Below are 105,804 nucleotides of genomic sequence, written 5' to 3' on the forward strand. Positions count from 1 at the left end.
ACTTTACGGGGTCACTTCACACTGGCAGGCTTTAAAATTTTCAAATCACTATCAATTACTTAGTTAGGTCATCGAAGAAGTTTTTAACGCCGCTGAAGAAACCTTCAGACTTTGGCTTATGCTTGCTTGCCGCTTCACCACCACAGGTTTCTTCGAATTCACGCAGTAATTCTTTCTGGCGAGCGCTTAGCTTAACTGGAGTCTCAACCACTAGCTTAACGATTAGATCACCCACACCGCCACCACGAACGCCTTTCACGCCCTTGCCACGCATACGGAACATACGGCCCGTTTGTGTCTCTTCTGGTACCTTAAGGTTTACACGACCATCCAGTGTTGGAACTTCAACTTCACCGCCTAGAGCAGCCATAGAGAAGCTTACTGGTACTTCGCAGTAAAGGTTGTTGCCGTCACGTTCGAAGATGTTGTGCTCTTTTACGTGTACTTGTACGTACAGATCGCCAGCTGGAGCGCCTTGCTCTCCCGCTTCGCCTTCGCCTGATAGACGAATACGATCGCCAGTATCAACACCAGCAGGGATCTTAACGTTAAGTGTTTTCGTCTTCTGTTTGCGACCTTGACCATGACATGAGTTACATGGGTCTTTGATGATCTTGCCTTTACCGTTACAAGTAGGACAAGTCTGTTGAACCGCAAAGAAACCTTGGCGCATTTGTACTTGGCCGTGGCCATGACAAGTGCCACACGTTTGTGCAGAAGAACCCGCTTTCGCGCCGCTGCCGTCACAAGTATCACACTCTACAAGTGTTGGTACTTCGATTTCTTTAGAAACACCACGAACCGCTTCTTCTAGAGAAAGTTCCATGTTGTAACGTAGATCTGAACCACGTTGTGCACGCTGTTGACCGCCACCACGACGACCGCCGCCGAAGATGTCGCCAAATACGTCACCGAAGATATCGCCGAAGTCACCTTGGCCACCGCCGCCGAAACCACCGCCGCCGCCCATGCCACCTTGTTCAAAGGCTGCATGACCGTATTGGTCGTAAGCTGCTTTCTTTTGAGAATCGGTTAGGATCTCGTACGCTACTTTTACTTCTTTAAACTTATCTGCTGCGGTCTCATCACCCTGGTTACGGTCCGGGTGGAATTTCATCGCTAAGCGTTTGTACGCTTTTTTAATATCGCGCTCTGATGCATCGCGGCTTACGCCTAATACTTCGTAAAAATCACGTTTTGACATGTTCTAGGTCACCAAAATAATTGCTACTACCGAATGATCACTTCAGTAGTCTGTGTATCAATCTAGATAAAAGTTCTGCCGGCTGAAATGCCGAATAAAGCTATTATCTAGATCGACAAGTCTAAATACAAATTTACGGGCGTGAGAGTTACCTCTGACGCCCGCAATAATAAGTCTTTGAGACAAATTTCTAAGCAGATAGCTTGAGTCCTAAGTGGAAGCGCGGAGCCTACGTTAGTAGGTGGACACTTCCGATAACGAAATCAGGCTACTCTGCGACGAAATTATTTTTTGTCTTCTTTAACTTCTTCAAACTCAGCGTCTACAACATCGTCGTCTTGCTTAGGTTGTTCACCAGCGTCAGCACCAGCTTGTTCAGCTTGAGCTTTCTGTTGAGCAATTTCCATTAGCTTTTGAGCTGCTTGCATAAGTTCTTGAACTTTAGCGTCGATAGCTTCTTTATCGTTACCAGACTTAACTTCTTCTAGTGCAGTGATAGCCGCTTCGATTTTAGCTTTCTCGTCTGCAGGTAGAGCTTCACCAGCTTCTTCTACTTGCTTCTTAGTGCCGTGAATCATTTGGTCAGCTTGGTTACGTGCAGTTACTAGCTCTTCGAACTTTTTGTCCGCTTCTTTGTTAGCTTCTGCTTCTTGTACCATTGCTTCGATCTCTTCCTCAGACAGGCCGCCTGATGCTTGGATAGTGATCTTCTGCTCTTTACCTGTTGCTTTATCTTTAGCAGATACGTTCAGGATACCATCAGCATCTAGGTCGAATGTTACTTCGATTTGTGGCATGCCACGTGGTGCTGGTTGGATACCTTCTAGGTTAAACTGACCAAGAGACTTGTTGTAAGTCGCTTGCTTACGCTCACCTTGAAGAACGTGGATAGTTACTGCGTTTTGGTTGTCTTCAGCTGTAGAGAACACTTGATCCGCTTTAGTAGGGATAGTTGTGTTTTTCTCGATAAGCTTAGTCATCACGCCGCCCATCGTTTCGATACCGAAAGATAGAGGAGTAACGTCTAGTAGTAGAACGTCTTTAACGTCACCAGCTAGTACACCACCTTGAACAGCAGCACCCATTGCAACAGCTTCGTCAGGGTTCACGTCTTTACGTGGCTCTTTACCGAAGAATTCAGTTACTTTAGCTTGAACCATAGGCATACGAGTTTGACCACCAACTAGGATAACGTCAGTGATTTCGCCTACAGATAGGTCAGCATCTGCTAGAGCTACTTTTAGTGGCTCAAGAGAACGTTGAACTAGGTCTTCAACTAGAGACTCAAGCTTCGCACGAGTCACTTTGATGTTCATGTGCTTAGGACCAGTCGCATCAGCAGTAACGTAAGGTAGGTTTACGTCAGTTTGAGTAGTAGAAGAAAGCTCGATTTTCGCTTTTTCTGCTGCTTCTTTAACACGCTGCATTGCTAGTGGATCAGCTTTAAGGTCGATACCTTGCTCTTTCTTGAACTCATCTACTAGGTAGTTGATCATGCGGTTATCGAAATCTTCACCACCAAGGTGAGTGTCACCGTTAGTTGAAAGAACTTCGAAAGTTTTCTCGCCTTCTACTTCATCGATTTCGATGATAGAGATATCGAATGTACCACCACCAAGGTCGTATACAGCGATAGTGCGATCACCACCTTGCTTGTCTAGGCCGTAAGCTAGAGCAGCAGCTGTTGGTTCGTTGATGATACGTTTAACATCTAGACCAGCGATACGGCCAGCATCTTTCGTTGCTTGACGTTGAGCATCGTTGAAGTAAGCAGGAACAGTAACAACTGCGCCAGTTACTTCTTCGCCTAGGAAGTCTTCAGCTGTTTTCTTCATTTTCTTAAGAACTTCAGCAGATACTTGAGGAGCAGCCATTTTTTGGCCTTGCGCTTCAACCCATGCATCACCGTTGTCAGCCTTAACAATGTTGAAAGGCATGATTTCGATATCGCGTTGAACTTCTTCATCTTCAAAACGACGACCGATTAGACGCTTAATTGCGTATAGCGTGTTTTGAGGGTTAGTAACTGCTTGACGTTTCGCAGGTTGACCAACTAGCGTCTCGCCGTCAGTGTATGCGATTACCGATGCTGTTGTGCGTTCGCCTTCAGCATTTTCTAGTACGCGTGGTTTGTCGCCGTCTAAAACAGCAACACAAGAGTTAGTAGTACCTAAATCAATACCAATGATTCGACCCATCAGGCTATCTCCGAAATATAATCTATATTAGTTTTTTGCTATACCCACATATGTGGGGGGCGGTAATCAGGGATTCAACCCTAATACACAAAATTTAAGTGCAAATGTAATTTGCTTTCGTATGCACCATAGATAAGGGCTGCAAACTGGTTTTCAAGGGAATAAGTAAAAAAAATCTATTTTTTCCCGTATCTTTTTACATAAAGGTAAAAAGTGACCGATCCCTTGCCAATTAAGGCTCCAATGTTGAGAAACTCTCGCATTTGTCGCCACATTGAAACCTCAACCCTATTCCAGATGCCATAAAAAAAGACCTTCATATGGAAGGTCTTTTTTCAACTAACAGCGAGTCGAACCGTTATTGATTCTGCACTATTTTTGATTCGGCAATATTATTGATTAAGAACTAACTGGTAGAAGCTTGCTTGGGTGTAGTCACCCGCTTCCATACCACGCCACTCACAGGCAGAACTCGACTTCTTAGTATTACACTGGTTATACGCACCCGCTTTGAAGTACATCCAGTCTTGACCGTAACCAAGATCGATATCGTGTCCCTGATATTTGCCCTTTGCCAAATCAACATCATACGTCTTCACAATAGGATCGGCTGAGTTTGGATTCTTAGTAAAGGTTAAGTGCATGATGTTATCTTTGATATTCACATCGTATGAGAACACTTCACCTAGCTTGATGCCATCAGCAGGGTCCGAGCTGCCTTTTTTCAGATTGTATTGACCAAATACATCATGGCGAATGTCTTTACGAAGTTTCTTTCCGTTTTCATCCTTCGCGTTTTTCATCTCTGTCGGCGGGTTTAACTCATAGTTCCACGTTAACGAACCATGCTCATGTTCTGGCAACTTGCGGTAAACAATTTTCAGTGGCTCATTATCCGACCCATGGATTTGACCAATAACCACAGAGAATGCACCGGTTTTCTTATAATTACCGCTGGTGCTCACCTGATCAACAGAAAGTGTTGCCGTCATCTGGCCACCGATAGAGCCAAACTCTTCCGCGTTCTTATGGCTTGAAATCGCGAAGTTGTTGCTCGGCGCAGAGTAGCTATCCGCTAGCATCGCTCTTAGCTCACTACGCGTGTTTTTACTGTTTGGCGTCGTTGGAGCTGTATTCGGAGCCACAAACACCATCGCACCAGATTCAGCATCCGTGTAGAACCATTTAGGGTGAACGTAAGGCGTGTCTACATTCGACAGTTCCTTTTTACCAATCTCCAGCGTTTTACCTTTTCTAGACCCTTCAGTCGTCAGCTCCGGTAAGTTAATTTTCCATTTAGATAAATCGAAGTTTTGTGCTGGTGCTTTTGCAGGGTCAAGATTGAACTGTTGACCAATATCGTGATTAGAAGCAAGAGCGGGAGCGGCTAAAAGGCTGGCAGTCAGTAGGCTAAGGTAAGACAGCTTCATTATTGGGTTTCCTTTATGTCGTCATAATGTAGGTTGTCAGAACAATAAAATAATATTGTATTATTATATGTAATCTATATTAAAGATTGAAAACTGATGGCCAATTCGGCACGAGTAAAAAGAAAAAATGAGACTTAACACCAATCAAAGATATTTTTAGCCAAGTTATCAGATAGCCCAAAGCACTTATCATCAGAAACAAAAAAGCCCCGCTCTGGTTGAGCGGGGCTTCGCAGTTATTGAGTCTTAATTAAGAATTAAACTTCTGCTTTTTGCAGCTCAGCTTCTTCGTTAGCTTCAACGCCAATTTCGTTTTCAGATTTAGCAACGATAGTGTTCACCGCTGTGTCACCCACTACGTTTGAAGAAGTACAGAACATGTCACAGATACGGTCAACAGCAGCAACAATCGCTAGACCTTCTGGTGGTAAACCTAGTTGGTGCAATAGAACACCTACCATCACAACACCGCCACCAGGAACACCACCAGCACCGATAGACAGTAGCAGGATAGTTAGACCAAGAGTGAAGATATCAGCAGTGTTGATTGGCTGACCAAACGCGTTTGCTACGAACATAGTTGCTAGTGCGATGTAGATAGATACACCAGACATGTTCATTGTTGCACCTAGTGGTACACCGAAACCTGCTACTGACTTAGATACGTTTAGTTTGTCAGTAAGAGTACGCATTGTTACTGGGATTGTTGCATTCGAACTTGCTGTAGATAGTGAGAATAGAACTTGCTCACGAGTTGCACGTAGGAACTGCTTTGGAGAAATACCAGTGAATGAACCAACCATCATTGGATAGAAGAAGAAAATCCAGAACACAAGCATTGCAACCACAAGCGCCACATAGCCAGCAACTGACATTAGCGTGTCTGCATCCAGTGTTGCGCCCAGTTGAATCATCAGAGCAAATACACCGTAAGGCGCCAAGCTCATTACTAGGCCGATAAGCTTCATCATGATTTCGTTAGCCATCTTGAATGTCTTGATAGCTGGGCCACCACGAGAATCAAGCGCTTGAATAGCAAGACCTGTCAAAATTGCCATGAAGATGATTTGTAGCATGTCGCCGCTTGCGAACGCTTCTACAGGGTTGCTAGGAACGATGTTAACAACAAGAGAGAAGATGTCTGGTGTTTCAGTTGTTGTAAGCGCAATTGTCTCAGAAACCGTACCCGCAAGGTTCGCACCTGCACCTGGTTGGAAAATAAGACCAATCGTTAGCGCTGCTGAAATCGCGATGATGGTGTTAATAATGTAAAGACCAAAGGTTTTACCACCAAGACGACCAAATGAACGAATATCTTTTAGCTCAACAATACCGCAAACAATAGATACGTAAACAAGAGGAACTACAAGCAATTTGATAAGTGATACGAACATACCACCAGCACCTTCGGCAGCGCCAAGTAGATACGTATCAAAAATAGCAATACCGCTGAATAGGTACTGAATAGCAGTACCAATAAGTAGACCGGCGAACAAGCCTACAAAAATTTTACTTGAGAGCGATTTATCCATCGTTCTTCTCCAGTTTGTTGTGTTTGAAATTTGTACTTTTATAGTTATATATGCGACCAAAATCGCCATATGGCAGTGGATTTTACATACAAAGATAACAATTAAAAGTATTTATTTACAAAAACATCACAAATGTGACATCAAAACATTTACTCAATCACAACAAGTTTCATAACACAAAACTCTAACTCGCTGATCTGAATGAAATAAAAAGAACGACATTCTTAATGCGGTTTTGATGCTTATTTACGTGGACTCTCAAGTTATAGGCACAAAAAAAAGAGAGGCCTATACCTCTCTTTTTATTTTACGCAAACCAGTGATTTATTTTGTCGCTGCGACTAACTCAGTCAATGCACCAGTCAATCACTTGGCAACGTAATTCGTCATTACTTAGCAACCATAACCATCGCTGGGCGAACCACACGACCGTTTAGTTCGTAGCCTTTTTGCATCACAAACATAACCGTGTTCGATTCGTGATCTGGGCTTTCTTGAATAGACATCGCTTGGTGGAATTCAGGGTTGAACGCTTCACCTTCAGGGTTGATCTCTTTAAGACCAAACTTAGCAACTGTGTCTACGAACGTTTTGTGCGTTAGCTCAACACCTTCATACAGTGGCTTAACCACTTCGTTTTCAGCGTCTGCCGCTTGCATTGCACGCTCTAGGTTGTCGATTACAGGAAGCAGACCTTCAGCAAACTTGTTCAAAGCGAATTTACGCGCTTTATCAATTTCTTGTTCGCTACGGCGACGCATGTTTTCAACTTCAGCTTTCGCGCGAAGAACAGAATCTTGCTGCTCTTTCACTTTAGATTCGCTAGAAAGCAGTGCAGCTTCCAGTTGAGCGATTTTTGCTTCCTGCTCATCAGCAGCGTCTTCATTCAGTTCAGCTTCTTCAACTTTCTCAGCTTCAGCGATGATCTGATCTAGCTCTGCTTCGGTTACTTTGTTTTCTTCGTTGCTCATGATATCTCCAGAATTCGTTTTCAATGCAAGTGACAGGCGTGTTTGCGCCCCAAATTGATATAAAACACTCGCATAGACGTTCAACTTGCCTTTATTATGGGGATGAAGAATTTTGATTCAAGCCTAATTCGTTTGGAAACGTTATGAAAAAGCCATTTGAAGTCATCGCCATTATCGGTAAACCTCGAGATCAGCAAGCAATTCAGACTCATAGAGAGCTCTATCAGTGGTTAAGTGCTGAGGGTTATCAAGTGTTTGTTGATGACAGACTCGCCACTATTTTGGACGACATCCCAAAAGAACATTTTTCTAGCCTGATTGAATTAGGTAAACGCGCCGATCTCGCTATTGTGGTCGGTGGTGACGGAAATATGCTCGGTGCCGCTAGAATCTTGTCACGTTTCGACATTTCAGTGATTGGTGTTAACCGAGGCAATCTTGGTTTCCTAACCGATCTCAACCCTGAAAACTTCCAGAGTGCGCTTACTGATGTACTCAAAGGCGAGTTCATGGAAGAAGAGCGCTTCTTACTTGAAACGGAAATTCATCGTCACGGCCAGATAAAAAGCCACAATGCAGCCCTTAATGAGGCTGTACTGCACCCCGGCCAAGTTGCTCACATGATCGAGTTCGAAGTATATATCGATGACAGCTTCGCCTTCTCACAGCGCTCTGATGGCTTAATCGTCTCAACACCGACAGGTTCTACCGCCTACTCGCTTTCTGGCGGCGGCCCTATCCTGTCATCAAGCCTAAATGCTATCTCACTAGTGCCAATGTTCCCGCACACCCTTTCAAGCCGCCCACTTGTGGTGGATGGCAAGCGTCGTATCAAGCTGATCGTATCGCCTGATAACCGTGGAACTCAGGAAGTGAGCTGTGATGGTCAAATCTCGCTACCGGTTTCTCCTGGCGATGAGATCCACATTTACCAAAGCCCGAATGTACTTAAGTTGATCCATCCTAAAGACTACAACTACTACCATGTTCTACGTAACAAACTAGGTTGGTCGAGTAAGCTGTTCTAAAAGAATAAACGCTCCAGTGGTAACCGAAAATTTGAAAGGCTGACGACATTCGTCAGCCTTTTTATTGCCAGTAAAAGCCCGTCGGCTCTAGCTTCTCTGCAGTTCCTTATACCTCCACTCCCAAGAGGGAGGAACGACTGAGTTGGGAATCTATAGCGGTTTCAGTGATCTACGAACAACCTCAATTCTGATAACGGTCGCAAAAAATTTTCACCTGTCGACTTTACTGTATAAAGAAACAGTATATACTGAGCTTATATACAGTATTGTTCAGTTATACAGGTAAATAAAAATGCTGGCTCATTTAAGTGTTAATAATTTCGCTATTGTTAAGTCTTTACAGCTAGAACTATCTAAAGGCATGACAACAATCACCGGGGAAACTGGTGCGGGTAAATCTATCGCTATCGATGCTTTAGGCTTATGTCTTGGGGGAAGATCCGATGCAGGAATGGTTCGACAAGGTGAAGAAAAAACCGAAGTCAGTGCCGCTTTTTTACTTGAGAACAATCTGCATGCAACCCGCTGGTTAGAAGACAACGAATTGCTTGATGGCAGTGAGTGCATCCTGCGCAGAACCATCTCAAAAGAAGGTCGTTCTCGTGCATTCATCAACGGTAGCCCTGTCCCTCTTTCGCAATTGAAATCACTTGGACAACTGTTGATCAACATCCATGGTCAACACGCGCATCACCAGTTGATGAAAAGCGATTATCAAATGGCCATGCTTGATCAATACGCAGGCCACTTGAACCTATTGAAATCGACACGTAATGCTTACCAAGCATGGCGACAAGCGGATAACCACTTAAAAGAGTTACGTGAGAATAGCCAGCAAAACCAAGCTCAAAAACAACTTCTTGAATACCAAATCAAAGAGTTAAATGAGCTGTCTATTGGGGAGGAAGAATATGAAGACCTCGAACAAGAGCATAAGCGCCTCTCCAATAGCGGAGAACTGGCCACAACCTGTCAGCAAGCTATCGAGCTTATTTATGAAGGCGAAGAAGTTAATGCGCTTGGTATTCTGCAATCGGCCAATAACTCCTTAATTCAGTTAGCTGAGCTAGATGAAAGATTGGCCGAGTTACCGAACTTGCTTTCTGAAGCCATTATTCAGATCGAAGAGACCAACAACGAGTTAAGAACATACCTAGACAGCATTGATGTTGATCCCGGTCGTATGGCTTACGTTGAGGAGCGTTTCTCTAAAGTGATGTCGATGTCTCGTAAACACCACGTGTTACCTGAAGAGCTGTATAAGCACCATCAAGACTTACTACAACAAGTTGAAGCGCTTGATTGCTCTGATGAAAAATTGGAAGAACTGGCCAACGAGGTAGAAAACCAATACCAATCGTTCGTTGCTAAATCAGAGAAGCTTCATAAATCTCGAACTCGTTACGCAAAAGAGCTCAACAAGCTGATCACGCAAAGCATGCACGAACTGAGCATGGAAAAAGCGCAGTTTGCCATTGAAGTGAACAACACCAGCACACACCCTTCTCCATTGGGTATGGATAACGTGACCTTCATTGTTTCGACCAACCCAGGACAACCAATGCAGCCGATTGCGAAAGTGGCCTCTGGTGGTGAGTTATCACGAATCTCACTGGCGATTCAGGTGATCACAGCGCAAAAAGTGGATACACCAAGCCTGATTTTCGATGAAGTCGATGTGGGTATCAGTGGACCAACCGCTGCGGTTGTCGGAAAAATGCTACGTAAGCTGGGCGAATCGACACAAGTTATGTGCGTGACTCACTTACCTCAAGTTGCCGGTTGCGGTCACCAACAACTTTTTGTAGCGAAGAACACGAAATCAGGTAAAACCGAGACTCAAATGCACACGCTTGATGAGCAACAACGCGTTTCAGAGCTTGCTCGACTGCTTGGTGGCAGCCAGATTACCGAATCGACGCTTGCCAATGCAAAAGAGTTATTAATCGCAGCATAGGTTACATATTCAGCAACTTTCTGATAATTTACCGAAAATTCTTGGCAATTTTGCAACTTAATTCAAAATTGCCAGTCATAACAAGCTCAAAGCGCAAGGAGCTTTTTACTTCTTGCTGGAGCTTGTTTATTATCAGGCAGTATTTTAGCGAAGAAAGATCTCAAACTATGCGAATTAAAAAGTGGTTAGTTGCAGTTCCACTTGCACTAACAATGTTGACCGGTTGCTCTCTACTAGAGAAGTTGGTTTATCGAATTGACATCAATCAGGGTAACTATGTTGAACAAGAAGCTGTCGATCAGCTGAAATTTGGCATGACAAAAACACAAGTTCGTTACGTTATGGGCTCACCTATGCTTATCGAAAATGGCTACCCAGATACGTGGTACTACATTTACCACCACACAAAAGGCCATGAAGACTCGATTCAAAAAAATCTTGTTGTTAACTTTGATGCAACGGGCACCTTAGTGACGATCAATGGTGATTTTGAAGCCAGTGATGAATTCTTCGAAAGCCTTCGCTAGCTTTCAACTAACAAAGCTTTCCAGTCAAAAGCAAGAATCGCAAAAGCCTGCTCATATTAGCAGGCTTTTTAATATCTGCTAACAAATGAGACTGTAGACTGTATTGTCTAACAAACAGATGAAAAAAAAGCTCGCTAATGCGAGCTTCTTTATCATTCAAATTTGTTTGGTATTACGATTTAGCCGCTGCTGCTTTCGCTTGCTCAGCACGCTTACGGCGAATCTCTTTTGGATCGGCTAACAGTGCACGGTAGATTTCGATACGGTCTTTATCACGAACCGTCGCATCTAGCTTAACGTTACGGCTGAACACGCCAACCTTATTTTTCGCTAAGTCGATTTCTGGATACAGTTCCAAAACACCAGACTGCGCAATAATCTCTTCCACAGTCGCGTTTTTGTTCACCACCAAGGTAAACACACGCTGTTCGTGCGGAAGCGCAAACACAACCTCTACGTGGATCATATCTGATTCAATAGTCATGGCTTAGTAAACCTGTTTCGCTCGTTGAGTAAATGCACTGACCATATTGCTTGTCAGTTCATTGAAAATCTTGCCAAATGCCATTTCAATCATTCGACTAGAAAATTCAAACTCTAGTTTAAGTTCAACCTTACATGCTTGGTCGTCTAGAGGAGTGAAATACCAGCCCCCCTCCAGCTTCTTAAACGGGCCATCTACCAGCTCCATCAAGATCTCAGCACCATCCGCTAAGCGGTTCGATGTGGTAAATGTTTTGCTGATACCAGCTTTAGAGACATCAACCGAAGCCACCATAGTTGAATCTGAAGATTCGATCACACGTGAACCAGAACACCCTGGCAAAAACTCGTGATAACGAGCAACATCATTGACCAAGTTGAACATCTGGTCGGCACTAAACGACACTAATGCTGAACGAGTAACCTTTGGCATATAGACTCCTGTTAAAGACAGCGTTACATTAACACAAACTGCAATTTTAATTGTATTGGGCCAGAGCGCAAATAAAAAGGATTCCCCAACTAGGGTGCAATCCGTATAATGAGGCCATTATGGCAAAGAATAAATCAAAATCAAAAGCCGGTAGTAATACCATTGCGCTTAATAAGAAAGCTCGCCACGAATATTTCATCGATGATGAGATAGAAGCGGGGCTTGAGCTACAAGGCTGGGAAGTAAAATCCCTACGTGAAGGCAAAACCAATATCGCAGAAAGCTACGTCTACATCCGAGATGGCGAAGCATTCATCAGTGGTATGACGATCACTCCGCTAACTCAAGCGAGTACTCATATCGTGGCGAACCCAACACGCATCCGTAAACTACTAATGTCGAGAAAAGAACTCGATAACCTTATCGGTCGTATTAACCGTGAAGGCATGACGCTTGTCGCAACCGCACTTTACTGGTCTCGCTCTTGGGCGAAGATTAAAGTTGGCGTAGCGAAAGGTAAAAAGCTGCACGATAAACGTACTGATATGAAAGAAAAAGATTGGGCGAGAGATAAAGCACGAATTATGAAGAGTAATTTGCGTTAATTTTAAGCACTTAAACGCACAGTGCTAGACAGGGTAAGCTTTTCTGGTACTATGCAAATAACACTTGGGGCTGATTTAGGATTCGACAGGAATTTTGAAGTCTGAGGTGCATGCCGTGGGGCGGTTGGCCACGTTAAAAGCCGCAAAAAAATAGTCGCAAACGACGAAAACTACGCACTAGCAGCTTAATAACCTGCTCAGAGCTCTCTTACCCTAGCTTCCGCTCGTAAGACGGGGACCAATAAGAGATCAAACCCAAACTAGCTAGCGTGGCTTCTCCCACCTGAGAGGAAAAGCGCGAATTATAATTCAGGTTAGCCTTTAACTAGCGTGTCGGTTCGCAGGTTGCTGGTGAAATTAAAGATCGACTAAGCATGTAGTACCAATGATGAATGATTTTTGGACGCGGGTTCAACTCCCGCCAGCTCCACCAAACGTTTGGAAACAGCGTTATTTCAATAGGTTAGCGCCTTTTGGGATAGCGCTGTTTTTGTATGGGTGCCACAGTAAAGTGCCACACTTCATAAAGCCTATTCTCTTCCTTCCCCCTATTCAACACCTTGCATTATCATAATAACCTAACTATCTGAGTGTAAGGCGATTATCAATGGAAAGAGGTATTGTTCTATCTCCTCAATTTGAGTATCCAGAAACAGGTGGGGCTTTATTTCGTTCTGCTACTGATGATTTTGAGTTACGTAAGTACCTACTTTATTGGGATAAGATTGAAGTTCCTAAATGCTCCTCGATAGAGTTTGATTGCTGGCAGTTCCAAGAACTAGAAAAAGCTGGTGCGTTACAACGAACTCGACATGGAGAAAAACCTCGCTCGCTTGGAATGCGCATGGAACAAAGCAGTGTGATTAATGTATCTAACTTTATGACTGCTGAGATTGTTGATTGCACTGATGTAACCCTAAGCAAAAAGGCTGGAGATGAAATCCTTGCTTCACATGAAGCAATTTTTAAACAGCTCAATGAAGCACATCCAGGCTTATGGTCTAAGGCTCAAATCTCGGATAGCATTCTCACCACAACTCCTGTAGATAAAGAGAGTATTGAACTGGAGCTTCACGGTTTACTACCCGTCCCTACTGTTAGCACACACTTCGATTCTATACTTGAATTTAAGTACAAGCATCATGATGAACTGCTCGCGTTCCGTAGTTACCTAGATGAACTCTACCAGTCAGTGCTAACTGCTGGTGACATACCTAGAGCAAAAAATACCGCAATGATTAAGCTGGAAGCTTCCATTAGAGATGTCAATCGCACCTTAGAACAGTCAAAAATAGACATTAGTGTCGATAGCCTTCGCTCTGTGATTTCAGATACAACTGGTATCCTAGGCTTAACTCTTGCTGCACTAGGTACAGCATCGCAATTTGGTTTTGACCCGTTAAAAGCTGGCTTAGCTGGTGCAGCAATAGGAATTGCACCAAAACTAATACGCCAATCATCCGACTCCACTCCAGCGGAACTCATGTACCTCAAGAGCGTGAGAAGAGAGTTTAAACCAGCTTAATACTCTCTAGCGTCAAGGAGCCGATACAGTGTCGCACGACCTATTCCTAACTCCTTGGCTGCTTTAGCTTTTGGTACACCGTTATCTAATAGCTTCTGGACATCATCCCTAGTGACTTGCGCTTTCGGTCTACCGATGTGTTTACCTGCTGCCTTGGCTGCTGCTATGCCTTCCGCTTGACGCTCTTTGATTAGCTCACGTTCCATTTGAGCAACGGCAGCCAGTATTCCCAGTACGCCTTTCTGTGCTGCACTCATAGCACCATCGAATCTCATACCCTCTTTATGGAATTGAACCGAGACACCTTTCTTATTCATCTGCTCCACCAGCCCAACAGCATCACCTGCACCGCTACGACAGATACGGTCTAGACTGTGAACATGTAGTACATCTCCATCCCTGACATAATCCAAGCATGCCTGTAACTGCGGTCTGTCTACTGTCTTAGCTGATACCTTTTCCTCGAACACCTTATCCAGTTTCACATCTGCTAACTGTCTGCTGGTGGACTGCTCTGCTGTACTAACTCGAATGTAACCTACGTTCGCCATGCTTACTCCTAGTGTCTCAAAACCTCTTAACACTTACAGGATTACATGTATCAAAACTCTAAGTCAATGCTTTTGAGACAACCTTAGATACAGTCTCATAAGGTATAGTTTTTTATATATCCAGAGTCGCTCTATGAAACTTACCGCACTGCTTAAAAAGCACCTGAGCTAGGACTTTTTACCTCTAAATAAAACCAGGCAATAACAAGTTAAAAATAAAAACCATCATGCCACGCAAAAACAAGAACATAACACCACCAAACAAGCCAAAAACCAACTTAAAATTGACATTATATGCTTAATTAGTGATATTTTATGCCAATCTTAATTATAGCTAAAAACTGACAATGAGCACGACAACCACAACATCGGATACCATCCAAAATAAGACATGGAAAATGCCAGATACTCTGGTGCTAATTTTCTTTATCGCGTTGCTTGCGACTGCAATGACATATGTCATACCTGCAGGCATGTTTGAAACACAAGACATCAGCTATGTTTCTGATGGTGCAGAGAAAACTCGTACCGTTCTAGATCCAGCTTCATTTGCCTATCACACCGACCCCCAAGGCAACCCGATTTACAATACTGTCGGACTATTCGCCAGCGGTGGTGATATCGGCTTAATGAACTTCGTATTTGAAGGTTTAGTGTCTGGATCTAAGTGGGGTTCAGCAATCGGCGTTATCATGTTTATGCTTGTGATTGGCGGTGCTTTCGGCATTGTGATGCGCACAGGTACTATTGATAACGGTATCTTGCGTCTCATAGACAAAACCAAGGGCAGTCAATCGCTTTTCATTCCAGTATTATTTGCACTGTTCTCGCTCGGTGGGGCTGTATTTGGTATGGGTGAAGAAGCCGTCGCCTTTGCCATTATTATCGCGCCGCTAATGGTACGTATTGGCTATGATGGTATTACTACGGTAATGGTGACGTACGTAGCGACTCAGATTGGTTTTGCTGCTTCTTGGATGAACCCATTTTCTGTTGCTGTTGCCCAAGGCATTGCTGGTGTACCTGTCTTATCTGGGGCATCGGTGCGTATCGCTCTATGGGTTTTCTTCACCGCGCTCGGCATCGCTTTTACGATGTGGTATGCGAATTCGGTAAAGAAAGACCCTTCGAAATCTTACAGTAAAGCTGGTGATGTTTACTTCAAGAAGCAACAAGGAGACTTGACTCAATCACGTTGGAATATCGGCGATACGTTGGTGATTCTCACCGTGATAGCGAGCATGACCTGGGTTATTTGGGGTGTAGTGGTTCACGCATGGTACATTCCTGAAATTGCCTCTCAGTTTTTCACTATGGGATTTGTTGCTGGCTTAATCGGTGTTATTTTCCGATTAAATGATATGACCATCAACGACATGGCCGATTCATTTAAGGAAGGCGCAAGTGTGATGCTAGCGCCCGCTATTCTTGTGGGTAGTGCTAAAGGTATCTTGCTGATTTTAGGCGGCGGCAGCGATGCAACCGAGCCAAGCGTACTGAATTCAATCTTAAGCAGTGCGGGCGGTGTGATTAGTGCATTGCCAGAAGCGATGGCTGCTTGGCTGATGTTCGCCTTCCAAGCTATTTTCAACTTCTTTGTAACGTCAGGATCAGGGCAGGCAGCTCTAACGATGCCATTAATGGCGCCACTCGCCGATTTAGCAGGTGTGACTCGTCAAGTCGCGGTTTTAGCATTCCAGCTAGGTGATGGCTTTACCAATATCATCGTCCCAACATCAGCTTCTTTGATGGCAACACTAGGTGTATGCCGCATTGACTGGGGTGATTGGGCAAAATTCTGCTGGCGCTTTATCGTGCTGCTATTCTGCTTGTCGAGCGTTATTATTGTTGCGGCTCACCTGCTGGGTTTTGCATAACAGCGCCTTTCAATATTTACGTGTATCTCAATGGGCAGTTTACTGCCCATTTTTAATCACAGCTTTCAATAACAATCATCCAACACAGACTCAGAATAGATTGTGGACCAGAGACAAAGGAAACTAGTGTGAGAAAAACTACTTATACCAATGATGTTCTAAATGGACACCCTGTAATATCTCAACTCAATGTTGATGACTTACCGATGGGATGCCATCGTTTCTGGTTTGAGGCACAAACTAACGGTGTTGGTCAAAATCATCATTTACCTGTGGTCGTCTATCGCGGTGAGCAAAGTCAAAATGCTCGCAAAATAATGGTAACGGCAGGCGTTCATGGTGATGAATTAAATGGAGTTATTACCGCACAGAAGGTCATTCAAAAGCTCGTAAACGAGGAGATACACGGCACAGTCATCATTATTCCGATGATTAATGTGTCAGGTATGTTGATGCACAGCCGAGATTTTATTTCATCGGATCCGGATGCATCCCCAGCAAACCTTAACCGTATATTCCCTGGAAACCCGAACGGTGATGCCTCACAACGTTTTACACATTCAATTTGGCAGAACCTACTCAGCCATAATGCGGATCTTGCTATCGATCTGCATACCCAAACTCGCGGAGCAGAGTATCCTTTGTATGTCTTTGCCGATTATCGAATCCCCGCAGCAATCAAAATGGCTCGATTGATCAATCCTGACTGTATTTTTGATGATCCAGGTGATGATGGCGTTTTAGAAACGCAGCTCAATAAAAGTGGTACGCCCGCTATCACCGTCGAGGTTGGTTCTGGAAAGGTTTTACAACCCGACCTCATTGAGCGTTCAGTGAATGGCGTGATGAATATCCTGCACTCGGAAAATATCATCTCTACAAAGATAGATCAGCCTCACTATGCCTGCTTTGAAGGCAAAGAAACGGTGACCATTAGAGCCAATGTCGGTGGTTTCGCTCTCCCTCAAGTTAAGGTCAGTGAATCAGTACAATCAAAACAATTGATTTCAATTCAATATGATAGTTTTGGTTCTGAGAAACAACGTTATTACGCCCCTGCTGATGGCTATGTACTCAGCGTCAATCAAGATCCGATGCGTGAACCGGGCGCTTTGTTAGTCAGACTATTGAAGTAACACGTCACTTCATCAAATGGCTCTTTACTGATGGCATTTGAGTCGTTAACCCATATTGTGAAAAGGGGATAACTCGGCAGAGCTATCCCCTTATTATTACTTATAAATATTAATCACTTACTGTGATCGGTATGACTATGATTAGTATTACTGCTGAGAAAGCCCAGTACCACTGCGCCAACCATGACTGCACAAACAATGGCAAATAGACGTGTCATTTGTGCCGAGAGGGACGCAGATCCTGGGTGGCTGATGATCTGATAAGCCAAGGTCGTAAAATTAGTAAACAAGAGCTGATAAATCGTCAGATTCGCCTGCCGCCTGATAGCAAAACACGCAAGTTGCAAACCACACACCAAACTCACGCCATAAATAACCAAGATTGGAGCGCCTGACACCATCATGATCATCACAGGTAACGTAAACAGAATGCCAACGCCAGTGGTGACAAGCTTGTTTCGGCTGAATGTACGGTGGTCGTGATTCGATGGGCTTTTCAACATACTGCCAAGCGTAATCGCAATCAACATCGTTTGTGACACCGAATTTCCTACCAAAATCGCCAGCACAACCACAACCGCGGTCGCTTTAAATGCAACCATGATATAGTCACCAGTAGTGGGCGCATCGGAAACGGCCGCAGTCGGAAGGACATTCACTTCATCCCCCGGGAACAACCAGAACCCCAAGTAAGTGACGATCAAAGCTATCACCAGCTTTTCAAAGAACAATAGGGGCAATCCCGCCATTGGGAGATGCATCTGCTTGTTGACCACCACCATCACGATGACCACGATAATGGTCAGTGTCGCGATGATATCTTTTGTATTCTGATGGCTACGCTGATAACTCCAGAACAGCAATAGCCAGCAATAGAGGACAAAACCGGTTGGCGAGTCGACCAATACACTACCAAAAAACACCACACCAAAGCTGATTAAGATTAATGCAACAATCACCTTTAATATTAAATTAATCGGTGGTTTGGATGGCATCAATGTCATGAACATCACAACAAATATGGGCGACAAAACAGCGAGCATCTGCCCACTTTGTTGATGGTAGAACAATAGCGAAAGCGGCAGTAACACCAATCGAATAATGGAGTTAGCTGAGCTATGAAACATAAGTCCACACGCTTAGAATTCTCATCCAAAGCTGAGCAAGCCACTCACCTGGGGTACTTTGCTCTGTCATGACAGCCACTGTGGCTTGTGAACCAAAACGAATGTTGCTTGGAACCTCACCATGATCAAACACAATATTGACTGGGTAGCGCTGCGCGGCAATAGAATTGGTGTCTGAATTTAAAAAGCCAGTCTCTTGGTCAGTGCTATTGCTGCCACCCGTTCCCCAACCAATGCTATCAACCGTGCCGTATAGCACTCGCCCCGGTAACGCATCCAATACGATCTCAACTCTTTGCCCGGCTTGTATATGCTCTAGCGAGTTTTCTCTGTATAACGCAGATATCCACACCTCTCGCGGATCAACAAAGGTCAAAACAGGTGAGCCTGCGGTTGCTCGCTGGCCTACCGTCAGTTGTAGGTTACTCACCACGCCATGAGAAGGAGCCATCACTTGGGTTTTCTGTAAGTTGAGCTGAGCCTGCTCAAGGGCTGCAATCGCCGCCAACACTTGTGGATTATCACTCCCTTCTGGCCCTAACGCTTGTTTTGCCTGAACCAAAGAGGCTTCTGCGGCTTTCAATGACGCTTCAGCACGATCACGATTCTCTATGGCGTTGTCTAATTCAGAGCGGCTAACCAGCCCTTTACTGGCGAGTTCACTCACTCGACTCGCTTGCTCTCGAGAATTATCCCGAGCCGCAACCGCCTCGGTCACTTTCGCTTGTGCAACGTTAACCGCCGCTGTGCTTGCGCCAATATTTTGGCCTACTTGAGCAAGATTCGCTTCAGCGGAACGCAAACTAATCTGATAGTTTCGAGCATCAATTTCAAACAACAATTGGTTCGTTTCAACGACCTGATTATTTTCAGTTTGCACAGACGTGATATTGCCAGAAACTTCAGGAGCAATACGCACAATATAAGAGTGAACACGGGCGATCCCCGTCATTGGTGTGACGCGGTCGGCCCACAAACTGTAAAGCCACACTACTAAAATAACCGAAATAATAATTAAACTAAGCTTACGCGAAGATTTTTCTGCTTTTGACATGCTCTCTCTCTCGATCCGACAGCACGATTTACTCGCCTGCCGAATACGATGTTTTAAAAATTAAAGTGAATTCCACTTCATTGTAGTCTAGTCGATCTGTCTCTTGAGTAAAAACAAACGATTACTTGAAATATTGTCACGGCAACAATTAACAATCAACAAAAAGCCACACATCCCATTAATGAAATGTGTGGCTGTTTAGATCTGTTCTGCTACGAACTTAGATAAGTTTAGGGGTTACTCCATATCACCTAACAAGTAATCTTCATCGCTGCTCACTACTGCGCCGTGCTTCAAGAAGTTCTTACCTAGGATCATGCTGTATTCGAAGCGAGAACGGTCTTGAAGGTTTACCCTCACCTCTTTCTCTAGGTCTCCGAGCTTAACCTTCATTTCTACCACAGGGCGAATGTTCACCTTCTCGCCTTTCTTGGCTTTAATGCGCATTACATCAATCACTGGCTTGGTAAAGTCTTGCTTATCGCCTTGGTTGTTTTGATAGGTAAAACTCACCATGTCTTGGCCATCTTTCTTAAATCGTTTGATGTTGACTGCGTTCATTGAGCTTACATCCGCACCAGTGTCGAGCTTGGCCGGGAACTTCATGCCGTTCACTTCTACTACTTCAATATGCCCAACTTTAAACAGTGGTTCGGCTTTCAGAAGGTAATCAGAACGCGTATTAACGTAAACGCCCTCTTTTGCCATCTTCTTGCCTAAAATAAAGTACGCTTCTTTCTCATTTGTATTGAGCACGTCGATGGCGAACTCTTGCGTACGCACTTTTCCAGACACCGCAAACTCACCACTTACAACAGGGCGAGTATCATCCCCGACTTTAAGCTTCTTAATAATTGGCTTGGTCACCTTCTGCTTCTCACCATTTACATCCGTAAGATAAAATTCAACGGAAGCATCTTTGCCCTTGCCAACAATCTCAAAGCTGTCCACCTTCAACAAAGGCGTGTTTACAGTAAACGAAGCCACAGCCTTAAGTGGGAAGTCATCCAGTGTGATGTCCTCTTCCGGTGAGATGATCATAGGCTCACCAGACTCCGCCACATCACTAAAGCTCTCTGAGCCTTCTGATAAAATATTCTCAGCACTGGTGTCTATCATGAAGAGTTCGCTAGCGGTGCTGGTTCCAAATCTCAACTGCGATTCACTACTCGAGCGCTCACGTAGGTACACCAGAACGTCTTTAGTTGTGTTTTCATCGAGTTGAACAGGTACATAGACTAAAGGTCTCTTCTTACCGCTCACGCTTAACATACGAACCAACGGCAACGTCATCTCTTTTTGCTTACCGTCGTTGTCGAACATATCAAACGTCACTTCTTTGTTCTTTTTGTCTATGTCGATGTCTTTTGCATGCAAAATGCTGTAGCGGTTCTTTAAAGAGAAGGTCGCATTCATCGCCATTCCCGAGATAGATACCACCTCTTTACGGCCCACCACCGTTGCGTTCTCTTGCTCTTGTAAGTAGTCATAGCCCGCAAACACCAGTGCGTTATCTGCAAGGAAGGTTTTGCCGATCAATACTGGTGCAGAGAAGTGGCTTCTGTCAGTCAGGTTAACGTCTGTTTTTAATTCTTGATCCGCAATGGTCAGCGACATCTTAACCGTAGGACGAAGTAAAGGCGTGCTGCTGGTACGGCTTCGTATCATGCTGACACGCTCTAAAGGCGCTTTAATTAATACCATGTCACCCGTACGTGGGTTTTGAACCTTGAAAGAGACCACAGCCTCATATTTCGCAAAGGTGCTGCCATCCCAATCATCGTAATCAACATCGGAATTGTTCAACAGGTCTTCGGTTATTGCCGCCATCAACTCTTTGTCTTTGAGGTTTTTGTAGTCGGCATTCGTGCTCTTCACATGAATGTCTTCAGCATGCATAGAAGTGGTTTCTGCACCGGTATCAATTTTACCAATGAAAGGAACGTCTTGAAGCCCTTGAACGCTAGATAGGTACACGTTCTCAGTACGGCCTAATACCGCCTTACCATCGAGTTCGTAAGTCGGGTTTTGAGTGGTAGGTGAAGTGTCAGTAGCCAAAGTGTATTGTGAAAAAAGTAGAGTGCTTAAAAGAGTTAGAGCCAAAGGTATCTTTTTCATTAGTTGGTCCGTTGTGATCAGTTCACTAATAATACTGGCGTTTGCGCGAAGAGTTCCCCCACCAGTAATGGTTCTCACAAAACGTTAACGCTATGAGTTTTTCAATGACAAACCGATGACTTTGCGCTGCATTCGCTTATCGATTATTGACTAATGGATACCCAATAATCTTTTCAATACTCGGTGTTCTATTGGAGAAATGAATACAAAAAAGGCCGACGACAAGCGCTGACCTTAGCGATTCAAAACACACCTGAAGCGAGTTTAACTTGCTAAAACACAAACGGTTCTAGATAAACATAGCACTAAAAAGTCCCGACTGTTTTCTTTGCACAGATAGCTCGAGCTTTTTCTGCGTCCTCACCTTTATTTTTGAGATAGCACTGTCGATAAGATTTGACGTAGCGCTCAAATAACACCTCGGCTTCAGGTTGTGGTTTAGAGAGCAGTTGGTTAACGAACTTTCTTGATCCAACCTCAAAATGCTGAGTATCGATTGGGCTATTCCAATCCCCTCCCCAGATCATAAATCCGTGATGGGCAAACAGCTCCACCACATCTTCAGCCATGCCGCGGCGTTCTATTTCATCACGCGCACGAAAGCGAGTACGGTTCACATAACTTGTCGCAGATTGTGAAGGCTTTACCGTGATTCTTCCGTTGCTATCAAACTCTAAGAAAGGGTTTTGAACTGGGTTGATGTCGATTGCCACACCATAGGCATGTTTCGACCAACCTCCTCCGCCTGTAATAGGACGAGCGTTAAACGCGCTACTGTTGTTCGCGTCCATTGAGGCGTTATCGTCACCTCTGAATTCACGCATTAGGCGAGCGGAATGAAGAGGGAAATTGCGCTGTTTAAGCTCTGAAAAGATTTGTTCAACAGCAGGCGCAATAACATCAAGCACGATCATATTGCCCTGTTGCGTTTCCCCTTTGAAACTAATGAAATCGAAATCCACTTTGGATAGTCGCTCACAACCAACGGGCGCACCACTACTCAAGACATTGTTCTTTTTCATCATGTCGCATTGCCATTGAGATATAGGAGCGACTTGGGCATAACTCACTGCACTGAGCACAGTGGCCAGACAGCCGACAATAAAACGTTTCATATCAAAAACTCAAAATAGTAAGAGTGAAAAGTAGCAGAAGTTGGAAAATAGCATATTAAGCCAAGTTGAGCGCACGCTTTGTTAGCGTGTTTTGTTCCAGTAAACAATCTCTCTAACTCGTCCGTTCTGATCCTTGTCAGCTTCTCCACCAACATCAGAAAGTTCAGGTAAGGTCGATAATTGCGGAGCGTAATAGGCAACTAACATAAGTACGAACGCATCGTAAATATCGTCTATCGCGGCGTCTTTACGTTTGGTATTTGAAATGGCCAACGACAAGCGGTCACACCATTGAGGGGATAGCTGCTGAATAATAGAAAGCCGTTCCTCTTTGCCTTCTTGCGTTCGTTTTGAAAACGTCAGCGGTTCGTCTTTCAATGCTGCAAACACCACTTCAGGATGTGATTCCCTGATAGAAAGATTGGGATGAGTTTCAATGAGCTCATCAAGCTCGCGAATCTTGGGCACAATTCCCCAAGTCTGTTTAGAAAACTTCTTATCAAGCTGCTCCACATTGGCACTGCACGCCGCAATGTAATCGGTTTGGTAAACCGCCTCACGACACGGAACCGGAAACACCGAAGAACCACGTTTGCTGGTTAGAAAACGCCTTGCTGCTTTGTCACACAAGCGATCTGGAGTTTGTGCATCACTAAAACCAATAGGCATATCGATAAGCGCCGTTGAACCGATAAGATCACTCGCTAGCTCATCGAGGGTGTTTACCACTTTAAACGCAGGTATCTCATTGTCAGAGACAATCCAAGCGATCCACCCCGCCTTGCAGCCATCAATTCCGATGTGTTTCATTGTTTGTAGAGATGCCTTCAGTCCACCTTCGAATATTTCCACTCAACTCATTCCCGCAATTGCAAAAGCCTTTAGCTTAGAAAACAAAAACTGGAACCTCGTTACGCTGTTTAAGAAAGAGTTCCGCTTATCATTCTTCACTACCCTGAATTTTATATTGTGTAATGGCCGAACAAATACAAACGTCACAATAGATGGCAACGACTAAAGCACAGTTACCGATTACCCATTACCCATTACCCAACATCAATAACGCGTTTTAATCTCGCAAAAGTTTTCATGCTCTCATTTGCTTCAATAACTTCGTAATCTGGGTTATTTGCCTTCAGATAATAATTTCCTTGAGAATCTTTTTGAATCACCCGCAGTAGATATTGATTGTCACCGCTCTGATCTTGGATCTCTATAGCCATTGTATTGCCTGTTATAGAGCCGGCAGAAACCGGACTAACCAACTCTAAAAGTAATAACTGTCCATCCAAAATAGGCGATTTTCCACCATTCATTGAGTTACCAGATGCACGGGCTAAAAAGTGTTTTTGAGGGTCTACGTTATGTAGATCAACTTCCATCAACTCCAAATCATCATGGGTTCCCGTTTTAAAGTGGCCACAGGCAATCTTTAGATTAGGATAATAAGGCAGTTGAATAAGTTGCGCGGAAGATTGATCGCTTTCTAATACTGTCTCTGTATTTTTCCTTCTGTCTGCATATTTTGCTAACTGCAAATCCACTAACTCTTTAACTAAATCTCCTAATGCACTGATGTGATTCGGCTCAATTGGAAAGTTATTTTTAAAACGCCCATCTTCAACGACAAACCATGGAGTGGCATTTTTTCGGTTTCCCCCAATAAATGCATTGATAGGATTACTTTTCCAATACTGCAACCAAGTTGTCGACTCAACATCAAGCATCTGTTGTTTACTCGGTAAATCAGCGTCTCTAATCGAAGGGTAACGCGCCAAGACTTGACCACTTTTCGTTGCAAGATCTTGTAATGTTGGTGGAATTTGAAAACCGTCTAGTTCCAAAAATGCCTCTAACAGAATCGCTTTAAAGCTTTTCGTCATACTCATTTTTTGTATCGCATTCAGCAGGAACGTTTTATGTTCATGAGTCACAGCTTGAATGGCAGGTTCACTAATCTGCTCAGAGACTAATTCAAACCAACTTCCATGTTGCTTATTCACTTTGTTAAAATCGTAACCTGCACGATAAAACTCAACTGCTCTAGGTCTATGCCCTAAATGATTCATTAAATAAACAAACTCTTGGGACGAGGAGTGTCGCAACTGCTTCGATAGCTCTTGCCAGAATTCAGTCACTTCAGGGTCTATAGTGATATAACACCCCTCACCGAGTTCAGGAGATCGCGTTGATGTTGAGAGCTTGCTTAGCGATGAGGTCAAGTCCTGCAAGCCTAATACTTCTTGCTTATTCAAGAATGAACGATGGTTACCAATGAAATCAATGACCACTAAATGAGTCTTGTTAACGTGCCTCCTCAATCCTCTCCCAAGCTGCTGAATAAAGATAATGTTTGACTCGGTTGGCCGTATCATTAACACGGTATCAATTGACGGTAGATCCGTACCCTCATTAAAAAGATCAACCGTAAACAGAACTTGTACTTCACCTTGGTCAAGTAACCGCAACGCTTCATTGCGGCGTACAGAGGATTGACTGTGGACAGAGAGTGCTCTAAACCCTTCTTTCTCAAACGTTAAATTAAATTGCTCAGCCATATAATTAGCGTGAGTGATGGATACACAAAAAGCGAGAGTTCTAGATTGACGTCGCAGCTTCCAGTGTTCAAAAACGTGCTTCGCACGACGAGTCGTGGCAAATTGTGCATCGAGTGCAGAAGGCTCAAACTTACCGTTTCGCCAAGGAATCTCTTGATAATCAACAGAATCATCCCAAATTCCGTAATAGTGAAATGGCACCAAAATTTGGCTATCTATGCCATGAACGAGGTTTCTTTCGAAAACGAGATTATCATGGCAAAGAGATAATATATTGGCTTGGTCAGGCCGCTCTGGCGTTGCAGTCAACCCGAGCAAAAACTTAGGTTCGAAGTGATTCAGTATATTTAAGTAAGTGTTAGCGCTGGCATGATGAAATTCATCTACAACAATATAATCAAAGTAATTTGATGCAAACTTCTCTAAGTGATGCTCTCGGCCAAGGCTTTGTACTGACGCGAAAAGCATCTCTTTGTCCTGATCTTTGACTTTACCATGATAGTAGCCCGCAGACTTTTCTGGCCAAAGCTTAGAATAGGTATGAAAAGCTTGTCTCAGAATCTCTTCCCGATGTGCAACAAACAGAACTCTTTTGGCGTTCATCTGTTGAGCATCAAATGCTGATAACCACGTCTTGCCCATTCCGGTTCCCATAACCACAAGGCCGCGAACGTTCCCTTTGTTGCGACTAGCACTAAGTGCTAGTAATGCCTCAACCTGTGCCGAGTTAGGCGAATATGTTTCTTCATCAGTTAAAGAGCGATCTCCCACGGCTTTTAATTCTGGAGGTTGGCGGCGTTTAATATAGTCACTAATCCACTCATCTGAGATTCGAATAGCAGAAGGGTGGTGAAACAGCTTGTCAAATTGCTCTCTAATTTTGAAAAATTGTTGAGCGGGTTCTGAATCTAAAGGAGGTTGATAATCTAACCTTAAGCACCATTCATAGGCATTGGTTAATGCAGTTCTACTGATATTATTTGAGCCAACAAATGCAGTGCCATTATAGAAGCTCTGCTCCTCATCACTTCTCACAAAAATATAAGATTTGAGGTGAAAACTACGATTATTGGACTCAAAAATCTTAACCTCAACACCGTCATTATTTAGTGATGCGAGCGACCGTAAAGCGATTGGATGAGTAATATGAAGGTAATCGGAGGTTAGAATTCGTAGCTTAAGCGTGGTTCCTGCGCTGCGATGCCTTTCAATAGCTTCATAAATACTTGGAAGCAGTAAATCTAACCCTGATGGTTGTATAAAGGAAACCGCGATTTCAATCTCAGTGGCATAGTTGATGGCATGAACCAACTGGGGAAGCAACGGATCGTCATCCCCTACAGTTAAAAGATCCTGTTTTATGGTTAATGATTGCTTTGGCATAAAAATATTACCCTTTCTTAATCAGCAACGCATTTAGCCAACGTTCTTCGACCCTATCTGGCCGCTGATCACCGGTCTGCCAAACTTCCTTAACCTCCAACTGAGTTCCTTCTAAAACGGTCAGCAAGCTGCTTTCCGTCAAATTGGTAAACCGGCGCCCCCCTTTTACGACTTCCTTGTCTCCATACTTAAAAGAACAATAAAACACGGCTTTGGGTTTAAGGTAGGAGGATAAGTGCTCCAGAGTTTCAGGTAGCTCAGATAACGAAACATGCAGCAGAGAAGCACACGCCCAGATACCATCATATTGCGTAGTACTTTCAAAGCGAGTAAACGCACATTGCTGAATCGGAAGCGATGTATGTTGCCTCGCGAGCTCCACAAGTTGCTCGCTGAGATCAAAGGCTGTGACTGCAAACCCTGCTTTGTGAAAATACAAGGTGTCACGACCAGATCCGCAGCCCGCATCAAGAATGCTTGCGCCGTCATTGAGTAACGGTATAAACCTTTGATAAACAGGGGCCATGTCAACCTCAACCGTTCCTGAAAAAAATAGTTCAGCATTCTGATCGTAATAAGTCACGAGTCCACTCTCAGTGTGTCATTTAATTCACCCATTCTAACATATTGAAAAAGAGGAAGTGTTGTTGTGTATCAGCTCGATATTCATCCTTAACAACCTAAGCCCAAATAGCATATTGACCGTCTCTCTCATCACCCTATCAATAACCACTACAAACTAAACTCCGCAGAAAAATGAAACAAACAAGGTGCAAGGTGACAAGTGAACAGGGATAATTATTTTGATGCTAACCCAACCTCACCCCCTGCAGAATTAGACTAATGAACACATACTCCCACATAGATACCCCATTCAACCTGCGCCACAGTTGTTGGTTTTGTGGTGAACCTTCCAATGATGTTGTTGAATTCCCTAAGACAGCGCAGGCTATTGCCAAGATAGGCCATTCACCGATAGCACTGCCGGCTTGTAATGAGTGTGCGAGAATTAACTATTCAAAGAATCTGACCTCAATTTGGTCTGTGCGCGATCAGATAAAACACACTCTGATAGACAAGTACGCTAAGCACCTTGGCATCGGTGAGAACTGGACGGAGCAAGAGCTTATTGATTCTGATTTCTCGGGTTCGACGCTCGGTGGGTTTGGGCGCAGCGCTTGGAAGATGTATCAAATCGCCAAGCAACGCGTCGATTATAAAGGCTGGCCTTTGTCGGTTGATGACATCCCACTTGAGGTATACGACGAAACCAGTGGCTTTGAGTTTGACGGTACTCGTTATGCCTCAATCAATTCATGTATCGACTATTTCACCAAGGCAGCAGGCGTAGACAAAGAGCTGTTGTCGCAGCTTGTCGACATCGTTTCATCAGAAAGGTTTAGCTACGCACTGCGAATCACCAAGCTGAACAAGAATGTCTCTAATACCAAGCGCTCGGAGATCGTCGAAGAGGTACTACAACAAGAGTCTGAACAAGAAGAGATACTGCTTGAGCAAGCTAATTCAATGTTTAACCCAAACGTCGAAGAGGTGAATATTTCAGGCTCAATAGCGCCTGTATTTGCCATTCAGTGGGCGCTGGCTAACAAGGTTAAAGATTTAGCCCACCTTTGTGCTCTCGAAGATGAGTATTTTGACTATTTCGAGCACCTCGGCGGCCCTGCAGCTTTCATGTCCTATAACGGCCTACAACTCTATTTAGAGTCGCGTCAAGATCCTGAATGGGTAGAAGAGTTGGATCCAAATAAACAGTATTGGTGAACATGCCTCGCTACTGGTGAACACGTGTAAGCTCGATAATCGTGTCAAACACCCATTGTTAGTCCTTGTTTTATATAAAGATCTAAAAACAGAACCCTATAACAGTTAATTGTTGCAATTCGGTTAAATAGAGTGAAAACTTCAAGCATCTAAAACTATTTAATCACTGCCATCTGCGGTGAGTAAGGAGTGAATTGTGCTTGCTGTTCTTCGTATTATTTTGGCTACGGTGTTTATTATTTTCACCACTCTATGTGCTTTTGTTTACTGCTTGTTTAGCCCCAAGAACCCCAAGCATGTGTACGTTTTCTGTCGTTGGTTCAACCAACTCCAAAAGATCATCGGTGTAAAACTGGTGCAACGCGGCCTAGACAATGCCCCGACACCAGAAAACAGCGTCTACATCTCTAACCACCAAAGCATATTGGATTTTGTGACCGATCCAGGAATGCTAAGACCACGCACTGTTTCATTGGGCAAACGCGATTTGTTGTACGTGCCTTTCTTTGGCCTGCTGTATTGGATCACCGGTAACATCATGATTAACCGCGAAGACAAATCCAAAGCACGCGATACCATCAAGCAAGTGGCGGAAGCGATTCATCAGAGAGATCTGTCTGTTTGGGTTTACCCGGAAGGAACCCGTAGTAAAGGGCGTGGACTACTGCCATTCAAAACAGGCGCTTTCCGAATGGCAATTGAAGCTGGTGTGCCTATCACCCCGATGTGTACTAGCACCACGCACAATAAGATCGACTTTAATCGTGCCAATAATGGCATTGTGATCACCGAGATGTTGGAACCTATCGATGTATCCGGATACAAGCTTAGCGATGCGAGAGAGTTGGCCAATCGCTGTCACGCACTCATGGCAGAGAAAATAGCAGAGCTTGATGCCGAAGTGGCTCGTTTAGAGGCGCAGCAAAAAACAGAGTTGGATTCAGACCGTTCTTCTACGAACTAACTCGCAACGAAACCACTGAGTCATCGCTCAGTTACTTAAAAAGACACTCAACGATCGCAACTCTCATTGTTCTTGTTTTACTTGCTGGCGCTTATCCGCAAAATAAAAACCGGCGTTAACGGCTTTATAGAGCAATGGGAGCAAACGATGGAAGTGATTCACCATGGTGGCAAACATACTGTCACAGGATCTTGTCACGAGCTAAGAGATTCAGGCCAAGCGGTGCTCATCGATTGTGGCCTTTTTCAAGGTTTAGATCTTCAAGGTAAAAAGCTTCAAGGTGCGGACACTCGCCCTCTTGATATTGAATTTGAAACTTCCCGCCTCAACGCTCTGCTGCTGACCCATACCCACATTGATCATATTGGCCGATTACCTTGGTTACTCGCCAGTGGATTTAACCAGCCAATTTATTGCACGCAAGCCACCGCCGAACTCGCTCCTTTAATGATTGAGGATGGGTTAAAACTACAAGGACTCAGCAATAAACAATCAAAGCTGATACTCAAAAAGATTCATTCGTTGATAGATCCCAAGCCTTACGGCGAATGGTTTCCAATCACGTCTAAACAGCAAAACAACGGAAAGGATCATCATAGGCCAAATACTCTGCATGCTCGATTTCAACCTGCTGAGCACATCTTAGGTTCCGCCTATATCGAGATTAAGTTACCTAACCAAGAAGTAGTTGTGTTTTCTGGCGACTTGGGCCCGAGTAACACACCACTGCTGCCGGATCCCAAGTCACCACAGCAAGCCGATTATCTGTTTATCGAATCTACTTATGGCACCAGTACACATGATGATATTGCTACGCGATCTGAGCGTCTCAAGGCCATTATTGATCGTTCACTGCTCGATGGTGGCGTTATTCTAATCCCGGCTTTTAGTATCGGCAGAACTCAGGAATTGCTGTTTGATATCGAACACCTGATCTTTGAGCATCAACTCAGTAGCGATATTCCTATTATTCTCGATTCTCCGATGGCTCAAAAAGTGACGCGTTCATACCGACGTTTTAAAGAGTTGTGGGGGCAAGAAGCAAAGCTGCGTCTTGAACTGAAACGTCACCCACTCGCTTTTGAGCAGTGCATTACCATTGATGGACATAGAATGCACAAGAAAATCGTGAATCGCCTCAAGTCGACAGGTGAACCCGCGATTGTGGTCGCAGCTTCTGGAATGTGTCAGGGCGGCAGGATAATGAACTACTTATCAGCCTTGCTTCCCGATAAACGAACCGATGTGATTTTAGCTGGCTATCAAGCGCACGGGACGCTCGGACGAGAGCTGCAACAAGGCGAAATGCAGGTTTTTATTGATAACAAAGACGTTGAGGTTAACGCTCAAATTCATGGCATGTCTGGCTATTCTGCCCATGCTGATAAAGAAGATCTCTACCGATTTATAGAGGGCATCGCGACTCCACCGAAAGAGGTGCATTTGATTCACGGCGAGCCAAATACTCAGTCTGAGTTCGCTCAAGCTTTGGTTGGAAAAGGATTTACAGTCGTTTAAAACAGGCGATTAATTCACGATTTCTGATTGCGGTAATCCTTACGGAAAGTTCTAAAAATCACTACTGATATTTTAAATAATACCTCCCCTTAAACCTGCCTAATTTCACTATATCGGTGATATATTCTTGCATCTTTACCGTCGTAATGTGTTAACAGTCATTAGTACTGAACAACGTTTCCTCTCATTTTTCTTCTATTTTCCCTTCTGACACATATTGTGAGTTTCGAAAATTTGTATTAATCACTATTTATTCACTTTACAAACCGACACTAAAAACAACTAATTGCATATCAATTTTAATGGAACGATTATCAAATTAGCACTAAGCGTTAACAAACACTCCCTGTAACATGCTTTATGTCACAGTAATCCTAATAGGCAGTTAAATAATTTAACACTCGGATTACAAGTGAAGTATTGTGTTGTTCGAAAAACAATCATAAGCAAAACTAACAGGGAAAATACTCATGCAGTCATTCGTTGATTTTTTGAATGGAATAATCTGGAGTCCAGTACTTATCTACCTATGTTTAGGTGCAGGTTTGTTCTACTCCATCATGACTCGATTTGTTCAAATCCGTCACTTCTTTGAAATGTGGCGCTTGCTACTATCGGGTAAAAGCTCATCAAAAGGCATCTCGTCTTTCCAAGCTCTAGCCGTTTCGCTATCTGGCCGTGTAGGTACAGGTAACATTGCTGGTGTTGCTGCCGCTATCGGTTTCGGTGGCCCAGGTGCAGTATTCTGGATGTGGGTTGTAGCCTTCTTTGGCGCCGCGACTGCTTATGCAGAATCTACGCTAGCGCAAATCTACAAAGAAGAAGACGAAGGCCAGTTCCGTGGTGGTCCGGCTTACTACATTGAAAAAGCAATGGGTCAGAAGTGGTACGCATGGATCTTCGCAATCGCGACTATTTTTGCATGTGGTATTTTGCTTCCAGGTGTTCAGTCAAACAGTATTGGTAATGCTGTAGAAGCTGCATTTGGTTCAGGTGACATGATTGAAACAGCTGTCGGTACATTCAGTTTCGCTAAAATTTTCACCGGTACTGTTGTTGCTATCATCCTTGCTTTCATCATCTTTGGTGGTGTTAAACGTATTGCGAACTTCACACAGATCGTTGTTCCTTTCATGGCATTGGCTTACATCATCATCGCGTTCATTATCATTCTGCTAAACATCAGCCAAGTGCCAACTGTTTTCGCAATGATTGTTGGTGATGCATTCACACCTATGGCAGGCTTCGGTGCTGCAATTGGTTGGGGTGTTAAGCGTGGTGTTTACTCAAACGAAGCAGGTCAAGGTACTGGTCCTCACGCGGCAGCTGCTGCAAGTGTTGATCACCCAGCTCAGCAAGGTTTAGTACAAGCGTTCTCTATCTACATCGATACACTTCTAGTATGTTCAGCTACAGCGTTCATGATCATCATCACTGGTGCTTACAACGTTCACGGCGGTGCTGAGGGTGTATTCCTTGTTCAGAACCTAGCAGCAAACGTTGGTGCGAATGGTCCTGTATTTACACAGCTTGCTATTGAAAGTGCACTACCAGGCATTGGTAAGCCATTCATCGCATTTGCTCTGTTCTTCTTCGCATTTACAACGATTCTTGCTTACTACTACATCGCAGAAACGAATATTGCTTACCTACGTCGTACCATCAAGATCCCTGGCATGATGTTCGTACTTAAGCTTGTTCTTATCACTGCAGTTTTCTATGGCACAGTTAAAACAGCGAACCTTGCATGGGCAATGGGTGATGTTGGTGTTGGCTTGATGGCATGGTTAAACATCGTGGGTATTCTGATCATCTTCTTCATGTCTAAGCCTGCGCTTAAAGCTCTAGCTGACTACGAAGAACAGCAGAAACAAGGTGTGACTGAGTACACATTCAACCCTGTAAAACTAGGCATTAAAGGTGCTACTTACTGGGAAGAGAAGTACAAGCGTAAAACAGGCAAGTCTCCTGAAGCAGAAGCTGCAGACACTAAACCTGTAGAGCAGCCTTCAGCTTAAGCTTTCCTTAGCAAATAGATCGCTTTAACAAATAGCGCTATTAATAACGCATAAAAAAGGGGTTAGCCATTTCGGCTAACCCCTTTTGTTTTATTCATAACCAATAAATGGCTTATAACAAACTAACTGTTCCCGAGTTAGAGTATTAAGCAGCGATTTCTTGTGTTGCCATTTGAGGTGCTTTCTTCTCACCGATAGGCAGTACAGTGCGGCCGTATTCGTTGTTGATTACTTGTGCCATTGCAAAGTAAATAGCTGAAGCGCCACAGAAGATACCTTCAAAACCAGCGATAGTGCCGATTAGTTGACTGCCAGTGAAATCACGAGCTGCAAGTAGGAAGAACAAGATAGTTAGTGAACCGAATACTACTTGCTTCGCCACTGGGTAGCATAGAGAGCCGATGAACATGAAGCCTGTGAAGATGCCCCATAGTAGTAGGTACCAACCCATGAATGCTGCAGGGCTTGCAGGTAGGCCCATGTAAGGCATCACGATTAAACCAACCAAAGACAACCAGAATAGGCCGTAAGAAGTAAACGCAGTTGTACCGAACGTGTCACCACGTTTGAAACACATTGTGCCCACGATAACTTGGCTCAAACCACCGTAAAAAATACCCATAGCAAGAATCATTGAATCGATTGGAAAGAAACCTGCGTTGTGGATATTAAGAAGAATAGTGGTCATACCGAAACCCATTAAGCCTAGTGGCGCTGGGTTAGCTAGTTTGGTCGACATTGCGAATTTACCTTATTAAAGTGGTTGATTAAAAAAAAGCGATAAAAATTATCAGAAAATTTTAATCTATAAACCGTACAACTAGGTAATCCAGTTATCGAAAACTAAGATTGTGTAAATGATCTTATGGAAAATTAGTTTCATAACAACGCTAATTAATTCATAGAGCCTATAAATGAACAAATTCCCTGTCACGTATCGACTCATTTGATCGTCATTCCAGAATCGAGGGACGAGATATCTGGAATCCCCTTTTAGACATAAGCACCGACGATAAACGCCAGAGACTCCCTACCACGTTCGTTCCTCACTGTAGGGAATGACGGAGGTTTGCTTAGATGCGGGTAACGAGATACGGGATGCGAAGAGCGCGTTCAGATTGAGCAAGCGAGAAACTAAATTGCAAACACGAGTAATAATAGGGCGAGCTTTTCGTTACTTGTTTACTCCATTAAATCTCGTATCTACTTGGACAGATTAAATTACGCTTGTTGTGGTTTAGATTCAGACACTTGAGATTGAACGTCTGAAGAAGCGTTTTTACTCGCATCGCGCTTGGCTAACAACGTCACGACAATCAACTGAGCAACAAGAGCACCTAATACAACCAATGCACTTCCCGTAAAGCCTGCGACTACAAAACTAATCAGAGCAATAGAGCCGTTCATCAATGCGTAAGGTAGCTGCGTCTTAAAGTGTTCAAACTGATCACACCCAGCCCCGGTTGAAGAAAGAATCGTGGTTTCAGAGATCGGTGAGCAGTGATCACCAAACAAGCCACCCGATAACACGGCACCAATCGCGACGAGAAGCGGAGCATCTATCGCAATCGCGGTTGGAATAACTAAAGGCATCATTATCGCGAAGGTTCCCCACGATGAGCCCGTTGCGAATGAGATAATGGCAGACAGCAAGAACGCGACCGCAGGTACTAACCAGTAAGGGAAACCGCTCTGTGCTTGCTCAGCAATATAAGCCGCTGCACCCAACTCTTTACCAACGGTGCTTAATGCCCAAGCCAGTACCAAGATGATCGCGACTGGCATCATGTTTCCCATACCTTTTAAGTACACAGAAACACCATCTGAAAGGTTTCTTACACCGTAGTAAGCCATTAGCGAGATTAAGGTAATCGCCGCAAAGAAGTAAGCCGATGATAAAGCAGCTCTGAACGATGAACCTGCGACCTTTTGGAATGGGAAACCTTGTGGTACCAGCATGGCACACAACACCACTAGCATCACTAACAATGGTGCCCAGACAAAAGATGCCTTTGCATTTTTATGCGAGAAGGGATTTAGTGATTCGTTATTCACGCCAGAGTTAATTCCCGCCTGGCAATCACGCTCAGCTTTTGCCATTGGCCCAAAATCTAAACCTTTAACGGACACGAGCGGAACGATGAAAATCGCGAGGAATGCGTAGAACTGAAAAGGAATCGCACCGATGAACGCATCCCAATCAGACATATTGACATTCAACGCCGTAAACTCTTTTTGAATCAGGCTCATGATATACACGCCCCACCCGATAAAAGGGATAAGGATCGCGACGGGTGATGATGTAGAGTCGATGATGAATGCCAACTTCTGTCTAGAAAGTTTCAGTTTATCGAAAAGAGGGCGAAAGACAGGACCAACAATCAACGGAGTACCTAAGTCAGAGAAAAATATCACGATTCCTCCAAACCACGCAGACAATTGAGCTTGGCACTTGTTGCTTACCCACTGAGTCACACGCTTAGCAAACGCAACACCACCACCCGACTTTTCCATCAAAGCGACAAAACCACCGATGAACACCAACAGCATGATCACACCAGCGTTATAGCTGTCGGTAAGTTGAGGGACTAGGTAACCTTTCACCATGGTACCAAACGTATCAAGCGGGTTAAGTTCGCTAAACATGCCAGTCAGCATTGCAACACCACTCAGCACACCAGCAAAAAGGCCTATCACCACATTCCTTGTCGCCAATGACAACACCAAAGTAATCACAATGGGGATGAGTGACGTGATATCTGTCTGTTCCATAGGTACATCTTACCCCTAAAATAATAGAATAAATATAAATTAAATTTGAATATAAATTCACAAGCATCATTTGTACAGAACTTTATCCTCTAACTGGATAATTAGTCTTTAAATGCGCTTCAACATAGCCAAATAGACCAATCACCCTGCTTAAATAGCCAAGTTCGAAACGGAAAAAAGCCGAAAGTAGACACTTTCGGCTTTTGATTATTTATATCGCTATGGTCGTACTACTGAGCTCGTAACTTAGGCCACCTCTTCAGTATTCAGACTATCAATTACAACTGATTTCATCCCAGAACCAATTCGACTGAACAGGGCTTTCCCATACGCCCGGGCCGTTTTTAGCCACGAAGCACTTGCCGTTATGCGTCACTTTGTCACCGTTACTCACTTGGCTAACACCCGCTTGCCATGTGACAAATAGCGATGGGTCAACAACGACAGGCGGCTCGGTAACAGGTGGTTCAACTGGTGTTGGGTCAACAGGTGTAGGATCGACTGGTGCAGGATCAACTGGCGATGGATCTGTCACGGGTGGTGTTGGCTCTCCAACAATCAATTTCCAAGGGCCGCCATTGGTAGGGTCATCCCCTTGTGTCCACCATTTCGCTTCATAGGTTGCACCGTTGTGAGTCACTTGGTCACCCGCGTTGTAAACCTTGGTCGCACTCCAACCATTACCACCCGGATCAGTACCAGGATCTACCGGATCCAGCTTATCGACAACTTTCACTTCAGGCCAACTCGCATGAGAACCATAGAAGTTGGTCACACACTTCTCGTAATCACCAGCCACCAGTGCGGAATAAGCCGTTTGGAAACCAACAAGCTCACACTCAAACGAGTAACCTTCTGGGCGGTCTGCGTAGTATTTCCAGTTACCATCCCAGTTGGTGTACAACACATCCGTTGCTCCGTTGAGGTTTAAGCTTCCGTAAGGCGTTTGCTGCCAACAAGTATTGGCTTCATCCGCTTCTACCGGAATTTCATAGTGCGCTGCTAACCCTTCCCAATAACGAATACGGTTAACGGGTTGGCCTTTGTCTTTGTTCTGCTCGCCACATTCAATACCACCATTGATCACGTTGATTGTGGTACCAAAGCCATAACCAATACCCGCATCCAATTCGCGTTGAGATGGCGTCCAAGTGCGGTCGATGACATGCAGCATAGCTGGTTTAGGTGCTTGAGGGGTAAGGAAAAACCAAATAGCAGAAGCTAAGTTCAACCAAGAGTCCGCCACTAAGCCCGGATTGTTGAGAAGCACCGTCGCGTCACCATCAAACATCACTTCAGAGAACGCGCCATAATTAAAATGGTAAGAAAGCTGTTTAGCACCACGTCCGAAGTAGCCCTGTCCCGCAGCACATGGCCAACGGGCATTCTGCCAATCGTTCTGACCACAACCGGTGGTGTAACCTTCTTGGCCTTCAGACCAACCCATTTCGCGAACATGCACCAGCGCTTGCTGCCACTCTTCTAGAGCTAATGGATTATCAGAGGTGTTGTCTATCGCGATATGCCCACCCGTCTCTTGTGAAAAGTGAGCAAAGGCCGTGATGATGGATTTTTTACAGATAGCATCAGAATCACGGCCATCGGTGTACTCTCCACAGAACGCTGGGAATTTACCGATCGCACGTAAGAAGCGAGTGTAGGTGTATTCTGGCGCTGCCATCTGAGTGAGGAAGTCCCATTCAGATTGAGGGAACACGCGCTCTACACGCTTTATGTTTTCAGGATTCGAGGGGGAACCGGGTTCAATCGCTTCAACGATTGTATTCGGGCGAGTTTGAAGGGCCTGTGACCAGATCGCATACATAGGATCGGATGTTTTCGCTTGTTCAGCAGCTTGTAGAGCCGACTTTTCAACAAGGTAACCATTCGGGTTTTGCGGATCAGGTTGAATGTTCAAAGACGCATGACTTTGCGCTGCTAATGTGCAGCCCAGTACTGTCGCCAAATATTTGATTTTTAACATGATGGATTCTCTTATCTGTCCTTAATAAGTCCATCAAAGAGTATGCTTCACATGTGGAATGGCCTAGCTGTAGCTGTGTGAATTTATAAAAAGTGCGAGTGATCTTTTTGATACATGGCTCAGCACAACAAAGCGTCTCATGGTTTCTTGAGCTGATATCTAGTTTCCAACTCATTTGGTTTCTAGTTATTGTTCATTTGATTTCGAGGTATTGCTCATAAGCCTTTAATGTAATGAATCAATATAATCAATCGAAAAGAAAAAAGCCCCGAACTGAGTTCGAGGCTTAAGATCTTAATCAAAGCTGGTTAAATCTCTAAGAGATTATTCCCACTCGATAGTTGCTGGTGGCTTACCAGAAATATCGTAAACAACACGTGAAATGCCGTTAACTTCGTTGATAATACGGTTAGAAACCTTACCTAGGAAGTCGTATGGTAGGTGTGCCCAGTGAGCAGTCATGAAGTCGATAGTTTCTACGGCACGTAGAGATACAACCCAATCGTACTTACGGCCATCGCCCATTACGCCAACTGAACGTACTGGTAGGAATACCGTGAATGCTTGAGATACTTTGTGGTAAAGGTCAGCAGCGTGAAGCTCTTCAATGAAAATAGCATCTGCGCGACGCAGTAGATCACAGTACTCTTTCTTGATTTCGCCAAGAACACGAACACCTAGACCAGGACCCGGGAATGGGTGGCGGTAAAGCATGTTGTATGGAAGACCAAGCTCAAGGCCGATCTTACGTACTTCATCTTTAAACAGCTCACGTAGAGGTTCAACAAGACCCATTTCCATATCATCAGGAAGGCCACCAACGTTGTGGTGAGATTTGATTACGTGTGCTTTACCTGTCTTAGATGCTGCAGACTCGATTACGTCTGGGTAGATAGTACCCTGAGCAAGCCATTTAGCATTAGATAGTTTCTTAGACTCTTCATCGAAGATATCTACGAATACGTGACCGATGATTTTACGCTTAGCTTCTGGTTCAGCTTCGCCTTCCAGAGCTTTAAGGAAACGATCTTCTGCATCGACTTTGATGATGTTTAGGCCGAACTGGTCACCAAACATATCCATAACTTGCTCAGCTTCGTTTAGACGAAGAAGGCCGTTATCAACAAATACACATGTTAGTTTGTCGCCGATAGCGCGGTGAGCAAGCATCGCAACTACAGATGAATCAACACCACCAGAAAGACCAAGGATAACTTCGTCGTCACCTACTTGTTCTTTAATACGTGCAACTGCATCTTCAATGATTGAAGCTGAAGTCCACAGACCTTCACAACCACATACGTTAAGAACGAAGTTCTCAAGCATTTTCAGGCCGTTTTTAGTGTGTGTTACTTCTGGGTGGAATTGAACACCGAAGTACTTCTTCTCTTCGTTTGCCATTGCAGCGTATGGGCAAGTGTCTGTTTCAGCGATCTTTGTGAAATCAGCTGGAATCTCAACTACTTTGTCGCCGTGGCTCATCCAAACATCTTGAGTAGACTCAAGGTCAGCGAAAAGTGCAGATTCGCCAGTCACTTGTACCGCTGCGTAGCCGAACTCGCGCTCAGTAGACGTTGCTACTTTACCGCCAAGTTGCTCAGCCATAGTTTGCATGCCGTAGCAGATACCGAATACAGGAACACCTGAATCAAATACGTACTGAGGTGCACGTGGAGAGTTCTCCTCCGTTACACTTTCAGGACCACCAGATAGGATGATGCCGTCTGGATTGAATTCACGAATATCCGCTTCTTCTACGTCCCAGCTCCAAAGTTCACAGTAAACACCGATCTCACGAATACGACGAGCTACTAGCTGTGTGTATTGAGAACCGAAGTCCAGAATTAGAATACGTTGGTCATGAATATTTTTAGTCATTGTAAGCAGTCTTATTGGCTATGTGATAAAACGGAGGCGAGTTTACTCACCTCTGATTAACTCTTCAAGAAATAAAGCAAACGTTTTCGTTAGATATCTTTAACCACGTGTTTTGAGACAATCGGACTTTTAACAAAACAGGCGGTAGATATAATACCAATCACAGTAAGTAAGCGTTCAGGAATAGCGTAGGAAAAAAGCCTGAGAACAAGGCTGCTCTATTCGACAAAGAGTTCTGATAAGTAGTTATTCTACAATCAAAAATTCTAACGAAGTTATCGAGGTTTTTAACAAGCTAGGATGACCAGTTATTTACTACGATTGGTATATTAATGTGCCGACTAAATCAGCACATTATTCAAACGTTTGGACGTATTATTAACCTAAACGGTAGTTAGGTGCTTCTTTCGTGATTTGAACATCGTGTACGTGAGATTCTTTCATGCCCGCACCAGAGATACGAACAAACTCAGCTTTAGTACGCATGTCTTCAACAGTTGCAGAACCCGTTAGGCCCATGCTTGAGCGTAGACCGCCCATCTGTTGGTGAACGATCTCTTTTAGACGACCTTTGTATGCGATACGACCTTCAATACCTTCTGGAACAAGCTTGTCTGCAGCGTTGTCAGATTGGAAGTAACGGTCAGAAGAACCTTGAGACATAGCGCCAAGAGAACCCATACCACGGTAAGACTTGTAAGAACGACCGTTGTAAAGAATAACTTCACCCGGTGCTTCTTCAGTACCCGCGAACATTGAACCAACCATCACACAAGATGCGCCAGCAACGATAGCTTTACAGATATCGCCAGAGAAGCGGATACCGCCATCTGCGATTACTGGAATACCGTATTCGTTAGCTACTTCAGCTGCGTCTGCGATTGCTGTTACTTGAGGAACACCAACACCAGTAACGATACGAGTCGTACAGATTGAACCCGGGCCGATACCTACTTTAACCGCACTAACACCCGCTTCGATAAGAGCACGAGCGCCAGCGCCAGTTGCTACGTTACCACCGATGATTTGTAGATCAGGGTATGCAGCGCGAGTTTCGCGGATACGGTTAAGTACGCCTTCAGAGTGACCGTGTGAAGAGTCGATAAGTAGAACGTCTACGCCAGCTTCAACTAGAGCAGCAACGCGCTCTTCGTTACCAGCGCCAGCACCAACAGCTGCACCTACACGTAGGCTGCCGCGCTCATCTTTACAAGCGTTTGGTTTACGTTCTGCTTTGTGGAAATCTTTTGCAGTGATCATTCCCGTTAGTTGGAAGTCATCATTTACAACAAGAACTTTTTCAACACGCGCTTCGTGCATTTTCTCTTGAACTTCTTCACGAGTTGCACCTTCTTTAACAGAAGCAAGGCGAGCTTTAGGTGTCATTACTACATCAACTTTCTTAGAAAGGTCAGTAACAAAGCGAACGTCACGGCCAGTAATGATACCAACCAATTCGTTTGTTTCAGTAACAACAGGGAAACCGGCGAAGCCGTGTTTTTGAGTAAGGGCTACAACATCAGCGATTGTCGCGTCAGGGCTTACAGTTACTGGGTGAGAAACCACACCAGCTTCGTAAATTTTAACCTGGCGAACCATTTCTGCTTGCTGTTCAATAGACATGTTCTTATGAATAAAGCCAATACCACCTTCTTGCGCAAGGGCAATTGCTAGGCGTGCTTCCGTAACAGTATCCATCGATGCAGAGATCATTGGGATGTTTAAAGAAATGTTTTTCGTTAACTGAGTGCGAAGATCAGCTGTGTTCGGAAGAACGGTTGAGTGTGCTGGGACGAGTAAAACGTCATCAAAAGTTAAAGCTTCTTTTGCGATTCGTAGCATTTGCAATATCTCACAACAAAGGTGTTAAAAGGAGTAAACCCAACTTTATCGTTTCGCATAATAAAGTGATTTGGATTTGATATTGCAGACGGATTATACGCACGGCGAAATCGCTTGGCTACACATTTTTGTATTTTTAATTTGCATTTACCCCCTTGCTATGTATTATATTGCCGCTATCTTCCATACTCACGCCCTGTGAGATTCCAAGAAAGACCTTCCTTCAAGGAAAGATAGTGCTTCTATGACTAATCCAAACATCTTTACTGTTTCTCGCCTCAACTCAGAGGTTCGTCTCCTATTAGAAAACGAAATGGGAATAGTCTGGCTCGTTGGTGAAATCTCAAACTTCTCTGCACCTGTCTCTGGTCACTGGTACCTCACGCTAAAAGACTCTCGCGCTCAAGTTAAATGCGCCATGTTTCGTGGCAATAACCGCCGTGTGACCTTTAAGCCTCAGAACGGCAATCAAGTTTTAGTCAAAGCTCGCCTATCTCTTTACGAGCCACGCGGTGACTACCAACTGATCATCGAAAGCATGCAGCCAGAGGGTGACGGTAAACTTCAGCAAGAATTTGAAAAGCTGAAGATGAACCTTGCCGCAGAAGGACTGTTTGCTCAATCAAGTAAGCAAGCTCTTCCTGAACACCCAAAACGTGTTGGCGTTATCACATCTAAAACCGGTGCAGCGCTGTTTGATATTCTTGATGTACTAAAAAGGCGCGATCCTTCGCTACCGGTTGTGGTTTACCCGACCATGGTTCAAGGCGAAGAGGCGGCGATTCAGATTGCCCAAGCGATTGGACGCGCTAACGAACGCAATGAATGTGATGTGTTAATCGTCGGCCGTGGTGGCGGCTCACTGGAAGACCTATGGTGCTTCAATAACGAGATCGTAGCTCGCACAATCGCAGCAAGCCAAATCCCGATTATCAGCGCCGTTGGCCACGAAGTGGATGTCACTATCGCTGATTTCGTTGCCGATATGCGTGCCCCAACGCCATCAGCTGCCGCAGAATTGGTTAGCCGTGATAACAGTCATAAAGAACAAGCTTTCGCGTCTAAACGTGCTCGCTTAGTCAGTGCGATTCGTCATGTGTTAATCAAACAGGCGCAATCCACTCAAACGTTGAAATACCGCTTAGAGAAGCAACACCCTAGCTACCAACTTCAAAAGCAGAGTCAGCAGCTTGATGACCTAGATATGCGTTTGCGTCGTGGTATGACTCAATACCTAAAACAGCATGCACAGCGTGTTGAACGTAAACAGCACCAGCTTCAATTGAACTCGCCAGTGAAACGCCTTGGCGAACAGAAACTGCATCTGCAACGTTCAGAGCAAAAGCTATTGGATGCAATGGACAAGACATTACTAACCACTCGCCACCAGCTCGCTATGGCTGCAGAGAAGTTAGAGACCGTTAGTCCACTGGCAACCCTAAAGCGTGGCTACAGCATTACTCATTCAGAATCGAGCAAGACGGTATCATCGATTAACGATGTCGAAGTCGGTGAAGTGATCACCACTCAAGTTGAAGACGGTGTGATTGAGTCGCAAGTGACCACAAGAGTGACTAAGAGCGAGCTTTAAGTTCGACCTAACGTTTCAAACCAGAAAGCCCTATCGATAATCGACAGGGCTTTTTAGTATCTAACGCTTTCAAAAAACTAACCTATTCCAACCCTACTCAGTAGTAGAAGGCTCCTTCATGGTTAGCATCCCTTCAGTCACAATAAAGTTGATGATGAAGTCTAGCCCTTGGCTCTCTTTGAGGTTGGTGAACACGTATGGCTTGGTTGGACGCATGCGTTGTGTGTCTTGCTCCATCACCTCAAGTGACGCACCCACATATGGTGCTAAATCGATCTTATTGATAACCAGCAGATCAGAACGCGTAATACCCGGACCACCTTTACGTGGGATCTTCTCCCCTTCCGCTACATCAATCACGTAGATGGTAAGATCGGCTAATTCAGGGCTGAACGTCGCACTCAAGTTATCACCGCCACTTTCGACGAATACCACATCGAGGTTCTTATGCAGCTTGGCAAGCTCTTCTACCGCAGCTAAGTTCATCGACGCATCTTCACGGATCGCCGTGTGCGGACAGCCACCCGTTTCAACACCAATGATACGATCCGGTTCTAGTGCTTCTGCTCGCGTGAGTATCTTGGCATCTTCTTGCGTGTAGATGTCGTTGGTTACCACGGCAATGTTGAGCTTGTCGCGAATAGCTTTACATAGCACCTCTAACAGCGCTGTTTTACCAGATCCTACCGGGCCGCCAATACCAATTCGGAGTGGTTGCTTATAACTTTCCATAATCTACTTCCTTATATTCTTTTCTTGCTACCTCGTTAGCGCTGACCGCTACGAACGAAATAGTCGTGTGTATTGTGTTTCGTGCAGTGAACTTGCTAATGCCATTGATGGCGAAAAGCTGCCTACCATCCAATCTTCTATCGCGTGGGCCTTTTCGATTACCTCAGGAAAGGTGTTGGTGATATTAATCAATGCCAACTGCCCGTCGGTTTGCCCTAAAGGCACCAGTTTCACGCCTGCGGTAACGATATTTTCAAGCCAGCTCCATAAGTAACCTTGCTTGAGGCTTTCTAAATCAATGCCCCAATGCTGGGCCGCCATACACATACCCAACAATTGGTTTGGGTGACTATCAACCGAGTCCACCAGTGAAATATCGATATCTAAGCGCTTCAACAAAGTATTCAATGCTTGCCCACGCTGTTTTTCTTCCGCTCGCAATTCACTGGTTTCACGGCTTGAGTACAAGTAGTTACACCAGTGCTCAATCTCATCGAGTTCACCCTTTTCTAGAGCGTGGTAAAGACGCTCTAAGATCGGCAATTCCAAGGTCGCGACACTGGAACTGACGATGGTATTGAGCCACTGTTCCATACTGTTGCGATCGGTCACCCACCCCGCTTCAACCGCTAACTCTAAACCTTGCGAGTAAGTGAACCCACCAATCGGCAATGACGGACTGATCAATTGAAACAGACGATAGATGGCGACATTTTCTGTTGTGGTCATAATCGTGCCCTCAATTTTCTAGAATCGAAAAAGTTCGAGAGCTTATGCGCCTAGCAGTAATAGTGCGCTTGCTGAAGCCACGCCAACAGACATCCATTTTGAGTAAACCGCGCGGCCAACAAAAGCACCTATAACCATCAGAGCCAAAGCTGTGATGCTCATACCCGCTGCAAACTGAGTTAGGTTACCTGCAGCTTCAACGCCATGCGCATAACCATGGAAAAACAACATGCCAATCGAAGCTGCTAATACACTGTTCACTCGCTTAGTCGATGGTGAGAACACGTGCCATAAACATAAGCTGACAACGAATAGAGAAGCGATGATTGCAGGTTCAACAATCACAGAGAAACCTAAGGCTTGGCCTGCGATGAGTCCTACCACCAAAGACGCCAACCCACCGCCAATCAGAGCGGCTTTTGTCTTGGTGGAAAATGAAAGTGCGCCAATTAGCAGACCAAAAGCGATCAGCATGATTAGGTGATCCATGCCTGTCACTGGGTGAGTTAAGCCAGACATAAATGAGTGAGACTCATGAACCGAATGCGAACCGTGCCCCGGGTGAGCCAATGCCAATGTCGATGTTGTTAGAGAAGCTATGGTGAAAGTGCATAAGCCTGTAGCTGTTTTAAAGTTCATCGCGAGTTCCTTGCTTTATACCAATCGTAGTAAATAATTGCTCACCCTAGCTTGCTAAAATGCTCGATAACTGCGTTATAATTTTTGATTGTAGAATAACTACTTATCGAAAAATTATGCCTTGTTCTCAAGCCTTTTTTCTGCGCTATTGTTGATCACTTACTTACTGTGATTGGTATTATTGTTATTAATATCGTTGTTATATAAATCGTCTAGTGAGCCATCAATGACTCGATTAATGATGGTGATGATGACCACCTGAGCGACCGCCATAAGCGCCGCCTTCTGGTTCAAACGGTTGTTTCTCGGTGGTCACCTTCGCGCCTAAGCCTTCAACCATTTCATCTAAAACATGGTCGTGTTGGTAACGAACCCAACCCGCTTCCACTTGCAGCGGAACATGACGGTTGCCAAGGTGATACGCCACTCGCGTTAAAAGGAGCAAGTCTTCACAGTAAACAGTCGAAACGGTTTCAGGTGCCGCTTTCACTTCTACGACTAAACCACATTCACTTGAGAGCTGTTCGCCACCACGCAAGATATGACCTCGTGGTAGAAACAGCCCTGCATTGCGCCCGTCATCTAGCATCACCTTAAGGCGGCTTTTGATGCGACTATCGATCGGCAGGCTCAAATAGCCGTCCGGTGCATTTTGTATTTGAGTATTCAGTTGAGTCAGTTCAATCATGCTATTACCTCAATCTCCTTGTGAGATTTATAACGTTCAAAATAGGGTCACTAAAATAAGATTCTTTAGTCAAAGGCTTAGAATAGAAAGTACCGCTGAGCCATTGGCAGCTCTTCAGCAGGCTCACACGTGAGTAGTTCACCATCGGCGCGCACTTGGTACGTCTGAGAGTCGACTTCAATCTTCGGCATCCAATCATTGAGCTTCATGTCGGCTTTGCTGATGTTTCGGCAGTTGCTCACAACACCAATCAAGCTCTGCAGACCCAATTGCTTGTCGATGTTCTGCGCCTTGGCTTCTTTAGAGACAAACAGCATTGATGTGTTCTGACACGCCTTGCCGTAGCTACCAAACATCGAGCGATAGTGAACTGGCTGAGGTGTTGGGATTGAAGCGTTTGGGTCACCCATCGGCGCCATGGCGATCATGCCGCCTTTCAAAATCACGCTTGGTTTCACGCCAAAGAAGGCTGGCTTCCATAGAACTAGGTCAGCTAATTTCCCGGCTTCGATCGAACCGATTTCATGAGACATACCATGAGTGATCGCTGGGTTGATGGTGTACTTAGCGACATAACGTCTTAAACGGAAGTTATCGCTGTAGTCTGAATCTTCTTTTAGGCTACCACGCTGTACTTTCATCTTGTGCGCGGTTTGCCAAGTACGTGTTACTACCTCGCCTACTCGTCCCATAGCTTGAGAATCCGAGGCGATCATCGAGAACGCACCTAAATCATGAAGAATGTCTTCTGCGGCAATGGTTTCACGGCGGATACGAGATTCAGCAAACGCGACATCTTCTGCAATTGATGGTGAAAGGTGATGACACACCATCAACATGTCTAAATGCTCATCGACCGTATTGACCGTGTAAGGTCGTGTTGGGTTAGTCGAAGAAGGCAGAACGTTGGGTTCACCTGCCGCACGGATAATGTCGGGAGCATGACCACCGCCCGCACCTTCAGTATGGTAGGTATGAATCACGCGGTCGCCAATTGCGCCAAGTGTCGATTCAACAAAACCAGACTCATTCAAGGTATCGGTATGAATCGCAACTTGTACGTCCATCTCGTCAGCAACACTTAAACAAGTATCGATGGAAGCGGGTGTGGTTCCCCAATCTTCGTGCAACTTCAAACCCACTGCGCCTGCAGCTACTTGTTCGCGTAGAGCTTCTGGCTGACTGGCATTGCCTTTGCCTAACAAGCCAAAGTTCATCGGGAATTGATCGAGTGACTCTAGCATGCGGTGCATGTTCCAAGGCCCCGGCGTACATGTGGTCGCGTTAGTCCCTGTGTTTGGCCCCGTGCCACCGCCGATCATGGTTGTCACACCTGACGCCAATGCTTCTTCAATCTGTTGTGGGCAGATAAAGTGAATGTGTGAATCAATGCCACCCGCAGTGAGGATTGAACCTTCGCCCGCTAAAATCTCCGTGCCAGGGCCAATCACAATATCAACGCCCGGCTGAACATCAGGGTTGCCCGCTTTGCCCAATGCCTGAACTCGACCATCTTTGATGGCGACATCGGCTTTTACGATGCCCCAGTAATCCAACACAATCGCGTTGGTGATCACCAAATCTGGAGTTTCGGCACTTGGACGTTGGCTTTGCCCTTGTCCATCACGAATCACTTTACCGCCGCCGAATTTCACTTCGTCGCCGTATACGGTGTAATCCTTTTCAACTTCTAGCCATAAATCGGTGTCAGCAAGACGCACTCGGTCACCGACTGTTGGCCCAAACATTTCGGCATAAGCCTGTCTGGATATCGTCGCCATGTTCAATCCTTTGTTATTTTCATTATTTCGTGGGAGCGCTTAGAGCTTACCCATCACCTTTCCTTGGAAGCCATAGATCTCTAACTTACCGGCGTAACGCACTAACTCGACGCTGCGCGACTGACCCGGCTCAAAGCGGGTTGCAGTACCAGCAGGAATATTGAGTCGAAACCCTTTAGTGGCTTCTCGGTCAAAGTTCAGTGATGGGTTTGCTTCATAGAAGTGGTAATGAGAGCCAATTTGAACAGGACGATCGCCAATGTTTTGTACCTTAACGGACGTTGTGTCTCGGCCTTCATTGAGAGTGATGTCACCGGGAGCGGTTTCGACTTTTCCGGGAACGAATCCTGAGTATTGTTTTGTGGAACCAGCCATATTACTTCTCCCTACACGATAGGTTCATGAACGGTCACCAGCTTGGTGCCATCAGGAAAAGTGGCTTCGACTTGTACATCAGGGATCATGGAAGGGATCCCCTCCATAACGTCATCGACAGTAAGAAGTGTGCGTCCAAAATCCATTAATTCTGAAACGGTTTTACCCTCGCGGGCACCTTCAAGAATGGCACTGCTGATCAGTGCGATAGATTCTGGATAGTTGAGTTTTAAGCCTTTTTGTTTGCGCTGCTGTGCCAGCATTCCTGCGCAGAAGATAAGTAGCTTATCTTTTTCTCTTGGTGTTAATTCCATTTAGCCGCCCGCTGTTAGTGTTGTTTTCTTATTGCTCAAAACGCATGAGCAGTAAGTGGGATTCAATCACAGCAAACTTGAAAAAATGTACCTAGGGTCGGAAGTCACCCTAGGTACAAAAAGGGCTAATCGCTAAGTCGCCCAAATCCTTGGTAAATCAGGAGTCGTACCACATAAATGAGAGCGAGTTGCTTGCCATATCTGACCAAAGGCCTGGAGGATATCTTCACTCCAATTACCCAAGGCTCGCACCACAATCAATCCTTCTATCTGAGTCGCGCCCAATATTAATGTGGGTTCACTCGACATTTTTGATGTAACTGATTGCTGTGAAGCTTGCTGTGTAATAGATAAGAGCAAGCTCTGTACCAACTCTAAATCTTGCTTCTCATTTGAAGTGATATAAAAGGTTCCCATCATTGAATAATCAAGTAACCCCATATTTATCATTAACTTATCGCCACCATGAAAATTAAAGCCTTCAGTCAGAAGCCTTTGATTATCAAGATAGATTTCTGTTTTCCCAACGAGATGACCATGCTCGAATCCCTCATTCTGTGCAGGGCGTCCAAAACAGTGCATCTCCCAACCCCAAAACTGTGCACCCTTTTCTAGGCGAATTTCAGTATCTAAACGAACGTGTGCATTCGGGAAAAAGATGTTCTCTTGCGGCATCCATTCCAAGCGTGCATCTTTCTTCACTCGTAGGGTCTGCTTCTGCTTGGCGTACTTGTTGTTTGAGCGATAAAACTTGGTCGCACCGGGTGTGGTAATCAACGCGTGAGCACCGTGCTCAAGATTCACGTTAATATTGAGAGTGTCACCACCTACCACTCCGCCGGGGGGATGGAGTAAGTAGGTGTGACACGTTTCCCCATCAGGATACAGGGGGCGTTGCACCGCAAGCGGACCAGACTGCTGACGATTCTTTAATACGGTTTTATCACCTCGATCGACAAAGGTGAGGTTTAAACTCGCTTGCCAACCATCACGAATATCTTGTTCGATGGTCTCATTCAAAGATAAAGCTTCTACTAAAGAAGCCTTGCTTACTTCATTCGGAGAAAAGAGAGAATTCATACGGTTAGGTACTCCTTTATCAAGGACTCATCGAGCCCTGTCATTTCACCTTCTGCCACTTGGCGTCCACGGTCGATAATGCAAAAACGGTCACCGACCTTTCTTGCAAACGGCAGCTTCTGTTCAACCAACAGAACCGTGAGCCCCATTTTCTCGTTGAGCATGCGAATGATGTCGCCAATCTCTTGCACAATATTGGGTTGAATACCCTCCGTCGGCTCATCCAAGATCAATAGCTTTGGATTAACCACCAGCGCACGCCCAATCGCTAGCTGTTGCTGCTGGCCACCCGATAAATCACCACCGCGACGATGTAGCATCTCTTTTAACACTGGGAAAATATCGAAGATGAATTCAGGGATCTTGCGGTCACCCTTTTTACGAATCGGTAAACCGACCTCTAGATTTTCTTGAACAGTGAGCATTGGGAAGATCTGGCGACCTTGCGGTACATAGCCGATCCCTTGGCGTGGACGGTCCTCGGCATCGGTTTTCAAAAGTGACTCACCCGATAAGGAGATGTCACCGCTTTCAACCTTCACCAACCCCATAATGCATTGCAGTAAGGTGGTTTTACCGACACCATTTCGCCCCATTAGCACCGTGCATTTACCTTCTGGGATCTGCATATCCAAATCCCACAGCGTGTGGCTCTCACCGTAATATTGATTAACTGATTTAACCTCTAACATCCTATTCTCCGAGATAAACTTGTTTAACTTCAGGGTGAGCCTGCACTTGATCCATAGTGCCTTCAGCCAACACATGACCTTGATGAAGCACGGTGACATGGCTGGCGATAGAACGAACGAAATCCATATCGTGTTCAACGACCACAACCGAGTGCTTACCTGCCAGTGAGTTAAGTAACTCAGAGGTGCGATCCATTTCTTGGTGAGTCATACCTGCCACGGGTTCATCCACCAGCAATAGCCTAGGGTTTTGCATCAATAACATGCCTATCTCTAACCACTGTTTCTGACCGTGAGACAGGTTACCTGCCACATTCGCCGCTTCGTCTTTAAGGTGAATAAGCTCTAGTACCGAGGTGAGTTTGTCTTTCTGCTCGCCAGACATCACGGCAGTGAAAGTTGCCCACACCGAGCGATCACCTGCCATGGCTAATTCAAGGTTCTGCCACACAGTTAAACATTCAATCACGGTCGGCTTTTGGAACTTACGCCCAACGCCTGCGTTAGCAATTTCAGCTTCGTTCATCTTGAGTAGATTGATGTTCGAACCTAACCACACTTCGCCAGTATCTGGCTTAGTTTTCCCGGTAATGATGTCCATCATGGTTGTTTTACCTGCGCCATTAGGGCCGATGATGCAGCGTAGCTCTCCCTCTTTGATGTAAAGGTTGAGGTCGTTTATCGCTTGGAAACCATCGAAGCTTTTGTTGACGCCTTCGACATACAACAGCACGTTATGTCGAGTATCTATGGCAGGATGAATATCGGGTTTGAGGTAATCAAAGACTTCGTCTCGACGAGTGAACGCCTGAACCGATTCCTTTACGCTATTAAATGTGGTCATGCGATCACCTCCTTGGCCTTGTGCTGATCATCCTTATCTTTATCTTGGTTTTTCCCATTTGATGCCTTGCGCAGCTGCTGCCACTTTTCACTGACAAAGCCAATCACACCTTGTGGGAAGTACATGGTTGAGAGTACGAATAGTCCACCCAGAGCAAACAGCCACACCTCCGGGAACTCAACCGTAAACCAACTCTTGGCGTAGTTGATGATCAATGCACCGACAATGGCACCAAACAGAGTGGCACGACCGCCTAAGGCTACCCAAACCACAATCTCAATCGAGTTAAGAGGAGCAAATTCTCCCGGGTTAATGATGCCAACTTGAGGGACATATAAAGCCCCAGCAATACCAGCAATAACCGCTGAAAGAACGAAGACCCACAGCTTGATGCCATCGACGTCGTAGCCCATAAAGCGAGTACGTGACTCTGTATCACGAATCGCCAGTGCCACACTACCTAATCGACTGGTCACCACCATGCGACAAGCTATGTAGCTGAGAATAAGCGCAATACCAGTCGCGACAAACAGACCTATCTTGACCGCATCACTCTGTAAGCTCAGGCCGATGATGTCTTTGAAATCCGTCAGCCCGTTGTTACCACCAAAGCCCATCTCGTTGCGGAAAAATGCCAGCATCAATGCGTAAGTTAACGCCTGAGTCATGATAGAAAGGTAAACCCCTGACACGCGAGAGCGAAAAGCCAGATAACCAAACAAGTAAGCCAACGCGCCCGGCACCAACACCACCATCAAGCAGGCGAACCAGAACTGATCAAAGCCCTGCCAAAACCACGGCAGCGCAGACCAATCAAGGAACACCATGAAATCTGGTAAGACTGGATCACCATAAACCCCACGGTCACCAATCTGACGCATCAAGTACATGCCCATCGCATAACCACCAAGCGCAAAGAAAGCACCGTGACCAAGACTCAAGATTCCGAGATAGCCCCACACTAGATCGAGCGCCAACGCCAACATTGCGTAGCTCAGGTATTTGCCCATTAGTGAGATAGTGAAAGTCTCGACATGAAGCGGGTGCCCACTTGGTAACATGGTGTTAGCCAGTGGGATAAGAATGACGGCCGCAAGAATGGCAAGGATGGTCAGTTGGCCACCTTTGTCACCACGCATTGCCGAAAGTACAAATGATTTTGACTGCATGATGTTGTCCTTAACCTTCAGCCGCACGACCACGTTGCGGGAAGAGTCCGCGTGGGCGTTTTTGAATAAACAGAATGATGAAAACCAGTACCAGAATCTTGGCGAGAACCGCACCAGCCCATGGTTCTAAAATCTTGTTGAAAAGACCAAGGCTTAAGCCAGCGACTAGCGTGCCCCATAGGTTGCCAACACCGCCGAATACCACCACCATGAATGAGTCGATGATGTACGCCTGTCCCATATTAGGGCCAACGTTGGTCAGTTGAGACAGTGCCACGCCTGCAACACCCGCAACGCCAGAGCCTAAACCGAAGGTCATCGCATCAACTCGCTCTGAACGAATACCCATCGCACGAGCCATGCCACGGTTTTGAGAAACCGCACGAACCTGCAAACCTAGTGGTGTCTTTTTCAGAACCATTAATAAGCCCATAAACACCAAACCACAGAAGAGAATGATGTAAAGGCGGTTGTAGGTCAGGGACAACATTGGGTTTAATTGAAGTGCTCCAGACATCCATTCAGGCGTGCTCACTGAGCGGTTCAAAGGAGAGAAAATAGAACGAACAGCCTGCTGCAAGATTAAGCTAATACCAAAGGTCGCGAGTAAGGTTTCCAATGGGCGACCATAAAGATGACGAATCACACTGCGCTCAATCGCAATGCCCACTAAGCCAGAAACAATGAATGCCGCTGGAATGGAAAGTATCAGCGCTAGGCCAATATGATTCGGCATCAACAACTGCAATACATAGGTGGTGTAAGCGCCAATCATGATCAGCTCACCATGAGCCATGTTGATAACGCCCATCACACCAAAGGTAATCGCTAAGCCAATGCCTGCCAGTACCAATACCGAGCCTAAGCTCAAACCGAAGAATACGGTCTCTACACCCGAATAGAGTGCTTGGCTTTGTTGATAGCTATCCATCGCACGTTCTGCTGCAGCGGTAATGCTTGGATCTTGCTCAGTGTTTAACAGTTGATTCAGTGTTTTCAGAACCACCGAGTGTTTGAAGTCACCAACTCGTTCAATTGAAGCCACACGATCTTCAATGGTGGCACTGTTATTAAGAGAAGTGGCAATCGCTAACGACAAATCCATTAGCTCAGCTACTTTGCCATCTGATTCATTGGCTCTGAGTTCAGTTAGTCGTTCGATAATGTCAGCGTCTTTGGTTCCTAACAAATCCAAAACCGCCTTATAACGCACATCAGGGTTGCCGCTGTTCAGTCCAATCGAGGCTATTTCCCCGCGTAATATCCCGCGAAGTTTGTTATTCACACGAACCTTTTTAAACTGTCTCGCATTCTCGATATTAAGCGTTGAATCATCCCATACTGACTGAGCTGACGTCGCTGTTTTGATACTTTGAATGAGGTAGAGCTGTTTGTACTGCTCGCTCTGTTTCTCATTGAAGTAGTAAAGGTTTCCGTTTAACCAGCCATCTAAAATAGCTTTCGACACGTCTCCCGTTTGCGTCTCAATCACCCAATCGATAGCTAATTCTTTATCCGATGTTTTCTTACCAACTAGCGCCTTGGTAAAGCTAGCTTCATCCGTTATTCCAGCAAAAGCCAACTGAGCACTGACTGCCATGAGCAACAGCGCTTTAAATACGTTTAATACGTTTTTCATCCCTGCTTCCTTAACCAACCAAGTTAGATATTGTTATTTTTACTTGGAGGATGTGTGGATAGTGGTTATTACCTGAAACGATGAGCCTTCCGTTCGCTTCGCCCGTTAAACAGACGCGTTCTTCCCAAACCGGAAGGCTCAATATTCCTGAATTGACGCTCTAGTTACCGCCAGAACACTTCTTCGTTTCGACGTTAAACGCACCACATGAGAATGGCTTCGACCAGCTAGAGAACAGTTTTGCCGATTCAGGTAAGTAGCTCGACCAAGCATCACCCGCAACGAGTCCAGTGGTTTCCCAAACAATGTCGAATTGACCATCATCTTGGATCTCACCGATCAGTACTGGTTTGGTGATGTGGTGATTTGGTAGCATGGTAGAGTAGCCGCCAGAAAGGTTAGGAACAGACACACCAATCAAGGCATCTTGCACAGATTCAGGATCGGTTGTGCCTGCATTAGTGACCGCTTGAGCCCACATGTTGAAGCCAACATAGTGCGCTTCCATTGGGTCATTGGTGACACGCTTTTCACTCTTGATGAACGACTGCCACGTTTCAACGAACTCTTCATTGGCTTCGGTATCAACACTCATGAAGTAGTTCCAAGCCGCTAGATGACCCACCAGTGGTTCTGTGTCCATGCCTGACAGTTCTTCTTCACCAACAGAGAATGCAATAACTGGGATATCTTCAGATGAAATGCCTTGAGCGCCTAGCTCTTTATAGAAAGGTACGTTCGCATCGCCATTCACAGTAGAAACAACAGCGGTTTTCTTGCCCGCTTCACCGAACTTCTTGATGTCTGAAACGATAGATTGCCAATCAGAGTGACCAAATGGCGTGTAGTTGATCATGATGTCTTCTTCTGCGACACCTTTATCTTTTAGGTAGGCTTCAAGGATCTTATTGGTTGTACGTGGATAAACGTAATCGGTACCTGCAAGTACCCAGCGCTCGACTTCAAGCTCTTCCATCAAGTAATCCACTGCTGGGATCGCTTGTTGGTTTGGCGCGGCACCGGTGTAGAAAACGTTTTTAGAAGACTCTTCACCTTCATACTGTACTGGGTAGAAAAGGATGCTGTTGAGTTCTTCAAAGACAGGTAGCATGGATTTACGTGATACCGACGTCCAACCACCGAACACCACATCCACTTTCTCTTTTTCGATAAGCTCACGCGCTTTCTCAGCAAATAGCGGCCAGTTTGACGCAGGGTCAACCACGACAGGCTCTAGCTTCTTACCAAGCAAACCGCCCTTTTTGTTCTGCTCTTCGATGAGCATTAGCACGGTATCTTTTAGCGTTGTCTCACTGATCGCCATGGTGCCAGAGAGTGAGTGTAGAACACCGACCTTGATGGTCTCATCAGCAGCAAACACTGTTGCAGAAGAAAATGAAAGTGTTGTACACAGTGCAGCTAGCGATAAATTGAACACCTTGTTCATGATATTACTCCATAATTGTATTTTTGTTATTCAATTACAGAGTTACAATAAGAGTGCCAAACTTATAAACCAATGAAATTATTTATAAGTAATTGTATTAATAGAATTTAAAAGAAACTCACACCAATAGAGTGCATAGCAATCATGTAACTATGTTTCATACTGGTGCAGTGACGGTGGGAATGAACCAAGATGACACATTCCTGTTCTTCAGATACAAAAAAGACCCAACACTTTAGTATTGAGTCTCTGGTATAACATCACCGATGGTCGTTCAAACCATGTAGTTTAAGGCTATTCCGCTGTTTTAAATTCGAATTTTACTCTCGACTTAGATTTCAACTCGTTGCAATCACCGTTGCAAAAATAGCTCGCCGTACCACAGGCTTGAAGCTTCTCAAGTTGGCTGCTGCACTCAGGGCAAAACCCAACTTTAGTAAAGTGAGCCTGACAACTTTCACAATGATACTTGCCATCCCAAGCTAGCTCAGACTGGCACTTAGGGCAGATATTTTCACTCATTAGCATTTCCTAATTCACTACTATTTTTACAATCTACTACCGCTGAGACTTCGCTTGCTTGATTTGGTACATGTTCTTATCAGCTTGTGCGATCAACTGGTCTAATCCTTGAGGATCTTTCTCACAAGACAACCCAACACTCACTGAGAACTGCACATCATTGATATAAAGCGCTTGTTGCAGTGCTTTCTCTAAGCTGTGGTAGAAGCTAACAACGCTTTCTTGATCATCAAAGCAAGAGAACACCACAAACTCATCGCCACCATAACGGCCTATCTTGGCACATGCTGTGGTTGCCTCATCAAGAACTTCGGCAACCGCCAACAGCACATCGTCACCGAAACTGTGGCCATAGGTATCATTTATCGATTTGAACTTATCGACATCAACAAACAAACACGCCATCACCTTTTCAGAAAAGCATCGCTTGGCCAACACTTTCTCCGCTTCATTAAACAATGCGAGACGATTCAAGCAATGGGTTAAAGAATCTCGATTAGCGAAAAAGTTTAGCTGGTTCTCCAGCTCAAACTTCTCTAGTGCTACCGAATACAGGGAAGCCAGTAGCTCTAAGATCTCGAGCTCAAATTCATGTGGTTCAGAGATGTACTGGCTATAAATAGCGAAGGTAACCAACACATTACCGCGCGACGAGATAATGGGGACCGACCAACAGGCATGTAAATTCGCTTGATTGGTTAAGACCAGAAAAGGTGCCCAGTTTGGGTGTGCATTTATGTTGGAGACCATCACTGCTTTCTTAAGCGCAGCTGCCTCGCCACAAGAGCCTATCCCCGCACCAATTCCTATCCCTTCAATCTGTTGATTGTAAAAATCAGGCAGGTTTGGGGCATACTCAAGGTGTAACGTTTAGACTCTGAGTTGAGCAGTAAAATTGAAGCCATGCGCTGCTCGGTAAGCTGAATAATCTTGTGATTTAAATCTTTGCGATCCATCCCAAGCGCAAGCTTCCGCAGCAAACTATTGACGGCTCGATGACCTTCTAATAAAAATTGTTGTTCCATTCACTAAGGCTTTCAATTGTGTAATCGGGTACAGCTTGTTCTTATGCAAGCTTGTTATTGGTTAATAATAGCACACTAAATTAGTACGACACACAATCGAAGATCATAGGTTGATCTTTCGCTTTATCTATTTTGATCAGCGATCTACCCCAAAAAGAATATTTATATCACCACACACCGAAAGCATAAGTTACATGTGCTGCATTTCAATTTCAAATAGTCATTTATATCAAAAGTGACATGTAAAAATAAAATAAACAGCATAAGCCATTTCGATCTGTAGTCTAAATCATCGAATTACATGCGTCAGCATTTCAATGTTTTGGCCATCTAGCTGGGTCAGCTTAACGGACAGCGCACCAAGTTCTGAGGTATTTCCAATGTGTGTGCCACCACAAGGAATAGTGACCTGAGTATCTGCGTCAAGCTGCCACTCCCAGTAACGAGAGTCTGTTAACGCCTCGCCTTCTAGTCTCATCGCAACTGGCGTCGGCTCTGCAAGCCAGCCCGCAAGCATTTGGTTGATATCAGCTTCGATGTCATCAAGATTTGCTAGCATGTCTGCAACGTTCAAACCGCGCTTCTTCAGGGTTTTGCCTAAGCGATACTTATCGGTACACAGCTCTGGAGTCACAAAGCTCGTCACTTGTGCATAACTATTGAAGTCGTAACTGCCAAGCGGATCTTTTCTGTCCGCATCTTTACGCCAGTAGCTCTCAGCCAATACTTTATTCAAGGCTAGGAAAGCGATGTGGCCAGCACTGTGACCACGGCTCAAACTGGCTTGGTACTCTTTATCAACCGACAACACGACTTCGTCGTTAACCTTAATCATAGAAGCAGATGTAGGTAGCTGGTGGACAACAACAAACGCCCACCCTTCCGTATCACGCTTAACAGGGATATCTGCTGCGATATGAAGCTTGCCAGTAGATTGTTCTATAGCACCAACAAGGCAGTCTTCAACGGGAAATTGCACGTCACCAACATTCACAAAGCCTTGGTCTGCAGGGTGATCGGGCCAAATATGACTCACTGGGTGGAAAGGTGTTACGTCGGCAATCAGGTAAGTTTTGCTGTCGTCGCTTTCAACGTACTGCGCTTTAGCATTGAGCTGCCAAGCCTGATGACAAAATTGAGTGATGGTTGGTGTGATTGCTGACACAGGTGTAATCAAATCGCTAGTAGTCATATCGTTCTTCTTCTGGAATCTAGTCTGATTCGTTGAGCCATGATGATAAAAACGTATTGTTATGGCTTAACGTGAATTTTGCTTAAAAAAATACCCGAGACAGGCTCGGGTATCAAATCTATTGGAAAGGTTTACTTACGACCTTTAACCATGCTCATCATACGCTTACGTTTACGTTCTTGAGAAATTGTCAGCTTGTTTGTCTTAGCTTCAAATGGGTTCTCGCTGTTCTGGAATTGAATGCGAATAGGTGTACCCATGATTTCTAGTGAACGACGGTAGTAGTTCATCAAGAATCGTTTGTATGAATCTGGCAAGTTACGAACTTGGTTGCCGTGGATAACGATAATCGGTGGGTTGTAGCCACCAGCGTGCGCGTATTTCAGTTTCACACGACGGCCACGAACCATAGGCGGTTGGTGATCATCAGTCGCCATCTTCATGATACGAGTTAGCACAGAAGTACCAACACGAGTAGTCGCTGACTTGTAAGCTTCTTGTACAGACTCAAACAAGTGACCAACACCTGTACCGTGAAGTGCAGAGATAAAGTGAATACGTGCGAAATCAACGAAGCCTAAGCGACGGTCTAGCTCTTTCTTAACGCGTTCTTTAACGTCGTTATCTAGGCCATCCCACTTGTTTACGGCAATAACAATTGAACGACCAGCGTTCAACGCAAAGCCTAGCAAGCTTAGATCTTGATCAGAGATGTTTTCGCGAGCATCGATAAGCAGCAATACAACGTTAGCATCTTCAATCGCTTTCAGTGTTTTAACCACTGAGAACTTCTCTACCGTTTCGTTGATGTTTTTACGACGACGAACACCCGCAGTATCGATTAGAACGTATTCACGCTCGTCACGCTGCATTGGGATGTAGATAGAGTCACGAGTCGTACCTGGCATATCGTAAACAACCACACGCTCTTCACCAAGAATACGGTTCGTTAGCGTTGATTTACCTACGTTAGGACGGCCAATGATCGCTAGTTTGATCGGTTGATCTTGAAGACGCTTGAATTCTGCTTCAGCTTCTTCTTCTGTAAATTCAACCTGCTCTTCTTCTTCGTCTTCAAACTCAGTTAAGTCGCTTACTTCGCCATTCTCAGCTTTTAGCGCTTCTGCGAATGGGTTAAGAGCAAGGTCAATAAGTGCAGTAACACCACGACCATGCGCCGCAGCGATTTGGTACATGTCTTCTACACCTAGTTGCCAGAAGTCAGCACTTGCAGCATCAGGGTCGATACCATCAACCTTGTTTACTACTAGCATTGAAGGCTTTTCTAGTTGACGTAGGTGCTTAGCAATCGCCACGTCTGAAGGTGTTAGACCCGCACGGCCATCTACCATAAATAGAACGACATCAGCTTCATCAATCGCCGCTAGCGACTGTTCAGCCATTTTAGTTTCAACACCTTCTTCAGTACCGTCGATACCGCCAGTGTCAATAACAATAAAGTCATGCTCGCTAAAATGAGCATGACCGTATTTACGGTCACGCGTTAAGCCAGGGAAATCCGCAACCAATGCATCACGAGTTCGAGTCAATCGGTTAAATAACGTAGATTTACCTACGTTCGGACGCCCTACTAGAGCAACAACAGGTACCATAACAACCTCTACAATTTCTTCTCTAAATGTAGTTATAGGTAAGCACTTGTTCGCAAGTTTAAACTCTTACCTATAACCACACGGTTTATTAATTTTTAACAACAAAACGGCTCCTGGCTGTTACCAACCAGGAGCCGACTGTGAATTATATCACGCTTTTATTGGCTAATCGTTAGTTTCTTTACATCGCCATTGCGAGTCGTCACTAAGTAGCCTTCAGGCAGTTCAATTGGTGCAACCGCAAAGCCGCTATCATCGACAAGCTGTTGAGCAACAAACTCACCCGATGAACGATCCAACCAGTGCAGATAACCTTCAGTATCACCCACGACTACATAACCATTAATAATAGCAGGTGCTGTCAGTAAGCGGTTTTCTAACAATGGAGTGCTCCACAGTTCAGTACCACTACGCGCATCAACCGCAACCACATGGTCTTTGTCGGTAACAACGAACAAACGGCTACCATCACTTGCTAAATCAATCGCTGATGAGTAGTTACGTTTCCAAATTGGCTTACCAGAACGAAGGTCGATAGCAATCAGCTGACCATTGATACCTACGGTATACAGGGTGCCACCAAGAACAATTGGAGATGCATCAACATCAACCAAACGATCAATTTCCGTTGCACCTTTTGGTGTGCCTACTGGCTGTTGCCAAATAAGCTGACCACGATCAACGATAGCCGCAGCTAGACGACCATTTGCTGTACCCCAGAATACACCACCAGAAACTGCAACAGGCGAGCTATCGCCACGCAGTGTTAGGCTTGGTACTTCCGTACTGATGGTCCATTTTTGTTCACCGCTTGCTTGATCTAACGCGATCAACATACCGCGACTGGTATGAACAATGACCATGTTGCTATCAGTTGCTGGGGATGCAAGCACCTCGCCATTGACTGATACACGCCACAGCTCTTCACCGGTCGATTCTTCCAGTGCGATCACTTCGCCATTTTCAGAACCAACAAAAACTTTACCGTAAGCCGCCGTTAAGCCACCCGATAAACGAGCCAATACGTCTTTCTCAAGATCGACTTTCCACAGCGCTTTACCTGTATCAGGATCAAGCGCTTTAACCATACCTTCACGGCTTGCAACAAACACTTTGTCGTAAGCCAATTCTGGCGTTAGTTTTGAAAAGTAGTGACCAACACCATCACCAACCGACGTAGACCATTCCTGACTAGGAGTGAACTCGCTGTTTACCGTTGGGACTGGAGCCATGATTACGGTGTCTTCTTCACCCGCACAGCCAGCTAGTAGGCCAAGAGCAATCGCACACAACGCCGCTTTTGGAAACATCTTCTTCATTCAAAGCGCCTTATTTAGCTAGGTCGTCAAGTTTGATTTGAAGCGTTTGGCTAGCGTCAACAGCTTGCTGTGCTTCTGTGTAAGCACTGTATGCTGCGTCTGTGTCGCCTTTACGAAGTGAGATATCACCACGCAGTTCAGCAACACGGCCTTTCCAAGATTCATCTGTCATAGCAGCAAGATCAGTCAGTGCTGCGTCAAATTCACCTTGCTCAGCTTTAATACGTGCAACACGGTAAGTAAGTAGTGGCGCAAGTGCCGCGTCCTTAGTTGCCGATTTTGCCCACTCGAGCTGTTCAAGTGCCGCCGCTAGATCGCCTGCTTGTACTTGTACTTTTGCTAGTTGCATAGCAGCAAGTACTGAGTACTCAGCATCTTTGTTTGCGTCGATGAAAGCTTGAATATCAGATTGAGCATCAACACCCTTAACATCAAGAGCTGAAATTACAGAGGTGTAGCTTTCTGAAGCTGCTTCACGCGCTTCAACTACTGAATCTTGGTAATAGCGCCAGCCAAATAGACCACCTAAACCAATAACCGCACCAAAGATTACGGCTTTACCGTTCTCTTTCCACCAATCTTTAATGGCTTCAACTTGTTGCTCTTCGCTATCGTAAAGTTCCACTTCCTGTCCTCTTTAATTCTTTAAACGCCAGCATAGTGCTGACGTTAGTATTCATTATGAGCGTTTGCTCAATGGCTAATTAGATTAGCGCAGCAACTTTCTCTGCAACTTCCGTTTGAGACACGGTTTCTTGCTCGCCGCCAACCAGATCTTTTAGCACAACTGTATTGTCAGCAACTTCGTTCTCACCAAGTACCAGCGCCACAACAGCACCTACTTTGTCAGCACGTTTGAATTGCTTCTTGAAGTTACCACCACCGAAGTGGTTCATTACACGCACGCCTTCAACGGTGTCGCGTAATTGATTCGCTAACTGCATGCCCGCGATCATAGTACCTTCGCCAGCAGCAACTACGTATACATCAACGCTACGACGAACTTCTGTTAGCTCTAGCGTTTCCATCATAAGAACCAAACGCTCTAGACCCATTGCGAAGCCAACTGCATTGGTTGCTTTGCCGCCTAGTTGCTCAACAAGACCATCGTAACGACCGCCGCCACATACTGTACCTTGAGCACCAAGGCTGTCTGTGATCCACTCAAATACAGTGCGGTTGTAGTAATCTAGGCCACGTACTAGACGCTCATTAACTTGGTATTCGATACCAACAGCGTCAAGAAGTTCACACAAACCAGCAAAATGTTGCTTCGATTCTTCACCTAGATATTCAGATAGTCGAGGTGCGTCACCTAAGATAGCTTGAACATCAGGGTTCTTAGTATCAAGTACACGTAGAGGGTTAGTGTGCATGCGACGTTTGCAGTCTTCGTCAAGCACATCAATGTGTTGCTCAAGGAAAGCCACTAACGCAGTGCGGTAGCTAACGCGATCTTCTTGAGAACCGATTGAGTTCAGCTCTAGGCGAACGTGCTTGTCGATGCCTAGCTCACGCCATAGACGTGCTGTCATCATGATAAGTTCTGCGTCAACGTCTGGACCGTCTAGGCCAAACACTTCAACACCACATTGGTGGAATTGACGGTAACGACCTTTTTGAGGACGCTCGTGACGGAACATAGGGCCCATGTACCATAGGCGCTGTTCATCACGGTTGATAAGGCTGTTTTGAATACATGAACGAACACAACCTGCTGTGCCTTCTGGACGCAGCGTTAGGCTATCGCCATTGCGGTCGTCAAAGGTGTACATCTCTTTAGAAACAACGTCTGTCTCTTCACCAACTGCACGGCTAAATAGGTTTGTTTCTTCAACGATAGGCATACGTACTTCGTTGTAACCGTATGCACTCACCACGTTTTTAACTGCGCTTTCTACTTTCTGCCACAGTGGTGATTGAGTTGGAAGGCAGTCGTTCATGCCTCGAATTGCTTGAATATTTTTAGCCACAGTATTTATTCCGTAATTTCTCACGACCAGGTGTTAGTGCGAATAGACAATCACACCCCATCGCGTTGTATTAATCTTCTAAGTTTTCTACATCAATGCGATTTGCTTTATCAAGCACTGACGCTTTTGCACGAATCTTAGCTTCAAGTTTGTCGACAAGGTCATCGTTGTCGAAGCGCTCTTTCTGACGCTTACCATCTTCGTAGAAGGCACTCTTACGTGCACTACCAGCTAAACCTAAGTGAGACACTTCAGCTTCACCAGGGCCGTTAACCACACAACCGATGATAGATACGTCCATTGGAGTGATCACGTCTTCTAGGCGCTCTTCAAGGGCATTAACGGTGTTAATAACATCGAACTCTTGACGAGAACAGCTCGGACACGCAATGAAGTTGATGCCACGCGAACGAATGCGCAAAGATTTAAGAATATCAAAGCCAACTTTGATCTCTTCAACCGGATCAGCCGCTAGCGATATACGCAGCGTATCGCCGATACCTTCAGAAAGAAGCATACCTAAACCTACCGCTGACTTCACAGAGCCTGCACGCGCACCACCCGCTTCGGTAATACCAAGGTGGAGAGGTTGATCAATCTGCTTAGCCAGCAAACGGTAAGAACCGACAGCAAGGAATACATCAGAAGCCTTCACGCTGACTTTGAATTGATCAAAGTTCAGACGGTCTAGGATATCTACATGACGCATTGCTGATTCAACAAGCGCTTCTGCTGTAGGTTCTGTGTATTTCTCTTGGATCTCTTTCTCAAGAGAACCGCCGTTAACACCAATACGAATCGGAATATTCATATCACGTGCACAATCAACAACTGAGCGGATACGGCTTTCGTTACCGATGTTACCTGGGTTGATACGCAGACAGTCAACGCCGTATTCCGCCACTTTAAGTGCGATACGGTAGTCGAAGTGAATATCAGCAACCAAAGGAACAGAGACCTGCTGCTTGATTAGCTTAAAGGCTTCAGCTGCATCCATAGTCGGTACAGATACGCGAACGATATCAGCGCCAACTTTTTCCAGAGCTCTAATTTGAGCAACGGTCGCGGCTACATCTGTTGTTCTTGTGTTGGTCATGGATTGCACAGCAATTGGTGCACCATCACCGATCGGCACATCACCCACATAAATACGGGTTGATTTGCGACGAATAATAGGAGATTCGTGTTGCATATTAACTCTAAGGTAAGGTTATTCTAGCTACTTTGCCTGAAGTATACCCAGAAAGGTCGACAGGTTCACTTGCAAATGTCATTGATACGCCTTCTGGCGCACCTAGAATCACTTTATATGGCGCAGTTCCTGATAGATTTAACGACTGACCTGCTTTTTTGATGCCAGTCGACAAGGTTTTACCCGTTGCATCTTTTACTTGGATCCAGCAATCAGCGGTGAACTGCATCACTAGTTCGTAAGCCACAGCTTCAGGAGCCGTGCTAGCTTCAACCGTTTCTGCATTCGCAGCAGCTTCAGCAGTTGGTTCAGTCTCTGTTGTTTGTTGTGCAGAAGTTTCGTCAGCTGGAGTAACAGCATCTGAACTTTCTTCCGCATCGCTTATCGCAGCAAGGCCTTCAGCACCTTCAACAACAGAAGCACCCGCTTCGTTTTGTTCAGCTTCAATCACTTCCAAAGAGGTGAATTCAGGGGCAAGTGATTCTTCTACCGCTAGCTCTTCTGAGCTTTCAGTATTCGCTAAAGATTGAGATAGGGTGTCTTGCTGTTGGTTCTGCCACCACCAAAGTGAGGAGATACCCGCAATGACCGCAAAAATGCTCCAAGTCAGGATCATAATACGGCTGTTGTGCTTCTCGGTTTTGGTCTTACGAGAAAAACTCAGCATTTCTTGCTCTTGATGCTGAGCATCACCGGCATGATGCAGCGCACTCAATACGACTTTTTCGTCAAGATTGACGTATTTCGCGTATGAACGAATATAGCCACGCATAAACGTCGCCACTTGATCTGACTCGAATTGGTTTTCTTCAATTTGTTGGATCAGAGTAACGCGAAGTTTCAAGCGATCAGAAATCTGCTTTTGCGTTAAACCAAGAGATTCTCGTTTGTTCTTAAGCAGCGTTCCCGCTTCCAAAGCTGGAGCTACGTTTTCTTGCGCTTGTGTATCTTGTTCTGTGTTCATAGAGAGTGAACTTCTAAAGTATTATCGCAGGTTGAGGAGAGCGTTTTCTTATTGTCGTTTAAGCTCAATCTAACAACCCACGTTATGTGGAATTTTTCCTGCTATCTAAATCATCAACCCTTAAAGGCGAACATCATTCATTTATTATGGATGACCTTCTCAGGAAGCTAGTTTATCAAGTAGCCAACCTAAATAGACATATTGATGATCAGTAGCAAGCGAGCACTTAAATTAATTTAAGATTAGTTAATCATAAGCTAATGCCATTACAAGGCAAAAACACTTTAAACAAAATTTACCGTCAGCTCATGGTTTTGTCCAAAATTTGACGAAAAATGTAAGAAAGCGTGGGCAAGAAGTCCAAAAAATCAAAAACTGCACCCCAGAAAAGCAACAAGCCAGAAGTAAGACTTCTGGCTTGTTTAGGTTCTAATCGCGTTTTATAGCGCTTTTACTTCAATCACACCACCGGCAATCAAGTTCGCTTCAGAGGCTGCTTTGATCATTTTGGTACGTTTGGTTCTATCAATCACATCACCGACTAACTGACCACACGCGGCATCAATATCATCACCACGAGTCTTACGAACGGTTACTGTGTAGTTGTATTCCATCAGCGTTTTTTGGAAGCGATCAATACGAGAGTTGCTTGGCTTCTTATAAGGCGAACCCGGGTAAGGGTTGAATGGAATCAAGTTGATCTTACAAGGCGTCTCTTTCATTAGCTCTGCAAGTTCACGTGCGTGGTCCATATCATCATTCACATGATCCAATAGCACGTACTCAACCGTTACTTTACCGCGGTTAGCGTTTGAAGATGCAATGTAACGACGAACAGATGCTAGGAAGTCTTGGATATCCCAACGGTCGTTGATCGGCATGATTTGGCTACGTAGTGCATCGTTTGGCGCATGTAGAGAAATAGCCAATGCGACATCGATGTTGTCTGTCATTTGGTCAAGGCCAGAAACAACACCAGAAGTTGATACGGTTACACGACGCTTAGACAGTGCGAAACCTAGATCATCAAGCATGATTTCTAATGATGGCATTAGGTTCTTCATGTTCAATAGAGGCTCGCCCATACCCATCATTACAACGTTAGTAATTGGACGACGACCGGTTTCTTTTTCTAGGCCGATTTCGCGAGATGCACGCCAGATTTGGCCAACAATCTCTGAAACTTTTAGGTTACGGTTGAAGCCTTGTTGAGCTGTAGAACAGAACTTACATTCAAGTGCACAACCAACCTGTGAAGATACACATAGCGTCGCACGGTCACCATCTGGGATGTATACCGTTTCAACGTCTTGGTCGCCAACGCTCATCGCCCATTTAATTGTGCCATCTGAAGAGTGTTGAGCTTCAGAAACAACAGGTGCAACAATCTCACAGCGACGTTGAAGTTTCTCACGTAACTTTTTGTTGATGTTATTCATTTGTTCGAAGTCATCGACACCGAAGTGATAAATCCACTTCATCACTTGCTCTGCTCGAAACGCTTTCTCATTCAGTTCTTCTGTGAAAAATTTACGAAGACCTTTACGATCAAAATCGAGTAGATTGACTTTAGCTGTGGTCATGATGCCTCTCAATGACGGAACAATAATTAAGGGCGCGAATTGTACAGGCTTTACGCAACTTCAACAAGCATTGTAAAACCCTGTGTTTATTAAGACATTCAAACTTAAGCGATTAAAATTTGAACAATTGTATTTATCGGCCTGAGATTACCCAATTTAAACAAAGATTCCCGATTACACTCCTTCGTCGCTTTCGGGAATGACGTAAATAATCACCAATTGCTCGATAATATTTACCACGAGATGGTTGCTCCAAAGTTCCCCGTCATTCCAGAACTGAGGAACGAAGTATCTGGAATCTCCAATAACAAAAACAGATTCCCGATTACGCTCCTTCGTCGCTTTCGAGAATGACGACTAAATTGATTATCGAGAGCGTAAAATCCACTTACAAAAAAGGCCTCACCGAAGTGAAGCCTTTAGAATCATTTGCTGTGCCGATTATTGAGCTGGGCGTGGGCAAATTTCAGATTCTGGGAAGAAGAATTCGATTTCGCGAGCTGCAGACTCAGGGCTGTCGCTGCCGTGTACTGAGTTGTAACGCATGCTGATTGCGTAGTCAGCACGGATAGTGCCACATGCCGCTTCTTCTGGGTTTGTTTTACCCATAAGCTCACGGTAACGAGCGATAGCGTTTTCGCCTTCAAGCACTTGAACCATGATAGGACCAGAAGTCATAAACTCTTTAAGAGCCGGGAAGAACTCTTTGCCTTCGTGTTCAGCGTAGAAGCCACTCGCTTGCTCTTCAGTAAGACGAACCATTTTAGCAGCAATAATTTCTAGGCCTGCTTTTTCGATACGGTGGTAGATTTCACCAACAAGGTTACGCTTAACTGCATCCGGCTTAACAATTGAGAACGTTCTTTCTAGAGCCATAGGGATTCCTTCACTTCATTTTTTTGTTATTAAATACTGAAATTACTGAGATCTTTCGATCTGAGCTTTATGAATGAGCGGCACAAAATACCGCTCACCCTTATTATTATTTTGCTTGGTCGATAAGAAGACGAGCCAGTGTGCGAACGCCCATACCCGTTGCGCCTGCCGCCCACTTGTCACTTGCTGACTTACGGTAAGTACCCGCGCAATCCATATGAATCCAACCTTTTTTGTAATCATCTACAAAGTAAGAAAGGAATGCCGCTGCTGTACTTGCACCCGGTGTGTAATCGCCTGTGCTGATGTTTGAAAGATCAGCAAAGTTTGAAGGCAACATACCACGGTGGAAATCAGCAAGAGGCAGTGGCCATAAGCCTTCTTTCTCTTGGTTTGCCGCTGTTAGCGCTTGGTGAGACAACTCATCATCGAAGCTTAATAGTGCGTGGTAGTCGTTACCTAATGCGTTTTTAGCCGCGCCTGTTAGCGTTGCACAGTCGATGATCAGCTCAGGGCTTTGTGCACTTGCGTACATCAGGCCATCAGCTAGCACTAAGCGACCTTCCGCATCAGTGTTCATGATCTCAACTGTTTTACCGTTTTTGTAGGTAATGATATCGCCAAGCTTCAATGCGCGACCAGAGATCATGTTCTCTGCACAACATAGAATAAGCTTGATGCGCTTGTTAAGACCGCGTTCAATCGCAAGACCTAAACCACCAGTAATCGTTGCTGCGCCACCCATGTCAGCTTTCATCGCTGTCATGAATTGGCCTGGCTTGATACTGTAACCGCCCGAATCGAACGTAATACCTTTACCGACTAAACAAGCAAATACAGGTGCGTTTTCATCGCCTGTTGGGTTGAAGTCCAGTTGCAGCATTGCTGATGTACGCTCAGAGCCACGGCCGACCGCGTAGATGCCTTCCCAACCTTCGGTTAGTAGATCCTTGTCTTTAACAATCTTCGCTTTAACAGTGCCCGCTGGTGCCACTGACTTGATGTATTCTGCAGCCATTGTCGCAAGTTGACGAGGTGCCACTTCTTCAGCGGTTTTATTGATAATGTCACGCGTCCAGTCAGTTGCGCGAATACGAGCTTCAAGCTCAGTTTGATCGGCTTCTGAAAGTGCATCCCATTCCAATGCATTCTTTTTCTTTGGTCCACGGTAGCCTTGGTAGAAAGCCCAAACGCTTTCTAGAACCCAACCTTCACCACGAAGTGAAACGAATGCGATACCTTGTCCGTCAAGCGTACGACCCGCACGTTGAACTGCGCCTAGATCGTGGCCTTCACCAATGTGAATTGTCGCTCCCGCTTCTGAGAACGATAAAATAGCTCTTGCTCCCCACTGAGGCTGGGCAGCTTCTTGACTTAAAAATACTGGCATCTGTGTAGACATGATTTCTCCTTGTCATGAACCACTTCGAGAGTGTGATTCTGATTATTTTTTATTAGCTCACTGATGTTAGCATTATGTAGGAGGAAAATGTCATTTTGATAAAAAAACGGACCATAAGGTCCGCTTTTTTTAGTAAGAATTGTTAACTTGGCTGCGTTTTATATTGGACTGATGCCAACCCGCGACCAAATCATCAGATAAGAGGATTAATCCATCTCATCCATCCAGCACAAAATAATAGCCTCTAAGATTTTCTCATTCGAGTGGTTAGGCTCGTCGTCGAACTCTTCAAGGTCTAGCACCCATTGATGCAGATCGGTAAAACGTACCGTTTTAGGATCAGTATCAGGGTACAAATCACATAGCTCAATTGCGATATCTCGCGAATCAATCCACTTCAAGCTCATAACACTTCCTTATATTTATCAGCGACGCTTGGTCACCTTTATGATCTATATTCTAGGCCAGTTTTCTTAGTATGTTTGTCTAAGCAATAACTCTCTCAGTCATCGCTGTATTAGCCATGACTGAGAACAGGTTCTTAATGGTCTTCAGAAGCCAGGTTCAACGTGTACTTTGGAATCTCTACAACAAGATCCGTATCAGCCACTTTAGCTTGGCAACCCAAGCGAGATTCCATCTCTAAGCCCCATGCTTTATCTAGCATGTCGTCTTCTAGATCATCACTCTCTTCTAAAGAATCAAAACCTTCACGAATCACAACGTGACATGTTGTACATGCGCACGATTTCTCACATGCGTGTTCAATACCAATACCGGCCTTCAGTGCAACATCAAGAACCGTCTCACCAGTTTTTGCTTCTAAAACAGCGCCTTCTGGACATAGATCTTCGTGAGGTAAAACAATAATCTTTGGCATGTTTATCTATTCTCTAACTATTAAATATTATCGACTGACTGACCTGACAGTGCAGCACGAATTGATTTATCCATACGACGAGAAGCAAAGTCTTGGCTCGCTTTGTCGGTATTCTTAATTTCTAGTTCAATAGCATCAGCGTTGTCGCCATTACGCACTTCAATCAGTGCTTCAATCGCTTGAACAAGTTGTTGTTTGCCTTGCTCATCAAGTAGCTCGTCACCGTCGGCTTGCATTGCAGCGATAAGGCCTTCGATAACGCGATCCGCTTCTACGCGTTGCTCAGCAAGAGCACGCGCTTGCATGTCTTCTTTTGCAAACGTCATCGAATCTTTCAGCATGCTAGCCACTTCGTTGTCGCTTAGACCGTAAGAAGGCTTAACTTGGATTTCAGCTTGAACGCCAGTGCTCTTCTCCATTGCGGTAACCGATAGCAGGCCATCAGCATCCACTTGGTAAGTAACACGAATATGAGCAGCACCTGCAGTCATCGGCGGGATGCCTTTCAGAGCAAATCGAGCCAGTGAACGACAGTCATCAACCATCTCACGCTCGCCTTGCACGGTGTGTACTGTCATTGCAGTTTGACCGTCTTTGAACGTGGTAAATTCTTGTGCGCGAGCAACAGGGATCGTGGTGTTACGAGGGATGATCTTTTCGACTAAGCCACCCATGGTTTCGATACCCAGTGACAGAGGGATAACATCCAATAGCAGCATCTCAGAGTCAGGCTTGTTGCCAACTAAGATATCCGCTTGAATCGATGCGCCAATCGCAACCACTTCATCAGGGTTAATACTGGTTAATGGAGTACGACCAAAGAAGCCACCGACCATTTCACGAACAAGTAAGGTACGAGTTGAACCACCTACCATCACGACTTCTAGTACTTCATCCGCGTCAACTTCCGCATCTTTCAGTGCTCGGCGGCACGAAAGCAGCGTTTTCTTAACTAGTGGCTTGATGATCTCTTCGAACTCTTCACGAGTTAAAGAGCCAGACCAACCTAGTGCTTCAACATTAACGCTTTCAGCTTCAGATAAGCCAATCTTCGCTTCTGTTGCTGCGTCTAGAAGAATACGGTTCTGTTCTGCTGTCAGCTCTAACAAGCCCATTTGCTCTTGGAAATGATCCGCAACTAAATGGTCAAAGTCATCGCCGCCTAATGCAGAGTCACCACCGGTTGCTAAAACTTCGAAGACACCTTTAGACAGGCGTAGGATAGAGATATCAAACGTACCACCGCCTAAGTCATAAACAGCGATTACCCCTTCTTTACCTGAATCCAAGCCATAAGCAATCGCGGCTGCAGTGGGTTCATTAAGAAGACGTAACACATGAAGACCAGCAAGTTGCGCTGCGTCTTTGGTACCTGCACGTTGTGCATCATCAAAGTACGCAGGGACGGTAATCACGGCACCAGCCAATTCACCACCTAACGTCGACTCAGCACGTTGACCGAGTGCACGAAGAATATCTGCAGATACTTGAATTGGGTTCTTATTTCCTTGCGCTGTGTTAATCACAGGCAGGCCATTATCACTTTCTTCAAACTGATATGGCAGAGATGGGTATCGCTGTTGAATATCTGACAGTGAACGACCGATTAATCGCTTAACTGAGATAATGGTATTTTTAGGATCAGTTTGTGCATTTACACGCGCTTCATCACCAGTGGTGTACGACTCTGACTGATAGTGAACAACGGAAGGGAGAATACTGCGACCTTGTTGATCAACAAGCGTGCTTGCCTCACCACTGCGCACTGACGCAACCAATGAGTTTGTTGTACCTAAATCAATACCCACTGCAAGCTTGTGCTGGTGAGGAGCGGCGCTTTGCCCTGGTTCTGCAATCTGAAGTAGTGCCATGGATGTGTCCTTGTTATACGAACTAGCCGATCAAACGATCTTCAACTAACTCGATTTCATTCTTTAATTTTGCAATAAACTTAAGCTTTCTTACTCGGTCTGCAGCTTCTAACCAAGCTTCGCTGTCGAGTTCTTGTTGGATAGCGCTTAATTGTTGTTTATACATTTTGCTAACCTTTCCTTCAAATGCAAACAAAGCATCTTCAGGATCAGAACTGTCGGCGATATCTTCCAGCTCTTCACGCAATTCCATTTGCTCCATCAGGAACATAGGATCTTGCATAGTCTGCTGCTCACCACGAATATCCTCACCATGTTGAACTAACAGGTATTCAGCGCGGCTGACTGGATTTTTCAACACCTGGTACGCATCATTGATTTGCGCAGCTTTTTGCACAGCCAGCAAGCGATCTCGCTCAGAAGCCGTGGCAAATTTATCAGGGTGGAATTGGCGTTGCAGATCTCTAAACTGAGAAGAAAGAAGGCTACCATCCAGTTGAAACTGAAGTGGTAGCCCAAATAATTCGAAATGATTCATGTAACGGTGGTCCTAAGTTTAGGCTCTTTACTTAGAGCCTAATTTTATTCTTCGCTCATTATAAACGCTCAACGATTGAGGCGTTTATACATTGAAGCTCTCACCACAACCACATTCGCCTTTCGCGTTAGGGTTGTTGAATTCAAAACCTTCGTTTAGGCCTTCTTTTACGTAATCAAGCTCAGTACCGTCTAGGTAAACTAGGCTCTTTGGATCAATGATGACCTTAACACCTGAATGCTCGAACACTTCGTCTTCTTCGTTGAGCTCGTCAACGAATTCCAGTACATACGCCATACCCGAACAGCCAGTAGTTTTTACCGCTAAGCGCAACCCGATACCTTTACCTCGGTTATCTAGGAAAGCTTGAACTCGGCTTGCTGCCGTATCTGTCATGGTGATGGCCATACTACAACCTTGTGTTTTATATAAATTGAGAACTCAGGGGGAGCACAAAGGGTGCTCCCAAATATTACTTTTTTGAAGTGATTACGTTGTAGAAACGATTAGTGCTTCTTTTTGTAATCCGCAACCGCTGCTTTGATTGCATCTTCAGCAAGAATTGAACAGTGAACTTTCACTGGTGGCAACTCTAGCTCTTCTGCGATTTCAGAGTTTTTAATAGCAGCTGCTTCATCAATACTTTTACCTTTAACCCACTCAGTGACTAGTGAGCTAGAAGCGATTGCGCTACCGCAACCGTAAGTCTTGAATTTTGCGTCTTCAATAATACCTTCTGCAGATACTTTGATTTGCAGTTTCATTACGTCACCACAAGCTGGTGCGCCAACCATGCCGCTACCTACACTTGGATCTTCTTTATCAAACGAACCTACGTTACGTGGGTTTTCGTAGTGATCAATTACTTTTTCGCTATATGCCATGATAGTTACCTCGAATCCTCTATTTCCGTGAGATTAGTGATGAGCCCACTCAACAGTGTTCAAATCAATCCCTTCTTTATACATATCCCATAGAGGAGACATGTCGCGTAATTTATTTACTGCTACACGGATTTGTGCAATCGCGTAGTCGATTTCTTCTTCCGTAGTGAAACGGCCGAATGAAAAACGTACTGAGCTGTGTGCCAGTTCATCGTTTAAGCCAAGAGCGCGTAAAACGTATGAAGGCTCAAGACTCGCTGATGTACATGCAGAACCTGATGATACCGCTAAGTCTTTTAAAGACATAAGCAGAGATTCACCTTCAACGAAAGCAAAGCTCACGTTTAGGTTATGTGGTACACGTTGATCTAAGTCGCCATTTACCGTTACTGCTTCTAGATCTTGAACCCCTTTCAATAGACGCTCGCGAAGTGCTAGTGCGTGGTCATAATCTTTCTGCATGTCTTGTTTAGCGACAGCAAAAGCTTCACCCATACCCACGATTTGGTGAGTAGCAAGCGTACCAGAACGGAAACCACGTTCGTGACCTCCACCGTGCATCTGTGCTTCAAGACGAATACGTGGCTTACGACGAACGTACAAAGCACCAATGCCTTTAGGGCCGTATGCTTTGTGTGCAGAAAGAGAGATAAGGTCAACTTTCATCTCTTTTACATCTAGTGGGATTTTACCCGCAGACTGAGCCGCATCAACGTGGAAGATGATCTTGCGTGAACGACATAATTCGCCGATTGCAGAGATATCTTGGATTACACCAATCTCGTTGTTTACGTGCATGATAGAAACAAGAACCGTATCTTCACGCATTGCTGCTTGTAGCTTGTCTAAATCAATGATGCCGTTTGCTTCAGGCTCAAGGTAAGTCACCTCAAAACCTTCACGCTCTAGTTGGCGACATGGATCAAGAACCGCTTTATGTTCTGTTTTACACGTGATTACGTGCTTACCTTTCTTCTCGTAAAAGTGCGCTGCACCTTTGATAGCAAGGTTGTCTGACTCTGTAGCACCTGACGTGAAAACAATCTCACGTGGGTCTGCATTTAGTAGATCGGCAATTTGCTCACGAGCATTATCTACTGATTCTTCTGCCTGCCAGCCGTAACGGTGTGAACGAGATGCAGGGTTACCGAAGTTACCGTCCATCGTCATGCACTGAACCATTTTTTCAGCAACACGTGGATCGACTGGGCATGTAGCTGAATAGTCAAAGTAAATAGGCAGTTTCATTTTCTACTCCAATGTAAAAACTGACCGCTAAGAGCGGGCATTAACACCGTGAGGTGCTGCACTAATCGTTGTAGTGCTCGTATTTTTATGTGCAAAACCATTATTAACCGCAAGATCGATATCTTGACGATCAGAAATCTCTAAAACTTCGTTATCTTTCATTAGCTCACCGAGCGTAATGTCATTTAAGAAGCTGCTGATTCGGGAGCTTAAATCACGCCAAAGAGTGTGAGTTAAACAACGACTACCACCTTGGCAATCTGCTCGACCGTGACACTTAGTTGCATCAACTGATTCGTCTACTGCAGCAATTACAGTTCCGACAGCGATGTCGCTCGCTTCAGCACCTAAACGGTAACCACCGCCAGGACCACGAACACTAGCAACTAAGCCAGCTTTACGTAACTTAGAAAATAGCTGTTCTAAGTAAGATAATGAGATGCCCTGTCGCTCTGAAATATCAGCCAGAGGAACTGGGCTTTTTTGCGAATGCAGTGCTACATCTAGCATAGCTGTTACCGCATATCTTCCTTTAGATGTAAGTTTCATATCACACCGAATCCACATTGTTTATGTGGTTGGAATCTTCCCATACCTGACTAAATTGGTCAAGTATTTAGTTGACTATTTTAGTCAAGTATTCACCCTTAGGGTTTGTGTGGTTTTTATTTGTCGTTTTTGCTCTTCTCAATTGAAGTCAAAATGCCGCGTAGAGTGTTGATCTCTTGCAACTCTGGACGAGCTCGACTGAACAGACGACGTAGTTTATTCATCACCTGACCTGGCTTATCCTTAGAGATAAATTGGGTATCAATGATCACTTTTTCAAGGTGCTCATAGAACATTTCTAGTTCTTCGTGACGAGGGTACTCATCTTGTTGCTGTGGCTGATATTGGCTAGCGACCATATCAAGGTGAGCTACACGCACTTCGTAGCTCAGAGTCTGCACTGCCATTGCTAGGTTTAGCGAGCTGTATTCAGGGTTAGCTGGGATACATACATGGAAGTGGCACTTCTGAAGCTCATCGTTAGTCAAGCCAGTACGTTCACGGCCGAACACTAATGCGACTGGGTGCTTTTGACCTTCAATCGCAAACTTTTGTCCACACTCACGAGGCTCAAGCATTGGCCATTCAAGCGTACGTGAACGTGCACTCGAACCAACCACCAAACCACAGTCTTTTACGGCTTCGTCTAATGTAGAAACGATAGTCGCGTTTTCTGCGATGTCACCTGCACCCGCAGCCAGTGCTAAGGTCTGCTCGTCAACTTCACATTGAGGGTCTACAAGAACTAATTGACTCAAACCCATCACTTTCATTGCGCGAGCTGCTGATCCGATATTTCCCGAATGAGACGTACCAACCAGAACGACTTTTACATTGTCTAACATGCTATATGACACCACTTTAAAAATAATCGCGAGATATTAACACATAGCAAAGTAAAATGGTCAGACCCTTCGCGTAATGTGAAACCAAGAGTTCAAAAAATAACCACTTCCCTTTTGGTAAAACTTTGGTATACTCGCCGCCGCTTTAAATTGTTCTTTAACATCTTGTGGGAAAAACCATATGCATCCAATGCTAAACATTGCGATACGCGCTGCGCGTAAAGCTGGCAACCATATTGCTAAATCTCTAGAAACAACTGATAAGATCGAATCGTCTCTAAAAGGTAACAACGATTACGTTACTAACATTGCTCAAGAAGCTGAGTACATGATCATTGAGACAATCAAAGCATCTTACCCAGAGCACAGCATTATTTCTGAAGAGAAAGGCCTGACTGAAGGTAAAGACTCTGATGTACAATGGATCGTTGACCCACTGGATGGCACCAACAACTTTGTAAAAGGTTTCCCTCACTTCTCTGTATCTATCGCTGTTCGCATGAACGGTCGTACAGAAGTTGCTTGTGTTTATGACCCAATGCTAAACGAGCTATTCACAGCTCAACGTGGCGCTGGCGCTCAACTTAACAACGCTCGTATGCGTGTTACTCAACTAAAAGACCTTCAAGGTACTGTTCTAGCGACTGGTTTCCCATTCAAGCAAAAACAACACTCTGAATCTTTCATGAAGATCATCTCTGGTCTATTCATCGACTGTGCTGATTTCCGTCGTACAGGTTCTCCTGCTCTTGACCTATGTTACCTAGCAGCTGGCCGTGTTGATGGTTACCTAGAACTTGGCCTTAAGCCATGGGATCTAGCAGCTGGCGATCTAATCGCTCGTGAAGCTGGTGCTATCATGACTGACTTTGCTGGCGGTACTGATTACATGACTTCTGGTAATGTTGTTGCTTCAAGCGCACGTGGTGTTAAGTCTATTCTTAAGCACGTTCGTGAGAACGCTAACGAAGGTATGCTGAAGTAATTCAGACCTTACGTTAACGCTCCCTATTTTAAGGGCGCATAAAAATTCCAAAGCCTCGCTATATAGCTATAGCGAGGCTTTTTTGTATCTGCGATACGAGATACGAGATACGAGATACGAGATACGAGATACGAGATACGAGATACGAGATACGAGATACGAGATACGATCAGGATGTCTCTTAGTGAAATGAAGTTCAACATACTTCAACGCTAAATTGTATTGAGCTTCCCTAGAATACAGACGTAAAAAAACCGCTAGTTGCCTAGCGGTTTTTTTGGTTTAGCGAAACTTATTAAGCCAAGGCCTAAGGCATCTCGTCAAACTCTTCACCTTCTTTGTCCACTTGTGGTGGCATTAGGTGTTCACGCGTAATACCTAACTTCATAGCCAGTGCAGATGCAACGTAGATAGAAGAGTAAGTACCAACCGTAATACCCAGTAGAAGTGCAGTCGCGAAGCCGTGAATCATAGCGCCGCCCTGAACGAACAGTGCGATAACTACGAATAACGTGGTACCAGAAGTGATCAATGTACGGCTCAATGTTTGTGTGATTGAGCTGTTCAGTACTTCAGGTGCTTCACCCTTACGCATCTTACGGAAGTTCTCACGGATACGGTCGAATACAACAATGGTATCGTTGAGGGAGTAACCGACGACCGTTAGCAAGGCTGCTACGATGGTAAGGTCGACCTCAATTTGCATTAGAGAGAACACACCCAGAGTGATGATAACGTCGTGCGCCAGTGCTAATACTGCACCCGCAGCCAAACGCCATTCAAATCGCACTGATACGTAGATCAAGATACAGATAAGAGAAACTAGAATAGCAAGGCCACCCGCTTCTGTTAATTCGTCACCCACGTTAGGACCAACGAACTCGATACGACGCATTTCAACTTGCTCACCAGTACCATTCTCAATAGCAGAAAGGATTTGGTTACCAAGCGTTTCGCCCGCTACGCCATCACGTGGACGTAAACGAACCATCACATCACGAGCTGAACCGAAGTTCTGTACCGTTGCATCACCAAAGCCTTCGGCTTCTAGTGCACTACGAATATCAGGAAGGTGTGCCGGTTGTTCAAAACCAACTTCAATCAGAGTACCGCCAGTAAAATCTAGACCCCAGTTCAACGATTTCGTTGTTAGGGTGAAGATAGCAGTACCAATCATCAAGATAGAAAAAACAAAGGCAACCTTTGACCAACGCATAAAGTCGATCATTTTGTCTGCTTTTAGAATCTGAAACATATTAATTCCCTAGCCTTAGATCGACAGTTTTTTAACGCGTTTGCCGCCATACATCAGGTTCACGATACAACGTGTTCCGATAATAGCTGTAAACATTGAAGTCAAGATACCGATAGACAGCGTTACCGCGAAGCCTTTGATAGCACCCGTACCCACAGCAAATAGAATGATTGCTGTTAGTAGTGTGGTGATGTTGGCATCGGCGATTGTGCTGAATGCGTTCGCGTAACCTTGGTGAATCGCTTGTTGTGGACTGCGTCCATCTCGAAGCTCTTCACGTATACGCTCAAAGATCAGAACGTTCGCATCAACCGCCATACCAACCGTTAATACGATACCGGCAATACCTGGTAGGGTCATGGTAGCCCCCGGAATCATCGACATAACACCGATAATCAACACCAAGTTAGCCATTAGCGCAACGTTCGCAATCAGACCAAAGCTACGGTAGTAAAGCAGCGTAAACAGCATTACAGCAGCCATACCCCAAACCATCGCCATGATACCCATATCGATGTTTTGCTGCCCCATAGATGGACCAATGGTACGTTCTTCTACAATCGAGATAGGCGCAATCAATGCACCAGCACGCAGTAGAAGTGCCAAGTTATGAGCTTCAGCCGTTGAATCGATACCAGTAATACGGAAGTTACGGCCTAGCGCAGATTGAATCGTCGCTTGGTTAATCACTTCTTCGTGCTTACTCAAGATAACTCGACCTTCCGGTGTTTTACGACCGCTGTCTTTGTACTCTGCAAATACCGTTGCCATTAGCTTACCGATATTCTGACGAGAGAATGCAGACATCTTGCTACCACCTTCGCTGTCTAGCGAGATGTTAACTTGAGGACGACCATATTCATCAACACTTGAGCTTGCATCAGTAATACTTGAGCCGCCTAGAATAACGCGCTTCTTAAGTACCACAGGACGACCATCACGATCTTGCTTGATTTCGCTACCCGCAGGGGCACGACCAGAAGCGGCAGCGGCTAAGTCAGCACTGCTATCCACTTCACGGAACTCAAGCGTCGCGGTAGCACCAAGAATTTCTTTAGCGCGAGCCGTGTCTTGAACACCAGGCAATTCCACTACGATACGGCTAGAGCCTTGACGTTGAACCAAAGGTTCAGCAACACCAAGTTCGTTAACACGGTTACGTAGAATGGTAATGTTTTGCTCTACCGCATAGTTGCGGATTTCTTGAAGACGAGCCTCTGTGAAGCTAGCAACCAAAGAAAAACGACCATTAGATTCAGAATCTACAAACGTCATGTCTTGGTGCTTAGATTGCAGTAGCGATTTCGCTTCAGCAAGCTGCTCGGCGTTACGTAGAATCACTTCAACCGCATCTTTACCAGATGGGCGAATTGCACGGTAACGGATTTTTTCTTCACGAAGTTCGCTACGGAACGCTTCTTCTTGTTGGCCAACCAGCTTTTGCATCGCAGCGTCCATATCCACTTCCATCAAGAAGTGAACACCACCACGTAGGTCAAGACCAAGCTTCATTGGTGCAGCACCAATAGATTCAAGCCAATCAGGAGTTGAAGCAGCTAAGTTTAAAGCAACGATTACGTCTTCATCTAATGCTTCAGTGATGACATCACGAGCACTAATTTGAGAGTCTGTATCGTTAAAGCGAACAAGAATGGAACCGTTTTCTAGAGCAACGGATTTAGTAGAAAGGTTTTCAGCTTCAAGAGCATTGGTGACAGCATCCAGCGTAGACATATCTACAGAGGCGCCGCGCGCCCCTGTAACTTGAACTGCCGGATCTTCACCGTATATATTCGGAAGTGCGTACAACGCAGCGATGGCGATAGTAAACACCACCATCAGGTACTTCCATAACGGGTAACGGTTTAGCACAGCGAGGATCCTCTAGCTGTTTATAGAGATTTCAGAGTACCTTTTGGTAGCACTGCTGTAACGAAGTCTTTCTTGATAACTACTTCGTTGTTTGCATTCAGTTCGATAGCAACGTAGTCGCTGTCTTCTGCAATCTTAGTGATCTTGCCAATTAGGCCGCCGCTTGTAAGAACTTCATCACCTTTGCCCATAGAAGACATAAGGTTCTTGTGCTCTTTAACACGCTTAGCTTGTGGACGGTAGATCATGAAGTAGAAGATCACAGCGAACATACCTAGCATGATAAGCATTTCGAAACCGCCGCCTGCTGGTGCACCTTCTGCTGCTGCGTGAGCTTGAGAAATAAACATTTAAAACATCCTCTATTTATATTTTCGTAATTGTTTGTCTAATTGGGTCGCATCCCTTTATTTTCAAGCCCCATCACTCGGAAGAGAGATAGGGCTCGCAAAAAAGAAATACTAAGATTCTTTACCTAGTGGTGGCACTTCACGCCCCATTCTTGCGTAGAACTCTGCAACGAACTCTTCAAAGCGGTCTTCATCGATAGACTGACGAATGTCTGACATTACTCGTTGGTAGAAACGCAGGTTATGAATCGTGTTCAGTCGAGCACCTAGGATTTCGTTACAACGATCCAAATGGTGTAAGTACGACTTGCTGTAGTTCTTACAAGTGTAACAGTCACACTCTGAATCTAGTGGTGTTGTATCGGTTTTATGCTTCGCATTACGGATCTTGATCACACCTTCAGTCACAAACAGGTGGCCGTTACGTGCATTTCGCGTTGGCATTACACAGTCAAACATGTCGATACCACGGCGAACACCTTCAACCAAGTCTTCCGGTTTGCCTACGCCCATTAGGTAACGTGGCTTATCTTCTGGCAGTTGAGGACATGTGTGCTCAAGAATGCGGTGCATATCTTCTTTTGGTTCGCCTACTGCTAGGCCACCTACTGCGTAACCGTCAAAACCAATTTCTGTTAGGCCTTTAACGGATACATCACGAAGGTCTTCGTACACGCCACCTTGAACGATACCGAACAGTGAGTTCGGGTTTTCAAGTTTGTCGAAGTGGTTACGTGAACGCTCAGCCCAACGAAGAGACATCTCCATTGAGTCTTTTGCTTCTTTGTGTGTCGCAGGGTAAGGCGTACACTCATCGAAGATCATTACGATGTCTGAACCTAAATCTTTTTGGATTTCCATAGACTTCTCAGCGTCCATGAAGATCTTGTCACCGTTTACAGGGTTACGGAAATGAACACCCTCTTCAGTGATTTTACGCATTGCACCTAGGCTGAATACTTGGAAGCCGCCTGAATCAGTCAGGATAGGACCGTGCCAGTTCATGAAATCGTGCAGGTCACCGTGCATTTTCATGATTTCTTGACCAGGACGTAGCCATAGGTGGAATGTGTTACCTAATAGGATTTCAGCACCTGTGTCTTTTACTTCTTCAGGTGTCATACCTTTAACAGTACCGTAAGTACCTACAGGCATGAATGCTGGGGTTTCGACGGTACCGCGTTCAAACTGAAGTTGACCACGACGTGCGCCGCTATTAGTTTTTTTAAGTTCGTATTTTAATTTCACGAAGCCTCCAATATGCCAGAGAAACAATCTGACTGTTAATTCAGAACCTTAGGCCAAACAAAAGTTCAGTCTAGTGGGTTCTATGAGGAGCGGTCGCGTATTCCTTGCGAGAGATTAGACAGACACCCTGCCCGACTCCTAGCTTACTGCTAGCACCCGTAAATTTTTGTATCGCTTAAACCAGCTTAAGTTAGCTCGTTTTCTTATTGATGAACATCGCATCGCCGTAGCTGAAGAAACGATATTCGCTCTTCACTGCGTGATCGTAAGCGCCCATCACATTATCGTAGCCAGCAAATGCACTCACCAACATAATCAGTGTTGATTCTGGCAAGTGGAAGTTGGTAATCAGGCAATCCACCAACTGGTATTCATAGCCAGGGAAGATGAAGATTTCTGTATCACCAAAGAAAGGAACGAGCTCGGTGCCTTTCTTCAATGCATCTTGCGCTGCACTTTCTAGTGAGCGTACTGATGTTGTACCAACAGCAATAATACGTCCGCCACGAGCTTTTGCTGCAGCTACGGCGTCAACCACTTCTTGCGGCACTTCAACGTACTCAGCATGCATGTGGTGATCATTGATGTTATCTACTTTTACTGGCTGGAACGTACCAGCACCAACGTGAAGCGTCACGTAAGCAAACTCAACACCTTTTTCTTTCATGTCGGCCATTAGCTTGTCATCAAAGTGAAGGCCTGCTGTTGGCGCTGCAACCGCACCCGGCTTTTCATTATAGACAGTCTGGTAGCGCTCTTTATCTGCATCTTCATCAGGACGATCGATGTAAGGAGGCAGTGGCATGTGACCAACACTGTTAAGAATCTCTAAAACGCTTTGATCGGATGTGAAATGGATTTCGAATAACGCATCGTGACGCGCCACCATTTCAGCTTCATATTCATCGTTCTCACCAAGGAACAACTTGGTACCCGGCTTCGGTGATTTAGAACAACGAACATGCGCAAGAATGCTTTTCTCATCAAGCATACGTTCAACCAGCACTTCAAGCTTACCGCCTGATGCCTTGCGACCAAATACACGAGCTGGAATCACTCGAGTGTTATTGAAAACAACAAGATCGCCTGGCTCAACCAAGTCTAAAACGTCTTTAAACGAACCATCAGCTAGGTTACCGCTGTTGCCATCTAATTTAAGCAGGCGGCTTGCTGTGCGCTCCTCTTGAGGGTAGCGAGCAATGAGTTCATCTGGTAGGTCAAAGTGAAAATCTGAAACTTGCATTTGTCTAGTCTTGTCTTAGTTGATGAGATTTGTGCCGTTGACGAATCATAAATCGTAGTTGCTGGATAATCGTTACGGTAAGTCAATCGTCACCAGAAACACATCGCAAACACGACTAAAAATTTCGCAGTGGGCTAGTATAGGCACACGAGCCGCAATAGCAAGGTTTACAGCACTGGATTATTGTAAAGAGGCGTAAAATAATGCGACTGATTCACCTCCTCAAACTAAAGAATTAGTTGCATAAAACTCACCCAAGAATGCGTCAGATCTCAGTTATTTTTTGGATAAAAAACTATAGTAATAGCAACAAATAAAAAAGAAGGAGGTTCGTATGATCAAGGTTGAAGATATGATGACTCGCAACCCTCATACCCTATTGCGCTCACACTCACTGGCCGATGCTAAGCACATGATGGAAGCGCTTGATATCCGCCATATACCGGTCGTTGATTCCGATAGGCATCTATTAGGTGTCGTCACACAACGAGACGTTCTAGCCGCTCAAGAATCCAGCCTACAAAACATCCCACAAGCTCAATCTTTTACTCTTGCCACTCCCCTCAACGACATCATGCACAAAAGTGTTATGTCGGTAGAGCCACGTGCAGGATTAAAAGAATCGGCTATCTATATGCAGAAACACAAAGTGGGCTGTTTACCTGTCGTAGAAAACCACGAACTAGTAGGCATTATTACAGACAGCGATTTTGTCACGATAGCGATCAATTTGCTGGAGCTGCAAGAAGAAGTCGAGCCAGAAGAAGCGGAAGTAGAGTAACGATCGGAAGTGATATGAAGAGCGGCCAATTCAGCCGCTCAGAGGGATTGTTGTCGAAGCGGATTATTATAGAAGCTCAGATACCACATCCGCTAATTGATGGAATGTCTCACGACGCGAAGAGCTTGGTCGCCAGACAAGGCCAATATCTCGGTAGGCCTGTTGACCAGGAGGATCGATCACAACAAGATTCTGGTTTTCCAATAAACCGTGGTCGATCGCCATCTGAGGAATAAAGGTAGTACCTAAACCATTCGCGACCATTTGAACCAATGTGTGAAGGCTCGTCGCTGTGAACGGGTTTATCTTCTCTTTATCCGTTAACTTACAAGCCGACACAGCATGCTCGGTTAAGCAATGCTCGTTCTCCAACAAAAATACAGATTCGTCTGGCAGGTCATCGTATTTAATCGGAACGCGAATACCATCAGCTTGATTGCGACTGATCACCATCCGGAAAGGGTCTTGCCCAACAACTTGGCTTTCCATATTGTCGATATCGACAGGCAAAGCCAGAATCAGCACATCTAAGTCTCCATGACGCAGCGCAGCCAATAGGTTGGTCGTTGTGTCTTCACGTAACAGCAAATTTAATTGTGGAAAGCGCTGGTTGGCTTCCTGTACCAAATCGCACAAAAGGAACGGCGCTATAGTAGGAATACACCCGACTCGCAGCTGCCCTTGCATCGCATCCCCGTTACATAGATTTCCAAGCTCTACGAGATCTTGTCCTTTCGCTAGTAGCTCTCGACCGTGCTTGACCACCAGCTCACCTGCTTGCGTGAAAACTAGCGGGCTCTTTTTATCTTTCTTCTCATAAAGCGGGCAACCAATCAGCTCTTCTAGGTTTTGAATGCCTTTACTTAGCGTAGATTGACTGACGAAACAGCGATCTGCGGCATCACTGAAATGACGAGTTTCGTGAAGAGTAACAAGATAGTGAAGTTGCTTAAGACTTGGCCATTTATTCATGAAATTACTTTGTAATATGAGTAGGATAAGTTAGGTAAAGGTCATTCGACCTAAGGACAGGACAAAGAATAAGCTTATCGCTTTTTTCGATTAACTTAATCTATTTAATTCGCTTTTTTCTATAGTACCGATTGTACTATAGTTTGTCCCGTAGAAACGGAGCCCAAACAAAGATGTGTTGGGCCAACTAATTTTTTAGGAGATTCCAAAATGGTACTAGTAGGTCGTCAAGCCCCTGACTTTACTGCAGCAGCTGTTCTAGGTAACGGTGAGATCGTTGATAACTTCAACTTCGCAGAATTCACTAAAGGTAAGAAAGCTGTAGTTTTCTTCTACCCACTAGACTTCACTTTCGTTTGTCCTTCAGAGCTAATCGCTTTCGACAACCGTCTTGAAGATTTCCAAGCTAAAGGCGTTGAAGTAATCGGTGTTTCTATCGATTCTCAATTCTCTCACAACGCATGGCGTAACACTGCTATCGCTGATGGCGGTATTGGTCAAGTTAAATACCCTCTAATTGCTGACGTTAAGCACGAGATCTGCAAAGCATACGATGTTGAGCACCCAGAAGCAGGCGTTGCTTTCCGTGGTTCTTTCCTAATCGACGCTGACGGTCTTGTACGTCACCAAGTAGTTAACGATCTTCCACTAGGTCGTAACATCGACGAAATGCTACGCATGGTAGACGCACTAAACTTCCACGAGAAGAACGGTGAAGTTTGTCCTGCACAATGGGAAGAAGGCAAATCAGGTATGGACGCATCTCCAAAAGGTGTTGCAGCATTCCTATCTGAGCACGCTGACGACCTAAGCAAGTAATTACCTCTTAAGCCCGAACTCAACGCGGGTTAATGGTTGGAAGATTCTCTTTAAAGAGACATAAAGCATAAGCTAATAGCGCAAAGCGCACCGCCAATCAGTTAAGAAGTAAAGTCCTATTAAAAGCCCGAAGTTAACGCTTCGGGCTTTTTGTTTTCCCCCTCCTCGCTCCCCTAGACTGACTCTTGTAATAGATAATTGAGGTAGCGATAAACCTAAACTTTACCTCTATTTTCCCTTATCCCCATCTATTCAGAATCACACCTAGATTGCTATTATTTCATCAGTATCTTTTTGAACGGATAAACACGATGAACACCGAAATTGAAGTCTGTATCGATAACTTAGAATCTCTTCATACCGCACTATCTGGTGGCGCGAATCGAATTGAGCTTTGCTCTTCATTAGCACTTGGCGGATTAACTCCAAGCTTCGGAATGATGAAACAAGCGGCAATAGTTTCGTCGGTTCCGGTCTACGCTATGATACGCCCAAGACAAGGCGACTTCATTTTCGATAACGACGATATGCTCTGTATGCTTGAAGATATTGAAGCTTGCGCAAATGCAGGATTGGATGGGGTCGTACTTGGTGTGTTAGCGCCGAACGGAAGTATCGATATGCCAAAAATGCAACAACTGGCTGACAAAGCGCACTCGTTAAAGCTTGGGATTACCTTCCACAGAGCCATCGATCAAAGCTCTGATTTCCAAGCAGCATTAGAACAAATCATTACACTTGGATGCGAAAGAGTCCTGACATCAGGGCTTGCTGCTAATGCTGAGCAAGGTATCGATGTATTGGCTGCAATGGTCAAACAAGCCGATGGACGAATTGATATCATGGCGGGGGCTGGCGTTAACGCTGCGAATGCTAAAATGATTCAAAGCGCTACCCAAGTACCTGCTCTTCACCTTTCAGGTAAATCAACAAGACCGAGCCTAATGGAAAACAACTCGAGTGCTCAAATGGGCAATGATGATATTGATGATTATCAGATCCCAGTGACAGATGCGAGTAAGATATCTGATGTGAGAGCCGCCCTCACCGCTTAGGGCAATAATCGCCAGCATAAATCCAGAGAACCTCGCTGACTAATCTAACTGACTGACGTATATTAGATTTAATAGCGCAGAAAATTTTCATGGATAGATATGGCTAAAGACTTATTCAGCTCTCTTGATTTAAACCTGTTACGAACATTTCTGATTGTTTATCAAGAACAAAACACCAGAAAGGCTGCGGAGCGTTTATTCGTTTCTCAGCCAGCGGTTAGCCAAGCCCTGCAAAAGCTAAGACACCACTTCAACGATGACCTTTTCGTTAAAGTTCATGGTGGCTTACAAGCCACCGCATTTAGCGAAGAGCTAGCGAATGAAATCTCACCTCATTTAGATGGTTTGAAAACCGCAATTAACTCCTCAAATACCTTTGACCCAAAGCAAATTGACAACCCAATAAAAATTGCGTTGTCCCCCGCGGTATTATCATGTTTATCAGGGGTTCTCTACAAAATCATCAAGCATCAAGCTCCAAACTGTGAGTTAGAATTAACTAGCTGGACAACATCCTCAGTTGAAGACATACAAAAAGGAAAGATCTTTTTAGGCGTTGCTTATCAACTACCTAATGTCTCAAAAGAAATTTATATTCAAAAGCTCGTTGAGCTTGATGGACGGCTATTTGTAAGAAAAGACCATCCAGTAAAAAAATCAATTGTCACCCCACAAGATTTGGCTGGCTATGAGATTGCATCACTAATATCACCAGGGTGGAACGATAACTTTAGTCAAGCTTCACGAATATTAGAAACCCACTCGATTCCTCATCGCGTTGGATTTCGTTCTGAAATGGTATCAGCTCTTGTTGATGTTCTGCTTAATTCTGATATGTACATGCCACATTCCAACCTCTTTTCTATCCATAACTATCCCAACCTGAGAGCTATTGATATTGACATCGCGAGCGAACTAAAAATGGTCGGAGTATATAGCCATATCCATACAAAGAATCGTAATAGCCCTCTTCATATGTGGCTCTGCGATGTTGTTCAGCAAGCACTAAACGAACAGATTAATAAGTAGTGCTTATTACAATTATACAAAATACTACTTAGCCTAAAAATAAAACACTGTTTAATATTAGCCCTATCAAAACGGATACTGAACTACGAAGGATCGTGCAGTTAAGTTAACCCTAAATAGAGACTAATATGAAAATTGCACTTACTACCCTAATTTCAGCTTCACTACTTTCTGTTCCAGTTCTTGCAAACAACTTTGACAGCCAACACCGTGTGGGTATCGGTTACAACCAAACTCAAGTAGACGATTGGCTAACCGATGACACAGTTGATTGGGGTAACGGTATCAAACTTGAATATGGTTATGAATTTAACCGTATCGTAGGTATCAACGTTTCTTACGCAACGAATAGCGATGACGAAAACGTTGAAGGTATAAAAGCCGAGATCGATGGTTACAAATTCCAAGTTGATGCTGATATCGGTTATAAATTTGAATTAGATGGCTTCTCTTTGAAACCTTATGGTGTTCTGGGCCTAGCTCGTCAAAGTGAAGATAATTCAATTAGCATCCTAGACAAGAAGTGGACTGAATCATACAACGATACCAGCTTCGTTGTTGGCCTAGGTGGTCGAGCTGAATTCGGGCCACACCTATACACCGACATGCGCTTTGAATTCGCGAGCTACGATGACGTAGATTACGACACATTCTCATGGACTGTCGGTTACCGCTTCTAATAGATTGAAAAAGCCAGCGTCTAAGCTGGTTTTTTACAATCAGTCAATTGCTGGGTTTTAACACCTCATCAAAGTTGACTCACTTTTGAACAATTCTCAAATCAAAATTCATTGCAGCCACGGACGGTTAATTGCTTTAGGTATTTTTATGAAGATAAGAACTTCCCTGCTTTTACTATCTACCCTTTCTACTTCCGTTTCAGCAAGTGCTCTTCATTTATCCCCGGAACTAAAAATTGGCTCTTATCATGGCTTCGGAATGCAGGCGGGCATCACCGATGTGGCAAATTTAGGTGCCGTTTACCTTAGCTATTCTCACCTTTGGTATGACAGCGATCGATATGACGAAACGGTTGATGCGTATCGTGTTGGTATACAAAACATGTTTGGAAGAAACCAAATCCACGGCTTTCAGGCTGAGATTGGTGTGGCAAGTTATGACGGTACAAAAACGCGCTCAGGCGAAGTAGAAGAGAAAACAACACATGGTATAAGCCTCGGTGGTGCCTACGTTTACCAAGCGACACCAATGCTTGGATTACGTGCTGGTGTTGATATGAATATTTTTGATCACAACAAAACCTTTGTGCCTTACGACACAACGGTCAATTTCAATCTTGGTGCCATTATTAGCTTCTAAAGATAAACGCTATTTTAGTGCGTCATCAAGGCTTTGATCGCCGAGGTGACGTACATCTTTACCCTTCACAAAGTAAATAATGTATTCGCAGATATTCTGGCAGCGGTCTCCGACTCGCTCGATCGCACGAGCTGACCACATCACCTGCAAAATATTGGGAATGTTCTTAGGATCTTCCATCATATAGGTCATTAACTGACGAATAACGGCCTCGTACTCCGCATCCAACTTATCATCAAGCTTGTGAACTTCTGCTGCTGCATCAACATCCATACGAGCAAAAGCATCTAATACTTGGTGAAGCATGGTGATTGCCTGACGGCAAAGGGGCTCTAACGAAACATGGAATTTCTGCTCTTTGGTTGAAGGGATCTCAATAGCACCTTGCGCAATTTTAGAGGCAACATCGCCAATACGTTCTAAGTCGGTAATCGTTTTGATGATCGCCATAATCAAACGCAGATCTTTTGCGGTCGGCTGACGCTTTGCAATGATTCGAGTACAGGCCTCATCAATCGACACTTCCATCGCATTCACTTTATGGTCATCACGAATCACTTTTTTAGCCAGTTCAACATCGTCTTTATGAAGCGCCTGCATTGCAAACGAGAGTTGCTGCTCCACTAACCCGCCCATGGTCAATACATGAGTACGGATCGATTCTAACTCGACATTGAATTGCCCTGAAATGTGGCGACCGAAATGCATACTTGCTCCTTGAAAGAAATGAAGAAAGCCATTTTTGTAGAGTGACTTAGCTCTATATGACACCTTTGCAGAGGTTAACCATATCTACCAGTAATGTAGTCTTCTGTCTGGTTTTTCAATGGAGACGTAAAAATTGAGTCCGTATCTGAGTACTCGATCAATTTTCCCATATGAATAAAGGCAGTATGGTCACTCACGCGAGCTGCCTGCTGCATGTTATGAGTAACAATCACCACTGTGTATTGGGTTTTGAGATCGTTGATCAACTCTTCAATCGTCAAAGTAGAAATAGGATCCAGTGCCGATGTCGGCTCATCTAACAACAGCACTTCAGGTTCAATCGCAACCGCACGAGCGATAACCAAACGCTGCTGTTGACCGCCAGATAAACCAAAAGCATTCTCATGCAACCGATCTTTCACTTCATCCCATAACGCAGCAGCGCGCAGAGAGCGTTCAACCGCATCATCAAGGTCTCGACTGTTGCTAACGCCTTGTAGCCTCAAGCCATAAACCACATTCTCATAGATAGATTTAGGAAAAGGGTTTGGACGCTGGAATACCATACCCACACGGCGTCGTAAGGTCGCAACATCCACCTTAGGGTGATAGACGTTCTTGCCATGAAGCTTCACTTTCCCGGAAACCTTACAGCCTTCAACAAGATCGTTCATGCGATTAATGCAGCGCAGCAGAGTCGACTTACCACACCCAGAAGGGCCGATAAACGCCGTCACCTGCCCCTTCGGGATCTGCATCGAGATATCATCAAGTGCTTGGCTCTCTTTATAGTAAAGATTTAGCCCTTCGATCGAGATAGCAATTTGCTCATCCTTCAGGTTGTGAACATCAAGTGGTGCTTGGTAACCCAAGGTTTCATTAATCGAGAACATCTAATCTTGTCCTAAGGTTCGGTATTTTTCACGCAAGTTATTACGGATATTGATGGCTGTTAAATTCAACCCAACAATCACCGTAACCAATAAAAATGAAGTCGCATACACTAAAGGTCGTGCCGCTTCGATATTAGATGTTTGAAAACCAACATCATAGATATGAAAGCCTAAATGCATGAACTTTCTGTCTAAGTGTAGGTACGGGAACTGACCATCAACTGGCAAGCTGGATGCTAATTTCACAACACCCACCAGCATGAGTGGAGCAACTTCCCCCGCGGCTCTCGCGATTGCCAAAATTAAACCAGTGATAATCGCTGGGCTTGCCATCGGTAAAACAATGCGCCAAAGCGTCTCAAATTGAGTCGCACCAAGCGCTAATGAACCGTGCCTCACTGCACTAGGAATACGCGTTAAGCCCTCTTCCGTGGTTACGATAACGACTGGAAGCGTCAAGACCGCTAAGGTTAGTGCTGACCAAAGTAGACCCGGCGTACCAAATGTCGGTGCTGGCAATCGCTCTGCATAGAACAACGTATCAATCGAGCCACCAATGGTATAGACGAAAAAGCCTAAACCAAAAACGCCATACACAATCGACGGTACACCCGCCAAGTTAATCACGGCGATACGAATTAAACGTGTTAGTGCGTTGTTTTTTGCGTATTCATGAAGATATATCGCAGCGACTACCCCAAGAGGCATCACGACGATCGACATGAGAATAACCAACAGTACTGTGCCAAAAATAGCAGGAAACACACCGCCTTCAGAGTTTGAGTCTCGTGGGTTCTCTGATAAGAACTTCCAAACTTGTTTGCCCCAGTGCCCAACCTTTTCTAGGTAAGACATATTATTTGGGTACCAATAATCCAGAATGTGACTTAGCGAAATCTCGACCTGCTCGCCTGTCATATCCTCAACGAGTAAGCTTTCGACATTAAGTTGCGTTCTAAGGTGCTCAAGCTTAACTTCGGCTTCACCTAACTGGCGGTTTAATTCCAGTTTAGTTTGAGTATAGGTTTTAAGGTATTCATCGCTCACTGACTCATTGAGTTCAAGCTTACGCTTTTCTAAGCGCAGGTTTTCCAATTGCCAGCTGATATTGCGAATTTCTTGGTTCACGACACGCGACGTTTCTTTACGTAGCGCATCAGCGAACGCCAAGCCTTGTTCGAGCTTTTGGTCTATGTTCGAATCAAAGGTGCCAGAAGCGGTTTTAAAACCCACCGGCTTACCAAAGAAATAACCACCTCGACTTCGTTCAATCACAACCCAATCAAGCGGGGTGGTTGGTTCACGTAAGTTAACATCAAGTATGGAAACAAAGTCCGCAGGGTACAGCTCTCTGTTGGCAACTTTAATGCTTAAGCGCTGTATTAACCCAGTCGACAAATTTTGAGGTGACAAAAGGTCATGGACTTGTGGAACTTGCTCTATCGGGATGTATTTTCGTTCATATAACTGACCAACTAGTACTTCTTGTTTTGATACGGTTTCGTCAAGATCGACCACGAGCGATAAGTCTTTGGAATCAACTTGCCATTCGTACAAAGGTGCGGGCCAAAAATAGGTTAAGCCCTTCCAACCAATCAGCAGCATTAGACCAAGAACAGAAAGCATACTTATGCTCACCGCCCCACCCGTTAGCCAGATCCACGGAGAGCCCGATTTAACCCAAGATATTAATGACTTCAGTTTATTCATCATGATCGACCTTGCTCTTGGCGTGCTGAAATCAAAGATCCACAAAGATCTTGAGATTCGCTAGCCAAACCACTAAAAGCCATTGATACACATTGAGACAAACCTTTAAAACTACAGCGCACGATATTTATCTCTCAGTCTTTGTCTAACCCACTCAGCAACTGAGTTCACCGCGAATGTAAAGATAAACAGCAAGAGTGCAGCCAAGAACAGCAAGCGGAAATGAGAACCGCCCACTTCTGATTCTGGTAGCTCAACAGCAATCGTTGCCGATAAGGTTCTCATCCCTTCCAAAATATTCCAGTCAAGAATTGGAGTGTTACCTGTCGCCATCAAGACGATCATGGTTTCGCCAACCGCTCGACCTAGGCCCATCATAACCGCTGAAAAGATACCTGGACTCGCCGTCAATAACACCACATAAATAAGCGTCTGCCACGCCGTCGCACCCAACGCTAATGAGCCATCAGATAAATGTTTAGGCACAGAGAAAATAGCGTCTTCAGCAATAGTGAAAATCGTTGGGATGACCGCAAAGCCCATAGCAAAACCAACCACTAGCGCATTGCGTTGGTCAAAGTCGATACCATAGCTAGCCAAGAAGGTACGAATATCACCACCAAATAACAAGGCTTCAATGTTGTTTCCACCAGCAAACACCGCAACCACTGTAATCACCAATACCGGAATCAATATCAGAGCATGCCAACCGTTAGAGAAGCGACCCGTTACCCTCTTCGGTAAACAGAACCAAACAAGTCCAGTCAACAGTGTGCTCAGTGGTAATAGCATCATTAATGAGAAGACAACCGTTAAATGCGTTTCAACGATTGGAGCAAACCAAAGCCCAGCCAAGAATCCGATGATCACGGTCGGAAGAGCTTCCATCAGCTCTATCGAAGGCTTCACGACTCTTCGCATACGTGGAGACATGAAGTATGCGGTATAGATAGCTCCGAGCACAGCAACCGGCACGGCAAACATCATCGCAAACAGAGCGGCTTTAATAGTACCGAACGTGATAGGTACTAAACTGAATTTTTCTTCAAAGTCATCGTTCGCCGACGTTGATTGCCAAACGTATTGCGGTTCAGGGTAACTTTCATACCAGACCTTTTGCCAAAGCGATGAGAATGAGATTTGTGGGTATTCATTATCGACTTTAGCCACACTGATGGTGCCATCAATCAAAGTCGCCAGATGCAGTTCATTAGCAGACATAGCGGCTAGTTGTGGTGATTTATCAAAGGCTCGTTCAAACAAAGACAGCTTTTCACTGGTCGTATAGTGGCTTTGTAATGTGCCGTTCTTATAGAAGCTATAAAAACCCTTTCTATAAGTATCAGGAAGAATAAATTGCACTTGTTCAGCAAGTTGGAAGTCTCGAATATGGGTCAGGCTACGTTTTTCATTTTTGAGTACATCGAACCATTGAGAAACCTGTCCGTCCTCATGCGTAACCAACAACGAGTATGCACCAGACAATAAATCGATGCTTTTCACGGAATGTTTCGCATCATTCAAGCTAAGATCAATCACTTCACGAACATCAAAACCGTTATCTGATAGTTTCAAAACAACCAAATCCGATTGTGCTCGTAGGTATAAAGTTTGCCCATCAGGTGTGACAAGCAGTTGCTGTTGCAAGCCCAGCTTATCCGATAGCCATTGGCTCTTCTGAAAAACATACTGACCAGTAAGGTCACTCTGATACCACTTAACCAAGACTCGTTGGTCACTTAACTGAGCGGCAACCGTAATCCCACGTCCATTTTTAGAGAACGCGAATTTGTCGATCGTCGCCCCATTTGATGATTCATCATTTAAAAACGGTTCAGGGAGAGTGATTAGCTCAATTTTAGGCTCGGCTTCGCTGCCCTTTTTCAGCACAGGCGCACTATACTCAGGATAGAAAAAAGTAAGATTGCTTGCGCTGTCGGCAAAGGCAAACCAGTTTTCTGATGGGGTATTTCGAGAGAAGGCAACAGGATTGGCTAAAACATTTCGCTCAAAGTAAGAGTGTGTATTTTGAGACTCTAAATCCCAAAACTGCACCAAGCCAGATTTTTCGATAGTAAATGCATGTTGACCATATTCATCAACCGATAAGACGATAGGCTTTTCTACGGCAACGGTCTTTACGGCTTGGTCTGTCTCTAAACCAGTATCAGAAAATACCGGTAAAATGACCATCGCCAAGTAAACAAAGATCAATACTAGGGCAGCTAGAACACTGACCGCGCCACATGTCACCGAAAAACGGACGAGACGATCTTTCAACCATCTTTTTTTGTCGCGCTCTTTCAATGAAAATTGGGCTGAAGCCATCTGTTTATCTACCTTTTTTTAGCTACTGACATAATATGTACGTTACATGACAATTATATTACAAGTTACGTTAAACAACTGAAACTAATAACAAGTTTGTTAGCCATATTTCTTAAAGTAAGATCATAGATTTTGTGAATTTTGTCATTCTAAATTAAAGTAATCAGCTCTATAGCCAGCACTCAAGGATTATCATCTCGATGGAAAAAGACTATGTCACAAAAGAACTTAGCTGGTTATCCTTCAATGAAAGAGTGCTCCAAGAAGCAGCCGACAAATCAGTGCCCTTAATCGAAAGAGTTCGTTTTTTAGGTATTTACTCAAAAAACCTCGATGAGTTTTACAAAGTCCGATTTGCTGATGTGAAGCGAAAGATCTTACTTCAAGATCCACAGCTAACCTCCAACTCGCCGAAAAGCCTACTGACTAAAATGCAGAGCAAAGCAAGCAAGCTCGATGCTCAATTCCATGAACTGTATAACGACTTGCTATTGGAATTGGTACGCAATCGTATTTTTCTGGTCAACGAACAACAAATCAGCGAAGAACAAAGTGGCTGGATAAAAAAGTACTTTAAGAAAAAAGTGCTGCCACACTTAACTCCGATTCTCTTGAACGAAGATAGCCAGTTACTTAATATTCTCAAAGACGAACAAAGTTACTTAGCCATCGACATCGAGCGTGATGCATCATCTCAATATGTCTTACTCGAAATCCCATCAGAAGCACTCCCTCGATTTGTTAAGTTACCGGAAACTTCGGGTTCGCAGCGTACAACTTTGATCTTGTTAGATAATATAGTTCGATTTTGTTTGGATGACTTACTTAAAGGATTCTTTGAGTATGACTCATTGCGTTGTTTTGCGATAAAAATGACACGTGATGCCGATTATGATCTGCAAGAGGACAATGAAAATAACCTATTAGAATCGATGTCTTTAGGTTTAGAACAGCGCTTAACGGCACTGCCGATACGTCTGATCTATGAATCTGAAATGCCAACTGAAATGCTCAACTTCTTACAAGTCAGACTTAAACTGTCTGACTATGACAGTGTCATCGCAGGTGGTCGCTATCATAACTTCAAACATTTCTCTGAGTTCCCAAGCCTTAACCGACGTGATTTAGTTAATCGTCCTCTACCCGCGATTAAGTGCGCGCATTTCAGCCATTACCCAAACTATTTCGAAGCGATCAAAGCTCGCGACATCTTACTGCATTATCCTTATCACACCTTTAGTCACATCACTGAACTGGTTAGGCAGGCTTCCTTTGACCCGAAGGTAACCTCCATCAAAATAAACGTTTACCGTGTTGCGGAAGGCTCAAAACTCCTCAGCTCGATCATCGATGCGGCGCACAATGGCAAAAAGGTCACTGTGGTTGTCGAGCTGCAAGCACGCTTTGATGAGCAAGCCAACATTCAATGGACCAAGAAACTTCAAGAAGCGGGTGTAAAAGTCATCCATGGCATCCCAAGTTTGAAGATCCATTCCAAGTTGCTGCTCATCAAACGAAAAGAAGGCAAGCATACCGAGCATTATGCCCATATTGGCACTGGCAACTTCCATGAAGTTACAGCGCGCGTGTATACCGATTTTTCTCTGCTCACTGCGAATGAAGATTTGACTCAAGAGGTGAGACAAGTCTTTAAGTATATTGAAAACCCTTATCAAAAGTCCCAGTTCAAGCAACTGATTGTGTCACCAAAGAATACTAGAAAACGTCTGTACCAATTGATAGATAATGAAATACAAAACGCGATAGAAGGTAAACCTGCAAGCATCACTCTAAAACTCAACAACTTGGTCGATCGAGAGATCATTGAAAAGCTCTATCAGGCTAGCCAAGCCAATGTAAAAGTGAGAATGGTCATTCGCGGCATGTGCTCTCTTGTCCCTGGCATACCCAACATCAGTGATCATATTGAGATAGTCAGTGTGGTCGATCGTTTCCTCGAACATCCGAGAGTGATGATATTTGGTAACGCTGGAAAGCCGAAGGTCTATATATCTTCCGCTGACTGGATGACACGAAATTTTGATCACCGCATCGAAGTTGCAGCTCCAATTTTAGATCCAAAGATCAAGCAAACCATTATCGATATCACCGAGTTTCATTTCGATGACAGCAACAAAGCTCGAGTGCTAGACCAAGCGATGAGCAACTCTTACACACAACCACCAGCAAACCCACTTGATTACCCGACGTCACAACTCTCCACTTACCACTATATTAAACGTATGGAGAAACTTGCTCGCAAGAAGTACAAACAAGAGAAGAAATCATGCCGCTAATTGATAACAAACATTCTCGATGTATTGCCGCTATCGACTTGGGTTCGAACAGCTTCCATATGGTGGTTGCCCGAGTATTCGATCAACACCTGCAATTAGTCAGCAGGCACAAACAGAAAGTGAGATTAGGTGATGGATTGGATGAACATAACGTCCTATCCGAAAGCGCTATCGAACGAGGTCTAGAATGCCTCAAGGTGTTCGCAGAGCGACTAGCGGATTTTGAACTTGATGATGTCAGAGTTGTTGCGACTCATACCCTAAGAAAAGCCAAAAACGCTAAAGACTTCTTAGAGCAAGCCAAACCACTGTTTCCTTTTCCAATAGAGATCATCTCAGGTCAAGAAGAAGCTCGAATAATCTATAACGGCGTAGAACACACTCAAACCGCTTCTGAATCTAAGTTGGTTATTGATATCGGTGGAGGGAGTACCGAACTCGTCGCCGGACAAGGCTTTACCCCCCTGATTATGCGCAGTTTACCGATGGGGTGCGTCAGTTTTACTCAGCGCTTCTTTGCCGATGGAGGGCTGACATCACAGCACTTCTCCGATGCTTATGTCTCTGCTACTCGCCTGTTGATGCCATTAATTGAAGAATACAAACAAATCTCTTGGGAAGTTGCCTTTGGCTCATCAGGGACGGCTAAATCAATAAAAGAGGTACTCATTGGCTTAGGGTTCACCGATGGTCTCATTACGCCGCAACGCCTATCCTATTTGAAGAACCACTTATGTGAATTTCCATCATCTAAGGGATTAGACCTTTCAGGTTTAAGTGATGAAAGAAAGCCGGTGTTTGCCGCTGGCGTCACCATTCTTTCAGCAGTTATGGATATGCTCAACATCAATGAATTGCATTTCTCCGATAGTGCCTTAAGAGAAGGGATTCTTTATGACATGGAAGATCGGTTTAAAGATATTGATGTTCGAACAAGAACCGCTGAAACGCTTGTCTCTCGATACCATGTTGACGTAGTTCATGGCCAGAAGGTCAAAGCACTCACCCTTTCATTACTGAAACAAGCGCAACCTCAGGTGAGTACTGCGGTAAATAATGAACTTTATGATCTAATTGGATGGGCTGCATTGCTTCATGAAGTGGGACAAAGCATCGCATTCCAAGGCTATCACCGTCATTCAGCTTATCTGCTTAAACACACGACTATGCCCGGTTTCAATACTGAGCAGCAGCGTCTGATCTCAGCATTAGTTCGCTATCAAAGAAAAGCGATTAAGCTTAGTGACTTACCGGATCTCACGCTATTCAATACAGGGCAGGTAGCGTTGTTAATTCGAATACTGAGGATAGCAATCCTGCTCAATCGACAGCGAAGCCAATCGCCAATACCGAATGTAAAATTAACCATTGACCAAGATGAGAATTGGTGTTTAGAAGGAGATACCATCGACTGGTTAGCTGAAAATCAACTGCTTGATTATGAACTCAAAGAAGAACAACGACGCTGGCAAGATGCTGGGTGGTCGTTGAAGCTTGAATGATGCGCCGACAAAATAAAAACAGCCTGCGGCTAGCAAGCTGTTCATACGTTAAGTTTCTACGTTCATAGTACCTAAATTAGAGTCCTATTTTTGCCAACTCTTGCTCAGCAAACTCTGACGGTATCGCTAAATAGCCATCTTTCTCTACAAGTTCTTGTCCTTGCTTTGAGAACACAAAAGTGAGGAACTCTCTTTCAACGGGAGAAAGCGGTTTATCTGGGTGTTTGTTCACGTATACGTAAAGAAAGCGTGATAGAGGGTAATCACCGCTCAAGATATTCGCTCGAGTCGGCTCTACATAATCAGAACCATGCTCAGCAATAGGAATTAACTTAACGCCAGCGACACGATAGCCAATACCTGAGTAACCTATGCCGCTGATTGATGATGCGACCGACTGTACAACCGATGCAGAACCTGGCTGCTCATTGACTCGGTTCTTAAAGTCACCACCACATAGTGCGTTTTGTTTGAAATAGCCATAGGTTCCCGAAACGGAATTGCGCCCAAACAGCTGGAATCGATGTTTCGCCCAAGGTTGGTCGACGCCTAGATCTTGCCAATCGTTCAGCGGTTTCGTCGCACCACAGCGTAATGTCTCGGAAAAGATGCCATCAATCTGACGGAAATTGAGCCCCTCAATAGGATTATCTCTGTGCACAAAAAGTCCAATCGCATCGATCGCCACTCGCAGTGCTGTCGGTTTATAACCATGTTCTCTTTCAAACGCCTCTACTTCTCGCAAGCGCATCGGACGACTCATTGGTCCTAGATGGGCAGTACCTTCGGTTAAGGCTGGAGGCGCAGTAGAAGAACCAGATGCTTGGACTTGAGCGTTAACGTTCGGGTAGTAAGATTTAAACTCTTCCACCCATAACGTCGTCATGCCCGCTAAGGTATCCGAACCTACCGATAATAAGCTCCCAGAAATACCCGGAACCTTAGAATAATCAGGAAGAGAATCGACACCCAGTTCGGCATGAACAGGGTTGGCCAAAGCAAACGCTAATAATGAGCTGATTGGCAAACGCATCCTGCGTGTCAAACAACTCATGACACTGTCAGTCGATTTGGTAATGTGAAATGGAATCGACTACCGACTCCTACTTCACTTTGAATTTCTAAATGTGAGTCATGGTGACTAAGCGCATGTTTCACAATCGCCAATCCAAGACCACTACCACCGGTATCACGTGAGCGTGCTTTATCTACACGATAGAAACGCTCTGTGAGTCGATGTAAGTGTTGTGGCTCGATACCGTCTCCGGTGTCTGACACATCTAAACATGCACCTTGACTGGTCTGGTACCAACGCACTTTAACCGTCGCGCCCGGTGGTGTGTATTTCACTGCGTTGTAAACCAGATTCGATATCGCACTTCTCAATTGGTCTTCATCGGCAAGAACACGCAGACTCTTATCGATATCAAACTCAAGCTTATGCTCTCGATCACCACTTAGGCTTGCCGCTTCTTTTTCAAGAACTTCAAGCATCGCTGGAACATTCACCACTTCATCGAGCTCATGCATCGGCGCAGCTTCGATTTTTGAAAGTGTTAATAGCTGATTGACCAGACTGTTCATGCGATTCAATTGCTCGGTCATCACACCATGAGCCTTAGGCCACATAGGGCCAACGACCATGTCTGGATCTTCCGTCATTTCAAGGTAGCCCTGAAGTACGGTCATAGGAGTACGTAGCTCGTGAGAAACGTTAGCAAAGAAGTTACGACGCATACCTTCTAGCTGTTTTAACTGAGTAACATCACGTACCACCATTAGGTGTTCACCCTCGGTATACGGCACGATACGAAGCTCAAGCATACGTTCCACGTTAAGTGGCGAAGGCATCTCTAACGGTTCTGAAAAATCTTGTTTATTAAGATACTTGATGAAGTCCGGCGTGCGGATCAAGTTAGAAATCGGTTGCCCTGAATCGTCTGGCCAGCGAAACCCAAGTAAGTACTGAGCTAGCTTGTTACACCAAACGATATTCCCTTCTCCACGAAATACCACAACGGCATCGGGAAGGGATTCCGCACCGTTTCTGAAACGGCGAATAAGGTTGGTCAGCTCTTTACGTTTGCGACGCTGTCTCTGCTGCATACGATAAATACCGTTGAACAGAGATTCCCAGTTCCCAGAACCTGATGGTGGCGTTAGACGCTTCTCATCCCACAACCATGCGGACAAGCGCATTTGGTTGTGTAGATGCCAGCCGAGCTGCAATACCGTAGCAGCCAGCAGTAACCAAGGTAGGTAGCCGAATATCCATCCAACCAAAACCCAAGGTGCGTAAAAAAAAGCCAGCTCCCAAGCCAGCTTTTTCCAGGTTAACTTTTCAACCATTCAGGACTCCGTAAACTGGGTAGCGAAGCCACACTAAGCCTTTGTAGAAAAACGGTAGCCCGCGCCGCGAACCGTTTGGATTAGCTTGTCGTGACCTGCAGATTCAAGTGCTTTACGCAGGCGTCGAATATGTACGTCAACGGTACGGTCTTCAACGTAAACGTTGGTGCCCCAAACGTTATTCAGCAGTTGCTCTCGGCTGTACACACGCTCTTGGTGTGTCATAAAGAAGTGCAACATTTTGAACTCTGTTGGTCCCATATCAACCGGACCTTCGCTTGCGGTAACGCGGTGAGATACAGGGTCTAACTTAAGGCCTTGCACATCAATCACGTCTTCCAGTGCCGTTGGCGTTACACGGCGAATAACCGCTTTCAGGCGAGCGACAAGCTCTTTTGGTGAAAATGGCTTGGTGATGTAGTCATCAGCGCCCACTTCTAAACCACGAACCTTATCTTCTTCTTCGCCACGAGCCGTTAGCATCACCACTGGGATGTTGCGAGTTAACTCTTCACGCTTCATGTGCTTGATAAAGTTTATCCCGCTACCACCAGGTAGCATCCAATCTAGTAATACTAGATCTGGGAAAGGTTCACATAGCTTGTTTACCGCTGTATCGTAATCTTCAGCCTCTACTGCTTGGTAGCCTTTTTGTTCAAGCACGAAACACAGCATCTCACGAATAGGTGCTTCATCTTCAACGACCAGAATCCTTCTCGACATAATTGAATAGCCTTTGTATTTAATCAACGCATTGCATTATCTGAGTTAATTATGACACTTTTGTGACCTTTGAAAACAAATTTTCATATAACTGTCTCAAACGTTTCACTTTATAACTTTTGATACAGAGCTAAGGACAAATCGAATTAGATCTCATATCATGAGGCACTTCTAAAAAGGTATGAGAAAAATATATGTGGTTTAAAAATTGCCTAGTCTATCGCTTCAACCGTGATATTGATTTCAACGCAGATCAGCTAGAGAAACAACTTGAAGAATTCCGCTTTACTCCTTGTGGTAGCCAAGACAAACAGAAATTTGGTTGGGTGCACGCAATGGGTAAACATGGCGATATGATGACGCACGTATCAGAGAACCGCATTCTCATCTGTGCAAAGAAAGAAGAGAAAATGCTACCAGCATCTGTGATTAAAGAGTCACTGAATGCAAAAATCGAAACACTCGAAGCTGAGTCTGGCACTCCTCTTAAAAAGAAAGAGAAAGACAGCCTCAAAGAAGACATCATCATTGATCTCCTTCCTCGCGCATTCAGCCGCAGTAACTTCACATACGCGCTGATCATGCCAAAAGAAGGCTTCATTGTTGTTGATGCAAGCAGCTACAAAAAAGCAGAAGACGTGTTAGCTCTGCTGCGTAAAACAATGGGTAGCCTACCAGTCGTGCCAGCTATTCCTGAGCAAGCGATTGAAACGACTCTAACCGAGTGGGTTAAATCAGGTGATACACCTCAAGGCATTACAATGCTTGATGAAGCTGAGCTTAAGTCGATTCAAGAAGACGGTGGTATTGTTCGAGTTAAAAAACAAGAGCTAGAAGCCGACGAGATTAAAAACCACATCGAAGCAAATAAAGTGGTAACTAAGCTGCTTATCAACTGGCAAGATCGCATTGAATTCATCCTTGCTGAAGACGGCAGTATCAAACGCCTGAAGTTCAGCGATGAACTTAAAGATGAGAACGACGATATTCCCCGTGAGGACCAAGCTGCACGCTTTGATGCAGATTTCTCATTGCTATGTGGTGAGTTCAGCGTGTTCCTTCCGAATCTATTCGAATCACTAGGTGGATTAACTCAACCGAACGCTTAATCGGTATCTCCAAAGCTCAGGTGCTCCGTGCCTGAGCTTATTTTCCCTACATTTCCCGCTGTATATTTATCCCTTCACTCTCTTCTTAATATCATTGCTATCTTTAGGGCTATCAACCAGACTCATTTTAGCGTAAAATTTGCGCCCCTTTGATATCACTTGGTGGTATCAACCTGACTTGAGATCAGATTAGAGAACGAAGCAATGACTACACAAAAACCATTTGTACCTGAACTATTATCACCGGCAGGAAGCCTCAAAAACATGCGTTACGCATTCGCCTACGGCGCAGATGCAGTATACGCAGGCCAGCCACGTTACAGCCTTCGTGTTCGTAACAACGAGTTCAATCACGAAAACCTACAAATCGGTATCGATGAAGCTCATGCTCAAGGCAAAAAGTTATATGTTGTATGTAACATTCAGCCGCACAACTCTAAATTAAAAACATTCATTCGCGACCTCAAACCAGTTGTAGACATGGGCCCTGACGCGCTTATCATGTCAGATCCTGGTCTTATCATGATGGTTCGTGAAGCATTCCCTGAAATGCCAATCCATCTTTCTGTTCAAGCAAACGCAGTAAACTGGGCGACCGTTAAGTTCTGGTCAACTCAAGGCGTTGAGCGTGTGATCTTATCTCGTGAGCTATCGCTTGAAGAGATCGAAGAGATTCGCGAACACTGCCCAGAAACAGAGCTAGAGATCTTTGTTCACGGAGCTCTTTGCATGGCTTACTCAGGCCGTTGTCTGCTTTCTGGTTACATGAACAAGCGCGATCCAAACCAAGGTACTTGCACCAACGCTTGCCGCTGGGAATACAAAACAGAAGCAGCGAAAGAAGACGAAAACGGTCAGATCGTTGAAGCAAACCCTACTGGTGTTGCTATTCAAGAAGTAGAAACGCAAGACATTGAAGTTCAAGATGAGCGTCCAGACAACACACTAGGCCTTGGTAAACCAACAGACGAAGTGGTTCTGCTTTCTGAATCACACAAGCCAGAAGAGAAAATGGCAGCGTTTGAAGATGAGCATGGTACTTACATCATGAACTCAAAAGACCTTCGTGCAATCCAACACGTTGAGCGCCTAACGAAGATGGGTGTTCACTCTCTGAAGATTGAAGGTCGTACTAAGTCTTTCTACTACTGTGCACGTACTGCTCAGGTTTACCGTAAAGCTATTGACGATGCAGTGGCAGGCAAACCATTCGATGAAAGCCTAATGGGTACACTAGAGAGCCTAGCTCACCGTGGTTACACTGAAGGCTTCTTACGTCGCCATACACACGATACATACCAAAACTACGAGTACGGTTACTCTATCTCTGACACTCAACAGTTTGTTGGTGAGTTCACAGGTAAGCGCCGTGGTGACCTAGCGGAAGTAGAAGTGAAGAACAAGTTCCTAGTAGGCGACAGCTTAGAAATGATGACACCGAAAGGTAACGTTGTTTTCAAACTAGAAGTTATGGAAAACCGCAAATCTGAAGCGGTCGACGATGCGAAAGGTAACGGTCACTTTGTATTTATTCCTGTACCAGCAGATCTAGATCTAGAGTACGGCTTGCTGATGCGTAACTTGAGCGAAGGCCAAGATACACGTAACGCATCAGGCAAATAATTTTTACTTAAGCGACTTACTTGAGAAGAAAATAATGGCTCTGTTAATTACTGACAAGTGCATAAACTGCGATATGTGTGATCCTGAATGCCCAAATGGTGCAATCACTATGGGCGACAGCATCTTCGAGATCGATCCTGATTTATGTACAGAGTGTAAAGGTCACTATGAAAAGCCAACATGCCAGTCAGTGTGTCCGATTACAAAATGCATCATCACTGACCCAAACCATATTGAAACTGATGACGAGCTACTTGAGAAGTTTGTTATCATTCAAGGCTTGACCTAAAAGAAGAAAGGTTCAACTTAACCATAAGTTGAACCTTTTTTTTCATCCTGATTTTCCGATTGGATAAATATTGCAGAAGAGCTCTTTTTCAAATTGATATTCGAGTCGTTCTCGCCAGTTTATTGATTGAGCTATAGGAACAAGATAAAAGTTTTCCCTGCTGGTATCGGTCACAAATGCCATTCCATACTGCATCAATTCATAGTGAACATCATTTACGAAACTAGGGTCTAAACGTTGTCTGCCTGTTAGCTGATTGATGTCATCTCTTGAAATTGAAATACCCGAGCTTTCAGCGTTGAACCTATGTCTTAACCATTCTGAAAATTCCTTCGCACAAATCATAGTCATAGTCTTATCCTTGAATTATCTATCGACGGGTATCAGACTCTGATTTCGCATACTGCATATAAGCCGCATCTTTCACCCCAAAACACTCAATCCCTGACCAAACCTTGTCAAATTCGCCATCGCCCTTGCTGATACCGTTATTGCTTTTATTAATATCAAACGATGTTCTTAATCTCGTGTTTATAAACTCTAGACAAAAGTGTGATATTTCTCCAGTTTTAGAGTCGAAAAAACCAGTGGCAGTACCACTGTAAAAAGCCTCGATGAACAGGATTACTTATTCGATATCAAGGCCAAACACTGACTTGGCATCACTTTAACTTTTTTCTTTTTCTTAGTTTTCGCTACTTTTTTAGGAGGTGGAACTGGAACAGTCTTTGGAGCCCAACTTGCAAGTTCATCTCCACAACCGTCACCTTTAGGAGGGCTCGCTTGAGCTATGCAGTTTGAACTGCCTTCAGGACACTTTAAACGAACGTGGAAGTGGGAGTGGTGTCCCCACCAAGGTCTTATTTTGCCTAACCAAGCTCTATCATTAGCGTCAGAGTTTTCTTGTTCACAAAGGGTTTGCTTGATCACTGGATGAACAAAAATACGCACCACTTTTTCATCTTTCGCCGCATAACGAATAACTTGAAAATGATCATCGGTCCAATTCGATTCACGCAATTTGTAGTTGGTAAGATCCACAACGCTCACAGGTTTAGGCACAGCTAATTCGTTCTCTGACAACCTCTTACTGGTTAACCTTAGCCATATATCAATATCTAACCCTGTTTGATGACTTGAATGACCTGAAGAAAAGCGCCCTCCTCTGGGAAGAGAAATATCACCGATCAATAAATTAGTATTGAGCTTCTCGCTGGTCGTGACTCCTAACCTCTCAATAAACTTTATAGCTTCTGTATGGCCATAGTAGCGCTCTCTTTGAGGGCGAATGATCTGATACCCCAAACCATTAATAGGCAAAGCCTGCGCACCGTCTAGACAGCCATTGGCATAGCTTCCAATTGATGAGGGTGAATTTCTAGTAGGGTGACTCTCTTTTTCCCACGAAGTTGCTGATAGAGAAAATGAACAAAAGAATACAACCAGTGCAAAAAAGAACCTCATAATAATCCCAAATTACTGACGCTTACTCATTATATTAGTCGCCATTTAGGATTAGGTGCATATCGTACTTAAGTTTTTGGTGGTAGCTAGTGAATTATACCAATTAAAGTAAAA

At 44.7% G+C, this 105,804-nt stretch carries 92 protein-coding genes, 1 other RNA gene and 1 pseudogene; 25 read left to right on the plus strand and 69 right to left on the minus strand.

Going from position 1 to position 105,804, the window contains the following annotated elements:
• Positions 1-55: 55 nt before the first annotated feature.
• The 5 genes from dnaJ to grpE form a co-directional block, all read right to left on the minus strand.
• Positions 56-1,204: a molecular chaperone DnaJ gene (gene dnaJ, locus AB4274_RS05120; protein WP_017059869.1), complete on the minus strand. Its 1,149-nt coding sequence runs from the start codon at positions 1,202-1,204 to the stop codon at positions 56-58.
• 284 nt (positions 1,205-1,488) lie between these two features.
• Positions 1,489-3,402, minus strand: a complete 1,914-nt coding sequence (gene dnaK / locus AB4274_RS05125; RefSeq protein WP_017059868.1) for a molecular chaperone DnaK — start codon at positions 3,400-3,402, stop codon at positions 1,489-1,491.
• A 392-nt stretch (positions 3,403-3,794) separates the two neighbouring features.
• Positions 3,795-4,832 (minus strand): polysaccharide lyase family 7 protein, encoded by a 1,038-nt coding sequence (locus AB4274_RS05130; protein WP_017059866.1) that lies wholly within the window; start codon positions 4,830-4,832, stop codon positions 3,795-3,797.
• A 257-nt stretch (positions 4,833-5,089) separates the two neighbouring features.
• Positions 5,090-6,364 (minus strand): dicarboxylate/amino acid:cation symporter, encoded by a 1,275-nt coding sequence (locus AB4274_RS05135; protein ID WP_371722135.1) that lies wholly within the window; start codon positions 6,362-6,364, stop codon positions 5,090-5,092.
• A gap of 389 nt (positions 6,365-6,753) precedes the next feature.
• Positions 6,754-7,335, minus strand: a complete 582-nt coding sequence (grpE, locus tag AB4274_RS05140) for a nucleotide exchange factor GrpE (RefSeq protein ID WP_017069543.1) — start codon at positions 7,333-7,335, stop codon at positions 6,754-6,756.
• Between the two features lie 143 nt (positions 7,336-7,478).
• On the opposite strand from grpE, the gene nadK reads away from it, so the two are divergent.
• The 3 genes from nadK (at position 7,479) to bamE (ending at position 10,847) form a co-directional block, all read left to right on the plus strand.
• The gene (gene nadK, locus AB4274_RS05145; RefSeq protein ID WP_017066747.1) at positions 7,479-8,363 is read left to right on the plus strand and encodes an NAD(+) kinase; all 885 of its coding nucleotides are present in this window, start codon (positions 7,479-7,481) and stop codon (positions 8,361-8,363) included.
• Between the two features lie 292 nt (positions 8,364-8,655).
• Complete coding sequence (gene recN / locus AB4274_RS05150) at positions 8,656-10,320, plus strand: DNA repair protein RecN (RefSeq protein WP_372111227.1); 1,665 nt, start codon at positions 8,656-8,658, stop codon at positions 10,318-10,320.
• A 167-nt stretch (positions 10,321-10,487) separates the two neighbouring features.
• Positions 10,488-10,847, plus strand: coding sequence for an outer membrane protein assembly factor BamE (gene bamE, locus AB4274_RS05155; protein WP_010438918.1), 360 nt, complete (start codon positions 10,488-10,490; stop codon positions 10,845-10,847).
• A gap of 172 nt (positions 10,848-11,019) precedes the next feature.
• Here the strand turns inward: bamE and AB4274_RS05160 are convergent, their stop codons facing one another.
• Together AB4274_RS05160 and AB4274_RS05165 are read right to left on the minus strand one after the other, a co-directional pair.
• Complete coding sequence (locus AB4274_RS05160) at positions 11,020-11,331, minus strand: RnfH family protein (protein ID WP_004735158.1); 312 nt, start codon at positions 11,329-11,331, stop codon at positions 11,020-11,022.
• 3 nt (positions 11,332-11,334) lie between these two features.
• Positions 11,335-11,763: an SRPBCC family protein gene (locus AB4274_RS05165; RefSeq protein ID WP_017069540.1), complete on the minus strand. Its 429-nt coding sequence runs from the start codon at positions 11,761-11,763 to the stop codon at positions 11,335-11,337.
• A 119-nt stretch (positions 11,764-11,882) separates the two neighbouring features.
• Here AB4274_RS05165 and smpB point away from each other — a divergent pair, with 119 nt between their 5' ends.
• From smpB to AB4274_RS05180, 3 genes are all read left to right on the plus strand, one after another.
• Positions 11,883-12,368 carry an SsrA-binding protein SmpB gene (gene smpB, locus AB4274_RS05170; RefSeq protein ID WP_004735156.1) on the plus strand — a complete coding sequence of 162 codons (486 nt, stop codon included), beginning with the start codon at positions 11,883-11,885 and terminating at the stop codon, positions 12,366-12,368.
• A 66-nt stretch (positions 12,369-12,434) separates the two neighbouring features.
• Positions 12,435-12,801: a transfer-messenger RNA gene (gene ssrA / locus AB4274_RS05175) on the plus strand.
• A 174-nt stretch (positions 12,802-12,975) separates the two neighbouring features.
• Positions 12,976-13,893, plus strand: coding sequence for a DUF6236 family protein (locus tag AB4274_RS05180; protein ID WP_102393636.1), 918 nt, complete (start codon positions 12,976-12,978; stop codon positions 13,891-13,893).
• On the opposite strand, the gene AB4274_RS05185 is transcribed toward AB4274_RS05180, so the two are convergent.
• Positions 13,890-14,444, minus strand: a complete 555-nt coding sequence (locus tag AB4274_RS05185) for a recombinase family protein (RefSeq protein ID WP_372111230.1) — start codon at positions 14,442-14,444, stop codon at positions 13,890-13,892. The genes AB4274_RS05180 and AB4274_RS05185 overlap by 4 nt on opposite strands.
• A 398-nt stretch (positions 14,445-14,842) precedes the next feature.
• Between AB4274_RS05185 and yfcC the strand changes: the two genes are divergently transcribed.
• Together yfcC and AB4274_RS05195 are read left to right on the plus strand one after the other, a co-directional pair.
• On the plus strand, positions 14,843-16,321 hold the full coding sequence (gene yfcC / locus AB4274_RS05190) for a putative basic amino acid antiporter YfcC (RefSeq protein WP_017059744.1): 1,479 nt from the start codon (positions 14,843-14,845) through the stop codon (positions 16,319-16,321).
• A 128-nt stretch (positions 16,322-16,449) separates the two neighbouring features.
• Complete coding sequence (locus tag AB4274_RS05195; RefSeq protein ID WP_017059743.1) at positions 16,450-17,457, plus strand: succinylglutamate desuccinylase/aspartoacylase family protein; 1,008 nt, start codon at positions 16,450-16,452, stop codon at positions 17,455-17,457.
• Positions 17,458-17,570: 113 nt separating this feature from the next.
• Here the strand turns inward: AB4274_RS05195 and AB4274_RS05200 are convergent, their stop codons facing one another.
• From AB4274_RS05200 to AB4274_RS05230, 7 genes are all read right to left on the minus strand, one after another.
• Positions 17,571-18,584: a DUF2955 domain-containing protein gene (locus tag AB4274_RS05200; protein ID WP_017059742.1), complete on the minus strand. Its 1,014-nt coding sequence runs from the start codon at positions 18,582-18,584 to the stop codon at positions 17,571-17,573.
• Complete coding sequence (locus AB4274_RS05205; protein ID WP_372111233.1) at positions 18,574-19,638, minus strand: HlyD family secretion protein; 1,065 nt, start codon at positions 19,636-19,638, stop codon at positions 18,574-18,576. The genes AB4274_RS05200 and AB4274_RS05205 overlap by 11 nt, the downstream gene beginning before the upstream one ends.
• 237 nt (positions 19,639-19,875) lie before the next feature.
• Positions 19,876-21,756: an ATP-dependent zinc protease gene (locus AB4274_RS05210; RefSeq protein WP_372111235.1), complete on the minus strand. Its 1,881-nt coding sequence runs from the start codon at positions 21,754-21,756 to the stop codon at positions 19,876-19,878.
• A 305-nt stretch (positions 21,757-22,061) separates the two neighbouring features.
• Positions 22,062-22,871, minus strand: a complete 810-nt coding sequence (locus tag AB4274_RS05215; protein WP_372111238.1) for a M15 family metallopeptidase — start codon at positions 22,869-22,871, stop codon at positions 22,062-22,064.
• Between the two features lie 81 nt (positions 22,872-22,952).
• Positions 22,953-23,681 (minus strand): DUF429 domain-containing protein, encoded by a 729-nt coding sequence (locus AB4274_RS05220; RefSeq protein ID WP_102320384.1) that lies wholly within the window; start codon positions 23,679-23,681, stop codon positions 22,953-22,955.
• 236 nt (positions 23,682-23,917) lie between these two features.
• A complete protein-coding gene (locus tag AB4274_RS05225) occupies positions 23,918-26,812 on the minus strand; it encodes a DEAD/DEAH box helicase family protein (protein ID WP_102320385.1) in 2,895 nt (964 codons plus the stop codon).
• Positions 26,813-26,819: 7 nt separating this feature from the next.
• Entirely contained in the window at positions 26,820-27,395 is a 576-nt protein-coding gene (locus tag AB4274_RS05230; protein WP_241910585.1) for a bifunctional 2-polyprenyl-6-hydroxyphenol methylase/3-demethylubiquinol 3-O-methyltransferase UbiG, read from the minus strand.
• A 260-nt stretch (positions 27,396-27,655) separates the two neighbouring features.
• On the opposite strand from AB4274_RS05230, the gene AB4274_RS05235 reads away from it, so the two are divergent.
• The 4 genes from AB4274_RS05235 to AB4274_RS05250 all read left to right on the plus strand — a co-directional run bounded on the left by AB4274_RS05235 (position 27,656) and on the right by AB4274_RS05250 (position 33,094).
• Positions 27,656-28,594 carry a hypothetical protein gene (locus AB4274_RS05235; protein ID WP_102320386.1) on the plus strand — a complete coding sequence of 313 codons (939 nt, stop codon included), beginning with the start codon at positions 27,656-27,658 and terminating at the stop codon, positions 28,592-28,594.
• A 196-nt stretch (positions 28,595-28,790) separates the two neighbouring features.
• Positions 28,791-29,558 carry a 1-acylglycerol-3-phosphate O-acyltransferase gene (locus AB4274_RS05240; RefSeq protein ID WP_065584647.1) on the plus strand — a complete coding sequence of 256 codons (768 nt, stop codon included), beginning with the start codon at positions 28,791-28,793 and terminating at the stop codon, positions 29,556-29,558.
• 147 nt (positions 29,559-29,705) lie between these two features.
• Positions 29,706-31,076 (plus strand): MBL fold metallo-hydrolase, encoded by a 1,371-nt coding sequence (locus tag AB4274_RS05245; protein ID WP_372111241.1) that lies wholly within the window; start codon positions 29,706-29,708, stop codon positions 31,074-31,076.
• Positions 31,077-31,546: 470 nt separating this feature from the next.
• Positions 31,547-33,094 (plus strand): alanine/glycine:cation symporter family protein, encoded by a 1,548-nt coding sequence (locus tag AB4274_RS05250; RefSeq protein WP_372111243.1) that lies wholly within the window; start codon positions 31,547-31,549, stop codon positions 33,092-33,094.
• Between the two features lie 145 nt (positions 33,095-33,239).
• Here the strand turns inward: AB4274_RS05250 and AB4274_RS05255 are convergent, their stop codons facing one another.
• From AB4274_RS05255 to guaB, 5 genes are all read right to left on the minus strand, one after another.
• Positions 33,240-33,833 carry an acetate uptake transporter gene (locus AB4274_RS05255; protein ID WP_017062818.1) on the minus strand — a complete coding sequence of 198 codons (594 nt, stop codon included), beginning with the start codon at positions 33,831-33,833 and terminating at the stop codon, positions 33,240-33,242.
• 482 nt (positions 33,834-34,315) lie between these two features.
• Positions 34,316-35,866, minus strand: a complete 1,551-nt coding sequence (locus tag AB4274_RS05260) for a Na+/H+ antiporter NhaC family protein (RefSeq protein ID WP_372111246.1) — start codon at positions 35,864-35,866, stop codon at positions 34,316-34,318.
• A gap of 274 nt (positions 35,867-36,140) precedes the next feature.
• Positions 36,141-37,850 carry a chitinase gene (locus tag AB4274_RS05265; protein ID WP_372111249.1) on the minus strand — a complete coding sequence of 570 codons (1,710 nt, stop codon included), beginning with the start codon at positions 37,848-37,850 and terminating at the stop codon, positions 36,141-36,143.
• Positions 37,851-38,174: 324 nt separating this feature from the next.
• On the minus strand, positions 38,175-39,728 hold the full coding sequence (gene guaA, locus AB4274_RS05270) for a glutamine-hydrolyzing GMP synthase (protein ID WP_017059729.1): 1,554 nt from the start codon (positions 39,726-39,728) through the stop codon (positions 38,175-38,177).
• 378 nt (positions 39,729-40,106) lie between these two features.
• Positions 40,107-41,570, minus strand: a complete 1,464-nt coding sequence (guaB, locus tag AB4274_RS05275; protein ID WP_017062496.1) for an IMP dehydrogenase — start codon at positions 41,568-41,570, stop codon at positions 40,107-40,109.
• Between the two features lie 244 nt (positions 41,571-41,814).
• On the opposite strand from guaB, the gene xseA reads away from it, so the two are divergent.
• On the plus strand, positions 41,815-43,161 hold the full coding sequence (gene xseA, locus AB4274_RS05280; protein WP_065584650.1) for an exodeoxyribonuclease VII large subunit: 1,347 nt from the start codon (positions 41,815-41,817) through the stop codon (positions 43,159-43,161).
• 93 nt (positions 43,162-43,254) lie between these two features.
• Here xseA and ureG read toward each other — a convergent pair whose 3' ends face one another.
• The 34 genes and pseudogenes from ureG to trmJ all read right to left on the minus strand — a co-directional run bounded on the left by ureG (position 43,255) and on the right by trmJ (position 75,766).
• Complete coding sequence (ureG, locus tag AB4274_RS05285) at positions 43,255-43,893, minus strand: urease accessory protein UreG (RefSeq protein WP_017062498.1); 639 nt, start codon at positions 43,891-43,893, stop codon at positions 43,255-43,257.
• A 48-nt stretch (positions 43,894-43,941) separates the two neighbouring features.
• A complete protein-coding gene (locus AB4274_RS05290; protein ID WP_048615213.1) occupies positions 43,942-44,622 on the minus strand; it encodes an urease accessory protein UreF in 681 nt (226 codons plus the stop codon).
• A gap of 42 nt (positions 44,623-44,664) precedes the next feature.
• On the minus strand, positions 44,665-45,261 hold the full coding sequence (locus AB4274_RS05295; protein ID WP_372111252.1) for a HupE/UreJ family protein: 597 nt from the start codon (positions 45,259-45,261) through the stop codon (positions 44,665-44,667).
• 235 nt (positions 45,262-45,496) lie between these two features.
• Positions 45,497-45,949, minus strand: a complete 453-nt coding sequence (ureE, locus tag AB4274_RS05300; protein ID WP_004735122.1) for an urease accessory protein UreE — start codon at positions 45,947-45,949, stop codon at positions 45,497-45,499.
• A gap of 77 nt (positions 45,950-46,026) precedes the next feature.
• Positions 46,027-47,730, minus strand: a complete 1,704-nt coding sequence (ureC, locus tag AB4274_RS05305; RefSeq protein WP_048614369.1) for an urease subunit alpha — start codon at positions 47,728-47,730, stop codon at positions 46,027-46,029.
• A gap of 39 nt (positions 47,731-47,769) precedes the next feature.
• On the minus strand, positions 47,770-48,105 hold the full coding sequence (locus tag AB4274_RS05310; RefSeq protein WP_372111253.1) for an urease subunit beta: 336 nt from the start codon (positions 48,103-48,105) through the stop codon (positions 47,770-47,772).
• Between the two features lie 11 nt (positions 48,106-48,116).
• The gene (gene ureA, locus AB4274_RS05315) at positions 48,117-48,419 is read right to left on the minus strand and encodes an urease subunit gamma (RefSeq protein WP_004735119.1); all 303 of its coding nucleotides are present in this window, start codon (positions 48,417-48,419) and stop codon (positions 48,117-48,119) included.
• 132 nt (positions 48,420-48,551) lie between these two features.
• Positions 48,552-49,499 (minus strand): urease accessory protein UreD, encoded by a 948-nt coding sequence (locus AB4274_RS05320; protein WP_372104483.1) that lies wholly within the window; start codon positions 49,497-49,499, stop codon positions 48,552-48,554.
• Positions 49,496-50,191, minus strand: coding sequence for an urea ABC transporter ATP-binding subunit UrtE (gene urtE / locus AB4274_RS05325; protein WP_017062505.1), 696 nt, complete (start codon positions 50,189-50,191; stop codon positions 49,496-49,498). The genes AB4274_RS05320 and urtE overlap by 4 nt, the downstream gene beginning before the upstream one ends.
• A 1-nt stretch (position 50,192) precedes the next feature.
• Positions 50,193-51,035, minus strand: coding sequence for an urea ABC transporter ATP-binding protein UrtD (gene urtD / locus AB4274_RS05330; RefSeq protein WP_372111255.1), 843 nt, complete (start codon positions 51,033-51,035; stop codon positions 50,193-50,195).
• Positions 51,032-52,204 carry an urea ABC transporter permease subunit UrtC gene (gene urtC / locus AB4274_RS05335; protein ID WP_017071842.1) on the minus strand — a complete coding sequence of 391 codons (1,173 nt, stop codon included), beginning with the start codon at positions 52,202-52,204 and terminating at the stop codon, positions 51,032-51,034. Before urtC ends, urtD begins: the two co-directional genes overlap by 4 nt.
• 10 nt (positions 52,205-52,214) lie before the next feature.
• Positions 52,215-53,843, minus strand: coding sequence for an urea ABC transporter permease subunit UrtB (gene urtB / locus AB4274_RS05340; RefSeq protein WP_372111257.1), 1,629 nt, complete (start codon positions 53,841-53,843; stop codon positions 52,215-52,217).
• Between the two features lie 160 nt (positions 53,844-54,003).
• Positions 54,004-55,290: an urea ABC transporter substrate-binding protein gene (urtA, locus tag AB4274_RS05345; RefSeq protein ID WP_004735113.1), complete on the minus strand. Its 1,287-nt coding sequence runs from the start codon at positions 55,288-55,290 to the stop codon at positions 54,004-54,006.
• Between the two features lie 294 nt (positions 55,291-55,584).
• Positions 55,585-55,812, minus strand: coding sequence for a zinc ribbon domain-containing protein (locus AB4274_RS05350; RefSeq protein WP_372111261.1), 228 nt, complete (start codon positions 55,810-55,812; stop codon positions 55,585-55,587).
• 36 nt (positions 55,813-55,848) lie between these two features.
• Positions 55,849-56,837: pseudogene (locus AB4274_RS05355) on the minus strand (sensor domain-containing diguanylate cyclase).
• Positions 56,838-57,126: 289 nt separating this feature from the next.
• Complete coding sequence (locus tag AB4274_RS05360; protein WP_372111264.1) at positions 57,127-58,029, minus strand: alanyl-tRNA editing protein; 903 nt, start codon at positions 58,027-58,029, stop codon at positions 57,127-57,129.
• Between the two features lie 131 nt (positions 58,030-58,160).
• Positions 58,161-59,642: a ribosome biogenesis GTPase Der gene (gene der / locus AB4274_RS05365; RefSeq protein ID WP_017062511.1), complete on the minus strand. Its 1,482-nt coding sequence runs from the start codon at positions 59,640-59,642 to the stop codon at positions 58,161-58,163.
• A 158-nt stretch (positions 59,643-59,800) separates the two neighbouring features.
• A complete protein-coding gene (bamB, locus tag AB4274_RS05370) occupies positions 59,801-60,961 on the minus strand; it encodes an outer membrane protein assembly factor BamB (RefSeq protein ID WP_017062512.1) in 1,161 nt (386 codons plus the stop codon).
• Between the two features lie 10 nt (positions 60,962-60,971).
• On the minus strand, positions 60,972-61,586 hold the full coding sequence (locus AB4274_RS05375; protein ID WP_017062513.1) for a YfgM family protein: 615 nt from the start codon (positions 61,584-61,586) through the stop codon (positions 60,972-60,974).
• 79 nt (positions 61,587-61,665) lie between these two features.
• On the minus strand, positions 61,666-62,934 hold the full coding sequence (hisS, locus tag AB4274_RS05380; RefSeq protein WP_017062514.1) for a histidine--tRNA ligase: 1,269 nt from the start codon (positions 62,932-62,934) through the stop codon (positions 61,666-61,668).
• Between the two features lie 70 nt (positions 62,935-63,004).
• Positions 63,005-64,126 (minus strand): flavodoxin-dependent (E)-4-hydroxy-3-methylbut-2-enyl-diphosphate synthase, encoded by a 1,122-nt coding sequence (ispG, locus tag AB4274_RS05385; protein ID WP_009848294.1) that lies wholly within the window; start codon positions 64,124-64,126, stop codon positions 63,005-63,007.
• A 7-nt stretch (positions 64,127-64,133) separates the two neighbouring features.
• Positions 64,134-65,090, minus strand: a complete 957-nt coding sequence (gene rodZ / locus AB4274_RS05390) for a cytoskeleton protein RodZ (protein WP_372111266.1) — start codon at positions 65,088-65,090, stop codon at positions 64,134-64,136.
• Between the two features lie 440 nt (positions 65,091-65,530).
• The gene (locus AB4274_RS05395; RefSeq protein WP_372111268.1) at positions 65,531-66,673 is read right to left on the minus strand and encodes a bifunctional tRNA (adenosine(37)-C2)-methyltransferase TrmG/ribosomal RNA large subunit methyltransferase RlmN; all 1,143 of its coding nucleotides are present in this window, start codon (positions 66,671-66,673) and stop codon (positions 65,531-65,533) included.
• Between the two features lie 441 nt (positions 66,674-67,114).
• Complete coding sequence (gene ndk, locus AB4274_RS05400) at positions 67,115-67,549, minus strand: nucleoside-diphosphate kinase (RefSeq protein WP_016797173.1); 435 nt, start codon at positions 67,547-67,549, stop codon at positions 67,115-67,117.
• A 106-nt stretch (positions 67,550-67,655) separates the two neighbouring features.
• Positions 67,656-68,951, minus strand: a complete 1,296-nt coding sequence (pepB, locus tag AB4274_RS05405) for an aminopeptidase PepB (RefSeq protein WP_372111269.1) — start codon at positions 68,949-68,951, stop codon at positions 67,656-67,658.
• Between the two features lie 206 nt (positions 68,952-69,157).
• Positions 69,158-69,358, minus strand: a complete 201-nt coding sequence (gene iscX / locus AB4274_RS05410; RefSeq protein ID WP_004740335.1) for a Fe-S cluster assembly protein IscX — start codon at positions 69,356-69,358, stop codon at positions 69,158-69,160.
• A gap of 134 nt (positions 69,359-69,492) precedes the next feature.
• Positions 69,493-69,831 (minus strand): ISC system 2Fe-2S type ferredoxin, encoded by a 339-nt coding sequence (gene fdx, locus AB4274_RS05415; RefSeq protein WP_010440525.1) that lies wholly within the window; start codon positions 69,829-69,831, stop codon positions 69,493-69,495.
• Positions 69,832-69,851: 20 nt separating this feature from the next.
• The gene (gene hscA / locus AB4274_RS05420; RefSeq protein ID WP_372111272.1) at positions 69,852-71,702 is read right to left on the minus strand and encodes a Fe-S protein assembly chaperone HscA; all 1,851 of its coding nucleotides are present in this window, start codon (positions 71,700-71,702) and stop codon (positions 69,852-69,854) included.
• A gap of 22 nt (positions 71,703-71,724) precedes the next feature.
• Positions 71,725-72,240, minus strand: a complete 516-nt coding sequence (hscB, locus tag AB4274_RS05425) for a co-chaperone HscB (RefSeq protein ID WP_010440522.1) — start codon at positions 72,238-72,240, stop codon at positions 71,725-71,727.
• 84 nt (positions 72,241-72,324) lie between these two features.
• The gene (gene iscA, locus AB4274_RS05430; RefSeq protein WP_010440519.1) at positions 72,325-72,648 is read right to left on the minus strand and encodes an iron-sulfur cluster assembly protein IscA; all 324 of its coding nucleotides are present in this window, start codon (positions 72,646-72,648) and stop codon (positions 72,325-72,327) included.
• A gap of 98 nt (positions 72,649-72,746) precedes the next feature.
• Entirely contained in the window at positions 72,747-73,124 is a 378-nt protein-coding gene (gene iscU / locus AB4274_RS05435; RefSeq protein WP_004735094.1) for a Fe-S cluster assembly scaffold IscU, read from the minus strand.
• A 33-nt stretch (positions 73,125-73,157) separates the two neighbouring features.
• Complete coding sequence (locus AB4274_RS05440) at positions 73,158-74,372, minus strand: IscS subfamily cysteine desulfurase (RefSeq protein WP_010440514.1); 1,215 nt, start codon at positions 74,370-74,372, stop codon at positions 73,158-73,160.
• A 27-nt stretch (positions 74,373-74,399) separates the two neighbouring features.
• Positions 74,400-74,921: a Fe-S cluster assembly transcriptional regulator IscR gene (gene iscR, locus AB4274_RS05445; RefSeq protein WP_010440512.1), complete on the minus strand. Its 522-nt coding sequence runs from the start codon at positions 74,919-74,921 to the stop codon at positions 74,400-74,402.
• Positions 74,922-75,037: 116 nt separating this feature from the next.
• On the minus strand, positions 75,038-75,766 hold the full coding sequence (trmJ, locus tag AB4274_RS05450) for a tRNA (cytosine(32)/uridine(32)-2'-O)-methyltransferase TrmJ (protein ID WP_017062835.1): 729 nt from the start codon (positions 75,764-75,766) through the stop codon (positions 75,038-75,040).
• 181 nt (positions 75,767-75,947) lie between these two features.
• Between trmJ and suhB the strand changes: the two genes are divergently transcribed.
• The gene (suhB, locus tag AB4274_RS05455; protein ID WP_017062836.1) at positions 75,948-76,751 is read left to right on the plus strand and encodes an inositol-1-monophosphatase; all 804 of its coding nucleotides are present in this window, start codon (positions 75,948-75,950) and stop codon (positions 76,749-76,751) included.
• A 307-nt stretch (positions 76,752-77,058) separates the two neighbouring features.
• On the opposite strand, the gene secF is transcribed toward suhB, so the two are convergent.
• The 5 genes from secF to queA form a co-directional block, all read right to left on the minus strand.
• The gene (gene secF / locus AB4274_RS05460; RefSeq protein ID WP_017062837.1) at positions 77,059-78,006 is read right to left on the minus strand and encodes a protein translocase subunit SecF; all 948 of its coding nucleotides are present in this window, start codon (positions 78,004-78,006) and stop codon (positions 77,059-77,061) included.
• Between the two features lie 15 nt (positions 78,007-78,021).
• The gene (gene secD / locus AB4274_RS05465) at positions 78,022-79,878 is read right to left on the minus strand and encodes a protein translocase subunit SecD (protein WP_102320714.1); all 1,857 of its coding nucleotides are present in this window, start codon (positions 79,876-79,878) and stop codon (positions 78,022-78,024) included.
• Positions 79,879-79,898: 20 nt separating this feature from the next.
• Positions 79,899-80,228, minus strand: a complete 330-nt coding sequence (yajC, locus tag AB4274_RS05470; protein WP_010440492.1) for a preprotein translocase subunit YajC — start codon at positions 80,226-80,228, stop codon at positions 79,899-79,901.
• A gap of 111 nt (positions 80,229-80,339) precedes the next feature.
• Complete coding sequence (tgt, locus tag AB4274_RS05475; protein WP_017056177.1) at positions 80,340-81,476, minus strand: tRNA guanosine(34) transglycosylase Tgt; 1,137 nt, start codon at positions 81,474-81,476, stop codon at positions 80,340-80,342.
• A 190-nt stretch (positions 81,477-81,666) separates the two neighbouring features.
• Positions 81,667-82,719 carry a tRNA preQ1(34) S-adenosylmethionine ribosyltransferase-isomerase QueA gene (gene queA / locus AB4274_RS05480; protein WP_017062523.1) on the minus strand — a complete coding sequence of 351 codons (1,053 nt, stop codon included), beginning with the start codon at positions 82,717-82,719 and terminating at the stop codon, positions 81,667-81,669.
• 334 nt (positions 82,720-83,053) lie between these two features.
• On the opposite strand from queA, the gene AB4274_RS05485 reads away from it, so the two are divergent.
• Positions 83,054-83,500, plus strand: coding sequence for a CBS domain-containing protein (locus tag AB4274_RS05485; RefSeq protein ID WP_048615199.1), 447 nt, complete (start codon positions 83,054-83,056; stop codon positions 83,498-83,500).
• A gap of 66 nt (positions 83,501-83,566) precedes the next feature.
• Here AB4274_RS05485 and AB4274_RS05490 read toward each other — a convergent pair whose 3' ends face one another.
• The gene (locus AB4274_RS05490) at positions 83,567-84,472 is read right to left on the minus strand and encodes a hydrogen peroxide-inducible genes activator (RefSeq protein ID WP_017062525.1); all 906 of its coding nucleotides are present in this window, start codon (positions 84,470-84,472) and stop codon (positions 83,567-83,569) included.
• Between the two features lie 210 nt (positions 84,473-84,682).
• Here AB4274_RS05490 and AB4274_RS05495 point away from each other — a divergent pair, with 210 nt between their 5' ends.
• The 5 genes from AB4274_RS05495 to AB4274_RS05515 all read left to right on the plus strand — a co-directional run bounded on the left by AB4274_RS05495 (position 84,683) and on the right by AB4274_RS05515 (position 88,695).
• Positions 84,683-85,291 (plus strand): peroxiredoxin C, encoded by a 609-nt coding sequence (locus AB4274_RS05495; RefSeq protein ID WP_017062526.1) that lies wholly within the window; start codon positions 84,683-84,685, stop codon positions 85,289-85,291.
• Between the two features lie 311 nt (positions 85,292-85,602).
• Entirely contained in the window at positions 85,603-86,346 is a 744-nt protein-coding gene (locus AB4274_RS05500; protein ID WP_372111274.1) for a copper homeostasis protein CutC, read from the plus strand.
• Between the two features lie 99 nt (positions 86,347-86,445).
• Positions 86,446-87,375 carry a LysR family transcriptional regulator gene (locus AB4274_RS05505; protein WP_102320718.1) on the plus strand — a complete coding sequence of 310 codons (930 nt, stop codon included), beginning with the start codon at positions 86,446-86,448 and terminating at the stop codon, positions 87,373-87,375.
• A 128-nt stretch (positions 87,376-87,503) separates the two neighbouring features.
• Positions 87,504-88,055 carry a porin family protein gene (locus AB4274_RS05510; RefSeq protein ID WP_050653343.1) on the plus strand — a complete coding sequence of 184 codons (552 nt, stop codon included), beginning with the start codon at positions 87,504-87,506 and terminating at the stop codon, positions 88,053-88,055.
• 148 nt (positions 88,056-88,203) lie between these two features.
• Positions 88,204-88,695 carry a hypothetical protein gene (locus AB4274_RS05515; RefSeq protein ID WP_372111283.1) on the plus strand — a complete coding sequence of 164 codons (492 nt, stop codon included), beginning with the start codon at positions 88,204-88,206 and terminating at the stop codon, positions 88,693-88,695.
• 9 nt (positions 88,696-88,704) lie between these two features.
• Here the strand turns inward: AB4274_RS05515 and phoU are convergent, their stop codons facing one another.
• The 4 genes from phoU to AB4274_RS05535 form a co-directional block, all read right to left on the minus strand.
• Positions 88,705-89,403: a phosphate signaling complex protein PhoU gene (gene phoU, locus AB4274_RS05520; RefSeq protein ID WP_009848270.1), complete on the minus strand. Its 699-nt coding sequence runs from the start codon at positions 89,401-89,403 to the stop codon at positions 88,705-88,707.
• A 74-nt stretch (positions 89,404-89,477) separates the two neighbouring features.
• A complete protein-coding gene (gene pstB, locus AB4274_RS05525) occupies positions 89,478-90,296 on the minus strand; it encodes a phosphate ABC transporter ATP-binding protein PstB (RefSeq protein ID WP_009848269.1) in 819 nt (272 codons plus the stop codon).
• A complete protein-coding gene (pstA, locus tag AB4274_RS05530) occupies positions 90,297-92,006 on the minus strand; it encodes a phosphate ABC transporter permease PstA (RefSeq protein ID WP_372111284.1) in 1,710 nt (569 codons plus the stop codon).
• A 111-nt stretch (positions 92,007-92,117) separates the two neighbouring features.
• Positions 92,118-94,334 carry an ABC transporter permease subunit gene (locus AB4274_RS05535; RefSeq protein WP_372111275.1) on the minus strand — a complete coding sequence of 739 codons (2,217 nt, stop codon included), beginning with the start codon at positions 94,332-94,334 and terminating at the stop codon, positions 92,118-92,120.
• Between the two features lie 200 nt (positions 94,335-94,534).
• On the opposite strand from AB4274_RS05535, the gene ppk1 reads away from it, so the two are divergent.
• Both ppk1 and ppx read left to right on the plus strand, forming a co-directional pair.
• A complete protein-coding gene (gene ppk1 / locus AB4274_RS05540; RefSeq protein WP_372111278.1) occupies positions 94,535-96,631 on the plus strand; it encodes a polyphosphate kinase 1 in 2,097 nt (698 codons plus the stop codon).
• A complete protein-coding gene (gene ppx, locus AB4274_RS05545; RefSeq protein WP_372111280.1) occupies positions 96,622-98,133 on the plus strand; it encodes an exopolyphosphatase in 1,512 nt (503 codons plus the stop codon). Before ppk1 ends, ppx begins: the two co-directional genes overlap by 10 nt.
• Positions 98,134-98,209: 76 nt before the next feature.
• Here the strand turns inward: ppx and AB4274_RS05550 are convergent, their stop codons facing one another.
• The 3 genes from AB4274_RS05550 to phoB are packed head-to-tail and all read right to left on the minus strand — an operon-like array spanning position 98,210 to position 101,205.
• Positions 98,210-99,166: a PstS family phosphate ABC transporter substrate-binding protein gene (locus tag AB4274_RS05550; RefSeq protein ID WP_102398633.1), complete on the minus strand. Its 957-nt coding sequence runs from the start codon at positions 99,164-99,166 to the stop codon at positions 98,210-98,212.
• Between the two features lie 17 nt (positions 99,167-99,183).
• Positions 99,184-100,482 carry a phosphate regulon sensor histidine kinase PhoR gene (gene phoR, locus AB4274_RS05555; RefSeq protein ID WP_019823041.1) on the minus strand — a complete coding sequence of 433 codons (1,299 nt, stop codon included), beginning with the start codon at positions 100,480-100,482 and terminating at the stop codon, positions 99,184-99,186.
• A gap of 33 nt (positions 100,483-100,515) precedes the next feature.
• Positions 100,516-101,205: a phosphate regulon transcriptional regulator PhoB gene (gene phoB / locus AB4274_RS05560; RefSeq protein ID WP_004735064.1), complete on the minus strand. Its 690-nt coding sequence runs from the start codon at positions 101,203-101,205 to the stop codon at positions 100,516-100,518.
• Positions 101,206-101,399: 194 nt separating this feature from the next.
• Here phoB and rdgC point away from each other — a divergent pair, with 194 nt between their 5' ends.
• The 3 genes from rdgC (at position 101,400) to AB4274_RS05575 (ending at position 104,226) form a co-directional block, all read left to right on the plus strand.
• Positions 101,400-102,314: a recombination-associated protein RdgC gene (gene rdgC, locus AB4274_RS05565; protein WP_008223904.1), complete on the plus strand. Its 915-nt coding sequence runs from the start codon at positions 101,400-101,402 to the stop codon at positions 102,312-102,314.
• A 204-nt stretch (positions 102,315-102,518) separates the two neighbouring features.
• On the plus strand, positions 102,519-103,937 hold the full coding sequence (gene yegQ / locus AB4274_RS05570) for a tRNA 5-hydroxyuridine modification protein YegQ (protein WP_017062848.1): 1,419 nt from the start codon (positions 102,519-102,521) through the stop codon (positions 103,935-103,937).
• A 34-nt stretch (positions 103,938-103,971) separates the two neighbouring features.
• Complete coding sequence (locus AB4274_RS05575) at positions 103,972-104,226, plus strand: YfhL family 4Fe-4S dicluster ferredoxin (RefSeq protein WP_004735061.1); 255 nt, start codon at positions 103,972-103,974, stop codon at positions 104,224-104,226.
• Between the two features lie 42 nt (positions 104,227-104,268).
• On the opposite strand, the gene AB4274_RS05580 is transcribed toward AB4274_RS05575, so the two are convergent.
• A complete protein-coding gene (locus AB4274_RS05580) occupies positions 104,269-104,577 on the minus strand; it encodes a hypothetical protein (RefSeq protein ID WP_017062536.1) in 309 nt (102 codons plus the stop codon).
• 273 nt (positions 104,578-104,850) lie between these two features.
• Complete coding sequence (gene mepA, locus AB4274_RS05585) at positions 104,851-105,690, minus strand: penicillin-insensitive murein endopeptidase (protein WP_017062537.1); 840 nt, start codon at positions 105,688-105,690, stop codon at positions 104,851-104,853.
• Positions 105,691-105,804 lie beyond the last annotated feature (114 nt).

Source organism: Vibrio sp. 10N.261.55.A10 (assembly GCF_041470825.1).
In the GTDB taxonomy this organism is placed as follows: Bacteria; Pseudomonadota; Gammaproteobacteria; order Enterobacterales; family Vibrionaceae; genus Vibrio; species Vibrio crassostreae_C.

Coding starts and splice junctions, on each gene's coding strand:
- dnaJ (WP_017059869.1), bottom strand. CDS start 1,204: ATGTCAAAACGTGATTTTTACGAAGTATTAGGCGTAAGCCGCGATGCA.
- dnaK (WP_017059868.1), bottom strand. CDS start 3,402: ATGGGTCGAATCATTGGTATTGATTTAGGTACTACTAACTCTTGTGTT.
- AB4274_RS05130 (WP_017059866.1), bottom strand. CDS start 4,832: ATGAAGCTGTCTTACCTTAGCCTACTGACTGCCAGCCTTTTAGCCGCT.
- AB4274_RS05135 (WP_371722135.1), bottom strand. CDS start 6,364: ATGGATAAATCGCTCTCAAGTAAAATTTTTGTAGGCTTGTTCGCCGGT.
- grpE (WP_017069543.1), bottom strand. CDS start 7,335: ATGAGCAACGAAGAAAACAAAGTAACCGAAGCAGAGCTAGATCAGATC.
- nadK (WP_017066747.1), top strand. CDS start 7,479: ATGAAAAAGCCATTTGAAGTCATCGCCATTATCGGTAAACCTCGAGAT.
- recN (WP_372111227.1), top strand. CDS start 8,656: ATGCTGGCTCATTTAAGTGTTAATAATTTCGCTATTGTTAAGTCTTTA.
- bamE (WP_010438918.1), top strand. CDS start 10,488: ATGCGAATTAAAAAGTGGTTAGTTGCAGTTCCACTTGCACTAACAATG.
- AB4274_RS05160 (WP_004735158.1), bottom strand. CDS start 11,331: ATGACTATTGAATCAGATATGATCCACGTAGAGGTTGTGTTTGCGCTT.
- AB4274_RS05165 (WP_017069540.1), bottom strand. CDS start 11,763: ATGCCAAAGGTTACTCGTTCAGCATTAGTGTCGTTTAGTGCCGACCAG.
- smpB (WP_004735156.1), top strand. CDS start 11,883: ATGGCAAAGAATAAATCAAAATCAAAAGCCGGTAGTAATACCATTGCG.
- AB4274_RS05180 (WP_102393636.1), top strand. CDS start 12,976: ATGGAAAGAGGTATTGTTCTATCTCCTCAATTTGAGTATCCAGAAACA.
- AB4274_RS05185 (WP_372111230.1), bottom strand. CDS start 14,444: ATGGCGAACGTAGGTTACATTCGAGTTAGTACAGCAGAGCAGTCCACC.
- yfcC (WP_017059744.1), top strand. CDS start 14,843: ATGCCAGATACTCTGGTGCTAATTTTCTTTATCGCGTTGCTTGCGACT.
- AB4274_RS05200 (WP_017059742.1), bottom strand. CDS start 18,584: ATGTTTCATAGCTCAGCTAACTCCATTATTCGATTGGTGTTACTGCCG.
- AB4274_RS05205 (WP_372111233.1), bottom strand. CDS start 19,638: ATGTCAAAAGCAGAAAAATCTTCGCGTAAGCTTAGTTTAATTATTATT.
- AB4274_RS05210 (WP_372111235.1), bottom strand. CDS start 21,756: ATGAAAAAGATACCTTTGGCTCTAACTCTTTTAAGCACTCTACTTTTT.
- AB4274_RS05215 (WP_372111238.1), bottom strand. CDS start 22,871: ATGAAACGTTTTATTGTCGGCTGTCTGGCCACTGTGCTCAGTGCAGTG.
- AB4274_RS05220 (WP_102320384.1), bottom strand. CDS start 23,681: ATGAAACACATCGGAATTGATGGCTGCAAGGCGGGGTGGATCGCTTGG.
- AB4274_RS05225 (WP_102320385.1), bottom strand. CDS start 26,812: ATGCCAAAGCAATCATTAACCATAAAACAGGATCTTTTAACTGTAGGG.
- AB4274_RS05235 (WP_102320386.1), top strand. CDS start 27,656: ATGAACACATACTCCCACATAGATACCCCATTCAACCTGCGCCACAGT.
- AB4274_RS05245 (WP_372111241.1), top strand. CDS start 29,706: ATGGAAGTGATTCACCATGGTGGCAAACATACTGTCACAGGATCTTGT.
- AB4274_RS05250 (WP_372111243.1), top strand. CDS start 31,547: ATGCAGTCATTCGTTGATTTTTTGAATGGAATAATCTGGAGTCCAGTA.
- AB4274_RS05255 (WP_017062818.1), bottom strand. CDS start 33,833: ATGTCGACCAAACTAGCTAACCCAGCGCCACTAGGCTTAATGGGTTTC.
- AB4274_RS05260 (WP_372111246.1), bottom strand. CDS start 35,866: ATGGAACAGACAGATATCACGTCACTCATCCCCATTGTGATTACTTTG.
- AB4274_RS05265 (WP_372111249.1), bottom strand. CDS start 37,850: ATGTTAAAAATCAAATATTTGGCGACAGTACTGGGCTGCACATTAGCA.
- guaA (WP_017059729.1), bottom strand. CDS start 39,728: ATGACTAAAAATATTCATGACCAACGTATTCTAATTCTGGACTTCGGT.
- guaB (WP_017062496.1), bottom strand. CDS start 41,570: ATGCTACGAATCGCAAAAGAAGCTTTAACTTTTGATGACGTTTTACTC.
- xseA (WP_065584650.1), top strand. CDS start 41,815: ATGACTAATCCAAACATCTTTACTGTTTCTCGCCTCAACTCAGAGGTT.
- ureG (WP_017062498.1), bottom strand. CDS start 43,893: ATGGAAAGTTATAAGCAACCACTCCGAATTGGTATTGGCGGCCCGGTA.
- AB4274_RS05290 (WP_048615213.1), bottom strand. CDS start 44,622: ATGACCACAACAGAAAATGTCGCCATCTATCGTCTGTTTCAATTGATC.
- AB4274_RS05295 (WP_372111252.1), bottom strand. CDS start 45,261: ATGAACTTTAAAACAGCTACAGGCTTATGCACTTTCACCATAGCTTCT.
- ureE (WP_004735122.1), bottom strand. CDS start 45,949: ATGATTGAACTGACTCAACTGAATACTCAAATACAAAATGCACCGGAC.
- ureC (WP_048614369.1), bottom strand. CDS start 47,730: ATGGCGACGATATCCAGACAGGCTTATGCCGAAATGTTTGGGCCAACA.
- AB4274_RS05310 (WP_372111253.1), bottom strand. CDS start 48,105: ATGGCTGGTTCCACAAAACAATACTCAGGATTCGTTCCCGGAAAAGTC.
- ureA (WP_004735119.1), bottom strand. CDS start 48,419: ATGGAATTAACACCAAGAGAAAAAGATAAGCTACTTATCTTCTGCGCA.
- AB4274_RS05320 (WP_372104483.1), bottom strand. CDS start 49,499: ATGAATTCTCTCTTTTCTCCGAATGAAGTAAGCAAGGCTTCTTTAGTA.
- urtE (WP_017062505.1), bottom strand. CDS start 50,191: ATGTTAGAGGTTAAATCAGTTAATCAATATTACGGTGAGAGCCACACG.
- urtD (WP_372111255.1), bottom strand. CDS start 51,035: ATGACCACATTTAATAGCGTAAAGGAATCGGTTCAGGCGTTCACTCGT.
- urtC (WP_017071842.1), bottom strand. CDS start 52,204: ATGCAGTCAAAATCATTTGTACTTTCGGCAATGCGTGGTGACAAAGGT.
- urtB (WP_372111257.1), bottom strand. CDS start 53,843: ATGAAAAACGTATTAAACGTATTTAAAGCGCTGTTGCTCATGGCAGTC.
- urtA (WP_004735113.1), bottom strand. CDS start 55,290: ATGAACAAGGTGTTCAATTTATCGCTAGCTGCACTGTGTACAACACTT.
- AB4274_RS05350 (WP_372111261.1), bottom strand. CDS start 55,812: ATGAGTGAAAATATCTGCCCTAAGTGCCAGTCTGAGCTAGCTTGGGAT.
- AB4274_RS05360 (WP_372111264.1), bottom strand. CDS start 58,029: ATGACTACTAGCGATTTGATTACACCTGTGTCAGCAATCACACCAACC.
- der (WP_017062511.1), bottom strand. CDS start 59,642: ATGGTACCTGTTGTTGCTCTAGTAGGGCGTCCGAACGTAGGTAAATCT.
- bamB (WP_017062512.1), bottom strand. CDS start 60,961: ATGAAGAAGATGTTTCCAAAAGCGGCGTTGTGTGCGATTGCTCTTGGC.
- ispG (WP_009848294.1), bottom strand. CDS start 64,126: ATGCAACACGAATCTCCTATTATTCGTCGCAAATCAACCCGTATTTAT.
- rodZ (WP_372111266.1), bottom strand. CDS start 65,090: ATGAACACAGAACAAGATACACAAGCGCAAGAAAACGTAGCTCCAGCT.
- AB4274_RS05395 (WP_372111268.1), bottom strand. CDS start 66,673: ATGACCACAGCTAAAGTCAATCTACTCGATTTTGATCGTAAAGGTCTT.
- ndk (WP_016797173.1), bottom strand. CDS start 67,549: ATGGCTCTAGAAAGAACGTTCTCAATTGTTAAGCCGGATGCAGTTAAG.
- pepB (WP_372111269.1), bottom strand. CDS start 68,951: ATGTCTACACAGATGCCAGTATTTTTAAGTCAAGAAGCTGCCCAGCCT.
- iscX (WP_004740335.1), bottom strand. CDS start 69,358: ATGAGCTTGAAGTGGATTGATTCGCGAGATATCGCAATTGAGCTATGT.
- fdx (WP_010440525.1), bottom strand. CDS start 69,831: ATGCCAAAGATTATTGTTTTACCTCACGAAGATCTATGTCCAGAAGGC.
- hscA (WP_372111272.1), bottom strand. CDS start 71,702: ATGGCACTACTTCAGATTGCAGAACCAGGGCAAAGCGCCGCTCCTCAC.
- hscB (WP_010440522.1), bottom strand. CDS start 72,240: ATGAATCATTTCGAATTATTTGGGCTACCACTTCAGTTTCAACTGGAT.
- iscA (WP_010440519.1), bottom strand. CDS start 72,648: ATGGCCATCACCATGACAGATACGGCAGCAAGCCGAGTTCAAGCTTTC.
- iscU (WP_004735094.1), bottom strand. CDS start 73,124: ATGGCATATAGCGAAAAAGTAATTGATCACTACGAAAACCCACGTAAC.
- AB4274_RS05440 (WP_010440514.1), bottom strand. CDS start 74,372: ATGAAACTGCCTATTTACTTTGACTATTCAGCTACATGCCCAGTCGAT.
- iscR (WP_010440512.1), bottom strand. CDS start 74,921: ATGAAACTTACATCTAAAGGAAGATATGCGGTAACAGCTATGCTAGAT.
- trmJ (WP_017062835.1), bottom strand. CDS start 75,766: ATGTTAGACAATGTAAAAGTCGTTCTGGTTGGTACGTCTCATTCGGGA.
- suhB (WP_017062836.1), top strand. CDS start 75,948: ATGCATCCAATGCTAAACATTGCGATACGCGCTGCGCGTAAAGCTGGC.
- secF (WP_017062837.1), bottom strand. CDS start 78,006: ATGTTTCAGATTCTAAAAGCAGACAAAATGATCGACTTTATGCGTTGG.
- yajC (WP_010440492.1), bottom strand. CDS start 80,228: ATGTTTATTTCTCAAGCTCACGCAGCAGCAGAAGGTGCACCAGCAGGC.
- queA (WP_017062523.1), bottom strand. CDS start 82,719: ATGCAAGTTTCAGATTTTCACTTTGACCTACCAGATGAACTCATTGCT.
- AB4274_RS05485 (WP_048615199.1), top strand. CDS start 83,054: ATGATCAAGGTTGAAGATATGATGACTCGCAACCCTCATACCCTATTG.
- AB4274_RS05490 (WP_017062525.1), bottom strand. CDS start 84,472: ATGAATAAATGGCCAAGTCTTAAGCAACTTCACTATCTTGTTACTCTT.
- AB4274_RS05495 (WP_017062526.1), top strand. CDS start 84,683: ATGGTACTAGTAGGTCGTCAAGCCCCTGACTTTACTGCAGCAGCTGTT.
- AB4274_RS05500 (WP_372111274.1), top strand. CDS start 85,603: ATGAACACCGAAATTGAAGTCTGTATCGATAACTTAGAATCTCTTCAT.
- AB4274_RS05505 (WP_102320718.1), top strand. CDS start 86,446: ATGGCTAAAGACTTATTCAGCTCTCTTGATTTAAACCTGTTACGAACA.
- AB4274_RS05510 (WP_050653343.1), top strand. CDS start 87,504: ATGAAAATTGCACTTACTACCCTAATTTCAGCTTCACTACTTTCTGTT.
- AB4274_RS05515 (WP_372111283.1), top strand. CDS start 88,204: ATGAAGATAAGAACTTCCCTGCTTTTACTATCTACCCTTTCTACTTCC.
- phoU (WP_009848270.1), bottom strand. CDS start 89,403: ATGCATTTCGGTCGCCACATTTCAGGGCAATTCAATGTCGAGTTAGAA.
- pstB (WP_009848269.1), bottom strand. CDS start 90,296: ATGTTCTCGATTAATGAAACCTTGGGTTACCAAGCACCACTTGATGTT.
- pstA (WP_372111284.1), bottom strand. CDS start 92,006: ATGAATAAACTGAAGTCATTAATATCTTGGGTTAAATCGGGCTCTCCG.
- AB4274_RS05535 (WP_372111275.1), bottom strand. CDS start 94,334: ATGGCTTCAGCCCAATTTTCATTGAAAGAGCGCGACAAAAAAAGATGG.
- ppk1 (WP_372111278.1), top strand. CDS start 94,535: ATGGAAAAAGACTATGTCACAAAAGAACTTAGCTGGTTATCCTTCAAT.
- ppx (WP_372111280.1), top strand. CDS start 96,622: ATGCCGCTAATTGATAACAAACATTCTCGATGTATTGCCGCTATCGAC.
- AB4274_RS05550 (WP_102398633.1), bottom strand. CDS start 99,166: ATGCGTTTGCCAATCAGCTCATTATTAGCGTTTGCTTTGGCCAACCCT.
- phoR (WP_019823041.1), bottom strand. CDS start 100,482: ATGGTTGAAAAGTTAACCTGGAAAAAGCTGGCTTGGGAGCTGGCTTTT.
- phoB (WP_004735064.1), bottom strand. CDS start 101,205: ATGTCGAGAAGGATTCTGGTCGTTGAAGATGAAGCACCTATTCGTGAG.
- rdgC (WP_008223904.1), top strand. CDS start 101,400: ATGTGGTTTAAAAATTGCCTAGTCTATCGCTTCAACCGTGATATTGAT.
- yegQ (WP_017062848.1), top strand. CDS start 102,519: ATGACTACACAAAAACCATTTGTACCTGAACTATTATCACCGGCAGGA.
- AB4274_RS05575 (WP_004735061.1), top strand. CDS start 103,972: ATGGCTCTGTTAATTACTGACAAGTGCATAAACTGCGATATGTGTGAT.
- AB4274_RS05580 (WP_017062536.1), bottom strand. CDS start 104,577: ATGACTATGATTTGTGCGAAGGAATTTTCAGAATGGTTAAGACATAGG.
- mepA (WP_017062537.1), bottom strand. CDS start 105,690: ATGAGGTTCTTTTTTGCACTGGTTGTATTCTTTTGTTCATTTTCTCTA.